A 114,986-nucleotide genomic window follows, 5' to 3' on the forward strand; every position below is an offset into this window, starting at 1 on the left:
CGGCGCTGGCGGACGAAACGCTGATCCTGTACGAGCGCGGCGGGACGATGCGGGCGGTGATCGACGGCTGGTTCATGGCCGGCGGCATCCAACCGCGTCCATCGATGGAGCTGGGCAATGTGGAGGCGATCAAGAACCTCGTCGCCGCCGGGCTCGGCCGGTCGATCCTGCCGTCGGTCACGGTGGCAGGGCCGCAGGATTGCGACCGGTTCGCAGTACAAGCTCTGACGCCGCCATTGGTCCGCACCCTTGGGTTGGTGTTGCGGCGTGACAAAGTGCTCGATGCCGGCGTGCGGGCAATGGTGAAGGCAATCACCGATATGCGGTAACGACATCGTCTGCATTTTGGATATCGCAATCGTCCGGAATATTGCTTTTGGAAGGTTTACAGCGGCTTTGGGCATTGCGCACTCTCGACGAATGAGCGTTTCGTTTTTCTTTGGGCGCCTATGACCGAACAGCCGTCCGTCCCGACCGAGCCCGCCGATAACCGAACGGGAGCCGGGCCGGATTTGCCTGCCCCGCCAAAGACAGATGTGCAGGCAAGGCTGGAGGAGCTTGAGCGCGAGAACGCCCGGCTCCGGTCGGCGCTGTCCACCGCCCTGTCCACCACCCAGGACGGCCGCGACGATCTGTTGACGGTCACGGCGCTGAACGAGGATTTGCGCACCGCCTTCACTGCGCTGGAGCGCAGCCGCGCCGCCCATGCCGACAGCGAGAGGCGGCTGCGCGCGATCCTGGACAGCGCCATCGGCCACGCCATCCTGACCCTGGATCCTGCCGGCCTGATCACCAGTTGGAACCCCGGCGCCGTCAACATCCTGGGCTGGAGCGAGGAGGAGGTGCTGGGCCGGCCGGCCGACATCCTGTTTCAGCCGGAAGAGGTTGCAGCCGGCGTGCCCGACGCCTTGCGGGTCCACGCCCTCGCCGAGGGCCGCATCCGGGAGGAACGGCCTGTCCGCCACCGGGACGGCTTCGCCGTTTGGGGCGCGCTGACCATCCTGCCGCTCCAGGGCGACGAGGAGGGATTCCTGTGGATCCTGCATGACCGGTCCGACGAGCGGCGGATGGAGGAGGCGATTGCCGACGTGCGGCGGCGCGCGACCGACATCCTCGACAGCATCGACGAGGCGCTGGTGGCGCTGGACTGCGAGTACCGCGTGATTTACCAGAACCGCCGCGCCGAACAGCTCGACCATCAGCCGCTGTCGGCGGTGCGCGGCCGCCGCCTGTGGGAGGTGTGGCCGCAACTGGCGGGATCGGACCTAGAGGCGCTGTGCCGCAGGACGATGACGGAGCGGCAGCCGACCGCCATCGAAAAGCGCTTCGACGGCGAAGACACCACCTTGTGGCTGGAGGTCCGCTTCCTGCCGACGGCGGAGGGGGTGGGCTGCTTCTTCCGCGACATCACCACGCGCAAGCGGGCGGAGGAGGAGGCCCGCGCCTCGCACGAGCGGGCGGTGAAGATCCTGGAAAGCATCAGCGACGCCTTCTATGCCGTCGATCACGACTGGCGCTTCACCTACATCAACCGCAAGGCCGAACAGGTCTGGGGCCGCTCGCGCGACACCCTGCTGGGCCGCCGCGTCTGGGAGGCCTTTCCCAAGGTGCTGGGCAGCGAAGCCTTTGAAGCGCAGAAGCAGGCGGTCTGCGAAGGCCGCGAAATGACCGTCGAGGTGCTGTCTCCCACCATGGGCAATTGGCTGGAGGCCAGCATCTATCCCAACGCCGACGGTCTCTCGGTCTATTTCCGCGACATTACCGCCCGCCGGCAGGCGCAGCAGGCGCTGTTGCAGGCGAAGGAAACGGCGGAGGCCGCCGATCTTGCCAAGGGCAAGTTCCTGGCCGCCGCCAGCCATGACCTGCGCCAGCCGTTGCAAGCGCTGCTGCTGTTCGTCGACGTGCTGAAGCCGCATGTGCAGGGCAGCCAGGGCGCCACCGCGCTGATGCATCTGGGCCGCGGGCTGGACGCGCTGAAGGAGTTGCTGGACAGCCTGCTCGACATGTCGCGGCTGGATGCCGGCGTGGTCCAGCCCAACATCGAGAATGTGCCGGTCGCCCCGCTGTTCGACCACATCGCCGCCTCCTACCGGCCGGTGGCGGCGGCCAAGGGGCTGGAACTGCACGTCCTGTCCTGCAACGCCGCCGCCCGGACCGACCGCACCCTGCTGACCCGCATGGTGCGCAATCTGGTGGAAAACGCCCTGCGCTATACCGAGAGCGGGCGGATCGACATCGAATGCCGCCGGGCCGGCGGGCGGCTGCTGATCGAGGTGCGCGACACCGGAATCGGCATCCCCTCCGACCATCTGGAAAGCATCTGGGAGGAATTCCATCAGGTCGGCAACCCGGAGCGCGACCGCAACCGCGGGCTTGGGCTTGGGCTGGCCATCGTGCGGCGGCTGTCGCTGCTGCTGAACCATCCGGTGGACGTGACCTCGAAGCCGGGGCAGGGGACCAGCTTCGTCATCGCCCTGCCGCTTGGCCGCAAGGTCGAGGCGCCGGTGACCGCAGCGGAGGCGGCGACCGCCGGCCGCGGCCGCTTCGCCGTGGTGGTCGACGACGATGCCATCGTGCTGCTGGGGCTGGAGACGATCTTCCGCGACTGGGGCTATCAGGTGCTGGTCGCCGGCTCCGCCCAGAAGGCGGTGGAAGGGTTGAGCCGCATGGGCCGCCGCCCCGACCTGATCGTCGCCGACTATCGCCTGCGCGAAGGGCGCTACGGCACCGAGGCGGTCGCCCGCATCCGCGCGCTGTACGACGATCCCGGCAGCGCACCGGTCCCCGGCCTGATCCTGACCGGCGAGACCGGTCCCGAATGCGAACGCGACGCCGCCGCCCACGGGCTGGGCATCATCCACAAGCCGGTGACCCCGCGCCAGCTCAGCCACGCGTTGGGCGAATTGCTGGGCGCGCCCTGACAGGGCGGGGCGCCGCCCCCGCCTTCCTCACCCCCGCCCATCCAGGAAGGCGCTCAGCTGCTCGCCCGCCTGGATGACGTGGCGCACGACGATGTCGCAGGCGGCGTCCGCATCGCCGGCACGGCAGGCCGCCAGCAGGGCGTGATGCTCGTCCTGGGAGCGGGGATGGTAGCCCAGCGCCGAGAACTGGAAGCGCAGATAGCGGTCGGCGGCGGCGAGGTGCTGCTCCACCAGCGCCAGCAGACGCGGCCGGCCGGCGCGGGAATAGAGCGTCATGTGGAAGCGCCGGTTCAACTCTCCCATGCGGCCGGGATCGGCCTCCGCATCCATCTCCGCGATCAGCTCCGTCGCCAGGGCAAGGTCGTCCGTCGTCAGATGCAGCAGCGACAGCCGCAGGGCCGCCGGCTCCAGCGCCGCCCGGATGGCGCCGATGTCCGCCGAATCCTCCGCCGAGATCTCCGCCACCACCGCGCCCCGGTGGGGATGGAACTCGACCAGCGCGCGGGCCTCCAGCTGGCGCAAGGCCTCGCGCACCGGCATGCGGCTGACGCCGAAGGCGGCGGCGAGATCCTCCTGGCGCAGCGGGGCGCCGGCCGGAAGAACTCCCTCAAGGATTGCCTCGCGCATCGCCGCCTCGACGAACTCGGTCGCGGTGCGGAAGCGCGGCCGGTTGCGGGCGATCAGCGCGGCCAGATCGGGAGCCTGTCTGTCTGACGGGTGGGACATAGGGGACCTGAAAAGTGGGAAAAACCGCTTGCCTGGATATTGGATCCAATTTACCTGTCGGTTCCTCTCCTGTCCATCCATGCGAAAGGACCGGCCATGACCGGCTCGTCGTCCGCCAAGCGGACCGCCTCCACCGCCCCAGCTCCCGGCCGTGGCCTGTCGCCCTCGGCGCTCGCCACCGGCGGTCTGGTGGCGCTGGTCGGCTATGCCAGTTCGGTCGCTGTGGTGATCCAGGGGCTGGCGGCGGTCGGAGCGGACACGGCGCAGATCACCTCCGGGCTGGTGGCAGTCGGCTTTTCCATGGGGCTGTCGGCGATCTGGCTGGCCTGGACGCAGCGCAAGCCGATCAGCGTCGCCTGGACGACGCCGGGCATGGCGCTGCTGGCGGCGACCGGCCCGGTGGCCGGCGGCTTTCCGGCGGCGGTAGGGGCCTTCCTCACGGTCGGCGGGCTGATCATGGTGGCGGGGCTGTGGCGGCCGCTCGGCCGCTGGATCGCGGCGATCCCGAAGCCGCTCGCCAACGGCATGCTGGCCGGGCTGCTGCTAAAGCTGTGTCTGGCGCCCTTCATGGCGATCGGGCAGGCGCCGGGGCTGGGACTGCTGGTGCTGGCGACCTGGGCAATCGTCGGGCGCTTCGCCCGGCTCTATGCGGTGCCGGCGGCGGTCGCGGTGGCGCTGGCGGCGATGGCGATGAACCCGCCGGTGTCGGGCGCGCTGCCAGCCGATCCCTGGCCGACCCTGTCGCTGGTCGCCCCGGCCTTCACCTGGGAGGCGCTGGTCGGTTTGGCCCTGCCGCTGTTCGTCGTCACCATGGCGTCGCAGAACATTCCGGGCCTGGCGGTGCTGGCAACCTTCGGCTACACGCCGCGGGTGCCGCCGGCCTTCCTGGCGACCGGCTTCGCCTCGGCCCTGACGGCGCCGCTGGGAGCGCCGACGGTCAATCTGGCGGCGATCACCGCGGCGATGTGCGCCGGCCCCGATGCCGACCCGAGGCCGGAGCGGCGCTGGCAGGCCGCAGTCACCGGCGGTGTCGGCTACATCGCGCTGACGGCGCTGGCGGCGGTCACCGCCACGCTGGTCACCCGCTCGCCGCCGATCCTGATCGAGGCGGTCGCCGGTCTGGCGCTGATCGGTGCCTTCGGCGGCTCGCTGCTGGCGGCGGTGCAGGCGGAGGAGGAGCGCATCCCCGCCTTGGTCACGCTGCTGGTGACCGCGTCCGGCCTGTCCTTCTTCGGGGTCGGATCGGCCTTCTGGGGCCTGCTGTTCGGCGGGGCGATGCATGTGCTGCACCGGTGGCGCCCCGCCAAAACATAAGCAACCTCAGCCCTGCTCGATCAGGTCGGCGCAGGCGTTCACCGCGGCGGCAGCGTAGGGGCGGATGCGCGGCGGGATCTGCGACGGGTTGATCCCCGGCCCGAGGATGCCGACGCCGACCGGCTTCATGAACTGGAGTTGCAGGTCGATCAGGCTGCCGATGACCGCATGGCCCATGACGTTGCCATGCTCGGTCTCGCCCCGCTCGATGATGCCAAGAGCGACCGCGCCGGCGACGTCCTCGCGCATCAGCAGGCGCTTGATCGCCAGAGGCTTTTCCATCGAACCGGGAACCCAGACCTCCGCCACGATGCCGAGGCCGCGGCTGGCGGCGACGGTGCGCGCCTCGTCCAGCATCTCTTCCACCTCTTTGCGGTGGAACCGTCCGAGCACGATGCCGATGTTGCTCACCCTCTGCGTCTCCTATGGTCGCGGTGTCACGTCCGCCCAAACTGTCGCGTCGCCGCGCAAAGCGCAAGGGCCGTCGCGCGGCACCCGGAAGGAGGCCCCTGTATGGAGATTTCCTTCCGGCTTTATAAAGTTGCCTGGATAAATCGCGCCGCTTTGCGGTGATGTCCAAGCGTCCGGAAAGCAGACCGGGGGAAAAACCTTATGGATAGGCCCACGCTCGTCGTGCAAGCTGTTGCCAAGTGCGACAGGCCGTCGCATGGCGCTACAATTCAGAACAAATTGGTCGCCGCCTCCTTTCTTACGACCATGTAATATTGCGGGTATGGCGCAATCGCGGGATCCGGCCGATGGACCCCGCGGTGGTGCCGGCAGAGCGATCAGGCGAATCCGGAACGGCAATCATGTTGAAAGGTGCGATCGAATACGCGCCGTCGACCTTCGAGGAGCGGGGGGCCGCGGTGGCCTTCACCACGCCGCTGCTGTCCCAGACCCGCGTGCGCCGCGGCGAGCGGTCGAAGCTCGAAGTGCTGATCCCCAGCCTGTCGCAGGGCATGGGCATCTATGTCGTCGCCTGGAAATCGGTGCCGGAGATGGTGTCGATGACCATGCACGACCGCTACCTGCACGACCTGATCGTGCGGGAGGAGTCCTGCTCCCCGTACGAGATCCGCCGGGCGACGCTGAAGGCGGCGCGGCGCGGGCTCGCCGGGCCGAAGGCGGCGCAGGCCGCCCGCCGCGCGCTCGACGAGGATGAGGAGCAGGGCACCCTCACCCATTATCTGCTGATCCTGTCGATCCTGAAGGCGGTCGGGCTGGAATCGCCGGAGATGCTGAAGGCCGGCATCGACACCGACGAGGGCCAGCGCCTGACCCGGCAGCTGATGACCCGCGCGGCGGAAAGCCTGCGCATGGACGCGACACTGCTCTATGCCCGGCTGGCCGACATCGCGGCCGTTACCGCGCCGGTGGGGCTGGCGCACTCGCCCCGGCCGGGCCGGCTGACGCGCGGGCTGAACGACCTGAAGGGCTTCCGCGACGGTATGATGGACTGGGCGCGGGACGTGCCGAGCGATGCCGCCCCGGTCGCGGAGTTCTGCGCGGAGGTGGCGCAGCACACCATCGACATCGGCGAGAAGGTGCTGGGCGATTTCCACCGCCGGATCGAGGCCATCGGGCCGCTGATGCGCGACTGGGACGACGCCTTCATCCGCGTCCGCACCCAGGCCGCCCGCATGGCCTGGCTGCTCGACGGCTGGAGCCACATCACCGGGGCGTGGGAGGTGGCGCAGGCCGAGGACCACCACCAGCAGGCCGCCACCGTCAACGATTTGTTCCGCATCCTGCCGCTGCTGCCCCGCCGGGAATCCAGCCGCGATTTCGTCGAGGATTCCAAGCAGGTCAAGATGGCCCACCGCCGCTCCGTCCGCATGCTGGAGGATTGGCGCACCGGCCAGATGGACATCGATGCCATCCGCCGGATCGAGGCGGTGAAAGCCCGCGCCCCATGACCGGACCGGCGGACGGACAGGGCGGGGGCGACCGCCTGCCGGGGCTGGAAAGCCGGCTGTTCGACATTCCCGAGGACAAGTTCATCGAGGTGGTCCGCCTGCTGGAGCGGGTGCGCGACCACCCCGACGTGCGCCAGACCTTCGCCGCCATCCGCCCGCGGCTGGTCCAGGTGCGCCCGAGCCGCCGGCCGACGCTGAAACGCGTGCTGTGCATGCCGTTCGAGGATGTGCTGGAAAGCTTCAACGGCCTCGACGTGCCGGTGGGCCGCATCGAACGGCGGGTGATCGACCCGGTGTGGCGGCTGGTGACGGAGTGCGGCGACCGCGCCCTGATCGACCAGCTCGACCGGCAGGTGCAGGAGACGGCACCCGGCAATCTCAATGCCCTGCGCAACATCGGGCGCCGGCTTTGGCCGATGGCCGCCCAGGCCGTAAGGGGCGCTGTCGGCGCTGCCGGGGAGCCGGATACCGGCCGTCAGGCGCTGTGGCGCGTTCTGCAGGGCGACGAGGAGATGCGGCGGCAGCTGCTGGACGTCGCCGCCTTCCTCGAGATCGGGCTGACGATCGAATCGCTGAAGGACACGCTGGCGCCGAAGCCGCTGGCCGTTCTGGACGACCCGCATGTTGACGCCATCGAGCAGGCGGCCCAGGCGGTGGCGCGGCAATCGGCCGGGCTGGTCTATTACCTGCTGCTGGTCGCCGCCTCGCGCATGGCGAACCCGGCCGACCTGCTGACGGTGCTGAACGATCTGGATTTCGGCAAGGCGCGGCGCGAGCAGCCGGCGATCTTCGCCCAGCTGAGCGGTCTGGTCGTCACCAATCTGGAGGAGCGCTCGGCCCGCCTCGAAAGCAAAGACGGCGGCAAAGGCGCCGGCACCGGGCCGGGTGCGGCTGCCGTCGCCATCGCCCCGGAGGAGGCCGTCGCCATTGCCGAGCGGCTGGTCGCCAGCATCGACACCACCTCCGCCGTCATGGATGTCCTGGCCGACCCGGTCTATCGCGAGCGGCTGGATGCGGTGAAGGCGACCGTGCGGAGCATGGTGGCCGGCGCCGTTCTGGACACCGCGCCCGCCGGCATCCTGACCGCCGTCCCGGCCCCCGCCGCGAATGGCCGTCCCGCCCCGGTGGACGAGGACGCCCAGGCCGCCGCCGAGGACCACGCCCGCGCGCTGCGCCGCTGCGAGGGGCTGGCCGGTGCGCTCGGCCTGCACGAGCCGCTGAAGGACGCGATGGCGTCGATGGAGAAGGGGCTGACGGCGCGGGCACAGGCCCTGCTGGCGGACTATCCCAAGGCGGCCGGCGACCCGGACGATGCCGAGACGGCGGAGATGAACCTGTTCTACGCCCTGCGCCTGCTGGAGCTGGTCGCCGGTCCCGCCAAGGCCGACCGGCTCCGCACCGCCATCATGGCCGCGACGGGAGAGTTCGCGGAGGAGTAGGGCATGCCCCGTCTCCTCACGAGGTCGCCCTCACGAGGTGGCCGGCAGGGCGTCCCGTGCCTCGCCCTCCTCGGCGTAGCGGCGGGCCAGGACGGCGCAGACCATCAGCTGTATCTGGTGGAACAGCATCACCGGCAGCAGCACCAGCCCAGCGGTGGCGGGAGCGAACAGCACGCCGGCCATCGGCACGCCGCTGACCAGCGACTTCTTCGATCCGCAGAAGACGATCACCGCCTCGTCGGCGCGGGAGAAGCCCAGGCGGCGGCTCAGCAGCGTCGTGCCGACCAGGAAGACCGCCAGGATGGCGCAGTCGATCACCACCACCATGCCCAGTGCGGCCGGCGGCACCTGATGCCACAGCCCGTTCACCACCGCCTCGCTGAAGGCGAGATAGACGACCAGCAGGATCGAGCCGCGGTCGGTGAAGCGCAGCATCGTCTTGTGCCGGGCCGCCCAGGCGCCGATCCAGCGCCGCAGAAGCTGGCCGGCGACGAAGGGCAGCAGCAACTGCGCCGCGATGGTCTGCAGCGTGTCGAGCGACAGCGCCGATCCCTGCACCTTCAGGAACAGCGCCACCAGCAGCGGCGTCATCAGGATGCCGGAGATGTTGGACAGGGTGGAACTGCACACCGCCGCCGCCACGTTACCGCGCGCCATCGAGGTGAAGGCGATGGAGGACTGGACCGTGGAGGGCAGCAGGCAGAGGAACTGCACGCCGATGGCGACGGCCGGCGGCAGCAGGCTGTGCGGCAGCGTCTCCACCACCGCCCAGCCGATCAGCGGGAAGGCGGCGAAGGTCAGGCTGAAGATCAGCAGATGCAGGCGCCAGTGCGCCATGCCCGCCACCACCTCTTCCCGCGGCAGGCGGGCGCCATGCAGGAAGAACAGCAGCGCGATGGCCGCCTCCGCCAGCCAGTGCACGCCCTGGGCGAACTGCCCCTGCACCGGAAGCACGGTCGCCAGCCCGACGGTCGCCACCAGGGCCAGGGTAAAGCCGTCCATGTTGGGCCGAGGCACGCGGATCATTCGTTGGTCCCCCAAATCGATATCACTGGCCGGATATAACGCGTCGGCTTCCGTTATAATCGTCTTCGCCGCTCTGGAATACAGTATCCAACATGCATGGCAGCCTTGAATCGATTGGGGAAAATCGGGCTGCCTCCTGTGGTTTCCACGATGCGGAAAGTCCGCCGCGCTCTCTTGGGCCAGCCAACCGCCTGACCCTGAACGGCTTTTCGCTGTCCTCAGTACCCCCTTGCCACCCGCTGTGCCATACGGTAACGTATGGTCAAAGAACGGATGATTTCCCAGGGGAGCGATACGTCCATGCTGTCCAACCAGTACCCCAGCCTGAATTTCGACCTCGGTGAGTCGGCCGACATGCTGCGCGATTCGGTGCGGAGCTTCGCCGCCAACGAGATCGCCCCCCGCGCCGCCGAGATCGACCGCAGCAACGAGTTCCCCAACGAGCTGTGGCGCAAGATGGGCGACCTCGGCATCCTCGGCGTGACGGTGGAGGAGGAGTATGGCGGCGCCGGCATGGGCTATCTGGAGCATGTCGTGGCGATGGAGGAGGTGTCCCGCGCCTCCGCCTCTGTGGGTCTCAGCTACGGCGCCCACTCCAACCTCTGCGTCAACCAGATCCGCAAGAACGGCAGCGAGGACCAGAAGCGCCGCTACCTGCCGGGGCTGATCTCCGGCGAGCATATCGGCGCCTTGGCGATGTCGGAGCCGAACGCCGGGTCCGACGTGGTGTCGATGAAGCTGCGGGCCGAGAAGAAGGGCGACCGCTATGTGCTCAACGGCACCAAGATGTGGATCACCAACGGCCCCGACGCCGACACGCTGGTGATCTATGCCAAGACCGACATCAACGCCGGTCCGCGTGGCATCACCGCCTTCCTGGTGGAGAAGGGCTTCAAGGGCTTCTCGGTGGCGCAGAAGCTGGACAAGCTCGGCATGCGCGGCTCCAACACCGGCGAGCTGGTGTTCGAGGATTGCGAGGTGCCGGAGGAGAACATCCTGGGCGGCGTCGGCCGCGGCGTGAACGTGCTGATGTCGGGCCTCGATTACGAGCGCGCGGTGCTGTCCGGCGGTCCGCTCGGCATCATGCAGGCCTGCATGGACGTGGTGATCCCCTATGTCCACGACCGCAAGCAGTTCGGCCAAGCCATCGGCGAGTTCCAGCTGATGCAGGGAAAGATCGCCGACATGTACACGATCATGAACGCCGCCAAGGCTTATGTGTACGCCGTCTGCAAGGCCTGCGACCGGGGCGAGACGACCCGCAAGGATGCCGCCGCCGCCATCCTGTTCTCCGCCGAAAAGGCGACCTGGATGGCGCTGGAGGCCATTCAAACGCTGGGGGGCAACGGCTACATCAATGAGTATCCGACCGGCCGCCTGCTGCGCGACGCCAAGCTCTACGAGATCGGCGCCGGCACCAGCGAGATCCGCCGCATGCTGATCGGACGCGAACTGTTTAAAGAGACCGCGTAAAGCGGTTCGGCAAGGCACAGAGAGCATCGAGGGAAAGGGACCGACCACCATGACCGACAGCATCGTCATCGCCGCCGCCGTCCGCACGCCGATGGGCGGCTTCCAGGGCGACCTCATGGGCCTGACCGGCCCGCAGCTGGGCGCCGTCGCCATCCAGGCGGCGCTGGAGCGCTCGGGCCTCGCCGCGGACGCGGTGGACGAGGTGTTCATGGGCAACGTGCTGTCGGCCGGTCTGGGCCAAGCCCCGGCGCGCCAGGCGGCGCTGGGCGCCGGGCTGCCCAAGGGCGTCGGCTGCACCACCATCTCCAAGGTCTGCGGCTCGGGCATGCGGGCGGTGATGTTCGCCCATGACGTGATCAAGGCCGGCTCGGCCAAGGTGGTGGTGGCCGGCGGCATGGAAAGCATGTCGAACGCCCCCTACCTGCTGGACCGCGCCCGCGCCGGCTACCGCATGGGCCACGGCAAGGTGCTGGACCACATGTTCTTCGACGGGCTGGAGGATGCCTACGAGAAGGGCCGGCTGATGGGCACCTTCGCCGAGGAATGCGCCAGCAGCTACAACTTCACCCGCCAGGCGCAGGACGATTTCGCCATCGAAAGCCTGAACCGCGCCCGCAAGGCGGTGGAGGACGGCTCCTTCAAGGCGGAGATCGCGCCGGTGCTGGTCAAGGGCCGGAAGGGTGACGTGCTGGTCGACACCGACGAGCAGCCGGGCAAGGGCGATCCGAAGAAGATCCCGACGCTGAAGCCGGCCTTTGCCAAGGACGGCACGGTGACGGCGGCCAATGCCTCGTCGATCTCCGACGGCGGTGCGGCGCTGATCGTCACCACCCGCAGCGAGGCCGACCGTCTCGGCCTGCGCGTGATCGCCGAGATCAAGGGCCATTCCAACCATGCCCAGCAGCCGGCGCTGTTCACCACCGCCCCGGTGGGTGCCATGCAGAAGCTGTTCGAGAAGGTGGGCTGGTCGGCCCGCGACGTCGATCTGTTCGAGATCAACGAGGCGTTCGCGGTGGTGACCATGGCGGCGATGCGCGACCTCGATCTGCCGCACGACAAGGTGAACGTCCATGGCGGCGCCTGCGCGCTCGGCCATCCCATCGGCGCCTCGGGTGCCCGCATCCTCGTGACGCTGCTGGCCGCGCTGGAGAAGTACGACCTGAAGCGCGGCGTGGCGTCACTCTGCATCGGCGGCGGCGAGGCGACGGCCATCGCGGTGGAGCGGGTGTAAGGCATTCCCGCCCCTATTCCCCCTCTCCCCCCTGGGGAGAGGGGGCCATAAAAAGATGGGAGGACCAGCATGCACCTGACCGAAGAACAGACCATGGTCCGCGACATGGCCCGCGCCTTCGCGCAGGACCGGCTCGCCCCGACCGCCGCCGAGCGCGACCGCAGCGGCGCTTTCCCCAAGGCCGAACTGGCCGAGATGGGTGAACTCGGCCTGATGGGCATGCTGGTGCCGGAGGAGTTCGGCGGCGCCGCCACCGACCATGTCGCCTACGCGCTCGCCATCGAGGAGATCGCCGCCGGCGACGGCGCCGTCTCCACCATCATGAGCGTGCACAACTCGGTCGGCTGCATGCCGATCCTGAAGTTCGGGACGGACGCCCAGAAGGACCGTTTCCTCAAGCCGATGGCGCGTGGCGAGATGCTGGGCGCCTTCTGCCTGACCGAACCGCAGGCCGGATCCGACGCCTCGGCGATCAAGACCCGCGCCCGGCGCGACGGCGACCACTGGGTATTGAACGGCACCAAGCAGTTCATCACCTCCGGCTCGCAGGCCGATGTCGCCATCGTCTTCGCGGTGACCGATCCGGCGGCGGGCAAGAAGGGCCTCAGCGCCTTCATCGTGCCGACCGACACGCCGGGCTATCAGGTGGCGCGGACGGAGGAGAAGCTGGGACAGCACTGCTCCGACACCTGCCAGATCGTCTTCGAGGACTGCCGGGTTCCGGCCGATCTGATGCTCGGGGCCGAAGGCGCCGGCTACAAGGTGGCGCTGGCGAACCTTGAGGGCGGGCGCATCGGCATCGCCTCGCAGTCGGTCGGCATGGCGCGCGCGGCGCTCGACCACGCCGTCCGCTATGCGCAGGAGCGGCAGAGCATGGGCGTGCCGATCATCCAGCATCAGGCCATCGCCTTCCGCCTCGCCGACATGGCGACCCGCGTGGAGGCGGCGCGCCAGATGGTGCTGCATGCCGCGAGCCTGCGCGATGCCGGGGTGCCCTGCATGAAGGAGGCGGCGATGGCCAAGCTGTTCGCCTCCGAGATCGCGGAGAAGGTCTGCTCCGACGCCATCCAGATCCATGGCGGCTACGGCTACCTCAACGATTTCCCGGTGGAGCGCATCTATCGCGACGTCCGGGTCTGCCAGATCTACGAGGGCACCAGCGACATCCAGCGGCTGGTCATCAGCCGTGCCCTTGTCCAATAACCAGCCCAGTAACCAGCCCAGCAATCAAGACCGCCAAACCGGGAGGAAGACGGCATGACCGTCCTGAAGAGCGCCCTGAACGCGCGCTCCGCCGAGTTCCAGGCCAACGCCGACGCCATGCAGGCCCTGGTCGACGATCTGCGCCGGAAGGTCGCCGCCATCCAGCAGGGCGGCGGAGCCAAGGCCCGCGACAAGCACCTCGCCCGCGGCAAACTGCTGCCGCGCGAGCGCATCCGCCAGCTTCTCGACGTAGGCTCGCCCTTCCTCGAGCTGTCGCAGCTGGCCGCCGATGGCGTCTATGCCGAGGACATCCCGTCCGCCGGCATCATCGCCGGCATCGGCAGCGTCGCCGGGCAGGAATGCATGATCGTCGCCAACGACGCGACGGTGAAGGGCGGCACCTACTACCCGCTGACGGTCAAGAAGCACCTGCGCGCGCAGGAGATCGCGCAACAGAACAACCTGCCCTGCATTTACTTGGTGGATTCGGGCGGCGCCAACCTGCCGAACCAGGACGAGGTCTTCCCCGACCGCGACCATTTCGGCCGCATCTTCTACAACCAGGCCAACATGTCGGCCGAGGGCATCCCGCAGATCGCCGTGGTGATGGGAAGCTGCACCGCCGGCGGCGCCTATGTTCCGGCGATGTCGGACGAGGCGATCATCGTCCGCAACCAGGGCACCATCTTCCTGGGCGGCCCGCCGCTGGTGAAGGCCGCGACCGGCGAGGTGGTGTCGGCCGAGGATCTGGGCGGCGCCGACGTGCATTCGCGCACCTCGGGCGTCACCGACCATTACGCGATGAACGACGCCCACGCCCTGGCGATGGCGCGCCGCGTGGTGTCGAACCTCAACCGCGCCAAGCACATCGACCTCGACCTGCGCGAGCCGGAGGACCCCGCCTTCGACCCGCGCGAACTCTACGGCGTCATCCCCAGCGACGCCCGCAAGCCCTTCGACGTGCGCGAGGTGATCGCGCGCGTGGTCGACGGCTCGCGCTTCAACGAGTTCAAGCCGCTCTACGGCACGACGCTGGTGACCGGCTTCGCCCACATCTTCGGCTATCCGGTCGGCATCATCGCCAACAACGGCATCCTGTTCAGCGAATCCGCCCTGAAGGGCGCCCATTTCGTTGAGCTGTGCTGCCAGCGCCGCATCCCGCTGGTGTTCCTGCAGAACATCACCGGCTTCATGGTCGGCCGCAAATACGAGGCCGGCGGCATCGCCAAGGACGGCGCCAAGCTGGTCACCGCGGTCGCCTGCGCCAAGGTGCCGAAATTCACCGTCATCATCGGCGGCAGCTATGGCGCCGGCAATTACGGCATGTGCGGCCGCGCCTACAGCCCGCGCTTCATGTGGATGTGGCCGAACGCCCGCATCTCCGTCATGGGCGGTGAGCAGGCGGCCGGCGTGCTGGCCCAGGTCAAGCGCGACGCCATGGAAGCCCAGGGCAAGCCGTGGTCGACCGAGGACGACGAGGCGCTGAAGGCGCCGATCCGCGCCCAGTTCGAGCGCGAGAGCCACGCCTATTACGCCAGCGCCCGGCTGTGGGACGACGGCATCATCGACCCGGCCGACACCCGCATGGTGCTGGGCCTCGGCCTGTCGGCCTCGCTGAACGCCCCGGTGCCGAAGACGCCCTTCGGCGTCTTCCGGATGTGAGGGAGGCGAGCATGAGCGACATTCTGATCGAGGTTGCCGACACCGGCGTCGCCACCGTCACCATGAACCGCGGCGACGTGCACAACGCCTTCAACGAACAGGTCATCGCCGATCTCACATCCGCCTTCCAGAAGGTGGGCGAGGATCCGGCGGTGCGCGTCGTGCTGCTGCGCGGGGTGGGCAAGAGCTTCTCGGCCGGGGCGGACCTTTCCTGGATGAAAAAGATGGCCGGCTACTCCCGCGAGGAGAATCTGGCCGACGCCATGGGCCTCGCCACCATGCTGCGCACGTTGGACGAATGCCCGAAGCCCACGGTCGCCGTGGTGCAGGGACCGGCCTTCGGCGGCGGCGTCGGGCTGGTTTCGGCCTGCGACATCGCCATCGGCGTCGAGACCGCGACCTTCGCCCTGTCGGAGGTGCGGCTGGGCATCATCCCCGCCGCCATCAGCCCCTATGTCATCGCCGCCATCGGCGAGCGCGCCTGCCGCCGCTATTTCCTGACCGGCGAGCGCTTCGGCGCGGCGGAGGCCCACCGCATCGGCCTGCTGCATGAGTTGACCAGCGCCGACGGGCTGGAGGAGGCGGTGGCGAGGACGGTCAAGAACCTGATGGACAGCGCCCCCACGGCGGTCACCGCCGCCAAGGAGCTGATCCGCGCCGTCGCCCGCCGGCCGCTGACCGACGACGTGGTGCGCGACACGGCGGAGCGCATCGCCCGCCAGCGCGCCAGCGCCGAAGGCAAGGAGGGCGTCGGCGCCTTCCTCGACAAACGCACCCCGTCCTGGCGGAGCTGATCCACATGTTCGACAAGATCCTGATCGCCAACCGCGGCGAAATCGCCTGCCGGGTCATCCGCACCGCCCGCCGCCTGGGCATCAAGACCGTCGCCGTCCATTCGGAAGCCGACGCCAAGGCGATGCATGTCCAGATGGCCGACGAGGCCGTCTGCATCGGCCCGGCCCCGGTCGGCGAAAGCTATCTGCGCGGCGACGCCATCCTCGACGTGGCGAAGCGCACCGGTGCCCAGGCCATCCATCCCGGCTACGGCTTCCTGTCGGAGAATGCCGGCTTCGCCGCGGCTTGCGCCGAGGCCGGTGTCGTCTTCATCGGCCCGCCGATCGAGGCGATCCGCGTCATGGGCTCCAAGGCGGAATCCAAGCGGCTGATGGCGAACGCCGACGTGCCGCTGGTGCCGGGCTATCACGGCACCGACCAGGACTTCGCCACCCTGTCGGCGGAGGCGGACCGCATCGGCTATCCGGTGCTGGTCAAGGCGTCGGCCGGCGGCGGCGGCAAGGGCATGCGCGTGGTGCGCGCCGCCAACGAGCTGTCCGACGCGGTGGCCGGCGCCCAGCGCGAGGCCAAGGCCGCCTTCGGAGACGACAGCCTGCTGCTGGAGAAATATCTCGGCCGGCCGCGCCATGTCGAAATCCAGGTCTTCTGCGACACCCACGGCAACGGCGTCTATCTGTTCGAGCGCGACTGCTCGGTCCAGCGCCGCCACCAGAAGGTGATCGAGGAGGCGCCGGCCCCCAACCTCCCCGACGACCTCCGCCGCCGCATGGGCGAGGCCGCGGTCGCCGCCGCCAAGGCGGTGAACTATGTCGGCGCCGGCACCGTCGAGTTCCTCTATGAGGATGGCGGCTTCTACTTCATCGAGATGAACACCCGCCTGCAGGTGGAGCATCCGGTGACGGAGAAGATCACCGGGCTCGATCTGGTCGAGTGGCAGCTGCGCGTGGCTGCCGGGGCGGAGCTGCCGCTGCGCCAGGAGCAGCTGACCCGCCGGGGGCATGCCTTCGAGGCGCGGCTCTATGCCGAGGATCCGCAGCGCGACTTCCTGCCCGCCATCGGCAAGCTGGTCCGCCTGCGCCCGCCGGCCGAGAGCGACCATGTCCGCGTCGACACCGGCGTCCGCGAGGGCGATTCGGTGACGATGTATTACGACCCGATGATCGCCAAGCTGATCGTCTGGGACGAGGACCGCGACAGCGCGTTGCGTCGCCTGCGCGTGGCGCTGGCCGAGTATGAGGTCGTCGGCGTCACCACCAATGTCGCCTTCCTCGGCGCCATCGCCGGCCATCCGGCCTTCAAGGCGGTGGAGATCGACACCGGTTTCATCGAGCGCCACCGCGCCGACCTGCTGCCGCCGCCGGCCCCGGTGGCCGACAAGGCGCTGGCCGCAGCGTCCCTGTCGGTGCTGCTGACGCGCCGGAAGGAGGCCCAGGCCGCCCTGCGCGCCCGGTCGGACCGCTATTCGCCCTGGCTGCTCGCCAATGGCTGGCGGCTGAACGAGGAGAACCATTACGACCTGCGCCTGATGGACGGCGACACCGTGCGCGAGGTGACGCTGCATTTCCGCAGCGACGGGTATGAGGTTGCGGTGGATGGCGGCAAGCCGATGCCGGTGACGGGGGTCAGCCTCGCCGATGGGCTGCTGACGGCGACGCTGGACGGCATGCGCACCCGCGCCACCGTGGTGCGGCAGGGCTTGGACATCACCGTCCTGATCGACGGTGCGGTGTCCCGCCTGACGCTGGACGACCCCAGTGCCCGCGCGGCGGAGCAGGAGGGCGGCTCCGGCCGCCTGACAGCACCCATGCCGGGCACCGTCGTCCGCGTGCTGGTCGAAGCCGGCCAAGCCGTCGAGGCCGGCACGCCGCTGATGCTGCTGGAAGCGATGAAGATGGAGCACACCATCAAGGCCCCGGCCGCCGGCACCGTCAGCGCGGTGAATTTCGCGGCGGGCGATCAGGTGTCGGAAGGCGTCGACCTGCTGGTTCTCGACATCGCGGAGGCCTGACCATGCAGCTGCCGAAATTCGTCCGCATGGTGGAGGTCGGCCCGCGCGACGGCCTCCAGAACGAAAAGTCCATGGTGCCGACCGCGGTGAAGGTGGAACTCGTGAACCGCCTGTCCGGCGCCGGCCTCGCCGTGGTGGAGGCGGCCAGCTTCGTCTCGCCCAAATGGGTGCCGCAGATGGGCGACAGCGCCGAGGTGCTGGCCGGCATCGCGCGGAAGCCCGGCGTGCGCTATGCCGCCCTCACCCCCAACCTGAAGGGGCTGGAGGGTGCCTTGGCGGCCAAGGCCGACGAGGTGGCGGTGTTCGGCGCCGCCTCGGAAAGCTTCAGCCGGAAGAACATCAACTGCTCCATCGCCGAGAGCCTGGACCGCTTCGCCCCCGTGATGGAGCAGGCCAGGGCGGCGGGCGTGCCGGTGCGCGGCTACGTGTCCTGCGTGCTCGGTTGCCCCTATGAAGGGGAGATCGCGCCCAAGGCGGTGGCCGAGGTGGCGGAGCGCCTGTTCGCCATGGGCTGCTACGAGATCTCGCTCGGCGACACCATCGGCACCGGCACGCCGACCAAGGCTCAAGCGATGATCGCCGCGGTGGCGGAGCGGGTGCCGGTCGACAAGATCGCCGTCCATTTCCACGACACCTACGGGCAGGCGTTGGCCAACATCCTGGCGGCGCTCCAGATGGGCGTGGCGGTGGTCGACAGCTCCGTCGCGGGGCTGGGCGGCTGCCCCTATGCCAAGGGCGCCAGCGGCAACGTGGCGAGCGAGGATGTGCTCTACATGCTGGACGGCCTCGGCATCGAGACCGGGGTGGACCTGGACAAGCTGATCGCGGCCGGTGCGTTCATCAGCGACGCCATCGGCCGCCCCACCGCATCGAAGGTGGCCCGCGCTCGTGGTTGTGCGTGAGGGAACCTTCGGCAACGAAGGGCCGCGTCTCCGGCAGGGGGCGCGGCCCTTTCGTATTTGGGGGGGCCGCAATCCGCCTGGAATGGTCATCGTTCGGTGCTATCCTCTCAAGCATGGCAGCGACGGATCCCATACTCGCCCGCTTTCGGGCCGATCTGACCCGGCTTTATGGACCAAGGCTGGCCCGTGTCGTGCTGTTCGGGTCGCGGGCGCGGGGCGACGCCCGGCCTGACTCCGACTATGACGTCGCGGTGTTTCTGTCCGACCTGACCGACCGCTGGGAGGAATCCGACCGCATCGCCGGGGTTGCCGCGGACTTGCTGGACGAGACCGGTGCGGTGATCCATGCCATGCCCTATCGTGTCGATGCCTATGCCGAGCGCTCCCCCCTGATGCATGAGATCCGCCGTGAAGGACGAGATCTGTGACGCCTGAGGCAGCGGGCTATCTCGAAAAGGCACGACGCTGTCTGGAGTACGCGCGGGTGAACCTGAGCGTCGAACTGGGCAACGATGCGGGACGCAATGCCTATCTCGCGGCTTTCCATGCCGCCCAGGCACTGATTTTCGAAAGTACCGGGCGGATCGCCAAGACCCATCAGGGCGTACAGGCAGAGTTCAGCCGGCTGACCAGGGGCGATCCCGCGATTCCCGCCGACCTGCGCCGCTTCCTGTCGCAAGCCTACAACCTAAAGGCCGTTGCCGATTACGAGGCCGGGCCCGATGCGGAGGTGCCGGTGGATCGGGCCGTTTTGGCTCTGGCCGGAGCAAAGCAGTTCGTGGGATGGGTGGAACAGCGCCTCTCCCCATCGTCCGGATATGCGGCATCCTAAATTGTACGTACTACAAACTTGACCCTGCGGCCTGCCCGGCGCATCATGATTTTCGTGAAGGATGGTGCCGAAAAAGCAGCGTTCCCACGACGCCGACCGGCCTGACGGCCGGCCGGAACCACGGCTGGAGTTCGAGTGGCAACGACCCACGGCCGCTTCGCGCGCGCCGCTCCATGACCTGTTGCCCGTCCGGCTGAACGGCGGCGGAGCCATACCCGGGTGGCTCCGCCGCCGATTGTTTTTGTGCCGATTGTTTTTTGGGCAATCTCCACGATCCCGACCCGTTCCGGCCATCCTCCCGCCTCATTTCTGTCACGTCCTGTCGCCCCGCCCATCTTCAACGAAGCGGTTGGCGAGCAATGGATTTGACCGGTTTTCATACCACTTTTGAGCAAAGAGCCTCGAGATCCTCCGTGGATTCACTCGAAAATCAAACGAAACTTCAAAAAATATTGATGCGCTTTCGCAAAATGGGGGTACAGGCTGTGGCTTTAACGCGCCATTAACCAGACTGGATTGAGTTTAGGGACATCAGACGCGGCCAACTCCAACCAGCACGCGAAGTTGACTTCCAGGCTAGATGGAAATGGTTCGTCCCGTGTTAATGCCGTTATGTCCGTTCCTCCTGGATTTGAAAGGCCCGCCCCCATGACCGTGCCGGCAGTCCTCCGCGATGTGGCGCAGTTCGGCGCCTACGCCGCCGGCCGGGGCCGACATGCGGGCCTGCTGGTCGCGGTCCTGCTGCTGGCCGGTTGTCCGGCCAACACGGCCGGGCCGGGATGGGGTGGGGCGGATGTGACCTCGGCCAACCCGAACGCCCGTGCGGCAACCCCGCCGGTGCCCAGGCAGAAGCCGGCCCGCAAGGTTCCCGACGCCGCCGCGCTGGCGCCGGCCCTGCCGATGCCGCAGCCCGGCCCGCCGGTCACCACCGGCGATCTGGCGACCGCCCAGTCTTCCACCCAGGCCTCCACCCATCTGGCGGCCATCGCACCCGATACCGCTCCCCAAGCGGCGACCGCCACGGCGAACGCCGCCGCGGTGCCGGCCATGGGGGGCATGTCCACCCCGCCCGCAACCACCAACGCCGACCCCGACAGCCTTGTCGGGCTGGACGAAGTCCAGACTCTCAAACTCCTGGGGTCCCCCGTTGCACGGGAAGAGGCGCCTCCCGCCAAGATCTGGCGGTATGCCAAGGGCGATTGTACCCTCAAGGTCTTCTTCTTCATGGATATGACCTCGTCCCAGGACTTCCGCGCCCTCTCCTACGACATGAAGAGCAGCCAAAATGTCCCTGACGCCGACCACCGATGCTTCGCCCAACTCCTCGCTCAAGCTGACGCAGGGCGCCCTGTCCGCCCCGGGTTTCAGTAAGCCGGAGTCGAACAAGGGAATGTCCGCGATGACCGATCCGACCATTGCCCGCATCGCTCTGGTGGACGACGACGACCTGTTCCGTGAGTCGCTCAGCCTCAACCTCGGCGACGAGGGCTACGAGGTCATCACCTTCGACCGCGGCGAACCGGCGCTCGATTTCTTCGCCGAGGGCGGGTCGGTCGACATCGTCCTGCTGGACTGGCGCATGCCCAAGCTGGACGGCATCGACGTGCTGCGCCAGATGCGCGCCCGCGGCATCGCCACCCCGGTCATCTTCCTGACCGTGCTGTCCGACCAGATTTATGAAGAGGCCGCGCTGGCCGGCGGTGCGCTGGACTTCGTGGAGAAGTCGCGCAGCCTGTCGATCCTGCTGAAGCGCATGCGCCTGATCCTGGACGGCATCAAGGGCGACGGCGCCAAGGGCTCGGAGGATGCGGAGGCCGGCGGCAACGCCACCAGCCACCGCCTGGGCGAGTTGGAGCTGCGCCTGGACAACAGCCGCGCCCTCTGGAAGGGCAAGCGCATCGACCTGACGCTGACCGAGTTCAACATCGTCAAGCTGATGTCGACCCGCCCGGAAGAGGACGTCTCCTATCGCGAGATCTACGACCTCGTCCACGGCAAGGGCTTCGTCGCCGGCTACGGCCCGTCGGGCTACCGCGCCAACGTTCGTGCCTTCATCAAGCGCATCCGCCAGAAGTTCCGCTCGGTCGACGCCAGCTTCGCCTGCATCGAGAACTATCCGGGCTTCGGCTACCGCTGGGGCAAGGGCGAGAACGCGGCCAACCAGGGCCGTGACGAAGACGGTATGGGCGAGGATATGCTGATCGATGGCGCTGCTGCCGATTGACCTTGCGATGCGGGCGCCCCGACGGGCGTCCGCCCGCCTGCTGTGGCTCTGGCGCTCGATGGCGAGCCGCCTGCTGCTGCTCACCCTCGTCTTCGTCGCCGTGCCGGTCCTGCTCTACGACCAGTTCCAGCGGGCCGACGAGGCGTCGCAGCAGCTTCTGCTGAAAAGCGCCCAGCGCCAGGGCGAACTGATCGCCCGCGCGCTGGAACCAGAACTGCTGGGCGTCGACCGCACGGCCCTTCCCAGCCTGAGCATCGCCCTTGCCCGCTACGGCGACGACCGCACGCGGCTGAAGCTGCTGGTACGCCCGCGGGTGGCGGCCACCGGCAACGCCACCACCGCGTCCGGCGCCAAGGCCGGGCCGGAACCCTTCTTCTACGTCGCCGCGGCGCCCAGCCTGTCGACCGCCGACATCGACGCCGAACGGCGCCTGCTGCTCGAACAGGGCGTGCTGGACCGGCTGGGATCGAGCTGCGCCGGCAACGCGACGCTGGCGATGCGCGTCCCCCATGCCGAAGGCGGGGAGGAGGTGCTGTCCTCGATCACCCCAATCAAGACCAGCTTCGGCTGCTGGGCGCTGGTGACCAGCCACGCGACCGAAGCCTACATCTCCTCCTCCATCGGCCGCCCCTATTGGAGCACGCCGGCGGTGCAGGCTGCCGCGGCGATCTATCTGGCGATGGCCGCCCTGGTGCTGGCCGTGCTGGCCGGCATCTGGCGCAACCTGAACCGCTTCGGCGACCTGGCCCGCCGCATCGTCGGCGGCGAGGACGTGCCCGACCAAGGTAGCGGCAACGCGTCCTTCGCCGCCCGCAACACCGTGCCGGAACTGGCCGGCGTGGCCGAGGATTTCGACCGGCTGGTCTCCACCCTGCGCGACAGCGCCCAGTCGCTGCGCCGCGCGGCGGAGGACAACGCCCACGCCTTCAAGACGCCGATCGCCGTGATCCGCCAGTCGGTGGAACCGCTGCGCCGCGCCCTGCCGGCGGAGAACGCCCGCAGCCAGCGCGCCCTGACGATGATCGAGAAGTCGCTGGACAAGCTCGACGGCCTCGTCTCCTTCGCCCGCCGCATGGACGAGGCGGCGGCCGACCTGCTGGCCCCGGCACGGCGCCGCGTCGACCTGTCATCGCTGGTGGAACGGATGGCCGGCGGCTACACCGGGCTGCTGGCCGAACGCCGCCTGCACATGCGCTCGCGCATCGATGCCGGGCTGGTGGTGCGGGCCAGCGAGGAGACGCTGGAAACCATCGTCGAGAATCTGGTGGAGAACGCCGTCAGCTTCTCGCCCGCCGACGGGACGGTCAGCGTCCGCCTGACCCGCGTCGGGTCCTGCACCGAGCTTGTGGTGGACGACGAGGGGCCGGGGGTCGATCCCGCCAATCTGGAGCGCATCTTCGAGCGCTACTTCTCCCACCGCGAACCCGGCCGCGGCATGCCGGAGGACGAGGCGGCGGCGCATCAGGCCGGGGCGGCGCATTTCGGCATCGGCCTGTGGATCGTCCGGCGCAACATCGAAGCCTTCGGCGGCCGTGTGCGGGCCGAAAACCGTCCGACCGGCGGCCTGCGTATGACGGTGACCCTGCCGCTGGCGGCGTGAACGGCCACGCTGCCGGCAAACAGGCTTCGGAAGCCGAATGGGTCCAGCCGCTGTGGCTATGGTCCGGCATGGCTTGGCGCCGATTTTTCCGCTAGGATCGGGGCCGCCAGCCGAACAGCATTCCGAGCCGCCGATGGACCGCAGCCTCGATTCCACCGATATCAAGATCCTGCGCGAGTTGCAGGATGACGGACGCCTCAGCAATGTCGAGCTGGCCCGCCGCATCAACCTCAGCCCGGCCGCCTGCCTGGAGCGGGTGAAGCGCCTGCAATCCGAGGGCATCATCCAGCGCTATGTCGCGCTGCTCGACCCGCATCGGCTGGAGGCGGGGATGCTGGTCTTCGTCGAAGTGGTGCTGGACCGTACCACGCCGGACAATTTCGACGACTTCAAGGCCACCGTCCTGCGCATGCCGCAGATCATGGAATGCCACATGGTGGCGGGCGGCTTCGATTATCTGGTCAAGGCCCGCGTGCGCGACATGAACGAATACCGCCTGTTCCTGGGCGAGCTGCTGTCCACCGCCCGCGGCGTGCGCGAAACCCACACCTACGCGGTGATGGAAGAGGTGAAGAGCGTCACCGCCATCCCGCTTGACGGGCTGTCCAACGGGCCGTTGCGCGGCTGAACGGTCAGACCATATAGCTTTTTCCAAATTGCATAATACTTTGGGACCGGTCCGCTTTTCCGGAGGCATTTTGCGACGAACAATGCCTGCCGATTTCGCGTCGCCGTTGCGCCCGAACGCCGAGTTTGTTCGCTTACCGACAAAATGATGCGGCATGCCGCTTGCAGCGCAAGCTCCGGTCCTGGAGGCCGACCGATGCTTTCATGCTGCTGCTATCGGTTCGCCACCATGCCCGACCGACTTGTTCGAGGCTATGGCTGGAGCGGAACCGCGTCATGCGCGTCAACACACCGATCACCGACCGAGAAGTTCATTTGACCGACGGGGTTCCTCTGGTGTCGCGCACCGACACCGGCGGGCGCATCACCTTTGTGAACCGGGCTTTCGTCGAGATCAGCGGCTTCGACGAGCATGAGCTGATCGGCGCCCCGCACAACATCGTCCGCCACCCCCACATGCCGAAGGAGGCCTTCGCCGATCTGTGGGCGACGGCGAAGATGGGGCGGCCCTGGGAAGGGCTGGTGAAGAACCGCACCAAAGGCGGCGATTTCTATTGGGTGCGCGCCAACGTCACGCCGGTGTTGGAGGATGGCGCCCTCACCGGCTTCATCTCCATCCGCTCCAAGCCGTCACGGGACGAGATCGCAGCGGCCGACAGGCTCTATGCGGAGATGCGCGACAACCGGGCGGCTGTGGACCTCCGCGGTGGCGGGCTGTACCGGAAGGGGCCTCGTCGCTGGCTGGACGCTGCATGGACGAGCATGACCGGGCGGCTGCTCGGTGCTTTCGTGCTGCTGATCGCGGCGATGATTTTCGTGGGTGGCTTGGGGCTGGAGGGCATGTCGGCATCGAACGACGCCCTGACGCGCGTGTACAGCCAACGTCTGGCTGCCGCCAGGATTAGCAACGATATCCTGACCCGTATGGCGGACAACCGGCAGATCATAACCAGCCTGATCATTGAGGTGCGGGATGGCGCCCAACCGGCGGTGATCAAGGATCTGCTGTCCCGGATCGAAGGCAACATCGCGGCCATCACGGCGGTCTGGGCCGAATACAGCGCCTTGCCGAAACTGCCCGAAGAACGGGTGTTGGCCGACCGTTTCTTCGAACTGCGCACGAAATACGTGAAGGACGGACTGCGGCCGACGATGGAGCATATCAAGGACGGCGATTCGCTTGCGGTCGAACGGGATGTCCGGACGGTCGTCACGCCGCTGTTCGCAGCGGCCTTCGAAGCGAACCGTGACCTGCTGAACTTCCAGATGAAAAGCGCCGGGCAAGAGGTTTCGGAGGCGCAGAGTGACTTCTCTGATCGGTTCATGGAGACGGCGGCAATCGTTTCCGCTCTGGCGGTCGCGTCCGGGCTGATCTCCTGGGGGCTGCTTCTGACCTTCCGGAGGCCGCTGAAATCTTTTGAAAGGACGTTCGCCCGCATTTCCCGTGGAGATTTCGTCAGCCCGGCTGAAGCCATCGGCGTGCCGGAATTCCGGCGCGTGGCATCGGAGCTGAACGCGATGAAGGCGAAGCTGGCCTACGGCATCCACGAGAAGCACGAGACCGAGCTGCGCCAGAAGGCGGCGACCCGCCAGGCCCTGCTGGAAACCTGCAAATCCATCGAAGGCGACCTGGATTCCACCTGGATGGGCGTGGAACTGGCGAGCCGGCGCGCCGGCGACGGCATCGAGCACCTGATGAAGGCGCTCGGCGTCGTGCGTGAGAACACCGTGGTGGTGTCGGCCGCGTCGGAGCAGGCCAGCTCCAACGCCCAGTCGGTCGCCGCCGCGACGGAGGAACTGAATTCCTCCGGGCAGGAGATCGCCCGGCAGGCCGCGCGCTCCAGCGAGGTGGCGCGGCGTGCGGTGGACAGCGCCCGTGGCTCCGCCTCCGCCATCGGCCGGATGGAGATCGCGACGGAGGAGATCGCCAAGGTCGCCACCCTCATCAACGAGATCGCCGGCCAGACCAACCTGCTGGCGCTGAACGCCACCATCGAAGCCGCGCGTGCGGGGGAGGCCGGCAAGGGCTTCGCCGTCGTCGCCAGCGAGGTCAAGCAGCTTGCCAACCAGACCTCGCGTGCGACGGAGGACATCGCCCGCCAGATCGAGCAGCTGAAGCATGCGGTCGGCGGCAGCGTCTCGGCCATCCAGACCGTCATCTCGGTGATCGAGGAGATCGACGAGGCGGCCACCGCCACCGCCGCCGCGGTGGAGGAGCAGTCCGCCGCCAATGCCGAGATCGGGCGCAGCGCCACCAACTCCGCCGGCGGCGCTTCCCAGGTGTCGGGCAGCGTGCTGCGGATCCGCGACCAGACCGACGAGATCACCGGCATCGCCACCGACGTCAACCGCCGCATGACCGACACCCAGGGCGCGGTGGCCGACCTCAAGCGCCGGCTGGTCATCGCGCTGCGCCAGTCTGTGGCGGGCGACCGTCGCATCTCCAACCGCATCCCGTGCGAGGAGCCGATCGCCATGACCGTGGCGGGCGACCGCCGCACCGTCACCATGCTGGATCTGTCGCTGGACGGGCTGCTGATCGACAGCAAGGGGCTGCCGGAGCTGCCCGAGCAGACACAAGTGACCGTGACCCTGCGCGATGTCGGCGATCTGCCGGCCATCGTCGCCGGAACCAGCGATCTCGGCCTGCATCTGGCCTTGGACGACCTGTCGGACGCCCAGAACAGCCGTCTGGAAAGCCTCTACAACGCGATGGTCGAGGCCGATTCCGCCATCATCGCTACCGCACAGGACGCCGCGGCGGCCCTGGGCAAAGCATTGGAGGGGGCGCTTGCCAACGGCGGCATCGGCGAGGAGGCCCTGTTCTCGACCGAGCTGTCCACCATTCCCGGCACGGAGCCGGAGCAGTGCCTCGCCCCCTTCACCGACCTGACCGACCGCCTGTTCCCGGCGATCCAGGAGCCGATCCTTGCCTCCAACCCGCGCATCCAGTTCTGTGCGGCGGTCAACGTCGTCGGCTACCTGCCAACCCACAACAGCCGCTATTCCGATCCGCAGCGGCCGGGCGACGCGGTCTGGAATGCCGCCCACTGCCGCAACCGCCGTGTCTTCGCCGACCGCTCCGGCCTTGCCGCGGCGCGCAACACCCGGTCGTTCCTGTTGCAGGCCTATCGCCGCGACATGGGCGGCGGCCAGATGGTCCGCCTGAAGGAGGTCGATGCGCCGATCATGGTGCGCGGCCGCCATTGGGGCAATCTGCGGCTGGCCTACATGCCGTGACCGCTCAGGATTGCGGCTGCGCCGCCGGCACCAGCACGTCGGCGCAGATCGCCCGCACCACCTCGGCCCGGTCGGCCGCGGCGCCGGGGGCGAGCAGGCCCTGGCCGAAGGCGAAGGCGTAGAACAGGTAGGCGCGGGCGAAGGCCTGGTCGGCGGGCAGGCCGAGCGCCACGAACAGGCCGGCGACGCTGTGCAGGCGTTCGCGGTCGACCTCGGCGATGACGCCTTCCGCCTCCGGCGCGCGCCGGGCCCAGTCGCGCACCGCCAGCTCGATCGCCATGCCGCGCGGCTTGTTGCCGCCATAGAGCGCCAGCAGGTCGCGCAGCTGCTGCGCCGGTTCGCGCCCGTCCAGCCGGGTCTGTTCCTTGATCGCGGCGATGCGGCCCAGCTTCCAGCTGTCCAGCAGGGCGCTCATCAGCTCGGTGCGGTCGCGGAAATGCCAGTAGAAGCTGCCCTTGGTGACCTTCAGGGCCTTCGCCAGCACCTCCACCCGAACCTTGTCGACGCCGCCTTCGGCCAGCGCCGCGAAGGCGGCCGCCAGCCAGGATTCGCGGTTCTTCGTCTTGGATTCCATACCCGTCCTTCGCGCTCTTCCCATTGCCGCAGCCGCAGTCCCGAACGCGTTCTATACCCGAAAAGAGGGGGCCGTGACTATTCGCCCTGCTGCATCTGGATCGCGTCGGATGCCCGGCCGCGGTAATGGATGTTACCGTCACCGTCCAGGAAAGCCCGGTCGCCGGTCAGGTAGTAGCGTCGGCCGTGGCGGAAGCGCTGGGCTGTGCGGTCCGGGTTGTTGGCGTAGGATTCGAACCAGAACAGCGGCGAGTGGTCGACGTCGATCGCGATCTCGCCGGCACCACCCACCGGCGCCTCCCGCCCGTCTGGGTCGAGGATGACGACGCGGAAGCCCGGCATCGGCCGGCCGAGCGAGCCGCTTGCCGGCTGGACCGCATCCGCGCCGTCCGGTCCTTCGGACTCGTGGCGTCCGATGCCGTCGGGATCGTAGCGGTTCACGATGAAGATGCCGGTCTCGCGCTGACCATACTGGTCGAGCAGGGGAACCTTCACCGTCCGGTTGGCCCAGGCGATCAGGTCGGGCGGCAGCGGCTCGCCCACCACCGACAGGATGCGCAGCGCGGTCTGATGCGACACGCCGGGGTCGGCGCCGTGCCAGGCGCGGATCTGCGACGGGGCGGCGGTCAGGTTGGTGACGCCGAACTTGGTCAGCATGCGGTAGCCCTGCCGCACATCGTACGGCCCGTCGCAGAAGATCGTCGTCCGTCCGAGCAGCAGCGGCCCGACCAGCCCGTAATAGGCGCCATAGGCCCAGCCGGGATCGGCCATGTTCCAGTAGATGTCGTCGTCGCGCAGGTCGAGGCCGATGCGCATGTACTGTTCGATCCCCGACAGCGCCTTGACCGGCAGCGAGACGCCGAGCGGCGTCGGCTCGGATTCCGAGGTGTAGATCAGGGCGAAGGCGTCGCCTTCGCGGTAACGCGCCACCTCGGCCAGCGGCGCGGCCTCGTGCAGCGACGACCAGAAGGGCACGGCGTCGGGGCCGAAGGCCTCGTCGCCCTCCACCGTCACCACCGGGCGGGTGTTGTCGCGCGGCACCTTGCGGCGCAGGAAGCCGTTGGTGACGATGGCCCGCGCGTCGCTGTCGGCCAGCCGGTAGGCGACGGCCGAGGCGGTGTAGGTGGTGAACAGCGGCATGTAGACACCGCCCAGCCGCCAGATCGCCAGCGCGGTGATCAGCAGTTCCGGCCCCTTCGGCAGCAGGACCGCCACCCGGTCGCCCGGTCCCACCCCCATGCCGGCCAGCACGGTGGCGAAGCGCGCCGAATCCCGGGCCAGCCGGGCGAAACTCAGCTCCGTCGTCTGTCCGGCGACGCTTTCATGCAGCAGCGCCGCCCGCGCGCCGTCGGCGGCACGGACATGGCGGTCGCACAGCAATGTCGCCAGCGCGATGGAGTCGCCGCGGTATTCCGGCCGCAGGAAGGCCGACGGCCTCACCATCAGCACGGGCGGTGAGGGCTGCACGGCCACCGGTGCCGCGGTCTCCGGCGGCTGGGGCGGGGCAGGGGGAGGCGGCGGTGCCGGCGGACGGTGGCGCAGCGCCGCCAGATCGCCCAGCGCCATCAGGTCGGGACCCAGGTGATAGCGCTTGCTGCGACCATCCTGCTCGACCAGCCCGTCGCGCGCCAGCGCCATCAGCAGCCGGTGCGCGGTGGCCTTCGACAGCCCGACCCCCGTCATCAAATCGGCCAGCCGCGCCCCGTCGGTTTCGGCGTCGGCGACCGCGCGCAGCAGCGCGATGGCGCGCTCCAGGCTTTGGGTACCGCCCGCCGCGCCCGGAGTGGAGGGGGGAGTGGCTGGAGCGGGGACGATGTCGGCGTGACTGCTCATGAGGTCCATCATATGGACCGTAAGGCCGCTTGCCGCAACAAAAAACATGCAGTGGCGGAATGTCAGTGTTGAAAACAGACCGCACCCCGGTATATAGTGAGGAAGTTGCTCATGAAACGGTCCACAATATGGACCCCGCCGGCCACCAAAGAGCCGGATCGTGACCCCGAGAAGCGGTACCAACAGCAACGGAGGAGGAAATGTCAGGCGCGCCCGTCGCACCACACCCCGGCCCTGGCCAGAATTCCCCTGGCCAAAAGTCGCCCACCACCCAGGCGGAGACCATCTTCGAGGCTCGGGGCGTCAATCTGCGCTTCGGGGGCGTCCATGCGCTGACCGACGTCAGTTTCGGCATCCGTAAGGGCGAGTTGTTCTCGATCATCGGTCCCAACGGGGCCGGCAAGACCTCGATGGTTAACTGCATCTCCGGCCGCTACCGGCCGACCGACGGCAAGGTCTATTTCAAGGGCCGCGACGTGACGGGGATGACCCCGAACCACCGCGCCGCCCTCGGCATCGGCCGCACCTTCCAGAATCTGGCGCTGTTCGGGCACATGACCGTGCTCGACAACATCATGGTCGGCCGCCACCATCTGCTGAAGAACAACTTCCTGACCGGGTCGCTCTACTGGCTGACCGGCGCCAGGAAAGAGGAGCTGTCCCACCGCCGCGAGGTGGAGGAGATCATCGACTTCCTCGAAATCCAGCATGTGCGCAAGGCGACCGCCGGCACGTTGTCCTACGGCCTGCGCAAGCGGGTGGAGCTGGCCCGTGCCATCGCGTTGAAGCCCGACCTGATCCTGCTGGACGAGCCGATGGCCGGCATGAACCTCGAAGAGAAGGAGGACATGGCCCGCTACATCGTCGACCTCAACGAGGAGTTCGGCATGACCGTGGTCATGATCGAACACGACATGGGCGTGGTCATGGACATCTCGCACCGGGTGATGGTGCTGGAATTCGGCAAGAAGATCGCCGAAGGCAAGCCGGAGGAGGTCCTGGCCGATCCCCGTGTCCGACGCGCCTATCTGGGCGAGGACGACGAGGAGGAGGCGCCGGTCGCCACCATTCCTCCGGCCCGCAAGGAGGTCGCGTGATGTCCAGTACCGCTCTTCCCGATCTGGCCGTCAACGACACCCTGCCGAAGCTGCTGGCCCTGCATGCCCGCGAGCATGGCAACGACATCGCCATGCGCGAGAAGGATTTCGGCATCTGGCGCACCTTCACCTGGAGCCAGGTCCATGCCCGTGTCCGCGCCTTCGCGCTGGGCATGACCAAGCTCGGCGTCGTGCCGGGCGAGGTGGTCGGGCTTCTCGGCGACAACCGTCCCGACTGGGTGATGGGCGAGATCGCCACCCATGCGGTGCGCGGCTACAGCCTGGGCATCTACCGCGACGCGCTGGACGAGGAGGTCGCCTACCTCATCACCTATGCCGACGTGAAGGTGGTGTTCGCCGAGGACGAGGAGCAGGTCGACAAGCTGCTGAACCTCGCCGAGCGGCTGCCGACCCTGCAGCACATCATCTATTCCGACCCGCGCGGCATGCGTAAATACCATGATCCGCGCCTGATGCCGGTCACCGAACTGGTGGCGATGGGCGAGGCGCTGCATGCACAGCAGCCGGACCTCTACGACCGCATGGTCGCCGCGACCAAGGGTGAGGAGGTCGCCATCCTCTGCACCACGTCCGGCACCACGTCGAACCCGAAGATGGCGATGCTGCCGGCCGGCCGGCTGATCCGCCATGTCGCCAGCTACCTGTCCGCCGATCCCAAGGGTCCGGAGGACGATTACGTCTCGGTCCTGCCGCTGTCCTGGATCATGGAGCAGGTCTATGCGGTCGGCATGGGCATGGTGTCGCGGATGCGCGTGAACTTCGTCGAGGAAGCCGAGACGATGATGCACGACTTCCGCGAGATCGGGCCGAGCTTCGTGCTGTTCGCCCCGCGCCTGTGGGAGCAGATCGCCGCCGACGTGCGCGCCCGCATGATGGACGCCTCGCCCTTCAAGCAGAAGATGTACGATCTCGGCATGAAGCTGGGGCTGGAGGCTCTGGCGAAGGGGCAGCGCTCGTCGATGGCCGACGCGATCCTGTTCAAGGCGCTGCGCGACCGGCTGGGCTTCACCAACCTGAAATCGGCGGCGACCGGCGGTGCCGCGCTCGGCCCCGACACCTTCAAGTTCTTCCAGGCGCTCGGCGTCCCGCTTCGCCAGATCTACGGCCAGACCGAGACGATGGGCGCCTACACCGTCCATCGCGGCACCGACGTCGATTTCGACACGGTCGGCGTGCCGTTCGACAGCGGCATCGAGGTCAAGGTGATCGAGCCCGACCACAACGGCGTCGGCGAGATCGTCACCCGCCACCCCAACATGTTCGCCGGCTATTACCGGAACGAGAAGGCGACCGTCGCCGACATGCGCGACGGCTGGATGCACACGGGTGACGCCGGTTTCTTCGACAAGAAGGGCCATCTGGTCATCATCGACCGCATCAAGGACATCGCCACCACCGCCCAGGGCGACCGCTTCAGTCCGCAATACATCGAGAACAAGCTGAAATTCTCGCCGTATGTCGCCGAGGCGGTGATCCTGGGCGACAAGCGCGACTATCTGTCGGCGATCATCTGCATCCGCTTCCCCATCGTGTCGAAGTGGGCGGAGAAGAACCGCATCGCGTTTACGACCTACTCCGACCTGTCCTCGAAGCAGGAGGTCTACGACCTGCTGCGGGCGGAGGTGGAGCGGGTGAACCAGACGCTGCCCGAGTACCAGCGCATCTCCAAGTTCCTGCTGCTCTACAAGGAGCTGGACGCCGACGACGGCGAGCTGACCCGCACCCGCAAGGTGCGCCGCGGCGTCATCGCCGAGAAGTACGGCACCATCATCGACAGCATCTATGCCGGCCAGCCGAAGATCGACGTGGACACCACGATTGCCTTCCAGGACGGCACCAAGCAGCGGATCCGCACCACCCTGACCGTCATCGACCTGGCCCCGGCCGCCGCCAAGGCGCCGCGGCAACCGGTTGCGGCGTAACGCCTATGCAAACAGGAAAAGCCCCTCTCCCCCCCGGGGAGAGGATGGGTGAGGGGGATCCGTCTGCCGGACGCTCCTCGCCAAGCAACCCCCTCACCCCGACCCTCTCCCCGGGGGGGAGAGGGGGATTTGGATCCCACATCGGCGAGGCCACGCCATGACCCTTCTGTTTCAGCTTCTCGTCAACGGCCTGATCGTCGGCGCGCTGTATGGCGTGGTCGCCATGTCCTTCGTGCTGATCTACAAGGCCAGCCGCATCGTCAACTTCGCGCAGGGCGAATTCCTGCTGATCGGCGCCTGGACCTGCTGGTGGCTGCTGACCCACTGGCAGCTGCCCTTCTGGATCGGCTTCCCGATCACGCTGGCCTTCATGCTGGCCTTCGGCGTCATCCTGCAGATCGTCGTGCTGCGGCCGATGATCGGCGAGCCGATCATCTCCGTCATCATGGTGACGATCGGCCTGTCCATCGTCTTCCAGGCGGCGATGAAGTGGATGTTCGGCGTCTTCGCCAAGCCCTTCCCGCCGATCTTCGCCAGCCCCACCGTCAACCTGTTCGGGCTGGAGGTGCAGACCGTCTACGTCATGTCGCTGCTGATCTCGATCCTGATCATGGCGGGCTTCGGCTGGTTCTTCAAATATTCGCGGACCGGTCTCGCCATGCGGGCCACCGCCTTCGACCAGCAGGTGGCGCAGTCGCTGGGCATCTCGGTCCGCCACATGTTCGCGATGAGCTGGGCGATCTCCGCCATGGTGTCGGCGGTGGCCGGCGTCACGGTGGGCGTGGTCAACGGCGTGTCGTCGGCCCTGTCCTTCTTCGGCATCAAGGTGTTCCCGGCGGTGATCCTCGGCGGGCTGGACAGCGTCATCGGCGCCGTGGTCGGCGGGCTGATCGTCGGCGTGCTGGAGAACATGGCGCACTACCTGGACAGCCAGTGGCTGAACTGGGGCAACATGTACGAGATCGCACCCTTCTACGTCCTGATCGCCATCCTGATGATCAAGCCCTACGGCCTGTTCGGCACCAAAGACATCGAGCGCGTGTGAGGCCCCCATGGCATCCGTCAGCATCATCCCGAGCGGCGATTACAAGACGTCCTACGGGTCCGACACCACCATCTTCCCGACCAGGACCAGCCGCAACTTTGCGATCCTGGGCGTGGTCCTGCTGCTGGCCTGCCCGGCCTTCATGGACCGGTACTGGCTCAGCCTGCTGATCCAGATCAGCTATCTCGGCATCGCGGCACTCGGCCTGAACATCCTGGTCGGCTTCACCGGCCAGATCTCCATCGGCCATTCCGCCTTCTTCGGCTTCGGCGCCTTCGCCTCGGCCTGGCTCAGCAACAGTGTCGGCGTCCCGGTGGCGCTGGCCATTCCGCTGGCGGGCGTGATCACCACGCTGGTCGGCCTCTTGTTCGGCATGCCGGCGGCGCGGCTGAAGGGCCTGTACCTCGCCATCGCCACGCTGGCGGCGCAGTACATCCTGCAAGACTTCTTCGCCCGTGCCGACTGGTTCACCGGCGGCACCGCCGGCACCATCGCCGAGCCGCTGACCATCTTCGGCTTCGCCTTCGATACCGACGAGCGCTTCTTCTACGTGGCGCTGGTGGCGCTGGTGGTGATGTACATCCTCGCCACCAACCTGATGCGGACCCGCGACGGCCGTGCCCTGGTGGCGGTGCGCGACCATTATCTCTCCGCCGAGATCATGGGCATCAACCTGACGAAGTACCGGACGATGTCCTTCGGCATCTCCGCCTTCTACGCCGGCATCGGCGGCGCCCTCTATGCCCATTACCTCCAGTTCGTGTCGGTCGAGGGCTTCACCATCCTCTTCTCGATCCAGTTCCTGGGCATGATCATCATCGGCGGGCTGGGCTCGATCATGGGCACGCTGATGGGCACCGCCTTCATGGTCTTCCTGCCCGAGGCGATGCAGGCGCTGACCAAGCTGGTGAGCGGCACCGCCCTCGATACCGCGCTGAATTTGAAGGACAACATCGCCTTCCTGCGCGAGATGTCGATCGGCCTCGTCATCATCCTGTTCCTGGTGTTCGAGCCCGACGGGCTGGCCCACCGCTGGAAGCAGATCAAGGCCTACTGGAAGCTCTATCCCTTCTCGCACTGAGTGCCGACGCTTTTGCCGATCAACAAACAGAACAGACTGGGGAGTCAACGCACCATGTCGATCAAGACCGCGCTCTTCGCAACCTCCGCCTTCCTGCTGGCGACCTCCGCCACTGCTTATGCCGACATCCCGGTCGGCCATCTGGCGGACCAGTCCGGCGCCACCTCGGACGTCGGCGTGCCCTATGCGCAGGGCGTCGCGGACGCGCTGGCCTACATCAATTCCAAGGGCGGCATCAACGGCACCAAGCTGGCGGTCGACAGCGTCGATTACGGCTATCAGGCGCCGCGCGCCATCAGCCAGTACAAGAAGTGGTCGTCGGGCAGCGACAAGATCGCGGCGCTCCAGGGCTGGGGCACCGCCGACACCGAGGCGCTGACCGGCTTCGTCGGCAAGGACGAGATCCCGGCCTATTCCGGCTCCTACTCCGGCCACCTGACCGACCCGACCGGCAAGGGTCCGCACGGCTCCAAGCCGGCGCCCTACAACTTCTTCTACGGTCCCTCCTATTCCGACGCGCTGCGCGGCATGCTGACCTGGGCGGCGGAGGACTGGAAGAAGCAGGGCGGCCAGGGCAAGCCGAAATACGTCCACATGGGCGCCAACCACCCCTATCCCAACGCGCCCAAGGATGCCGGCGAGCAGCTGGCCAAGGAGCTGGGCTTCGAGGTGCTGCCGGCCGTGCAGTTCGCGCTGACCCCCGGCGACTACACCGCCCAGTGCCTGACGCTGAAGCAGTCCGGCGTCAACTACGCCTATCTCGGCAACACCGCCGGCTCCAACATCTCTGTGCTGAAGGCCTGCCAGACGGTCGGCGCCAAGGTGCAGTTCATGGGCAACGTCTGGGGCATGGACGAGAATGCCGCCAAGGCCGCCGGCTCGGCCGCCGACGGTGTGGTGTTCCCGATGCGCACCGCCGTCACCTGGAACGGCGACGCGCCCGGCATGAAGACGCTGAAGGACATCTCCAAGATCTCCGACGCCTCGGGCAACGCCTACCGCCCGGTGCACTATATGGCCGGCGTCTGCACCGCCTTCTACATGAAGGAGGCGATGGACTGGGCCTCGGCCAACGGCGGCGTCACCGGCCCCAACATCCGCAAGGCGATGTACCAGAAGAAGGACTGGGTGCCCGCCGGGCTGGAGGGCGTGTGCGTCCCCTCGACCTGGACCGACACCGACCACCGCGGCATGACGGCGGTCAACATCTACCGTGCCAAGGTGTCGGGCGAGACCGGCGCCGGCGTGGACGAGCTGGTCAAGGCCGGCACCATCAAGCTGGAGAAGCTGACCACCGTCGACGTCCCGCGCAAGCCGGAATGGCTGGGCTGGTAAGCCGCTGAGTACCCGGCGCCCCCGTACGTCATCGGCGGGGGCGCCCCCAATCTTTACGAACAGTTCAGGTGCCGCATGCTGAACACCGCCACGGCCGCTTCGACCAACGCTTCCGTCGCACCGCCGGTCACGGCCGCGAAAAAGCTGATGCTGTCCGTCAACAACATCGAGGTCGTCTACAACGACGTGATCCTCGTGCTCCGCGGCCTCAGCCTGGAGGTGCCGGAGGGCGAGATCGTGGCCCTGCTCGGCGCCAACGGCGCCGGCAAATCGACGACGCTGAAGGCGATCTCCGGCCTTTTGAAGACCGAGGACGGCGAAGTCACCCGCGGCGACATCACCTTCAATGGCGAGCGCATCAACGGCATCGATCCCGACCAGATCGTCCGCAAGGGCATTTTCCAGGTGATGGAGGGCCGGCGCATCATCGCCGACATGACCTGCCTGGAGAATCTGCGCCTGGGCGCCTACACCCGCCGCGACAACGGGGTGAAGGACGATCTGGACATGGTCTTCAGCTATTTCCCCCGGCTGAAGGAGCGCACCGGCCTCGCCGGCTACCTGTCGGGCGGCGAGCAGCAGATGCTGGCCATCGGCCGCGCGATGATGGCCCGGCCGAAGCTGATCCTGATGGACGAGCCGAGCATGGGCCTGTCGCCGCTGATGGTGAAGGAGGTGTTCAGCATCGTCCAGCAGATCAACAAGGACCTTGGCGTCACCATCCTGCTGGTGGAGCAGAACGCCCGCATGGCGCTCCAGGCCGCGACCCGCGGCTACATCATGGAGAACGGCAAGGTCGTGCTGGACGGCACCGCCGAAGAGCTGCGCAACAACGAGGATGTGAAGGAATTCTACCTCGGCGGCGGCAATGAAGAGCGCAAGAGCTTCAAGAACCTGAAGAGCTTCAAGCGCCGCAAGCGCTGGATTTGAGGGGAGTGGCGGGGCGTCGCATCGCCGACCCTCCCGCCGCCGATGCCAAAACCTGATCGGCCGACCCCTGAACGGACGAACGACCATGACCGATTTCTACGACGACCTCGAAACCCGTTCCTCCGACCGGCGCGAGGCCGAGCAGTTCGCGGCATTGCCTGCCCATCTGCACCACGCCAAGGACGCGGCCCCCTATTTCCGCCGGCTGCTGGCCGACATCGACCCGGCGTCGATCCATGACCGCAACGCGCTGGCGACCCTGCCGGTGACGCGGAAATCCGACCTGATCGCGTTGCAGCAGGCCCACCCGCCCTTCGGCGGATTGGCCGCCATGGAGATCGGCCGGCTGGCCCGCGTCTTCGCCTCTCCCGGCCCGATCCACGATCCCGAACCGCATGGCGTCGACCCGTGGCGCAGCGCCCGCGCGCTGTTCGCCGCCGGCTTCCGCGCCGGCGACCTCGCCCACAACTGCTTCGCCTACCACCTGACCCCCGCCGGCTCGATGTTCGAGACGGGCGCGCACGCCCTCGGCTGCGCCGTCATCCCCGCCGGCACCGGCAACACCGAGATGCAGGCCCAGGTCGTCGCCAGCCTGAAGCCGCGCGGCTATATCGGCACGCCCGACTTCCTGAAGATCATCCTGGAGAAGGGCGACGCGCTGGGGCTGGACGTCTCCTCCATCCGCATCGCCGCCGTGTCGGGCGGCCCCTATCTGCCCGACGCCCGTGCCTTCTACGAGGCGCGCGGGCTGGACGTCATCCAGAGCTACGGCACCGCCGATCTCGGCATCGTCGCCTACGAGACCCCGGCGCGCTCCGGTCTGGTGGTGAACGAGGGCTGCATCGTCGAGATCGTCCGTCCCGGCACCGGCGACCCGGTTCCCGACGGTGAGGTCGGCGAGGTGGTGGTGACCATCTTCAACCCGGCCTATCCGCTGATCCGCTTCGCCACCGGCGACCTGTCGGCGGTGCTGCCGGGCACCAGCCCCTGCGGCCGGACCAACATGCGGCTGAAGGGCTGGATGGGCCGCGCCGACCAGACCACCAAGGTCAAGGGCATGTTCGTGCACCCGAGCCAGGTCGCCGAGGTGCTGCGCCGCCATCCCCAGATCGCCCGCGCCCGTCTGGTCGTCGGACGCCAGGATGCCAGCGACACCATGACGCTCCGCTGCGAGGCGGAGGAGAGCGGCGAGGGTCTCGCCGCCGCCATCCGCGAGACCCTGGCGTCGGTGACGAAGCTGAAGGGCGCGGTAGAGTTCGTGGCGCCGGCAAGCCTGCCCAACGACGGCAAGGTGATCGACGACACGCGGGGCTGAACGGTCGCGGCGGCCAACCCGCCGCGACCCCCTTATCTTATTTCAGCACTCGGCGTCGGCCTGCGGCATCAGCTCATACTGCGGCTTGTAGCCCGGCTGCGCGCGGACGCGGTCGGCCCAGGCCTTGACGTTCGGATAGTCCTTCTCATCGATCCCGGATTCGCTCAGCAGGTCGATCCAGGGGAAGGCGAAGATGTCGGCGATGGTCAGGCGTTCGCTCTGGATGTAGCTGTGGCCGGACAGATGCTGGTCGAACAGCTTCAACCCGCTGGCCGCCGAGCCGTCGAGCCAGGGCAGGGCGTTGGCATCGCCGTTGAACTTGCGCACGGCGCGGGCGCGCTGGACCGGCAGCAGCACGTCGGCCAGCCAGCTCAGCCATTCGGCGAGGCGCAGCTTCTCGGCCTCGTCGCGGCCGCCGAACTGGCCGGTCTGTTCGGCCAGATAGGTCAGGATCACGCTGGATTCGGAGATCGAATGGTCGCCATGGACCAGCGTCGGCACCCGGCCGAAGCGGTTGATCGCCTGATACTCCGGCGACTTCTGCTGACCGGCGCGCAGATCGAGGTGACGGTACTGGAACGGGATGCCGGCCAGCCGGAAGAACAGCGCGATGCGGGTCGCGGGCTGGGAATTCACGTTGCCGTAGAGGATGAAGGGCGCGGTCACGATCTCTGTCTCCCTGATTTGTGGGCCCGAACGGGTCGGGTCCGGCGTTGCCGGGAGGATGGCCTCAACCGCCCCGGCCGCGCCAGCGGAAAGCGCTGATGCGCTCAGCCGATCCGCCTGATCGCCAGTCCCGACGCGGCGATGCGGAACCCGCCGTCCGCCGTCTGCTCCACCGCGTCGCCGCCGTCCAGGCGATAGCTCTTGCCCTCCGGCACCCAGCCGGCGGGGCCGCGGAAGGTCACCATCTGGATGTAGCTGGTCGTCTCGACCACCGCATGGACGCTGCCATCCTCGGCCGTCGCCTCGAAGCGGTCCGTCTCCATCTCCTGACGCATCGGCATCGGCCTGTTTCCTCCCGCTGTCCACGCCCTGTCCGCCTCTTGCCGCGGCGCCCATAGCCTGCCATGGCGCCGCCCCGGCAAGGCATAAGTTTAATTTGGGTCTTCCGCGAGGAAAGCTCGTTTGCCGGCCTCCGCCGGGATTTCTATCGTCCGGCCATCGCAACGATGCAGAGGGAGGTCGGAATGATCGGAAGGCGGGGGTTCCTGGCGGCGACGGGCGGGGTTCTGCTGCTGTCGGCGGCCGGGGCGCGGGCTGCGGAAACCGGCAAGAACAAAGGCGGGAAAGCCGCGGGAAGCGATGCGTTCGCAGCGCGCATGAGCGAGCTGGAGGGACGCACCGGCGGCCGTCTTGGCGTCGCGGTGCTCGACAGCGCGAACGGCCGGCTGCAGGACTGGCGCGGTGACGAGCGGTTCCCGATGTGCAGCACCTTCAAATTTCTTTTGGCCGCTGCCGTCCTGAAGAGTGTGGACCAGGGCAAGGACCGGCTCGACCGGCGGATTGCGGTGACCAAGGCCGATCTGGTGCCCTACGCGCCCTTCTCGGAGACGCGGCTGAACGGCACGCCGCCGACATTGGCCGAACTGTGCGAGGCGGCGGTGACGCTCAGCGACAATGTCGCGGCGAACCTGCTGCTGCCGGGCGTCGGCAACCCGGCCGGCCTCACCGCCTTCCTGCGCGGCATCGGTGACAAGGTCACGCGGCTGGACCGCAACGAGCCAAGTCTGAACACCGCCATCCCCGGCGACCCGCGCGACACCACCACCCCGGCCGCCATGGTGCGCAGCATGGAGCGGCTGCTGGTCGGCGACGTGCTGCGCCCGGACTCGCGCAAGCAGCTGACCGACTGGATGGTCGCCAACAAGACCGGCGACAAGCGTCTGCGCGCCGGGCTGCCGGCCGGCTGGCGGGTCGGCGACAAGACGGGGACCGGCACCAACGGCACCGCCAACGACATCGCCATCCTGTGGCCGGAGGGCCGCGCGCCGCTGCTGGTCGCCAGCTACCTGACCCACACCGCGAAGGACTTCAAGCAGCAGGACGCCATCCATGCCGATGTGGCACGGGCGGTGGCCGGCATGATCGGCTGAGGCAGGGTCGGGGGGCAGGTTCAGAGAGGGGAGGTGGGCTGCGGATGCGGCGGCACCGCCCCCGCCCATCTGACGATGGAGCGGACGGCGTTCAGGGCGTTCACATTGTCCTGAATGTGGAAATGCCGCCGCAGCTCGACGACGGCCGCCCATTCGCCGCTTTCGTGAAACGCCCTCTGGATCGCGGCGGCTTCAGTCTCGCTGACGCTGAACATTCCAACCTCATGGCCGACCCGGCGGCCCTCTGCATGGATCATGCCCTGACGGCGAGTCCGGTTGCAAGTCCGGCAGCGGGGCCGTCGCCCGATCAGGCGTTCGCCATTTCGGCATCCGGCTCCATGCCGCCGGACTCGTCGAAGTAATCGCCGGCCACGTCCGGTCCCCATTCCTGGACCAGCGCCACCTTCTTCTGCTTCAGCACCTCGACCCGCTTCTCGGCGCGGCTGACCTCCATGCCGGCGACCATCGGCGGAATGCCGTAATAGATGCCCCAGCCGACGGCGGCGGCGCTGTACATCACCAGCCAAGCCAGCGGGTCGGCGAAAATCTTCGCGGCGGCGCCGATGGTGTGCTGGTGCTTCCACAAATCGATGGCGAAGGGCATGCAGCCGCAGAAATTCAGCCCACCGACGGTGATCGGCGCCGATTTGTCGGGATCGCGGTCGACGACATAGGCGACGATGGTCGGGATCATGCCGATTCCGAACAGGATGGTCGTCGGCAGCACGATCAGCGCCGCCGGCACGATCAGCAGGATCAGCGTGAGGGCGCCACCCTTTTTCTTCTTCTTGCGCGCCATGGCGATCCCCCCTCGATTCAGACTTTACGCGTTCCGGTCAGAAGGCGAAGAACAGGATGATGCCGGCAACCAGCAGGGTCGACAGCAGGCTGGACACGATGGCGGCGACCTGCCGGCCCGACGTCTCGATGATGGAATTGCGGTCGGCGATGGTGTGGCGGATCTTGTCCATCTCCGCATCTGCCTCGCGGTAGGCGATCTGCGCCGCTTCGAATTCCAGCCGGTCGCGGCGAAGCGCATCGGGATCGTCGACCACCTTCAGCAGTTCGGTCAGCCGGCCGTTGTGCGCGGCGGCGTCCGCCATCTTGCGCACCTCCTGCTGCTGCGGCCGGTTGTGGAAGCGGCGGAAGGCGGGGTCGAGCATCGCCACCACCCAGCTGGCCAGATGGGTCAGCCCATCGACGCCGGTGCGGGCCTGGATGTCCGACAGGATGGTCAGCATGGCGATGATGCGCCGCATCGGCTCCACCCCGCTGCCGAGCTGGGTGAACAGCAGCTCGTCCCCGCGCTTGTGACGGGCGCCGAGGAAGGCGGCGATCTGCCGGTCGATGGGGTCCTTGTGCCGTTCGCCCCCGGCGGCGATCCAGTCGAGCGCCCGCAGCAGCTCGGCCGGGGTGGTCGGCAGCTGCTTGACCACCAGAGCGCTCATGCAGGGCATGGTCGGGTTCATCTCGTACAGCACGCGCTCCACCCCCAACCCGTGGCTGGAGCGGTCGAGGAAGCCGCGCAGCTGGTCGAAACTCTGGACCAGCGGCACGAATTCCGGCTTGAAGTCGGCCTGGACGTTGACCCAGAACATCGGCAGCTGGTTGGCGAGCACCTCGGCCACCGCCTGGGGGGATTCGCCGCGCATGAAGGCGTCGGCCAGCATGGTGGCGATGCCGTCCGGCATCATCGCCCGGCCGCGGTAGCGGATGGGGGCGGCAGGGTCGAGCGCGATGCAGACGCGGGCCACCAGCCGGTCGCCCTGGGTGCCGCCCTTGCCGCTGGAGGCGGTCTGGATGGCGTGGCTCACCGCCTCCGCCCGCACATCGTCGCCCATCGACCGGCGCAGCCACTTGTCCAGCTCCCCGCTTTCGATGACGGAGGCGGCGGCGGGGGCATGGCGGGCGAAGGCGCGGGCCAGCGTGCGGCAATGCCAGTATTCCGACCCCTGGAATTCCAGCGGCCGGGCGGCACGGCGGGAAATCTGCGGCTGCTTCGGGCTGAGCCGGCGGCCGGCCACCCACAGATCGAGGTCGTTCAGGGTCCAGCGCTGCTTGGGGTCGTCGACCAGCAGGCCGCGCACCACCTCGTTGATCGCCAGCGGCAGCCGGTGCTGCTGGACCAGCGCCGGGTATGAGCCGCGCTCCATCTTCGCCTGCAGCACCGCCTCGTCGTCCAGGCCGGACAGCGGGTTGCGGCCGAGCGCCAGGATCAGCAGGGTGACGCCCAGCGAATAGAGGTCGTCGGCCATGGTGCCGGTGCCGCGCCCGGCCGGGTTGGCCATGCCGCGCTCGATCGTCTCCAGCAGCACCGGCTGGCCATAGCCGGGCTGGGTCGACACGCAGTCGCCCAGCATCAGCGCGCCGGACGCGAGATCGCGGTAGAACAGGTTGGTCGGGCGGATCGCGCCGTGGACGACGCCGCGGCTCGACAGCTCCTTCAGCGCCGACACCAGCGGGTGGACGATCTGCCGGGTCAGCTGGTCTTCCGGCATCGGATCCAGCGTGTCGGTCAGCGACCCCATCAGCCGCTTGCCGCCCGGCCGCTCGAACACCAAGCAGAAGCGCCGCCCGCGGTCCTGCGGCCAGTCCACCAGCCCCCAATCGAGCAGCCGCATGTGGGTGGCGTTGTCGAAGCTGCCGACGGTCGAGCAGATGTCCATCCGCGGCAGCACCGACGCATGGCAGATGATGGCGAAGGGCTCGATCCGCTTTTCACGCAGCGCCTTGGCGGTGAAGGCATTGCCGCCGACGGCGTTCAGCAGCGGGATCGGCGCGCCCGGCTGGATCTCGTAGCGCTCGGCGAGCTTGACCGGTTCGGCGTTCGCCATCGCTGCCGTGGCGGCTCCCATCATACCTGTCTGGGCGTCGGATGGCATGAACGGCGGATCCCCGGGGCGTGCGAATGTGCGCAGGCCTTAGGTGGCGTCAAAAGGGCAAACAAACCCTTAACATGCGCGTGCGTAACACTATCGGATTGGACGGAAAAGAAAAACCCCCGCCGGGTTGGGCGGGGGTTTTCCGTGCGGATAAGCGCGGGTGAAGCCTCTCGGCTCCGCCTTAGCCGTTCTTGACCGCGACGTAGGAGCCGGGTGCGTCTTCCAACGCGGGCAGGGCGCCGTCGCCGGGCTGGCGGGCGGGAACCTTGCCGTTGGCATACTGGCCGACCCACTTGTTCCATTCCGGCCACCAGGAACCGGCGGTCTGGGTCGCCTTCTCCAGCCACTCGTCGGAGGTCTTGGCCAGCTTGTCGCTGGTCCAGTAGCAGTATTTGTTGGCCGCCGGCGGGTTGACGACACCGGCGATGTGGCCGGACGCACCCAGCACGAACTTGACCGGGCCGCTGAACAGCTGGGCGCCGCTGTAGGTGCTCTTCCACGGCGCGATGTGGTCCTCGCGGGCCGACAGGAACAGCGCCGGCACCTTGACCTTGCCGAGGTCGACCGGAACACCCTTCAGCGTCACGGCCCCCGGCTGCGCCAGCATGTTCTTCTGGTACATGTTGCGCAGGTAGAAGCTGTGCATCGCCGCCGGCATGCGGGTGCTGTCGCTGTTCCAGTACAGCAGGTCGAAGGGGAAGGGATCCTTGCCCAGCAGGTAGTTGTTGACGACGAACGACCAGATCAGGTCGTTGGCGCGCAGCATGTTGAAGGTGGTCGCCATCTTGGCGCCGTCGAGATAGCCCTGCTCGGCCATCTGCCCTTCGATGAAGGTCAGCTGCTCCTCGTCGATGAAGATCGACAGCTCGCCGGCCTCGGCGAAGTCCAGCATCGTGGTGAAGAAGGTCGCCGACTTGATGCGGTCGTCCTTCTTGACCGCCATGTAGGCGAGCGTGGAAGCCAGCAGCGTTCCGCCCAGGCAATAGCCGATGGCGTTCACATCCCGTTCGCCGGTCGCCTTCTCGATGGCGTCGAGCGCCGCCAGCGGGCCTTCGACCATGTAGTCCTCGAAGCCCTTGGCCGCCAGCGTCTCGTCCGGATTGACCCAGGACAGGACGAAGACGGTGTGGCCCTGGTCGACCGCCCACTTGATGAAGCTGTTCTTCTCGCGCAGGTCGAGGATGTAGAACTTGTTGATCCAGGGAGGCACGATCATCAGCGGACGCTTGTTCACGTCCGGCGTGGTCGGGGTGTACTGGATCAGCTGCATCAGGCTGGTCTGGTAGACGACCTTGCCCGGCGTGACCGCGATGTTCTTGCCCAGCTGGAAGGCATCGTAGTCGGTCATGGAGATGCGCAGCTCGCCCTTGCCGCGCTCCAGATCCTTCAGCAGATGCTCCAGCCCCTTGACCAGATTCTCACCGCCGCTCTCGATGGTCGCGCGCAGCACCTCCGGGTTCGTCATGACGAAGTTGGAGGGCGCCATCGCGTCGACGAACTGGCGGGTGTAGAAATCGACCTTCTTGGCGGTGTGGTCGTCCAGCCCCTCGACCTGATTGACGGTCGACTGCATCCACCGGGCGCTCAGCAGATAGGACTGCTTGATGAAGTCGAACAGCGTGTTCTCGTCCCAGGCGGCGTCCTTGAAGCGGCGGTCGTCCTTGGCGGGCGCGATGACCGGCTGGGTTTCCTGCCCGAAGAAGCGCTGGGTGGTGCGCTGCCACAGGGTCAGGTAGTCCTGCCACAGCGACATCTGCGCCTGCATCAGCTTGGCCGGGTCGGCCATCATGCGGGTGGTCATCTCAAGGAAGGCATGGCCGACGCCCATCGGATCCGGGCTCTTCGGGCCGGCGCCGTCGGCGGCCTGACGGGCGAGGAACTCGGAGACCAGCCGCTGGCTCTGCTCGGCGATGCGGGTCATTGCCCGCGACATCTCGACCGGATCGGGCAGCTTGACGTCGGGCACCTGGGGGGAAGCCGGGTTGGAAGCCTGAGGGGGGGCCTTGGTCTCGGCCATGAGCACGGTCCTTCTTCTTCTGTGCGGGTGTCGCGTCGTCTCGGTCACGTCGCCTGTGTCGCCTAGGGTCCGCGGGATCGGGCTTGCGCCAGATTGGGCTTTGGGCCTTGCGGACGGACGGCTATACAGGCTGGCAGGCGATGGTCTTCAGGAAACGGTGTCTGGCGGGCAGTCTCTGGGGGCGGTCTGCACCATGTCGCTGTGGGTGGCGTCGCTGTGGGTCGCGTGCGGCGGTCGGGCTTTATGGTGCGGTGCAGGAGAAATCCGGAACCTCTCATACACCGCAGATGTGAACATTTCATTTCAAGGATCGTCGCACAAGTGTGGCGTATCGGCCAGACACGGGGAAGGATGATGGTGACGGGCAGTCAGGGTAACGGTCGGGGTATCGCTAAGGCCGGGCGGGCGTTCAGCCTGCTAATCGTAGCGATACCAATGGTTTTCGGGCTGTCGGCCTGCAGCGACCGCATGCTCGACACCGGCCCGCTGGGGGCCATCACCGGCGAGGCTTCGCCGGTCAGCGACAATTCGTCGCCCATCCGCAGCATGACCGGGGAGCGGAGCGAGTACCCCAACCTGGGCACGGTTCCGCCGCGGCCGACCGACCTGACCACCGAGGCGCAGCGCCAGCAGGCGATGGACCGTCTGGCCCAGGACCGCGCGGCATCCCGCCGCACCCGCGAGCAGACCGAGGCGATCCAGGTGCCGGAGCCGCTGCCCACCCCGATGGCGGTTCCGCCGAGGCCGGACCTGCGCGCCGGCAGGAGCTGAGCTTTCCGGCCAAAGAAAAAGCCCCCGGCCGGACGGTCGAGGGCTTTTGTCTGTATTGGGGCTGCCGGGGTGAGGGGCGGCCTCACCCCCTGCTCATCATTCCTGGATGAACGCCTTCACGTAGGACTGGCGCAGCGGCTGGATCAGGTAGTCCAGCGGGGTGCGGGCGGACAGCACGATGCGGGCCTCCACCGGCATGCCGGCCTTGATCTTCATGTGGCGGACTTCGTGGCTGTCGGCATCCTTCAGGCGGATGCGGGCCAGGTAATACTCCTGGCGGGTCGCGTTGTCGGTCAGGCGGTCGGCCGACACGTAGGACACGGTGCCGTCGATGGTGCCGACGACGCGGCTGTCATAAGCGGTCAGCTGGACCTTCACCGGCAGGTCGACGGCCATCGACTTGATGTCCTTCGGCTGGATGCGGACTTCGGCCAGCAGGGCCTTGTCGTCGGGGACGATGTCCAGCACCGGCTCGTTGGCGGTGATGCTGCCGCCGACGGCCGGGTGGCCGTACATCACGACATTGCCGGCGTCCGGCGCCTTGACGGTGCGGTTGTCCAGGCGGTTCTTGGCGTCGCGGATCTGCTCGGCCAGCTTCTGGGCGTCGCCGCGGGCCTTGTCCAGCTCGACCAGCACCTTCTCGCGGAAGTCGCTGCGGCGGCGGACCAGATCGCCCTGAGCATCGACGGCCTGCTGGCGCGACTGCGACATGCGGGCTTCCAGCTCATGGTCCTGGGCGTGGAGCTGCGCATTCTCCTTCTGCGCTGCCACCAGCTTTGTGCGGGTGGAGTTGCCGCGGTCCAGCAGGCCCTGGGTGATCTGGATGTCCTCGTCCGACAGCTTGATCTCGCGGGCCAGGAAGGCGCGCTGCTTCTCCAGGCTCTGCACCTCGTCGCCCAGCGTGGCGATGCGGTCCTTGGTCAGCTTGGCTTCGGTGTCGAGCTGGGTGCGGCGGACCTGGAACAGCTTTTCCTGGTTCAGCATGGCGTTCTCGACCGCCGGCTCCTTGGCGCGGCGGGCGGCGAGAGCGTCCGGCCATTCGATGGCCGGCTTCTCGAACAGCTCGGCCGACAGGCGCGCTTCGGAGGCCAGCGTGTCGAACAGGGCGGCGTTCAGCATCTCCAGCCGGGTCTGCGCCTCGGTGCTGTCCAGCCGCATCAGGACCTGGCCGGCCTCGACCCGGTCGCCCTCGTTGACCATGATGGCGCTGATCACGCCGCCTTCGGTGTTCTTCACCACCTTGCGGCCGGTCTCCGGCGCCAGCGAGCCCGAAGCGCTGATCGCGCTGTGCAGGGGGGCCACCGCCGCCCAGCCGGTCATGCCGCCGAAGCCGACCGCCAGGACCAGGAAGCCGCCCAGCAGCAGGCCGCGGGCATTGGTTTCCGGCATCGCCGCCCGCAGCGCATGGATCGAGGTGATGGTCGCCGTCTTGCGCGACGGCTTGCCGGCGGGGGTCTCGGGGCCGTTGTCGGAAGAAAGCGGGGCGGGGAAGGTCGTGGTCATCGTGGTCATGGGACTTCCTTGGCTCTGTCGGGTCTGGCGTCAGCCGGATGGTCGGTCTTGGGGGCGGTGCCGGCGGTCAGCCGGCGGCCCCTGCCGTGGCGGCGGCCGGACCCTGAGGGCCGAGATTACGCAGACGGGCGAGGTTGACGGCGCCGGGCTGGGCCTGCTGCTGCTCCGGACGCGGCAGCTCCATCGCCATGCCGTTCTTCAGGACGTAGGTGTGGTCGGACATGTCGACGAAGATCGGGGCGTGGGTCATGACGATGGTGGTCGCCCCGCGCTCCTTGCTGGCCGCGACGAAGGCGCGGACCGCCTTGATGCCCAGCTCGTCCAGGCCGGCGGTCGGCTCGTCCAGCACCAGCAGCGGCGGCTGGCCGAAGGCGGCGCGGGCAAGGCCGATCAGGCGGGCGCTGGCGCCGGTGATCGGGGACAGCGGGTCGTTGACCTCGGTTTCGTAGCCCATGGGCAGGCTTTCGACCCACTCATGGATGCCGACGGCCTTGGCAGCCTCCTCCACCTGTTCGCGGGTGGCGGTGGTGAAGCGGGCGATGTTGTCGGCGATGCTGCCGGGCAGAAGATCGACCTGCTGCGGCAGGTAGCCGATGCCCTGGTCGGGGCTGTCGGGGGTCAGGGTGGCGACGGACAGGCCGCCCAGCCGCACCGTGCCGGCCGACGGCAGGGCGACACCGGCCAGCAGGCGGGCCAGCACCGACTTGCCCGAGCGGTTGGGACCGGCGATGCAGACGGTCTCGCCGGGCTCGACCGACAGGGTGACGCTGCGCAGGATCGGCTTCTGGTCGCGGGGGGAGACGAACAGCAGATTCTCGACGGTCAGGCGCTCGCTCTCGACGGGCACGGAGGGACGCTCCGGCTCACGCGACAGGCGCTTCAGCAGCGGCAGCAGGCGGCGGACGGCCTGGGCGGAGCGGACCAGCCCGCCCCAGGCGCCGGCGGTCTGCTCGATCGGGGCGAGGCCGCGGCCGACCAGCATCGAGGTGGCGATCATGCCGCCGAAGGACAGGTGCTGTTCGATCACCAGCCAGGCGCCGATGGCGGTGACGGCGATCTGCAGGACCATGCGGACCCACTTGGTGGCGGCGCCGATGGCGGCGCTGCGCTCATAGCCCTGGCCCTGCATGGCGCTGGCGGTCAGGAAGTCGCGGTTGACGGCGTCCAGCGAGGCGTTGCCCATGCGCAGGCCGCGCACGGTGTCGGAGCGCGACGCCAGCGCCTCGAACAGCTTCTGGGCGCGGCCGGCCGGCAGCTTGCTCTCGTCGTTGATGTCCTTGACGGCCACATAGCCGATCCAGCCCATCACCGCCATGATCAGCATCGACACGACCAGCACCAGCGCCAGCATCGGGTGGATGACGTAGATGCCGATCACGTAGAGCGGGGCCCAGGGCAGGTCCATCAGCGCCGGCAGCGACGGACGCGAGAAGGCGCCCTTCAGCTCGATCAGGTCGGCGAGCGGGCCGTTGTCCGGGCGGCCGCGGCCGGCGGCGTCCAGCGCGTCGGCGGTCAGCCGGCGGCGCCACCGCACCTCCAGCGCGTTGCCGGCACGGGCCAGCAGGCGCGAGCGCACCATTTCCAGAAGACCGCTCAGCGTCAGCGCCATCACCACGATGACGGTCAGCATGGCCAGGGTATCGTAATTGCCGGACGGGATGGCGCGGCTGAACACCTGAAGCGAATAAAGCGGCATGGCAAGCATCAGCGCGTTGATGGTGGCGCTGAAGATAAATGTACTAACAAGTATCCTGGTGAAATAACCGCGATTGAATGAGGCTTCCGGCTTATCATTGCCGGGCTGTCGCATAGAGTTAGACTTGGTCGAAACAGGCATAAAACAGCCCTCCAATTGTCACCGGTCGGCGCAGTGCCCACTGGATGCAGGCGAGACCAGAAGACGCGATCTTGGTAAAGGGGACCTTAACATTCGGGGACGTCACAGGATTGCCACCGGATGCCACCACTTTTGCGCAGAATTACCTCGGTTTTGTTTGTTCCTTCGGGGGTGACTTGGTGCCGGTGCTTGGCGGAAGAGGCATGACCTATGGCCGGTTGGAGGGGACGGGCATTACCGCTATCGTGCCCCTGCGGCGGTTTCCTGCGGCGGTTCCGCCGGTCCACCCCAACCACAGCCGGAGATGACGATGGAAGGGCGCAAGGTCCCCTCGGTGGTTTTCAAGACCCGCGTGCGCGACGAGAGCGTCGGCGGACCCAACCCGTTCCGCTGGCAGGACGTGCAAAGCGACGAGCTGTTCAAGGGCAAGCGGGTGGTGGTGTTCTCGCTGCCCGGCGCCTTCACGCCGACCTGTTCCAACGAGCAGTGCCCGGCCTTCGAGCGTCTCCATGACGACTTCAAGGCTCTGGGCATCGACGAGGTCTATTGCCTCAGCGTCAACGACGCCTTCGTCATGTTCCAGTGGGGCAAGAGCCTGAACCTGCAGAAGGTGAAGCTGATCCCTGACGGGTCGGGCCATTTCACCCGCCGCATGGGCATGCTGATCGACAAGGACAGCCTGGGCTTCGGCTTCCGCTCCTGGCGCTATGCCATGGTGGTGAAGGACGGTGTCGTCGAGAAGTGGTTCGAGGAGCCGGGGATCAACGACAAGGGCGAGAACGGCGATCCCTACGGCGAATCCTCGCCGGAGACCGTGCTCGCTTACCTGCGGAGCTGAGCGGCCCGATTCGGTGCCCGGCCGGCCCGGCTGCCGGGATGATTTCGGAATGACGGTACAAGGCCGGCGGGGCGAGGGCTCCGCCGGCCTTTTCCATGGCTGCCCGAAGTGCCGCCGCCTCCTGCCACCGCCGCCTGCCGCCGGGGTTGGGTTGCGCATGGTCCTGCATGTGCGTGCATCAGAAATCTCTTAAGGCTTTTTGTTAGACATTCCCTGTTCTCTTGCTACCTTCCGCAGAGGTTTTGGCGGATGGGGTGCAGCAGGTGGCAGAAAATCGGCCGCTCCGGTGTTTTCTGGTTGCATGTTTCATGGCGGCGTCGGCGCTGCTGTCTCCCATCGGCACCGCTCCGGCCAGCGCCGATGCCACCGCACCGCCGCTCGCTCCGCACAATGTGGTGCTTGCCAAGAGTTCGGCATCGGGGCTGGCTGCCGGCGCCTTCATGGCGCTCCAGTTCCACGTCGCCCATTCGGGCGAGATGGCCGGCGTCGGTCTGGTGGCCGGCGGTCCCTATCTCTGCGCTGCCGAGAATCCGCTTCTGGCGGCGGCCTGCATGCAGGGCAATCCGCTCTGGCCGCGTGGCCAGCCGCTGTACGAGGCGGCGCAGCCGCTGGCGGCGGCCGGGGCCATCGACCCGCTCGACCGGCTGGCGCAGGCGCAGGTCTACCTGTTCAGCGGCCGCGCCGACATGGTGGTGAACCGCAAGGCGGTGGAGGAGGCGGAGGCCTTCTATCGGGCCGCCCATGTGCCGGCGAACCAGATCCGGATGGAAACCGGGCTGGATGCCGGCAACGGCTTCATTGCGCAGGGTGGGGTCAACGACTGCAACGCCAACCGCAGCCCTTATGTCAATGCCTGCGGCGACTATGACCAGGCCGGCCGGATCCTGTCGCACATCTATGGCGGGTTGAACCCGCCGGCTCCCGACATGCCGGCGGCCATTCCCTTCGACCAGACGCCGTTCGGCGATCCGGACCGCACGGGGCTGGCCCCTGCCGGCTATGTCTATGTGCCGCCCGCCTGCGGGCGCGGAGCGGCCTGTGCCGTGCACATCGTCTTTCACGGATGCCGCCAGTCCGCGGCCGAGGTCGGCGATGCCGTGACCACCGGCGCCGGCTTCAACCGCTGGGCGGCCAACAACAATCTGATCGTACTCTACCCGCAGCTGTCGCCCCGCAATTCCGCGGACCCGATTGCCTGCTGGGACTGGGTCGGCAGGACCGGGACGGAATACGCGACGAAGGGCGGGGCGCAGATCGCCGCTGTCCACGCAATGTTGACAACCCTTTCAGGGCAAAGGTGACCCTTTTCATGACCATTTCAAACAAAGCGATTCTCAAGACCGCGTTTGCGGCGCTCCTCGCCCTGGCGCCGCTTCCCGCGGCAGCCCAAAGCGCTGCCCAGATCAGGCTGTCTGACCTGAAACTGAAGATCGACCCGGCCCAGACCACGGTGTCGGGCATTTCGTCGGGCGCCTACATGGCCGGGCAGTTCCAGGTCGCCTATTCGGGGCTGGTCAAGGCGGCCGGGCTCGTCGCCGGCGGTCCCTACGACTGCGCCGAGGTGTCGACGGGCGGCGTCGCCACGGCAATCGTGGCGCTGAAGCGCTGCATGGACGTGGCGATGGGTGCGCCCGATGTCGATGCCCTGGTCGCCAACGCCAAGGCGCGCGAGAAGGCGAAAGAGATCGACCCGCTGTCCAATATGGCGCAGTCGAAGATCTACCTGTTCAACGGCGACGGCGACGTGACGGTCAAGCGGCCGGTCGCCGATGCCACCGACCGCTTCTACAAGGCGCTGGGGGTGGCGGAGGCCAACCTGTCCTATGTGAAGCTGCCGAAGGCGGCCCATGCCTACATCACCGACGGCTATGGTGCGGCCTGCGACTTCATCCCGAAGGAGGGTGAGAAGAGCGAATACATCAACAACTGCCAGTACGATCAGGCGGGCGCCATCGTCCGCTTCTTCTATGCCGACGCCAGGATCCCGAACGCCCCCGCCGCGGCCCGCCAGCCGCAGCTGTTCGACCAGGCGCCCTTCGTCGGAGACCCCAGCCGCAGCGGCATGGCCAAGACCGGCTACATCTATGTTCCGGAGGCCTGCGAGGGTGGCACGCAGACCTGCCGCATCCATGTCGCCTTCCACGGCTGCCAGATGGCATCGAACCTGATCGGCGACCATTTCGCCGTCAATGCCGGCTACAACCGCTGGGCCGACGTCAACAACATCGTCGTGCTGTATCCACAGATCGACGGCGGCGCCAAGCCGACCTCCAACCCGAAGGCCTGTTGGGACTGGTTCGGCTACACCGGCTACGATTTCGCCCGCAAGAGCGGCTTCCAGATGACCGCGGTGCGCAAGATTATCGGCGCGCTCGCGGGAGAGTGACTGTCCGCTCCATATAAAAAAGCCCCTCTCCGGCGGACCGGAGAGGGGCTTTCCCTTAACCCTGGGCGATCAGGCCTTCAGGATGCCGCGGCCGGCGAAGCGGGCGGCGACGCCGAGCTGCTCCTCGATGCGGATCAGCTGGTTGTACTTGGCCAGACGGTCCGAACGGCTGAGCGAGCCGGTCTTGATCTGGCCGCAGTTGGTGGCGACCGCCAGATCGGCGATGGTGCTGTCCTCGGTCTCGCCCGAGCGGTGCGACAGGACGGCGGTGTAGCCGGCCTTGTGCGCCATGTCGACCGCTTCCAGCGTCTCCGACAGCGTGCCGATCTGGTTGACCTTCACCAGGATCGAGTTGGCGACACCCTGTTTGATGCCCTGGGCCAGACGCTTCGGATTGGTGACGAACAGGTCGTCGCCGACCAGCTGCACCTTGCTGCCGATGGCGTCGGTCAGCGCCTTCCAGCCTTCCCAATCGTCCTCGGCCATGCCGTCCTCGATCGAGATGATCGGGTAGCGGCCGGCCAGATCGGCCCAGTAGGCGACCATCTGTTCCGGCGACAGCGACTTGCCTTCGCCGGCCAGCTCATACTTGCCGTTCTTGAAGAACTCGGTCGAGGCGGCGTCGAGCGCCAGCATGACGTCGTCGCCCGGCTTGTAGCCGGCGGCCTCGATGGCCTTCATGACGAAGCCGAGCGCCTCGTCGGTCGAGCCGATGTTGGGGGCGAAGCCGCCCTCGTCGCCGACATTGGTGTTGTGGCCGGCGTCCTTCAGCTTCTTCTTCAGCGACTGGAAGATCTCGGAGCCCATGCGGATGGCGTCGGCGCCGGTCTCGGCGCCCACCGGCATGATCATGAACTCCTGGATGTCGATGGGGTTGTCGGCATGGGCGCCGCCATTGATGATGTTCATCATCGGCACCGGCAGCAGCGAGGCGAAGGCGCCGCCGACATAGCGGTAGAGCGGCAGGCCGGCATCTTCGGCGGCGGCGCGGGCGACCGCCAGCGACACGCCCAGGATGGCGTTGGCGCCGAGGCGGCTCTTGTTCTCGGTGCCGTCCAGGTCGATCATCGCAAGGTCGATGCCGCGCTGGTCGTCGGCGTCCAGGCCGGCGAGCGCGTCATAGATCTCACCGTTGACGGATTCGACCGCCTTCAGCACGCCCTTGCCGCCGAAGCGGGACTTGTCGCCGTCGCGCAGCTCGACCGCCTCGTGGGCGCCGGTGGAGGCGCCCGACGGCACCGCGGCGCGGCCGAAGGCGCCGCTGTCCAGCGCAACGTCGACTTCCACGGTCGGGTTGCCGCGGCTGTCCAGGATTTCGCGGGCGTGAATCTCGGTGATGACGCTCATGATCGGTCGATCCTTCGAGGAATGGCAGCCGCGTTGTCTCGCAGGCCGCGTTTTAAGGCGCGCAGGCTTGATAGCCCCGACGTCCGGGCGATGCAATATCTGCTTCGGCTTACAACCCCGCGCGGATGCGCGGATTCGAGCCGGAAATCAGACAAATCCCTCCACCATCGCGGCGAATTCGGCCGGACGTTCGGCATGCAGCCAGTGTCCGACGCCGTCGATCATGCGGATTTCCGCCTTGGGGAAGTGGCGGCGGATGGCGTCGTGATGCTCCGGCCGGATGTAGTCCGACGCGCCGCCGCCGATGAACAGCGCAGGCCCGTCATAGCGGGCAGCGCCGAAATCGGGGAAGCCGATCAGCTTGCCCATGTTCGCGCCGATGGAGTCGAGGTTGATCCGCCAGGAGAAGGCGCCGTTCTCCAGCACCAGATTCTGCATCAGGAAGGAGCGCAGCGGCGCCTCCGGCACGGCGTCGGCCAGCTGCGCCTCCACCTCTGGCCGGCGCGTGACCCCTTCCAGCTTGGCGGCCTTCATCGCGGCGACGAAGGGGGCGTGGGTGTGGGTGTAGGCGACCGGGGCGATGTCGGCGACCACCAGCTTTTCCACCCGCTCCGGATGGGCCAGCGCCAGCGCCATGGCGGTCTTGCCGCCCATGGAGTGGCCGACGATGGTGGCGCGGGCGAAGCCGCGATCGTCGAGGAAGCGCAGCACGTCGGCCGCCATCTCCGGATAGCTCATGCCGTCGGCCCAGGGCGCGCCGCCATGGTTGCGCAGGTCCAGCGCATAGACCCGGCGGGATTCGCCGAAGCGGCGGGCCAGGGTCTGCCAGTTGCGGGCCGAGCCGAACAGGCCGTGCAGGACCAGCATCGGCGTTCCGCCATTGGCTTCGCCGGCTTCCAGATAGGTCAGGGGGAGGGCTTGCTGCTGCGGCATGTCGGTGCTTTCGGCCTGTGATGTCGGAAGATGCGTTCTGGACGAATGCGGGCCGCGATCCTATGACGAACGCGGCTGCACCGCTAGGATGCCGCCGGGCATCATCCGCATCACAGAAGCGACCCTGCCATCGTGTTCCGTCATATCCTGTCCGTCGGCGGCTTGACCCTTGCCAGCCGGGTGCTCGGTTTCCTGCGCGACGTGCTGACCGCGGCGCTGCTCGGCGCCGGGCCGGTCGCCGACGCCTTCTTCGTCGCCTTCCGGCTGCCGAACCATTTCCGCGCCCTGTTCGCCGAGGGGGCCTTCAACTCCGCCTTCGTGCCGCTGTTCTCGGGCAAGCTGGTGCAGGACGGGGCAGCATCCGCCCGCCGCTTCGCCGACGAGGTGATGACCCTGCTGGTCATCGTGCAACTGGTGCTGCTGCTGGCGGTGCTGGCCTTCATGCCGCAATTCATGACGGTCTTCGCCCCCGGATTCGCCGACGAGCCTGAGAAGTTCCGGCTGGCCGTTCTGTTCACCAGCATCACATTTCCCTACCTGCTGCTGATCTCGCTGGTGTCGCTCTATGGCGGCGTGCTGAACAGCATGAGCCGCTTCGGCTCCGCCGCCGCCGCCCCCATCCTGATGAATTTGTGCCTGATCGCGGCGCTGGTGATCGGCACGCCGCTGATGCCGACGGCCGGACATGCGCTGTCCTGGGGCGTGCTGGCGTCGGGTGTCGCGCAGTTTCTCTATCTGGCCTGGGACGCAAGGCGGGCCGACATGACTCTGCGGCCGGTGATGCCGCGCCTGTCGCCCGACGTGAAGCGCTTCCTGAAGGTTCTGGGGCCGGCGGCGCTGGGGTCCGGCCTGACGCAGATCAGCCTGTTCGCCGACACGCTGATCGCGTCCGCCTTGCCGACCGGGGCGGTGTCCTACCTTTATTATGCCGACCGGCTGAACCAGCTGCCGCTGGGCGTGATCGGCATCGCCGTCGGGACCGTTCTGCTTCCGGAAATGTCCAAGCGGATCAAGAGCGGCGACGAGGCCGGCGCGGTCGACAGCCAGAACCGCGCCATCGAGCTGTCGCTGGTTCTGACCCTGCCGGCCGCCATCGCCTTCCTGGTGGCGGGCACGCCGATCCTGTCGGTGCTGTTCCAGCGCGGCGCCTTCGGCCCGTCGGATGCCGCGGCTTCGGCGCTTACCCTGCAAGCCTATGCGCTGGGCCTGCCGGCCTTCGTGGTCATCCGCAGCCTCGTCAACGGCTTCTATGCCCGCCATGACACGGCAACGCCGGTGCGGGTGGCGCTGGCGGCGGTCGGCATCAATGTGGCGCTGAAGCTGGCGCTGATGGGGCCGCTGGCCCAAGTCGGGCTTGCGGTCGCCACCTCCGTCGGTGCCTGGGTGAATGCGGGGCTGCTGGCGCTGCTGCTGCACCGCCGCGGCCTGTTCCGGGCGGATGCGCGGCTGACCCGCAACCTGCCGCGGATGGCCATCGCCGCCGTCGCCATGGCCGGCGCCCTGTGGCTGGCGACCGAGCGGCTTGCCCCCTGGTTGGGTGCCGCCGGCATGGTGGAGCGGCTGGGCGGCTTGCTGGTGCTCGCCGTGATCGGACTGGCGGTCTATGCCGTCGCTGCGGTGCTGCTCGGGCTGGTGCGGCGCAGCGACCTCAGCCGTCTGCGCCGTCGCCGGGCGAAAGCCTGATCACCCCTCGGTCTGCAAAGGCCGCTCCGGATCGGCGCTCCATTCCGACATCGAGCCGTCATAGAGCCGTACGCCCGGCACGCCGGCGATCTCGCTGAGCGCGAACCAGGACACCGAGGCCAGATGGCCGGTGTTGCAGAAGGTGATGGGCTGGTCGCGCAAGGGCAGGCCGGCTTGGTCGGCCATCGCCTTCACCGCCTCGGGTGTGGCGAAACGGTGCTCGGCGGCGGAGAAGAGCGGGGCGATGTCCAGGTTGACGGCACCCGGGATGGTACCGGGGGCGCGGGCCTGCGGGCTCTTGGCCTTGCCGGCGAACTGTTCTGCCGACCGCGCATCGTGCAGCGGCACGGCCCCGGCCGTCACGGCGGCTTCGACATCCTCCACGGTGGCGCGCAGGCCGGCGCGCGGATGGGTGGCGAAGCTGGTCGGCTTGCGCACCGCCGGCTCGGGCGTCACCGGACCGCCGGCGGCGACCCAGGCGGCGAAACCGCCGTCCAGCACCGATACCGCGTCATGGCCCAGCATCTTGAAGGTCCAATAGACGCGGGTGGCGTTGCCCATGTCGGACGCGTTGGCGCCGGCCGCAACCAGCACCACATGGTCGCCGTTGCCGATCCCCAGGCCGCCGATCAGCCCCGCCAGAACTCCGGGTTCCGGCAGCATCCCGGCCCCGCCGCCGACCACAGTCCGCCAGCCGGACGTTGCGTAGTCGGAATGAACCGATCCCGGAACGAAGCCGCCGGCGGGCGGGGTACGCACGTCGAGGACGACAATGCCGGGGCTGTCGAGCGGGCTTTTCAGCCAGGAAGCGTCCACAAGCGGGGAAATGCTGCTGTCGGTCATCAGGGTGAACCCGGTTCCGGTTGGTCGATAGCCTTGTCCTGCCGTGATCGTTGCTCAGTCGCAACGGGTCGCCCGGCGGGCCGGCGGACACCCGCCGAGGCGGGCAGGCCGACAGTGTGGGCGAAGCGCCGGTGCGGGAAAAGCCTAATCTTGTCGCAATCCAAGTCGGTCGGTGGCGTTGCCGGCTAGCCCGTCCGGGGTGTAGGATGTTCCGTTCGTATAGGAAGGCGCCCCCTTGCGGCGCGGGAGCTTGGACAGCCATGGCCAACATCGACGACCTGCTCGGCGCGCCCGATCCCAACGACGGCGACGCCTCGTCCTTCGCCATCGGCGATGCGCCGGTGGAGATCAAGGTCGTCATCGGCACCGCCATGCTCCGCGTCCGCGACCTCCTGAAGCTGGGCCGCGGCGCCGTCGTGGAACTCGATCGCCATCTGAAGGACCCGACCGACGTCTATGTCGAGGGCGTTCTGGTCGCCCGCGGCGAGGTTGCGATCATCGACGACAAGATCGGCGTCACCCTGACCGACTTCATCAAGTCAAGCCGCGAATGGAAGCGCTGACCGCACCCTTTTCCGTTGCAGCGCTTTCCCTTTATCGATGCTTCATTCGGTAGCAGCCCCGCTTGCGCTGGCGTCTTGACGGCGGGCGATGGCTTCTGGTGTCGTTGTGTCCGGTCGTGGAAACTGCCGTCGCCGACGGCGTCGCCGGCCCGGAGAGCGAAGCCATGTCCCACACCGCTGTCTCCCCCTGCCTGCCGCGCCATTTTTCCAATCCCCATGCCGACCATGAACGGGTCTATGGCCCGTCGGAACGCGCCATCCTCAGCCGTGCCGCCTTCGAGGAGGCGATGGCGGAGATCGGTGCCTGGCCCGGCTACACGCCCACCCCGCTGCGCTCCCTGCCGGGGCTGGCTCGGGAGGCCGGGATCGACCGCCTCTGGTACAAGGACGAGAGCGCCCGCTTCGCGCTCGCCAGCTTCAAGGCGCTGGGCGGGGCTTACGCCGTGCTGCGGCTGCTGGCGCGGGAGGTGACGGCGCGGGTGCCCGGCGTGCCGGTGACAGCACTGGATCTCGTCGTCGGCCGCTATGCCAAGGTGACGCGGACGCTGACCGTCACCACCGCCACCGACGGCAACCATGGCCGGTCGGTCGCCTGGGGCGCGCAGGTGTTCGGCTGCAATTGCGTGGTGTATGTGCCCGCCGCCTGTACGCCCGGCCGTCGCGCCGCCATCGAGGCGTACGGGGCGAGGGTGGTGGTGGTGGACGGGCCGTACGACGATGCGGTGCGCCGTGCCGCCGCCGATGCGGCGGCGCAGGGCTGGTTCGTCGTCTCCGACACCTCCTACACCGGCTATATGGACGTGCCTCGCGACGTGATGCAGGGCTACACCGTGATGGTGGAGGAGGCGATCTCGCAGCTTCCCGCCAGCGAACGACCGACCCACGTCTTCGTGCAGGGCGGCGTCGGTGCGCTGCCCGCCGCGGTCTGCGGCCATCTGTGGGAAAGCTGGGGGCGCCAGCGCCCGCGCTTCGTGGTGGTGGAGCCGCACAGCGCCGACTGCCTGTACCAGAGTGCCGTCGCCGGCCGGCCGACACGGGCGCAGGGCGACCTCGACACGGTGATGGCCGGGCTTGCCTGCGGCGAGGTCTCGCTGCTGGCCTGGGCGATCCTGGAGCGCGGCGCCGACGATTTCCTGACCATCCCCGACGAGGGGGCGGTCATCGCCATGCGCAAGCTTGCGGACGGCGGGCAGGGCGGCCGTCCGGTGGTGGGCGGTGAATCGGGTGTCGCCGGGCTGGCCGGACTGCTCTGCGCCGCCGCCCACGAGGAGGTGAGGCTGGCGCTGGGCCTCGTGCCCGACGCGCGGGTGCTGGTGTTCGGGACCGAAGGGGCGACCGATCCGGAGGTCTATGAGCGGATCGTCGGCCGCTCGCCGGAGGCGGTCGCCGACGGGCTGCTCAGCGCAGCAGGTCGGTGACGATGTTGGCGCCGTCGGCGGCCAGCCGGTCGGCGGTTTCGCGATGGTCGCGCGCGCCGGAGAAGCCGCCCTCGGCCTTCACCCGCTCGATCCAGCTCTGCGAGGCGCCGAGCGACACCAGCCGCTCGACCATCATCTGGGTGGAGCGCAGGGTCATCCGCCCATTCTCCGCCATGCGCGGGGCATGCACCATGAATTCCGCCCGCGGGGCGGCGTAGCGCGGATAGCCGGCCAGATAGAGGCCGACGCACATGCTTTCGCAGGACTCGCCGTCGCGCACCCGCGTGGCAACCGGCCGCCCGCCCTTGCGTTCGGCCAGGACGGCGTCGATCATCCGGTAGCCCGCGGCGGTGAAGCCGCCGGGGCTGGACAGCTCGATCACCAGCGGGCGGCGGGCCGGCAGGGCGTGCAGGGCGTCGAGGAAGCTGCGTTCCGCTCCCGGCGTGATGATGCCGTCCAGCCGCAGGACGGTGACGTCGCCCTGGTCGTTGCGGGACATCGCCGCATCGGGAAATTCGGAGGAGGGTGCTGCGGGCACCGGATTGACGGTGACGGGGCCGATGGCGGCCGGGGCGGAGCCGGCCGGGTTGAGCGACAGTCCGTTCGGCTGGGTTGCGGCATGGCCGACTGCGGCACCCGCGATCAGCAGGGCGCCCAGACCGGCACCGAACCCGACCCTCCGCAGCAGCTTCCGCACCGACATAATACCCTCCAGCACTCGACCCACCCAGCGTGGCGGTCAAAGCTTGCCCGAGTGTTAACGGCATGTCTGTGGCGGGCCACACAATGTGGGTAGTGGCGAGGGTAGGAAGGCTGCGGCGCGATAAAGCGTGCGCGCGGGCGCAAAGGGCGTTAGAAGAGACAGGATTCCAAGGGTATGGCCGGGGCGTCCTCAACGGGGCGATGCCCGTCCCATCCCGTGCCGTGAACGTCGAAGAGCGGAACGATGTCGTACATCCAGGGTGAAACGGGCGATTGGGAAGTCGTGATCGGGCTTGAGGTCCATGCCCAGGTGATTTCGAACGCGAAGCTGTTTTCCGGCTCCGCCACCGAATTCGGGTCCGCGCCGAACAGCCAGGTCAGCTTCGTCGACGCCGCGTTCCCCGGCATGCTGCCCGTCATCAACGAATATGCCGTCGAACAGGCAGTGCGCACCGGTCTGGGCCTGAAGGCCGAGATCAACCTGCACTCGGTCTTCGACCGCAAGAACTACTTCTACGCCGACCTGCCGCAGGGCTATCAGATCAGCCAGTTCCTGCAGCCCATCGTCGGCAAGGGCGAGATCGTGCTCGACCTGCCGGACGGCACCAGCCGCACCGTCGGCGTCACGCGCCTGCATCTGGAACAGGACGCCGGCAAGTCCTTGCACGACCAGCACCCGTCAAAGACCTACATCGACCTGAACCGGTCGGGCGTGGCGCTGATGGAGATCGTGTCGGAACCCGACATGCGCTCCTCGGAGGAGGCGGGCGCCTATGTGCGCAAGCTGCGCTCCATCCTGCGCTATCTCGGCACCTGCGACGGCAACATGGAGGAAGGCTCCATGCGCTGCGACGTCAACGTGTCGGTGCGCAAGCCGGGCGACGCCTTCGGCACCCGCTGCGAGATCAAGAACGTCAACTCGATCCGCTTCGTCATGCAGGCCATCGAGTATGAGGCGCGCCGCCAGATCGAGATCATCGAGGAAGGCGGCAAGATCGACCAGGAGACCCGGCTGTGGGACACGACCAAGTTCGTGACCCGCTCCATGCGGTCGAAGGAAGAGGCGCACGACTACCGCTATTTCCCCGATCCCGATCTGCTGCCGCTCGAACTCGATGCGGCGTGGGTGGAGGACATCAAGAAGACCCTGCCCGAACTGCCTGACGACAAGAAGACCCGCTTCATCGAGGACTACAAGCTGTCGGTCTATGACGCCGGCGTGCTGGTTTCCGAGAAGTCGAAGGCCGATTATTTCGAGGCGGTCGCCAAGGGCCGCGATCCGAAGCTGGCCTCCAACTGGGTCACCGGCGAGCTGTTCGGCTATCTGAACAAGGCCGGCAAGGAGATCGAGGAAAGCCCGGTGTCCGCCGAAAATCTCGGCGGCCTGATCGACCTGATCGCCGACAACACCATTTCCGGCCGCATCGCCAAGGAAGTGTTCGAGACGATGTTCGAAACCGGCGAGAAGGCCGCCGACATCGTCGAGAAGAAGGGGCTGCGCCAGGTCACCGACACCAGCGCCATCGAAGGCTCCATCGATGCCGTGCTGGCCGCCAACCCCGACAAGGTGGCGGAGTTCCGCAGCGGCAAGGACAAGCTGTTCGGCTTTTTCGTCGGTCAGGTGATGAAGGCGACCCAGGGCAAAGCCAACCCGGCCATGGTCAACGAAATCCTGATGAAGAAACTGAAAGGCTAATCTGCCTGTCCCTGTCGGCGGACGGAAATCGCCGTCTTGCACGAAAGAAAGCCTCTCCGTTCGGCGGAGGGGCTTTTTTCTTGGGTGCCACCCGCCGTTACGGTAAAGCCGCAGTTGAATTTTCCCGGTTTCCGCCGTCACAGTGCTTGGAAACGGTGGAGGAACCATGGCGGCGGAGCCGGTGATGGTGGCGCTGGCGGCTGGTGCTGTCGGCGGTCTGCTCGGGGTGTTGCTGGGCCGGTATACCGGTCGCCGGGCGGCGCGCCATCCATCGTCGCCGCACCCCGCCACTCCTGCCGGCGCCCGGCCGGGGCATGGCTTCCACGAGCCGGATGTCGGCGAGCGGCTGGAGATGGCGCTGGAGGCCACCGGGGCCGCGGTCTGGGATGCCGATCTGATGGCCGGCACCTGCTGGTGGTCGGACACCTTTCCGCGCATGCTGGGCTTTCGCACGCGCCCGGCGATGCCGCCCGATTTCTGGGAGCGGCGACTGCATCCGGAAGACCGCGAACGGGTTCTGGCCCACATCGCCTCGCATCTGGCCGGCGAGACCTCGGCCTACGCCTACAGCTACCGCCTGCGGCACGAGGCGGGCGGCTGGGTGTGGATCGCCGCCAAGGGCCGCGCCTTCCGCGACGAGACCGGGCGGGCGGTGCGCTATGCCGGCATCATGACCGACATCACCGAGGCCCGCCGGCAGGAGGAGCGGCTACGCGCCAGCGAGGAACGGCTGCTGAAGATCATGGAGGCGGCCCCCATCGCGGTGAACGTCACCACGCGCGACGGCCGCTGGCTGTTCTGCAATGCCCAGTCCGTGCGGCTGATGGGCCGCGACCGTTCGGAACTGATGCGCACCCCGGTGGCCGATCTCTATGCCGACCCCGCCGACCGCGATGCGCTGATCGCCCGATTCGACCGGGAGGGCGCCTTCCGCAATGCCGAGATCCGGTTCCGCCGGCCGGACGGCAGCGTCGTCTGGGTCCTGTCCTCGTGGAACAGCATCGAACTGGACGGTGAGGCGGCCCTGCTGACCTGGCTCTACGACATCACCGACCGCAAGGCGGCCGAGTCGGCGATGATCCAGGCCAGGGAGGAGGCCGAACAGGCGCTGGCCGACCTGCGGGAGGCCCAGGAGAGCCTGATCCAGGCCGAGACCATGGCCTCGCTCGGCCAGCTGGTGGCGGGGGTGGCGCACGAGATCAACACGCCCATCGGCATCGGCCTGACCGCCGCCAGCCACATCGGCGAGCAGGCGCAGGTCCTGCGCGACCGGTTCACCGGCAATGCGCTGCGCCGGTCGGAATTCCTCGAGTTCCTGGATGGGCTGAGCGAGAGCAGCCGCCTGCTGATGGCCAACATCGACCGCGCCGCGTCGCTGGTGCAGAGCTTCAAGCAGGTGGCGGTCGACCAGTCCTCCGGCGACCGGCGGGTGTTCGAACTGGGCGGCTATATCCAGGAGCTGCTGTTCTCGTTGCGTCCGCGGCTGAAACGCACCAATCTGCGGGTGGCGGTGGAGTGCGACGACGAGCTGACGATGGACAGCTTTCCCGGCGCGCTGGGGCAGGTGCTGACCAATCTGGTCATCAACGCCGTCGTGCATGCCTATGGCGATGGGGATCGGGGTGGGGATCGGGGCATTGATCGGGATGGCGATCGCCTGGCCGGGACGCCGGTCGGCACGATCAGGATCACCGCGCAGGCGGATGGGGGCGAGCGGGTGCGGATCGACTTCATCGACGACGGCGCCGGCATCGCGCCGGAGCATCTGTCGAAGGTCTTCGACCCCTTCTTCACCACCAAGCGCGGGCAGGGCGGATCCGGCCTGGGGCTGCACATCGTCTTCAACACCGTCACCGGCCCGCTGGGCGGCAGCGTGTCCGTCCAGTCCTGGCCGGGGCAGGGGACCCGCTTCACCATCCAGCTGCCCCGCGAAGCCCCGGCGATGCAGCCGGCCGTCGCGGCGGAACCGGCCCTGGGCTGAACCCGTGGCGCAGCCCTGCGGCAGGGCGGCCGATCAGGCCCAGGTCCGGTTAGGCGCAGGTCCGGTTAGGCGACGTGAAGTTCGTGGAGTTGCAGATGCTTGGGCCGCCGGCCGCGGCGCTTCGGTGCCGCGAAGCTGGCGAGCGCGCCGTTCTCGCCGCGCAGCTCAGCGGTCAACTCCTGCACGCAGCGCTGGAGCAGTTCTTTCTCGCGCTGGTCTTCGCGATCGGTGATTTCTAGGCAGCTCAGCTTGATCTCGACGAGGTCGATCAGTGTTTCGGCGCAACGGCGTGACAGGGTCATGGCATCCTCCACGGCGACGGGGTGCGGCGTCACTGACCGGCGGGGCACTGTCGGGATCAGCCCCCACGCGACCGAGTCGTTCTGCACCCGGGCTTTTTATTGCTCATGGTGGCATCATAAGCGCCTTCCGTTAAAAAGTACCTAAAATTTTATACAGATTTGTCCCTTCTCTGCGATTTTCGGGAAAAGCGTTTTTTTGGATTTGTAAGCGTTGACAAGGGTACGGCCGGCCGTTAGAACCGCTCCCACGCCAGCGGTGACCCACGGGAAACCGCACTGGCTGGAGGGGTGGCCGAGTGGCTGAAGGCAACGGTTTGCTAAACCGTCATAGGGTTTAAAGCCCTATCGTGGGTTCGAATCCCATCCCCTCCGCCACCGCGTAATTAAATCAATACCTTAGTCGGTGATTTTCGCGTCCGTCGGGGGCTCAACCACTGGCGAACCGTTGTATCTGTGCCGGTTTTTGTGCCCTCCCTGTTTGGCACGTACCCCAGGTAAATCTCCGTCGTCTTCGCGTTGCTGTGCCCGAGATGCTCGGACAGCGCGCGATGACCGCCTCTACATTCATCCACTCCGGCGGATTGCCCGCATCCCCTGGTTCGACATTCTGCGGAAACGCGACGGCGAACGGATCGCCGTCGGCTTCTGAAGAAAAGAGTGGCGGGCGAGGCGGCCTGAAGCCCATCGCTTACCGCGTCAATCCCCGGCGAGGCGGCGGCGGGCATAGGCAGCGGTCAGGTAACGGCTGACCAGCGCCTCGAATTCGGCCGCTTTCATGCCGCGGATACCCATCGCCTCCAGCACCACGGTCCGCTCTCGACGGTTCACCTTGTTGTAGATGGAAAAGCCGATGCGGTTGGGCAGGGGCGCCTCCTCATGTAGCGCCAGCACCAGCGCCAGCCGTCGCGCTGCCGAAACCTGCATCCCACCCACATCGGTCCAGGCAACGGGCTCCCGCAGCCGTGCCGATATCAGGGCGTCTGGCGTCAAGGTCATCAACGGCGCTTTCGTCTTGTGGCGGACCCAGGCCGCATAGCCCAAAGCCATGCAGATTCCCACACCCGCCACCGCCCCGATGAATGCCTTCGTCCCCTGATCGGTGCCGAGGCCGAGTTCCCGCCCAAAGACGGTGGTGCCGATGGTGAAGGCGGCGAACAGCGCCGCGATGAAGGCCATGGCCCAGATCATCGGCCTGCCGTTCTCATAGAGCACCGTGTGCTCCGCAGGAACGGCGGCGACAGCGGCCTCCAGTTCCTCCCGGTTCAGCCGGTGCGCCTGCCGGGCCTCGTCGAGGTAGGCTGCGGTCAGCGCATGGCAAAGCCCGCTCCAGTCGGTGAACAGCCGGTGTGGAAGGCTGGTGTCCTCCGCCGTCGGCGTGCGGGCGGCACGGGCCAGCAGGCGTTCGTCGAGCTGGACGCCAAGGGTGCTGATCCGCAGGGCGGTCCGCGGATGGCTGTCGGTCGGATGGGGCTGGCACTCGTCCAGATGCGCGGCGGGATTTGGGAGGCCATCTTCGACGCGCCGCAGGATTTCGGCCATCATGTCCGGCCCGGCCGTGTCGGGGGCGGAGAAGGCGTCATTGAGCGTCTCGAAGATGGCCGGCGCCAGTGCCGCGTTGCGAAGCAGCGCAAGGGGAACGCTCTCCGGACCGCTGACCAGGCTGGCCCGGCGGTCGGCCTCCAGCTCGCGCTGCCGCCTGTGCTGGGCGACAGAGAGATCGAAGCTCTCCAGCGTATGGAAGCCGAGATGCAAGGCCGGAGCAAGCATGAAGCCGCCCGTCCCGGTGCGCTCGCCAAGTGCGGTCAGGGTCCGCCACAATCCGGCATGGATCGGAGCGAAGCGGCGGCTGTAGGTGGTATCCCCGCCCGAGAAATGGGCAAGCTCATGGCCGATGACCGCCGCGAGTTCGGTCTCGCCGATCAGCGGCAGGCAGGGGGCCGGCAAGTGGAGGGTGCGGCCCGACAGCACCCGCTCCCCGCCGAGCGGCCGGACCGGTGCCTCGGTGACGAAGAAGCCCTCGGTCAGGCCGATCAGGATGCTGTCCGGCATCAGCGCCTCGTGCCGGGTCGCCAGATCCTCGACGAAACGCCAGAGGCCGGGCGCCTCGTCCCGACTCACCACCAATCCGCGGATGTCGAGCGGCTCCACGGTGTAGAGATCGAAGACGCGGCGCATCGCGATCACCGCCATCACGGCACTGTAGGCGGCGAGCCCCGCGAGCATCACGGCAGCAGCGAAGAGTTTGACGCTGCTGGTCGACAGATGGTCCCAGAACCACAGGCTCGCCGCTTCGAACAGCGACGCCGAGACGCTGGCGATGCTGAGGCCGACGAGCACGGCAGCGAGCGCGAAGGGCAGGCCCCGCCTCAAACGGTCGAAACTGCGGATCAGGGCCTCGCGCGAGCGTCGCGCCCGCAGGGCCGAGACGCGTGCGGCCAGCAAGCCGGACAGCCCGGCAAGGAAAGCCAGCAGGCCGCCGGTCATCGTGCCCCAGCTCAACGGGTAGCGGATCCGCGATACTTCGGCGCCCTCTTCCATTGTGTCGATGGCTCTGCGGACTCCGGCGACGGCCATCGAGACCGGCATGCGGCGGCCGTCCGGGCCGCCCATGGTGACGAAAGCCGATGGAGTCTTCGCTTCCATTTGCTGAAGCTGTGCCAGAACCTGCGGCAATTCCTGTCCGGCCTGGCGGTACTCGTCGAGCGTCGCGGCGGCCCGCTGTTCCTGCCAGATCCCGAGCGCCACGAACGACAGGGGAAGGATCAGCAGCCAGATGACGCGAACGAGCCACAGAGGGAAGCGAATGGCACGCCGGACGGTGCCAGCCATACCGCTGGAAGCAACTGCATCGGCCACGACCGATCTCCCATTTATCTATGTATCGCGTGGGAGGATCGCGTAATGCGCGCAACAGGGCCAGCCGCCCGGAGGGGGTAGCAATTTCACGTCACGCCGGAAAGAACACCGCCTTTCCGGCATGACGACCGGATACCGGACGTTTGAGACGATCAAGGGGGCGGCGCGGTGATCCCACTGCTGCCATCAGATGGCACCGTCTTCGGCCAGTAGATGGCGCTTTTCCTCAAGGGCGTGGATGTCGTCGAGGAGCGATGCCGGAGGCGGGCGACATCCACATGCATGGGCGTGTTCCAGATGCCATTCGACACGCTGCTGTCGTGTCGCCTTCGCTGGCATGGGATGCGCTTCGTGCCAGTTTCTGTTCATGGATGCCCCTATTGACTGCAGAGCAATTATGCCCGCCGATAGGGCCGGCTTCCATTGGCTCCAGGCATGCTGAATATCATGCCGCAGGTCATCTCTGTGCCTGACATGGCGTCGAGAGGCCGGGAGCGACTTCGCCGGCCATCCGGTTCTGAAGGTCGATGGGCAGTCGATCGCCGGCATCTTCCTGCCTTACATCTCCGGGTGGCCAGCCTCGTCCGGCGGTCAACCCTTCAGACAGCTTGCCATGAAGGCTTTCCGATCGTCCCCACTCTTCCCGACCGCGTCGGCGTTGCACTTCTTCATCTTGTCCTGCTGAGCCGTCAGCGGTTTGGCAGGTTCGGCGGCTGCGGCCGGCTTGTTCGAGAGGCAACTGCTCATAAACGTCTTGCGCTCGTCGCCTTTCAGGCTTTTGGCGGTCGCATCGGCATTGCAGGCCTTCATCTTTTCCTGCTGCTTCTCCTGCTGCGGCGTGGCCGCAGTCGACGCACCGGAACCGCCAGCCAGCGTCACGGCCATGGCGGCAGCTGCAATCACGTACCTCAGCATCTCAAGATCCTCCCAGGCACGCCGCCTCGCACGAGGCATGTCGCGACCGGTGGAGGATCGCACGGGCGGAATCGACGGGCCAACGGGTGCATCCGGCCAGTGCAGGTCGGCTGGATGCGCCCGTCGCCCAATTCCCCCTATACCGAATTGCGTGGGCTTCGCCCATGTCTGCCGCGCTCTCTGCGCAGGTGGCCCTGACCGGCGGCGGAGGGCTAAGGCCGGACCGGCGGCGGGGGCCCCCTCCCCGCACTGGAGAGGGCTTCCGCCGCCGGTCCAACCGCCGGTCAGGCGACCCGCTTGTCGCGGAAGGCCTCGATGGTGCGCATCACGCCGCGCAGTTCGGCCAGACCCTTCAGACGCCCGACGAAGGAATAGCCGGGGTTCATCGTCTGGCCGATGTCGTCGCCCAGCAGATGGCCGTGGTCGGGGCGCATCGGGATTTGGGCATCGGCACGGCCGGCCTGCCGGCGGCGGGCCTCCTCGTCGATCATCGCCGCGGCGACGCCGATCAGGTCGGTGTCGCCGCCGAGATGGTCGGCCTCATAGAAGGAACCGTCCGGCTCGTGCGTGGTGTTGCGCAGATGGACGAAGTGGATGCGCGGGGCGAACTCCTTCGCCATCGCCACCAGATCGTTCTTCGGGTTGGAGCCGAAGGACCCCGTGCACAGGGTCAGCCCGCAGGCCTCCTGCGGCACGGCGGCGAACAGCGCCCGCACATCCTCCGCGGTGGACATCACGCGAGGCAGGCCGAAGATGGGGAAGGACGGGTCGTCGGGGTGGATGCACAGCCGCACTCCCTCCTCCTCGGCGACCGGCGTGATCTCGCGCAGGAACTCGATCAGGTTGGCGCGCAGATCCTCGACGCCGATCTCCTGGTACAGTTCCAGCATGCCGCGGAAGCTGTCGCGGTCATAGGCGAAGTCGCGGGCCGGCAGCCAGTCGATCAGGTTGCGCTCCAGCTCCGCCACCTGCTCCACCGACATCGCCTCGAACCGCGCCTTGGCGGCGGCGACATGGGCGGGGTCGTAGCTGGCCTCCGCATTGCGGCGCTTCAGCACGAACAAATCGTAGGCGGCGAAATCGACGCTGTCGTAGCGCAGGGCATAGCCGCCGTTCGGCAGCCGGTGCATCAGGTTGGTCCGGCTCCAATCGGTGATGACCATGAAATTGTAGCAGATCACCGGGATGCCGGCCCGCGCCACATTGCGGATCGACTGCTTGTAATTGTCGATCTTGGTCTGGAAGTCGCCGGTGCGGGTCTTGATCTCCTCGCCGACGCCGATGCTCTCCACCACGTCCCAGGTCAGGCCGGCGGCCTCGATCATGGCGCGGCGCTTCTGGATTTCCTCGGGCGTCCAGACGCTGCCCTGGTTCATGTGATGCAGCGCGGTGACGATGCCGGTGGCACCGGCCTGACGGGCCTTCTCCAGGGTGACGGGATCGTCCGGGCCGAACCAGCGCCAGGTTTCCTGCATGATGATGTCCTTTCGAATAGGGGTACGGTGGGCGGAAGCCGCCCTTCGGTCAGGGGGTCGCGAGGAAGCCGGTCAGCGTTTTGGCGACGCCGACGCGCATCAGGCTGTCGAGATGACGGACGACCGCGGTGCGGAAGGCGTCCTCGGCGACCAGTTCGGGGTCGAAGATGTCCTCCACGGCGAACAGTGCCGCCGCCAGGGCGCCGGCATCCTTGCCATGGGCGCCGGCGATGCCGGTGAGCAGTGTCGCCATCGGATCGGCGACCGCATAGGCGGCACCGGCCTCGTTCTTCTGCGCCAGGAAGCGCATCCAGGCGGCGACGGCCAGCGGGATCACCCTCGGCGCCTTGCCGGCGGCGAACAGCTCGCGTGCCGGTTCCAGCAGGCGCGGCGGCAGCTTCTGCGAGCCGTCGGAGGAGATCTGGAGGGTGCGGTGGCGGATGCCGGGGTTGCGGAAGCGTGCCTCCAGCGCCGCGGTGTAGGCGGGGATGTCGGTGCCCGGAACCGGGGGCAGGGTGGGGATCAGATCCTCCGCCCACAGGCGCCGGACGACGGCCTGCAACTGCGGGTCGGCCATGGCTCCGGCGATGGTCTCGATGCCGGCGATCACCGACAGGTAGGCCAGCAGCGAATGGGCGCCGTTCAGGCAGCGCAGCTTCATCAGCTCGAACGGGTGGACGTCCTCGACCATGATGGCGCCGGCCTTTTCCCAGGCCGGGCGGCCGAGCGGGAAGCGGTCCTCGATCACCCATTGCTTGAAGGGCTCGCTGACCACCGGCCACGCGTCTTGGCAGCCGGTCGCCTCCTCCACCGTGGCGCGGTCGGCGTCCTGGGTGGCGGGGGTGATGCGGTCGACCATGGTGCAGGGGAAGCCGACCTGCCCGGCGATGTAGGCCGCGAGGCCCGGATCGCACAGTTCGGCGTAGCGGACGACGATGCCACGCACCTTGATGCCGTTCTGGGCGAGGTTGTCGCAGACCAGCACGGTGAAGGGCGCCACCCCGCCGGCGCGGCGGCGGCGGATCGCCTCGGCCAGCAGCCCCGGCACGCTGCGCGGCTTGGCGGGGTCGGCAAGGTCGGCGCGGATCAGCGGATGCGCCTCGTCCAGCGCGCCGGTGGCGGCGTCCTGGCAATAGCCCTTCTCGGTCACCGTCAGGGTGACGATGCGGATCTCCGGCTTCGCCATCAGCGCCAGCACGTCATCCAGCTGGTCGGCGGTGGCCATGGCGTCGAGGAAGGAGCCCATGACGCGCAGCCGGTCGCGGTTCTCCTCGCGCACCAGCAGGGTGTAGAGGCAGTCCTGCGGCTTCAGCGCGTCGCGGATCGCCGGCGACAGCGGATCGACGCCGACGATGCCCCAACTCTTGTCGCCGGTCGCCAGAAGATCGTCGGTGTAGGTGGCGAGATGGGCGCGGCAGAAGGCGCCGAGGCCGATATGGACGATGCCCGGCGTGACCGCGGCGCGGTCGTAGGCGGGGCGTTCGACCTCCGGGGCCAGACGGTCGAGGGTGGCGGTGGAAAGGCGGGTTTGTGAAGGACGGGCCGCCAGCAGGGCGGTGTTCGCGTCGGGCATGATGGGCTCCGGGTCGCGGCGGTCGCTGCGGTCTCCCTGTCCGCTGCCGCCCCAGGGGGGCGGCAGTGCGGGTGGGCCGGTGCACCGTCATTCTCTAAAGGTGGTGGTGGTCGATTGGACCTCCGGGGCGGGGCGCCCCGGAGTGTGTGGGCGGAGTGGGCGCGGAGATCAGACCTCGATCCCGGCCGGGGTCATGCCCGACCCGGTCTTCGGCAGGATGAAGTGCATGATCGCCAGACCGACGAGGTAGAGGACCGAGGCGATGCCGAACAGCACCTGATAGTTGCCGCCGGTCGCATCCAGCAGACGGCCGACGCCCATCGAGACGAACATGCCGACGAAGTAGGCGCAGAAGCCGCCGATGCCGACCACCGACCCCACCGCGTTGCGCGGCATGGTGTCGGACACGATGGTGTAGACGTTGGCCGAATAGCCCTGGTGGGCGGAGGCGGCGATGCCGATCAGCAGGACGGCGACCCACATGCTGGACACGGTGGAGGCGAAGAACACCGGCAGGACGCACAGGCCGCAGACCAGGAAGGTCAGCTTGCGGGCCCGCAGGGGCTTCACGCCGCGCTTGATCAGGTGCGAGGAGAACCAGCCGCCGCCGACGCTGCCGAAATCGGCCATGGTGTAGATGATGATCAGCGGCAGCATCGCCCCGAACAGGTTCACGCCATACTGCTTGTTCAGGAAGCCCGGGACCCAGTTCAGGTAGAACCACCATACCGGAGCCGAGAAGCAGGTGCCGACGATGTTCGCCCAGGTGCCGCGGTAGCTCAGCAGCTTGATCCAGGGAATGTTCTCCTGCGGCAGCACCGGGTCGCTGCGGATATAGGCCAGCTCTTCGGCCGTCAGCTTCGGATGGTCTTCCGGCTTGCGGTAGATCAGCAGCCAGGCGATGACCCAGAAGAAGCCGATGCCGCCGGTGACCAGGAAGGCGGCCTGCCAGCCATAGGCGACCAGCAGGATCGGCACCAGGATCGGGGCGACGACGGCGCCGACGTTCGATCCGGCGTTGAAGATGCCGGTGGCGAGTGCCCGTTCCTTGGCCGGGAACCACTCCGACACCGCCTTGATCGAGGCCGGGAAGTTGCCGCCCTCGGTCAGGCCGAGGCCGGCGCGGGCCATCTTGAAGCCGAAGACGCTGCCCATGAAGGCATGGACGCAGGCGAAGAAGCTCCAGCCGGCGACCGCCGCCGGCAGGCCGATGCGGATGCCGATCTTGTCCATCAGCCGGCCGCAGCCGATGTAGCCGAAGGCGTAGGCCAGCGAGAAGGCGGCGACGATGTCGCCGAAGTCGGACTCGGTCCAGCCCATGTCGCCCATCAGCGTGGACTTCAACAGGCCCAGGACCTGACGGTCCATGTAGTTGATGGTGGTCGAGAAGAAGAGCAGGCCGCAGATGGTCCAGCGGTAGCGGCCGATGGCCTTGCTCACCGTGACCGCCGCTTTGCCTGCCGCTTGGCCGATGCCGCCGGCCCGGTGGGCCGGTTCCGCCGACTGGCCGGGTCCGGCGTCGGCAATGATCTGTTCGCTCATGATAGGCGTCTCCAGCCAGGACGCACGCCGCCGCCCGGTGTTCGCACACCGGTTCCCACCAGGCACCGAGCCTTCATTGGGCGCACCGATGGCTTCGCGCGGGAGCCGTCCTTCGGCAGTCCCACAGCGTCGCCCGGCGGCGGTCGCACGTTTCAGAACTGTTTCCTGGATCAGTCAGGCCATCGTCGGGAGCGGTGCCGCTTGGGAACCGTTCATGGCGTCGCATACTACCATTCCAGTTGCTGGTATGGTAGTTGCGCCGGCCCTCGTTGGTCAACCGCACCATCTGCGGCATATCGTCAGGCGAGGACCGCCCGAATCCAGGCCTACCTTGGTATGTTCGATTGGACTGGACGGCATTTGGGACAAACCCCAATGTACTGTCTCAGGAGCTTCGTAAGAGGATGATCGGCGGAATTTCAATGGCTGCATAGATCACAACCGCAGACTACAGGGAAGGGCCGCAGGTGGAGGAACCCAGCGCCACGGGAACGATTGTAACCGCACTTGCCGGTGGCGTCGGGCTGCTGGCGCTGATGACGCTGCTCTACGGAACAATCCTGTATCGCCTGGGGGATCGGCCTTGGCTGCGCCAGCTTTGCCTGGGCTTGATGTTCGGAGCCGGCGGCGTGGCCGCCATGCTGCAAGCGGTCCCGATCCTTCCGGGTGTTTATCTGGATGTGAAGACGGTGCCGGTGGCGCTGGCCGCCCCCTTCGGTGGGCCCTTGGCCGCCCTCCTGGCCGCCGGACTGGTGTCGGCCGGCCGAGTGGCGGTCGGCGGCGCCGGCATGATGCCGGGTGTGATCGGGATTCTCGTGGCCGGAGCCGCTGGGCTGCTGGTGCGGCGGCTGGTTCCCGTGCCGGGCTGGCGGACCGCAAGGCTGCTGTTCGTGCTGGCTCCGGTCGCGGCCCTCCACCCGCTCAGCATCTTCGTGCTGCCCTGGGAGGTGGCGCTGCCGACCTTCGTCACTGGCGGGCTTCCCATCGCGCTGTTCACGATGGGCGGCATCCTGATGCTGGGCACGATGCTGGGACGCGAACGACGCCGCGTCGAAACCGAAAAAATGCTGCGGGACGCGGCCTTGAGCGACCCGCTGACCGGTCTGGCGAACCGCCGGGCCTTTTTCGCCGCCATCGACCGCATCGTGGCCGGCGCGCTGCGCCACGAGACGCCGGTGTCGCTGCTGATGCTGGACATCGACCATTTCAAGGCGGTGAACGACACACGCGGACACGACGCCGGCGACGCGGTGCTGGTGGCGCTCAGCCGACTTCTCCAGCGCAGCGTGCGGCAGAGCGACCTCGTCGCGCGCTTCGGCGGCGAGGAATTCGCCATCCTGCTGCCCAACGCGCCGATCGATGGGGCTTCCCTGCTTGCCGAACGCCTGCGCTGCGCCGTCCGCGATCTCGCCATTGCGCAGGACGGCGCGGTCCTGCATGTGACGGCCAGCATCGGCGTGTCGACCCTCGCCGCCGGCACCGACCGCGCCGACGCCATGATCAAGGCGGCCGACATGGCGCTCTATCGGGCCAAGCAGGGCGGCCGGGACCGGGTCTGCCGCCATCAAGAGGCCATCGTCAAGGAACCGGTGCCGGCTGCGGAGTGAGGCAGTTGCGCGTTCGCTCGGATAGTTCGGGGATGTTCCGGACCGGACCGGGGTAGCGACACGGCGCGATGGATCACTGGCTGCCTGCACGTGCCGGGAAACACACCAGCGATAAGGTAGAATTATCTCTCCCTGCCGATGCCGGGCGCGTCGGCTCCCAAGGGAGGGAGCGATCATGGGATGGGATCAAGCGCAGGCGCACGGCGCGTCCGGCCGACGGATCACGGGCAGCGCGCATCGAGACCTTCTGTTCGGCGGGAGCGGCAACGACACCATCGTCGGCCATCGTGGCAACGACTATATGGAAGGCGGCGCCGGCAGCGACCGCTTTGTCCTCGATCCCGGAGATGGCTGGGATTGCATCGGCGACTTCCAGGGCGGTCTGGGCGGCGATCTGCTGGATCTGCGCGGCTGGGGCGGGATCGGCAGCCTGGAGGATGTGCTGGCGCATTCCCATCAGGACAGCGACGGGCTGGTCCTCGATTTCGGACCGCGCGACGGGGTCAAGCTGATGGGGCTGTCACGGGACGATCTGACGGCCGACAATCTGCGGCTGAATGCCAGCCGTTCGAAGGCGGACGCCGTGTTCGCGGCCTCCGACAGCGGTCATGGCGACGAGTTGTGGGGAACGGACGGGCGCCGGGCCTTCCTTCTGCGGGACATCGCCCCGGGGACGGCCTCATCGGATCCGCAGGGCTTGGTCGAGGCGGACGGGCACGCCTATTTCAGCGCCGACGACGGCGTGCATGGCCGCGAGCTGTGGATGACGGACGGTACGCCGGGCGGCACCCGCATGGTGGCCGACATCCATCCGGGTGCCGCGGGCTCCGGGCCGACTGCGTTGACCGTCGTGGACGGCAGGCTGTACTTCCAGGCCGACGACGGACAGCATGCGACGGAGCTGTGGGTCAGCGACGGCACCGCCGCCGGGACCCATATGGTGAAGGACATCGCCGACAAGCCGGCCGGTTCCTTTCCCTACGATCTGACGGCGGTCGGGGACGAGCTGTTCTTCTCCGCCACCGACAGCGAGCATGGGCGGGCCCTGTGGCGGTCCGATGGAACGGCGGCCGGAACGGTGCTGGTGAAGGACTTCTTTCCGGGAGGATTCGATCCGCCGGTGCCGCTGCCCATCTTCCCCGGTCATCTGACGGCGGGCGGGGAAGAGGGACAGCGGCACCGGCTGTTCCTGACGGGCTGGGACGGCACCGGCTCCTACAGCCAGCTGTGGGTAACCGACGGGACCCTGGCGGGGACAGTCAAGCTGCTGGAGGGGCTTGGCGAGGATCCGAAGAGCGGGCACACCCTGTCTCTCGCCATGGCGGGAGACACGCTGTTCTTCAATCGGGGCGATGACCTGTGGAAGAGCGACGGCACGCCGGCGGGCACGGTCCTGGTCAAGGATTTCCCGTCCCTGGGCTTTTCCCGCTCCAAGCAGTTCTTCGCCTTCGACGATCAGGTCGCTTTCGTTGCCGGGAGCGAGCAGAACGGCTACGAACTCTGGACGTCGGACGGGACGGAACTGGGAACGCGGATGGTCAAGGACATCGCGCCCGGCCGCGCCGACGCCAACATCGCGAACATCACCGTCGTGGACGACACGCTGTTCTTCACCGCCGATGACGGCGTGCATGGCGACAGCCTGTGGCGAAGCGACGGCACCGCGGCGGGCACGCGGATGGTCACGGACAAGGCCCACCACACGGGTTGGACGCAGCCCACCAGCCTGGATGTGGCGGGCGGCAACCTGTATTTCAGCGCGACCGATTCCACCCAGGCAGCGGCCCTGTTCCGCCTGGATGTGGACAGGGGGGTGGTGACGGAACTCGCCGGTGCGCAGCCCTTCAGCCTGCCCAACGGTAGTGTGCAGGTCGTCGGGGTCTGACTGTTCCGGCAGCCGGTTTCACAGCAGGGGCAGGTCGCTGCCGCCATTGACGATGTCGACGGTGCCGGAAATCAGGTTCTCGCCGTAAAGCGCCTCCAGGTCGATGCCGCCGGCCGGGCGCACCGGGCGGATGGCGCGGAGCCAGCCGGCGATGGCCTGCTCCTGGCGGCGGCGGATCGCCTCGGCCTCCTCCACCGTCACGGCCTGGAAGGACAGGCTGTCGCCAGGGCGCAGGCGGCCGGCGCGGGCAAGGTCGGCGGAGATCACCGTGGCGATCTTGGCATAGCCGCCGGCCGTCTGGTGGTCGTTCAGCAACAGAATCGGCTGCCCGTTGCCCGGCACCTGGATGGAGCCGGTGACCAGCCCGTCCGACGGAATGTCGGCGGAGCCGCGATGCTCCAGCGCCGGGCCCTCCAGCCGCAGCCCCATGCGGTCGGCTTGGCTGCCGACGTGGTAGGTCGCGGACAGGAAGGTCTCCAGCGCCGTTGCGGTGAAACGGTCCTCCTGCGGTCCCGGAACGACGCGCAGCGGCCCGGCGCCGTAATCGGGCGGCTGCGGCAGTTCGACGTCCGGGCCGTCCGGGGCGGCGTCCAGCGTGAGCGGCAGCCGGTCCCCCTCGGCGAGCGGCCGGCCGCCGAGAGGGCCGATGCCGGCGCGCACATAGGTGGACAGGCTGCCCATCACCGGTGCCAGCGCGAAGCCGCCAGCCACCGCCAGACAGGCGACCGACGCCCCTTCCACCGCCCCCAGCCGCAGCACGTCGCCCGAAAGCAGGGTGTGGCTGCGGTGGGACTCCAGCGGTTGCGGAGCAGCACCGTCGCGCTCCAGCGTCAGGGCCATCGGGCCGACCGCGGCGATGCGGACCGATGGCGCATCCACCCGCAGGGCAGGGCCGAGCAGGGCGATCTCCAGCCCGGCCGTCCCTTGCGGATTGCCGACCAGCGCATTGGCGAGCCGCAGCGCCACCGGGTCGAGCGCGCCTGCCACCGGCATGCCGAGTTCCTGGAAGCCGAAGCGTCCCAAATCCTGGACCGTCGCGAACAGGCCCGGCCGCACCACCGTCAGAAAACCTGTCATCACGCCGCCCTCAGGCTGGCGGAGTCGAAGCGTCCGGCGGAAGCCGCCTCGGCGATGCCGTCGAAGGCCGCGCGGTCCACCGCCTCGAAGCGCACCCGGTCGCCGGCCGCCAGCAGCACCGGATCGGGCCGGTTGCCGTCATAGAGCGGCACCGGGCAGCGGCCGATCAGGTGCCATCCGCCGGGGCTCTCCCACGGATAGACGGTGGTCAGCCGGCCGGCGACGGCGACGGAGCCGGCCGGAACCCGCACCCGCGGCTCGGTCCGGCGCGGCCGGTCCAGTTCCGCCGGCAGGTCGCCCATATAGCCGAAGCCCGGCATGAAGCCGAGCATGTAGACGAAATACTCCACCGACCCATGCAGCGCCGCCACCCGCTCCGCGCTCAAGCCGAGCTGGTCCGCCAGCTCGGCCAGATCGGGGCTGAGGTCGGGGTCGTAGCAGACCGGCAGCCGCCACAGCCGCCCCTCCGCCGGCGCCGTGCCGCTGCCGGCCAGCGCCGCCTCGACCGCCGCCTGCATCTCCCGCCGCCCGGTGGATACCGGGTCGTAGACCACCAGCAGCGAGCGGAAGGTCGGCACCGTCTCCACCAGCCCCGGCGGCGGGGCCGCCTTCAGCCGGGCGTGCAAATCCATGACGCGGGCGTTGGTCGCCCGGTCGATGGTCTCGCCGAACTCGACATTGAAGGCGGTGTCGCCGGCACTGGTGAAGCGGACTTGCACGTTTTCCTCGTTAACCGATCATCATCGACGGCAGCCACGACACCATGCCGGGGAACACCCACAGCAGCGCCACCATCACCACCATCAGCAGGAAGAAAGGCAGGCTGGCCTTGCCGATGGTGAAGATGTCCTTGCCGGTCATCGATTGCAGGACGAACAGGTTGAAGCCGACCGGCGGGGTGATCTGCGCCATCTCCACCACGATGATGATGTAGATGCCGAACCACAGCAGGTCGATGCCCGCCCGCTGCACCATCGGCAGGATGACCGAAGTGGTCAGCACGACCATCGAGATGCCGTCGAGGAAGCAGCCCATCACCACGAAGAAGGCGGTCAGCGCCACCAGCAGGGCTGCCGGCGACAGCTGCATGGTGGTGATCCATTCCGCCAGCAGGCGCGGGATGCCGGTATAGCCCATCGCCACCGTCAGGAAGGCGGCACCCGCCAGGATGAAGCCGATCATGCAGCTGGTGTGGGCGGCGCCGAACAGGCTGTCGCGGAAGGTCGTCCAGTTCAGCGTGCCGGTCACCAGCGCCAGAACCAGCGAACCCAGCACGCCGATGCCGGCGGCCTCCGTCGGGGTGGCGATGCCGACATAGATCGAACCCAGCACCGCGGCGATCAGCAGCATCACCGGGATCAGCGCGCCGGTGTCGCGGATCTTCTCGGCCAGACTCTGCGACGGTTCGGGCGGCGGCACCCGGTCGGGGTTCAGCAGCGACCAGCCGCCGACATAGAGCATGAACAGGCCGGTCAGCACGATGCCGGGAATGACGCCGGCGATGAACAGCCGGGCGATCGACACGTCGGCGGCGACGCCGTAGACGATCATGATGATCGACGGCGGGATCAGCAGGCCCAGCGTGCCGGCGCCGGCCAGCGAGCCCAGCGTCATCATCGGGTCGTAGCCGCGGCGGTTCAGTTCCGGGATGGTCATGCGGCCGATGGTGGCGGCGGTGGCGGCCGACGAGCCGGACACCGCGGCGAAGATCGAGCAGCCGATGATGTTCACATGCATCAGCCGGCCGGGCAGCCAGCCGGTCCAGGGCGCCAGCCCCTTGAACATGTCGGACGAGATGCGGGTGCGGAACAGGATCTCGCCCATCCAGATGAACAGCGGCAGGGCCGTCAGCGTCCAGGAGGTGCTGGCCCCCCAGATGTTGGTCGCCATCACCATGCCCACCGGCCTTGCGGTGAACAGCGCCATGGCGACGAAGCCGACGCCGGCCAGCGCCAGCGCCACCCAGACGCCGGCCCCCAGCATCAGGAACATCGTCACGACGACGACGATGGATGCGGTCGTCTGATCCATCGCTCAGCCCTCGCTCTGCATGCCGGCATGCTGGTAGGAGGCTTCCCGCCCCTGCAGCACGGCCAGCAGATCGTCGATCAAGGCGATGACCAGCACCACCAGACCCACCGCCATCAGCGCCTGCGGCATCCACAGCGGGACCGGCAGCACGCCCTGGCTGAGATCGCCGAAATCGTAGGACTCATAGGTCATGCGCACCCAGTACCAGGCGAAATAGCCGCTGAGCGCGGTGGCGAAGCCCAGGCAGAGCAGTTCGAAGATGCGGCGCGCGGTGCCGTGCAGCCGCTCCACCAGCACGCCGACGCGGATGTGCGCGCCGCGGCGCAGCGCCGGCCCCAGCATCAGGAAGAAGGATGCCGCCATGCAGTAGCCGGCAAGCTCGTCGGCCCCCGGCACCATGCGGTCGAACAGCCGCGATGCCACCTGCGTCACGATCAGGACGGCGATGGCGGCAAGAAGGACCGCGCCCAGGATCTCGGCGGCGCGGTAAAGGATGGACAGTGCGGTGCGCATGGCGCAACCACCTCCTGCGGTCGGGACGGAGCGAAGGGGCGTGGAGGGGGCCCGGCCGGCCGCCTGTTCTGGGGCGGAGCCGGCCGGACACATCCGGACCGGTTACTTGCCGAAGGCGGAAATGATCGCCTCGCCGTCGGCACCGGCCGCCTTCGTCCATTCGGCGGTCATGGTCTTGCCGATTGCGGACAGGCCTTCCTTCAGCTTGTCGGACGGCAGCAGGACCTTCATGCCGTTGTCGGACATGGTCTTGTTCAGATCGGCCGTCTTCTTCTCCCACTCGGCCCAGCCGGTGGCCTCGGCCTTCGCCGCGGCGTCCTGGATCGCCTTCTGGGTGCCGGCGTCCAAACCCTTCCATACCTCGGTGTTGACGAACACCATGTTGCGCGGCAGCCAGGCCTGCACGTCGTAATAGACCTTCACGAAGTCCCAGGCCTTGGTGTCGACGCCGGTGGCGGCCGACGTGATCATCGCGGTGACGATGCCGGTGCCGAAGGCCTGCGCCACTTCGGCCGCCTCGATCTTCACCGGGATGGCGCCGCTCAGTTCGGCGATGCGGGTGGTGGCCGGGTTGTAGGCGCGGAACTTCTGGCTCTTCAGCCCGTCGACCGACTGGATCTCGTCCTTCACGTACAGGCCCTGCGGCGGCCACGGAATCGAGTAGAGCAGCTTCAGGCGCTGGCGCTCCAGCTTCTTCTCCAGATAGGGCTTGGAGACCTCGTACAGCTTGTGGGCGGACTTGAAATCGGTGGCGAGGAAGGGCACCGAATCGAGGCCGTAGAGCGGATCCTCGTTCGCCCAGGAGCTGATCAGCACCTCGCCCAGCTGGGCCTGACCGGACTGGACCGCGCGCTTGATCTCCGGATGGCGGATCAGCGAGCCGTTGGAATGGACGGTGATCTGGATCTTGCCGGCGGTGGCCGCCTTCACGTCGTCGGCGAATTGCTTCACCACGATGGTGTGCAGGTTCGTGTCCGGATACGGGGTCGGCATGTCCCAGGTTTCGGCAAGCGCTGCCATCGGCCCGGCGGCGACGCCCAGCCCCAGAAGGCCGGCGACGACCGGACCGGCGATCCGGCTGACGAGATGGGAATGCAGCGTGTGAGCGGTCATGATGTTCGCAAAGCCCCCTGTTGTTGCCCGATGCGGCATCCGCCGGCCTTCTGGCCGGTCGGAGGAGAGCGGCAGCCGCTCCCCTGATCCCGCCCTTGATCGGACTCCAAAGGTTCACCGTTCCGGACCGTCCGTCAAACCCCCTGTGAGGCCCGGCGGGAAAAAAGTCAGCGCCGCCCGCCGCTTATCGGCGGCAACCGCACCCGCCGGTCAGTAGATCAGCTCGTTCTCGCCGCTGCCCTCGGCCAGGACCAGCTCGCCGCGGGCGGCCAGATCCTTCGCCAGCTGCACCATGTACATCTGCGCCTCGTCCACGTCGCGGACGCGGACCGGTCCCATCGCTGCCATGTCCTCGCGCAGGATCTTGGCGGCGCGCTCGGACATGTTGGAGAAGAACAGGTCCTTCAGCGACTCCGACGCCCCCTTCAGCGCGGTGCCGAGCTTCTGCTTGTCGACCGTCCGCAGCATCGTCTGGACGCCCGAGGGGTCGAGCTTCGACAGATCCTCGAAGGTGAACATCAGCGACTTGATGCGCTCGGCGCTGTCGCGGTTGCGCTCCTCCAGGGCAGCCATGAAGCGGTGCTCGGTGGTGCGGTCCAGCCCGTTGAAGATTTCCGCCAGCATCTCGTGGCTGTCGCGCCGGCTGGTGCGGGCGAGGTTGGTCATGAACTCGGTGCGCAGCGTGCGCTCGACGTCGTCCAGAACCTCCTTCTGCACCGCCTCCATGCGCAGCATGCGCATGATGACTTCCATCGCGAAGCTTTCCGGCAGCTGCGCCAGCACGCGGCCGGCATGGTCGGAGCGGATCTTGGACAGGACGACGGCGACGGTCTGCGGATATTCGTTCTTCAGGTAGTTGGACAGCACCGACTCGTTCACGTTGGTCAGCTTGTCCCACATGGTGCGGCCGGCCGGACCACGGATGTCCTCCATGATCTGGTCGACCTTGTCCTTCGGCAGGGTCTTCAGCAGCAGCCGCTCGGTCGAATCGAAGGAGCCGACGACGGTGCCGCTCGACGACATCTGCTCGGCGAACTCGACGAACAGGCGCTCGATCAGGTTGGCCGATACCGTGCCCAGGTTGGCCATCACCTGGGACAGCTCCTTGATCTCCTCGTCGTCCATCAGGGAGAACAGCTTGGACGAATGCTCCTCGCCCAGCGCCAGCATCATGATGGCGGCCTTTTCCGGGCCGGTGAGGGTCCGGTAGTCCTCACGAACCTTCTGAGCCATTGCTAACCTTCACGATGCTCGATTCCAACGATGCGCGATAATTGCGGCAAACATCGTTAACAAACGATAAGGAAGAGGCTGGAGACATACGAAAACAGGCATTTCGGAACCGAATCCGGACAGGGACGGTTGGAGGTTGCATCCCCGTTCTTGTGCGAAAGGTGGCTTTCATGCCCGTCCGTGCCGCCCTTCTGCTGCCCTGCCTCGTGATGCTTATGCCGGCGTCCGCCCTGGCGGAACGGGCGGTGACCGCCGAGGGCTCCGACTGCCGGGTGTGGGACCAGTATCCCGACCGGCGCAAGACCGTCCGCTGGTCCGGCGCCTGCCCGGACGGCTGGGCCAGCGGGCCCGGCGTGCTCAGCTGGTTCCATGACGGCCGCTACGACGGGCAGGTGGAGGGCACGCTGGTCGACGGGCGGATGGAAGGGCAGGGGCGCGTCACCTGGCGCGACGGCCGCCGCCTCGACGGGAATTTCCGCGACGGTCTTGTCTCGGGGCAGGCGACCCATGTCTGGGCCGATGGCCGCGTGTATGAGGGGGAGTGGCAGGACGACCGCCGGACCGGTTTCGGCACGCTCACCTTCCCCAGCGGCAACAAATATGTCGGCCGGTTCCAGCGCAACCGCCCGACCGGAGAGGGCGAGTTCGTCACCGCCGACGGCCGCCGTTACCGCCCGCGGGTCGACGCCCGCGGCACCGTCGGCGCCGGTGCCGCGCTGGACCGCCCGCCGCAATCGGCCTCCATCCCGGCAGCGGCGGACGCCGATCCCAGTCCGCCACCGCCGCCGGCCCGCGCCGCCCGGCCGCAAAAACTGGAAGACTGGCTGAACCGTTCCGATCGACTCCTTCGCGACAGTTCCCGCTGACGGCTTGGCCCCCGCACGCACCGCATACGGCCATATGTGAAAATGGATTTACAGAAATATGCCATTCCTGTAACTCTGTACTCACAAGGGCCGTGCCGACGCAGTCGAGGGGGATCGGGGGATGGAGCCGCCCATTCAGACGGGATCGCTGCTGATCCGCATGCAGAACTGCCAGCAGCAGCTTCCGGCCGCCCTCGCCAAGGTGGGGGAGTGGGCGCTGGCCTATCCCTTCCGCACCGCGACCCTGAAGATCGGCGAGCTGGCGGCGGCGGCGGAAGTGTCGGTGGCGTCGGTCAACCGCTATGCCCGCTTCCTCGGCTATGACGGCTTTCCGGAGTTCCGCGAGGATCTGCTGCGCGCCTTCGAGTCGACCTTCGCGCCGGTGGAAAAGCTGCGCGTCGCCGTCCAGCGCGACACCTCCAACGCCGAGATCATGCGGGAATCGCTGGCCAGCGACGCCGGCAACATCGCCCGCACCATGGATCTGCTCCAGCCCGAGCAGTGCGAGGCCGCCATCCGGCTGATCCGCGAGGCTGGCCGCGTCGTGGCGCTCGGCCTCGGCGACAGCGCTTATCTCGCCCTGTTCCTGGCCGACGTGCTGGAGCCCTATGTCGAAAATGTCCGCGAAGCCATCGAGTTCGCCGGCACCGAGCGCACCATCCGCCGGCTGTTGACGGTCAGGCCCGGCGATCTGGTGATCGCCATCACCTCGCCGCGCTACTCGCGCCGGACCATCGAGCATCTGCAGCTGTGCCGGGAGCGCGGGGCCAAGGCCATCGCCCTGACCGATGCGCCGGACAGTCCCATCGTGCCGCTGGCCGACGTCACCCTGCTGGCCGGGGCCGACCATGGCGTGCGCCACAGCTCGCCCACCGGGCTGATGGCGCTGATCGTGGCGCTGGGCACCGCGCTGTCGCGCTCCGGACCGGACAGCGTCGGGCAGGCCGCCGACGTCGCCGAACGCATCCTGCCCTACCTCCACGTCGTGCCGAAATCGAACCGCCCGACGGAGTGATCCGGGCCGATCAACCGGGGCTTCCCCCTCCACGCGCCGAAGAAGTTGAAAAGCGATGACGATCTCCTATTGGAACGGGCGTTACCTGCCGCTGGACGAGGTCCATGTGTCGCCGCTGGACCGCGGTTTCCTGTTCGCCGACGGCCTCTACGAGGTGACCGCGGCCTACAATGGCCGCCTGTTCGAGCCGGAGGCCCACATCGCCCGCCTGCAACGCGGCATGGCGGAACTGCGCATCGACTGCGTGCTGTCGGCCGGCGACTGGCTGGGCATCATGGAGCGGCTGGCGGCGGAGTCGGGCATCGACGGCGACCTGACGGTCTATCTCCAGGTCACCCGCGGTGCCGCGGCCAGCCGCGGCCACGCCTTCCCGGCCGGCGTCACCCCGTCGGTGTTCGGCATGGCCAGCCCGCTGAAGCGCCCGCCCGCGGCGTGGCGCGACCAGGGCGTCGCCGCCATCACCATCCCCGACATCCGCTGGGGCCGCTGCGACCTGAAGACGGTGGCGCTGCTGGGCAGCGTGCTGGCGCAGCAGGCGGCGACCGATGCCGGCGTGGTCGATGCGCTGCAACTGCGCGACGGTCTGGTGACCGAAGGGGCCGCCACCAACATCTTCGTGGTGAAGGACGGCGTCATCGCCACCCCGGTCAACGACAACCGCATCCTCCAGGGCATCACCCGCATCGTCATCCTGCGGCTGGCCGCCGAGGCCGGCCTGCGGCTGGAGGAGCGCGACATCCCGGCGGCGGAGCTTGAGGCCGCCGACGAGATCTGGATCGCCAGCACCACCAAGGAGATCACGCCCGTCACCAGCCTGAACGGCAAGCCGGTCGGCAGCGGCGCGCCGGGCATGGTCTGGCGCCGCCTGTTCTCGCTGTTCGCCGAAAGGCTGGGGCGATGAGCGTGGCCGCTGCCGCGAAAGATGTCTACACCGCGCCGGCCCTGCTGTCGGTCGAGGGGCTGAGCGTCGCCTTCGACGGCGACAACGGGCCCCTGCGCGTCGTCGACGATGTCAGCTTCACCGTGGCGCCCGGCGAAACGGTCGCCATCGTCGGCGAATCCGGCAGCGGCAAGTCGGTGACCTCGCTGACGCTGATGCGTCTGGTCGATTATGCCGGCGGGCGCATCGTCGGCGGACGCATCCGCTTCAAGGGTCGTGACGGGCACGAGCGCGACCTCGCCACGCCGCCGGCCGAAGCGCTGACCGACATGCGCGGCAACGACATCGCCATGGTCTTCCAGGAGCCGATGACGTCGTTGAACCCGGTCTTCACCATCGGCGACCAGATCGCCGAGGCGGTGATGCTGCACCAGGGGCTCGACCGCAAGGCGGCACGGGCGGAGGCCCTGCGCATGCTGGAGAAGGTGCGCATTCCCGAACCGGCACGGCTGCTCGACCGCCACCCGCACCAGCTGTCGGGCGGCATGCGCCAGCGCGTGATGATCGCCATGGCGCTGTCCTGCAAGCCGTCGCTGCTGATCGCCGACGAGCCGACCACGGCGCTCGACGTCACCATCCAGGCGCAGATCCTGCGGCTGATCCGGCTGTTGCAGGACGAGATGGGGATGGGCGTCATCTTCATCACCCACGACATGGGCGTGGTGGCCGAAGTGGCCGACCGCGTCGTCGTGATGTGGCGCGGCCGCAAGGTGGAGGAGGGGCCTGTCGAGCGCATCTTCCAGGCGCCGCAGCACCCCTACACCAAGGCGCTGCTGTCCGCCGTGCCGAAGCTGGGCGCGCTGCGCGGCCAGGACCTGCCGGTGCGCTTCCCGCTGCTGGTGGTCGATGACGCCAAGGCGGAGGCTGCGCCGCCGGCCCCGCCGCCGGTGCAGGACACCGTGCGCGCGGCCGACGCCCCGCTGCTGGAGGTGCGCGACCTCACCACCCGCTTCGACGTGCGCAAGGGTATCTTCGGCTCGCTGAAGGCCCGCGTCCATGCGGTGGAGAAGGTCAGCTTCGCCGTCCGTCCGGGCGAGACGCTGGCGCTGGTCGGCGAGTCCGGCTGCGGCAAGTCGACCACCGGCCGCACCATCATGGGTCTCCAGGCCGCCACCTCCGGAACCATCCGCTTCGACGGGCTCGACACCGCGACGCTCGATTCCAACGGTCAGGCGAAGCTGAAGGAGAAGATCCAGTACATCTTCCAGGATCCCTTCGCCTCGCTGAACCCGCGAATGACCGTCGGCTTCAGCGTCGCCGAGCCGATGCTGGTCCACGATTATGCGCCCGCATCCAGGCCCGGCCTGTCGCGCCGCCGCGCCGTCGAGGAGCGGGTGGCGGAACTGCTGACCCAGGTGGGGCTCAAGCCGGAACACGCGCGCCGCTATCCGCACGAATTCTCCGGCGGCCAGCGCCAGCGCATCTGCATCGCCCGCGCCATCGCCTGCGACCCCAAGCTGATCATCGCCGACGAGGCGGTGGCGGCGCTCGACGTGTCGATCCAGGCGCAGATCGTCAATCTGCTGATGGAACTCCAGGCCAGGCGCGGCCTGTCCTACCTGTTCATCAGCCACGACATGGCGGTGGTGGAGCGGGTCAGCCACCGCGTCGCGGTGATGTATCTCGGCCAGATCGTCGAACTCGGCCCCCGCCGGGCGGTGTTCGAGAATCCGCAGCATCCCTACACCCGCCGCCTGATGGCGGCGGTGCCCGTCGCCGATCCCAGCCGCCGCACCCGCGACCTGCGGCTGCTGACCGGCGAGATTCCGAGCCCGATCCGCAGCATCGGCGACGAGCCGCTGGTGCAGCCGCTGGTGCCGGTCGGCGAGGACCATTTCGTCGCGCGCCACGCCGTGGGCGGCGACTTCTGAGTTTGCCGATTTCCGAACCAAAAAAGCAGGGAGCCTACACGTGAACCGCTTCGCCCTTCCGCTTCTCGCCGGCCTGCTCGCCGGCACCGCTCTCGCCGGCCCGGCCTTCGCCGCCAAGGATTTGGTCGTCGGCCTGCCCGACAACATCACGACGCTGGACCCGGCCGACATCAACGACACCCTGTCGCAGTCGGCCAGCCGCACCATGCTCCAGGGCCTGTTCGGCTTCGACAAGGACATGAAGCTGGTGCCGCTGCTGGCGGAAAGCTTCACCGTCAACGACACCGCCACCGAATACACCTACCGCCTGCGCAAGAACGTCACCTTCCATGACGGCACGCCCTTCAACGCCCAGGCGGTGAAGACCAACTTCGACCGCCTCGCCAACCCGGCCAACCGGCTGAAGCGCCAGAGCCTGCTGGCGATGCTGGCCGAGACGGTGGTGGTCGACGACACCACCATCACGCTGAAGCTGTCGCAGCCCTTCGGCGCGCTGAACAACAACCTCGCCCATCCCGGCGCGATGATCCACAGCCCGAAGGCGCTGGAGACCTTCGGCAAGGAAATCGGCCGCCACCCGGTCGGCACCGGCCCCTACAAGTTCGTCAGCTGGGAAGCGGACACCCTCAAGGTCGAGAAGAACGACAAGTATTGGAAGCCGGGCCTGCCGAAGATCGACCACGTCACGCTGAAGAGCGTGCCGGAGAACGGCAGCCGCATCGCCATGCTCCAGACCAACGAGGCGCAGTTCATCTATCCGCTGCCGCCCGAGATGGTGAAGATGGTGGAAGCCAACAATCAGCTTGAGCTGATCGACGCCCCGTCGATCATCGCCCGCTATGTGGCGATGAACACCATGAAGAAGCCGTTCAACGACCCGCGCGTCCGTCAGGCGCTGAATTACGCCATCGACAAGAACGCCTACGCCAAGGTGGTCTATCGCGGCTATGCCGGCCCGCTGGATTCGGCGATCCCGTCCAAGCTGGGCTTCCACGTCGCCCAGCCCAACCAGTACACCTACGACCTCGCCAAGGCGAAGGCGCTGCTGGCCGAAGCCGGCTATCCGAACGGCTTCGAGGCCGAGATGTTCGGCCGCAACAGCACCAACTTCATCCGCGGCATGCAGTTCGTCCAGCAGCAGCTGTCGCAGATCGGCGTCAAGCTGACCGTCACCCCGCTCGAATCCGGCGTCGAGACCGCCCGTGTCTGGGGCGTCGAGAAGCCGGAGGACGCCACGGTGCAGATGCAGTATGGCGGCTGGTCGGCCTCGACCGGCGACGCCGACTGGGGCCTGCGCCCGCTGCTGTGGGGCAAGGGCTTCCCGCCGAAGTTCTTCAACGTCGCCTACTACAAGAACGACACCGTCGACGCCGCCATCGAGACCGGCATCGGCACCGCCGACACCGCCAAGCGCGCCGAGGCCTACCGTGTCGCCCAGGAGCAGATCTGGAAGGACGCGCCCTGGATCTTCCTCGGCGTCGAGAACCTGCTGGCCGGCAAGTCGAAGAAGCTGACCGGCTTCTACTACGTCGCCGACGGCGGCCTGCAGATGGAAGAGGCCGACCTGCAGTGATGTGAAAAATCGCCCTCTCTCCCCCGCTCTCGCGCAAACTTCGTTTGCGCTGACGCGACAGGCGGACCTTCGGTCCGCCGATAGCGGGGAGGGGGCATCTTTTCTCTGCCTACCCAGGACCTCTGCCCCATGCTGAAATATCTCGTCGGCCGTCTTGCCGGCATCCTGCCGGTTTTGCTGGTGATCTCCGTCTTCGTCTTCGGCTTCGTCCATCTGCTGCCGGGCGATCCGGCGCGGCTGGTCGCCGGGCCGGATGCCACCCAGCAGGACGTCGAACTGGTGCGCCAGGATCTCGGTCTCGACCAGCCGCTGTGGGTGCAGTACGGACGCTTCCTCGGCAATGCGGTGCAGGGCGAGTTCGGGCGGTCGATGAAGTCCAAGCGGCCGGTATCGCAGGAGATCGGCGAGCGGTTCCTGCCCACGCTCTACCTCACCATCGTCGCCATGGTGTGGGCGACGCTGGCGGGGCTGCTGATCGGCGTGGCGTCCGCCACCAAGCGCGGGCGCTGGCAGGACCATGTCGGCATGATTGTCGCGGTGTCGGGCATCGCCTTTCCCTCCTTCTGGCTCGGGCTGCTGATGATCGACCTGTTCTCGGTCAAGCTCGGCTGGCTGCCGACCAGCGGCTACGGGACGTGGCAGCATTACGTCATGCCGTCGCTGACGCTCGGCCTCGGCGTCGCCGCTGTCATGGCGCGCTTCACCCGCTCCGCCTTCATCGAGATCGCGCGCGAGGATTACGTCCGCACCGCGCGGGCCAAGGGCGTGCCGGCCCGGCTGGTGGTGTGGAAGCACACGCTGCGCAACGCGCTGATCCCGATCATCACCATGGTCGGCCTCCAGTTCGGCTTCCTGCTCGGCGGGTCCATCGTGGTGGAGACGGTGTTCTCCTGGCCGGGTCTGGGCCGGCTGCTGGTGGATAGCGTCAATTACCGCGACTACACCGTCATCCAGGCGGAGATCCTGCTGTTCTCGCTGGAGTTCATCATCATCAACCTGCTGGTCGATGTGCTGTACGCCTTCGCCAACCCCGAGATTCGCTACTCATGACCACGACAGACGCAACCGCCGTGGCTGTGAGCCACGAAGCCGTCCGCTCGCCGCTGCGCGAGTTCTGGCGCAAGTTCCGGCGCAACCGCACCGCCATGGCGGCCGGCTTCTGTCTGCTGGCGCTGGCGCTGGCCGCGGCGGCGGCACCGTTGATCGCCCCCTTCGACCCGGCGGCCTTCGATTACGACCGCATCCTGGAAGGCCCCTCGGCCGACCATTGGGCCGGCACCGACGCCTACGGCCGCGACATCTTCAGCCGCATCCTGTGGGGTGCCCGCATCTCGCTGTCGGTCGGGCTGCTGTCGGTGCTGCTGGGCGGGGTGGCCGGCGTGGCGCTGGGGTTGATCGCCGGCTTCCGCGGCGGCTGGATCGACAGCCTGATCATGCGCGTCTGCGACGTGCTGCTGGCCTTCCCCGGCATCCTGCTGGCCATCGGCATCGTCGCCATCCTCGGGCCGGGCATCGAGAACGTCATCTATGCGGTGGCGATCTTCAGCGTCCCCGTGTTCGCCCGTCTGGTGCGCGGCAGCACGCTGTCGCTGAAGCGCGCGGTCTATGTCGATGCCGCCCGCGCCATCGGCGTGCGCGACCGGCTGCTGATGGTCCGTCACATCCTGCCCGGCACGCTGCCCAGCGTGATCGTCTATGTTTCCATGCGCATCGGCACCTCGATCCTGACGGCGGCGAGCCTCAGCTTCATCGGCCTCGGCGCCCAGCCGCCCAGCCCGGAATGGGGCGCCATGCTGGCCGACGGGCGCAGCTACATCGGCGTCGCCAGCCATGTCACCTTCTATCCCGGCCTCGCCATCTTCCTGACGGTGCTGGCCTTCAACCTGCTCGGCGACGGACTGCGCGATGCCCTCGACCCCAAACTCCGCTGAACCGGCGAGACGCGCGCGGGCCTTCGGGCTCGCCTGCGGCCGGCTGACGCCGGGGCCGCGCAACGCCATCACCGACGTGGCCGGAGTGCGCGTTGCTCACGTCACGCTCGATGACGGCGCCGTCCAGACCGGCGTCACCGCCATCCTGCCCCATGCCGGCAACCTCTACCGCGACAAGCCCGTCGCTGCCGCCGAGGTGCTGAACGGATTCGGCAAGAGCGTCGGGCTGATGCAGGTGGAGGAACTCGGCGCGCTGGAAACCCCGATCCTGCTGACAAACACCCTGTCGGTCGGCACCGCCTCCACCGCGCTGGTCCGCCACGCCATCGCCGCCAATCCCGACATCGGCCGCAGCACCGCCACCGTCAACCCGCTGGTGATGGAGTGCAACGACGGCCCACTGAACGACATCCAGGCGCTGGCGGTGACGGAGACCCACGCCGCCGCTGCGCTCGCCGCCGCCCTGTCGGAGCCGGACGGTGCCGAGGTCGCGGTCGGATCGGTCGGGGCCGGGCGCGGCATGTCCTGCTTCGGCTTCAAGGGCGGCATCGGCACCGCGTCGCGCCGGCTGAAGCTGGACGGCAAGCGTCATCACCTCGGCGTGCTGGTGCTGGCGAATTTCGGCCGACCCGGTGAGCTGCGCCTGCCGGACGGCCGCCGCGTCGCCCCGCCGGCGAAGGACGATGCGCCGGAGAAGGGCTCCGTTATCGTCATCGCCGCCACCGACGTGCCGCTCGACCACCGCCAGCTGCGCCGGGTGATCCGCCGCGCCGGGGTCGGGCTGGCGCGGGTGGGATCCTTTTGGGGCCATGGCAGCGGCGACATCGCGCTCGGCTTCACCACCGCCAACCGCATCGACCATGACGAGCGGGCCGACATCCTGGCCCTGCGCATGGTGAACGAACACCGCATCGACAGGCTGTTCGAGGCGATGGCCGACGCGACGCAGGAGGCCGTCCTCGACGCTCTCGCCGCCGCCACGCCGGTGGTCGGCCGCGACGGCGCCACCCGGCCCTGCCTGTCCGATACGCTCACCTCCGGGAGCACTCCGTGAAGATCTACATCTCCGCCGACATCGAAGGGGTGGCCGGCGTGGTCTCCCAGCAGCAGGTGACGCCGGGCAATGCCGAATACGAGCGCGCCCGCCGCCTGATGACCGCCGAGGTCAACGCCGCCATCGACGGCGCGCTGGAGGCCGGGGCCAGCGAAATCCTGGTCAACGACAGCCACGGCCCGATGGTCAACCTGCTGCCCGACGAACTGCACCCCGCCGCCGAGCTGATCCTTGGCCGGCCGAAGCCCATCGGGATGTTCGCCGGGCTGGAGCCGGACGCCGCCGGGGTGATGTGCGTCGGCTTCCACACCTCCGCCCGCCAGTACGGCATCCTCGCCCACACCACCAACAGCTTCGCCTTCGGCCGCGTCCGGGTGAACGGGCTGGAGTTGGGGGAGGCCGGCAATTACGGCGCCTATGCCGGCGAGATCGGCGTGCCGGTGATCCTGCTGAGCGGCGACGACCGCTTCGCCGCCGAGATGGCCCCGCTGTTCCCGGACGCCGAGCAGGTGGTGGTCAAGCAGGCGCTGGGCCAGCGCGCCGCCCGCTCCGTCGCCCCGTCGGTCGCCCGCGACCGCATCCGCGAGGCCGCAAGCCGCGCCGTCCGCCGCGCCGGAACCATCCCGCCCTTCCGCGTCCCGCCGCAGGCCGACGGTGCGCCCTACCGGCTGGAGATCGAGATGAACAGCCCGGCGCTGGCCGATCTGGCGTCGCTGATCCCGGTGTCGGAGCGGCTCGATCCCGTTACCATCCGCCTGCCGGCCGCCAGCATGGCCGCAGCACTCGGCTGGATCAACACCCTGTCCGCCATGTCGGCCACCCTGCGCTGAGACCCGCCCCCATGACCCTTTCGCACCCGCAGCCCTTCGCCCTTGCCATCCATGGCGGCGCCGGCACCATCAAGCGCAGCGCCCTGACCCCGGCGCTGACCGAGGGCTACCACGCCGGCCTGCGCCGGGCGCTGGCCGCCGGGCATGAAGTGCTGGCTGACGGGGGCAGCGCGCTGGATGCCGTCACCGCCGCCGTGATGGCGCTGGAGGACGAGCCGCTGTTCAACGCCGGCCGCGGCGCCGTCTTCACCGCCGAGGGCGTGCAGGAGATGGACGCCGCCATCATGGACGGCCGCGACCGCGGCGCCGGTGCGGTGGCCGGCCTGTTCGGCCCGCGCAATCCCATCCTGGCCGCCCGCGCGGTGATGGAGCACAGCGAGCATGTCCTGCTGATCGGTGAGGGCGCACTGGATCTCTGCCGCCGCCAGGGTCTGGCGATGGAGGAAGCCCCCTATTTCTTCACCCAGCCGCGCTGGGACGCCCTCCAGGCCGAGCTTGAGCGCCGCCGCTCCAACGCCCCCGACGATGGGGACGAGCAGCGTCGCCACGGCACCGTGGGCGCCGTCGCCCGTGACCGCGACGGCAACCTCGCCGCCGCCACCTCGACCGGCGGCATGACCGCCAAGGCCAAGGGCCGCGTCGGCGACAGCCCGGTGATCGGCGCCGGCACCTTCGCCGACAACATCACCTGTGCTGTCTCCGCCACCGGCCATGGCGAGCATTTCATCCGCCGCTGCGCCGCCCACGAGATCGACGCCCGCATGCGCTGGGCCGGCCAGACCCTGGAGCGCGCCGCCGGCGACGTGGTGGACGAGCTGGGCGTGATCGGCGGTTCCGGCGGCCTGATCGCCATCGACCGCGACGGCCGGGTGGCTCTGCCCTTCAACTGCTCCGGCATGTATCGCGGCGCCATCGGGCCGGAGGGGCTGCCGATGACCGCGATCCACCGCGAGGAGTTCCGCATCGGCTGACCCCTCCGACGGGGAAGTCCCCTCTCCCCCCCGGGGAGAGGGTTAGGGTGAGGGGGACGCGCTGCGAGGATTCCCAAGTATCGCGCACTCCCGGCTCCCGCCAAAGCCAAGCTGTGCATCCCCCTCACCCCAACCCTCTCCCCGGGGGGGAGAGGGGGATCACTTTTCCCCCGCTGGACAGGCGGGGCCGGCGATCCACGTTGCTGCTTTTCCAGTGCAACAGCCGGAACGGAGGATGGCGGCATGCGTGCGATGGTGATTTCACGGTTCGGCGGTCCCGACGTGTTCGAGCTTCAGGACCGGCCGCGCCCGGTGGCGGGTCCGGGCGAACTGCTGGTCCGCGTGGTGGCGTCGGGCACCAACCCGGTGGACGCCAAGATCCGTCAGGCCGGAAGCTGGGCCGGCATCCCCTTCCCGGCGGTGCTCGGCTATGACGTGTCGGGCGTGGTCGAGGAGGCCGGCCCCGGCGTGACCGGCTTCAAGGCCGGCGACGAGGTGTTCTACACCCCGGAGATCTTCGGCAATCCCAACGGCAGCTATGCCGAATACACCGTCGCCGCCGCGTCCATCGTCGCGCACAAGCCGCCCAGCCTGTCCCATGTCGAGGCGGCGGGCATCCCGCTGGCCGGCGGCACGGCGTGGGAGGCCATCGTGCGGCGTCTGGCAGTTCGGCCGGGCGAGACGGTGCTGATCCATGGCGGGGCCGGCGGCGTCGGCAGCTTCGCCATCCAGTTCGCCAAGGCGGCCGGCGCCCGCGTGCTCGCCACCGCCAGCAAGGCCAACCACGAGGCAATGCGCGATCTCGGCGCCGACGTGACGCTCGACTACCGCGATGCCGACGTGGTGGACCAAATCCTGCGCGAGGCGGGCGGGGCAGGGGTGGACGCGTCCTTCGACACCGCCGGCGGCAATGTGCCGCTGAGCACGCAGGTCACGCGTCCCTTCGGCCGCATCGCCACCATCCTGCCGCCGACCGGCGACCTCGATGCGCTCTATGTGAAGAACCAGACCCTCTACGGCACCTTCCTGACCCGCGAGGGCACCCGCCTGCGCGAGATGGCGCCGCTGTTCGTGCGCGGGCAGGCCAGGGTGATCGTCGATGCCGTCCTGCCGCTGGAAGAGGTCGGCAAGGCGCACGAGCGGCTCGATTCCGGCCACGGCCGCGGTAAGATCATCCTGCAAGTGGGCGCCTGACGCGAGGTCGGGCCGGGCTTTCGAAGGACGGTCGCGGTGTATATCTGGCTTATCGGGCTGCACGTCACGGCGGTGACGCTCTGGATCCTGGGGATGTCCGCCGCCGCCATCCTGATCAGCGCCCTGGACCCCACGACCGCCGTCGAGGAAGGACCGGCCCGCCTGCTGCGCGCCTTGGGCCGCTGGGAGCGCCGCGTGACCTCCCCGGCGATGGGGCTGGCGTGGCTGCTGGGCATCACGCTGGTCGTGGTCGGCGGCTGGGGCTTCGAGCCGTGGCTGGTGGCGAAAGTGGTCATCGTCATCGTCCTGTCCGCCCTGCACGGCAAGCTCGCCGCCGGGTTGCGCCGGCTGGGCGAACCGGGGGCGCGGCCAGTGTCGCCGCTGCTGCGCTTCTCCCCGCTGGCGGTGATCGCCGGGGCCATCGCCATCGTGACGCTGGTGGTGGTGAAGCCCTACTGAACACGGTATGGTGTTGGGACCGGGAGGGGCCGGCCCGTTCGACCCCGCGCCCGGCCGGTTCGGTTCCAGCGCGAAAGGACCCGCCATGGCCGTCGCCAAGACCACGATCTGCCTCTGGTTCGACAAGGACGCCGAGGCCGCCGCCCGCTTCTATGCCGAGACCTTCCCCGACAGCGCGGTGACCGCCGTCCACCGCGCCCCCGCCGACTACCCGTCCGGCAAGGCGGGCGACGTGCTGACGGTCGAGTTCACCGTCGCCGGCCTCCCCTGCCTCGGCCTGAACGGCGGTCCGGCGTTCAGGCATAGCGAGGCTTTCTCGTTCCAGATCGCCACCGACGACCAGGAGGAGACCGACCGCTATTGGACCGCCATCACCGGCAACGGCGGCCAGGAGAGCGCCTGCGGCTGGTGCAAGGACCGCTGGGGGATCTCCTGGCAGATCACGCCACGCGTGCTGACCGACGCCCTGGCGGCCGGCGGGGAGGAGGCCAAGCGCGCGTTCGAGGCGATGATGGGGATGACGAAGATCGACGTGGCGGCGATTGAGGCGGCGCGGAGGGGGTGAGCGGGCTTCAAGGGTGCGTGCGACTTCTGACCCAAAGTGCAAGCTTCGCCAAGACCGTTTTGTGCAAAAACAGATTTTTGCGGCATATGATTTTGGCGTAATATGAGCGCGCTATTTTTATTGTAAAATGTGAAGGGGCTCTTGTGCTTCTAAAAACATAATTCCCTCGCAATTATAATTATTTTTTATTCTATAGGAGTATAAATCTTGAAAAGAGCTAATGATATTAAGCAAAAACTTGCATTTTCTCTCATTAAGTACAAGAGTCTTTGTGATGAAATGAGTCGTTCGCAGAGGCATAATAAGGATCTTGCTTTTGTTGGGCAGAAGGTCGGTGACATATTGAGTGGATGCAGAGAGTGCTTTGACTACTGTGCAAAGGACTTGGCGGATAGTTTCTTGGTGCAGGGTAGCGATAAAAAATTGGTGATCCAATATGCCTCCGGAAAAGCAAAGGCGTATTTTCCGTTCTTTGAGACTCAGCTTTTGAAGGGCGCTCTATTTTATGAGCTAATTTTCGTCGCTCCAGAGTTGTATGCTCATCTTTTGGGTTTGGCAAAAAAGATCGCAGCAAAAGAAGTTATAGCTGGCACCGTAATTGGCTATGATTTATGTGAGATGTTAAATGATATTGTGAATTGTAAAAAGCACGACCAAATTACAGTTGCAAAAGTTCGAATCAATTCAGCAACGCACGTGACTTTTCCAGATGGCGGAGAGATTATAGTTTCTCCGATGTTTCCGTTTACAGATAGACCTGACTTCAGCGCGGATGTTGACGCGCAGCCAATGGTCGGTTCAGAAGGGGTAAAAATAAAGTATGCTTATGAGTACAGAATCTCCCATAACAACTGGGAGGTGGGGAGATTTTGCCTATATTCAATTCAAGCGGTTAGCTTGATAATATCTGAAATTTACCAGAAGTTTTTCGAAATTTCTTATGATTATATTGATCCGTGGGAGACAATTAAGCCAGAGAACGTGAAAAAAGGCGAGCATATTTTGCGATTGCTCTCGCCAATTGTTAGTCGTCCTCTTCGGATCGTTCTTCTTTTGGATGATATGGAGTCCGCAAATATTGAGATGACATTTGAGGGGTTGATAGATGCGGATGATTTAATTTCTGTTTCTCTGGCGAAAATTTTCATGATTATATTCGAAAATCACTTTAACTATTATGTCTTTTCTGAGTTAACTAAATACGTTATGGAGAACTGGGAAAAATTTGACCCAAACGATCGAGTGCCAAAATATTTCGAGATGGAGAAATCATTTTATCAAGAGAAAAATATTACAATAGATGATCTAGAGCAAATAAAATTTAACAAGATATTGTTTGGTATTGGAATCAAATTTTGCTGCAATGAGAGCATACCGCAGCAACAAAAAATGGACGATCAGTCGCTCTATGCTGCTATTTCTATTATAGATAGTGAATTAATAAACTTCAATTTATATACTGACTCATTTGGGCGGCTAGTCCGTTGCAATATTCAATAATTTTCCGGTGATCTGCCTTTATTCAGAATTTATTGCAGCATATATTCGACGAAATGTCGAGTTTTCGTCACGACTCCAAGGTCGGTCTGACTGTTTATACTCTATTCAGAGCTTAAGATTAAGGGAGATCAAGTTACGCTTTTGGCGTCTGAAAGCTCCCTACCCCACCCCCACATCGTCCCGGATGCACGCCACCGAATGCCCCGGCGCCACCTCGCGCAGCGCCCGGGCTTCCGGTTCCGCACAAGCGGGCAGCGCGAACGGGCACCGCGTCCGGAAGACGCAGCCGGACGGCGGGTTCATCGGACTCGGCACGTCGCCGTCCAACAGCATGCGGGTCTTCGGCGCGTCGGGGTCCGGGTCGGGGGCGGCCGACAGCAGGGCCATGGTGTAGGGGTGGCGCGGGCGCTCGTAGAGGCTGTCGCTCGGCGCGATCTCCATCAGGCGGCCGAGATACATCACCGCCACCCGGTCGCTGATGTAGCGCACCACCGCCAGATCATGGGCGATGAACAGCACCGCCAGCCCCAGCTCGCGCTGCAGATCGCCCAGCAGGTTGACCACCTGCGCCTGCACCGAGACGTCGAGCGCCGACACCGGCTCGTCCGCGACGATGAAGTCGGGCTCCACCGCCAGCGCGCGGGCGATGCCGATGCGCTGGCGCTGGCCGCCGGAGAATTCGTGCGGGAAGCGGTCCATGGCGTCGGCGCTCAGGCCCACCTTCTCCAGCAGCGCCGCCACGCGGTCGCGGCGGTCGGCGCGGGTGCCGATGCCGTGGATCGTCAGGGCCTCGCCGATCACCTCGCGCACGCGCTGGCGCGGGTCGAGGCTGGCATAGGGGTCCTGGAAGACGATCTGCATGCGGCGGCGCTGCGCCCGCATCTCTGCCGTGCCCAGGCCGGTGATCTCCTGCCCGTTGAAGCGGATGGAGCCGCCGGTCGGCTCGATCAGCCGCAGGATGCTGCGCCCGGCGGTGGTCTTGCCCGATCCGGATTCGCCGACCAGCCCCAGCACCTCGCCGCGGTTCAGGTCGAAGGACAGATCGTCCACCGCCTTCACCCAGCCGACCGGCCGTTGCAGCAGCCCGCCGCGCACCGCAAAGCGCTTCTCCAGATTGCGGACGCTCAGCAGGGGCTGTTCGGTAACGGTATCGGTGCTCATTGCACGTCTCTCCAGCGGCGGCAGCGGGCGGAATGGTCGGGGCCGACCGGCTCCAGAACGGGTTCGGCGGCGAGGCAGGCGGGTTCGGCCAGCGCACAGCGCGGGGCGAAGGTACAGCCGGCCGGGCGGTTCACCGGGCTCGGCACGCTGCCGGGGATGGCGTAGAGCCGGCCGCCGTCGCCTCGGCGCTGGCCCAGATGCGGCATGCAGGCCAGCAGCCCGCGGGTGTAGGGGTGCCTGGGCGATTTCAGCAGGGAGCGGACATCGCCCTCCTCGACGATGCGGCCGGAATACATCACCACCACCCGGTGCGCCACTTCGGCCACCACGCCCAGATTGTGGGTGATGAACAGGATCGAGGTGCCGGTCTCCTCCTGAAGCCGCCGCATCAGGTCGAGGATCTGCGCCTGGATGGTCACGTCGAGCGCGGTGGTCGGCTCGTCGGCGATCAGCAGGGTGGGGCGGCAGGCCAGCGCCATGGCGATCATCACGCGCTGGCGCATGCCGCCCGACATCTGGTGCGGATACTCGTCCAGCCGCCGCTCCGCCGCCGGGATGCCGACCTTCTTCAGCATGGCCAGCGCCTCGGCCCGCGCCGCCCGGCGGTCGAGGCCCTGGTGGTAGCGCAGCGCCTCGCCGATCTGGTCGCCGACGGTGTAGACCGGGTTCAGCGAGGTCATCGGCTCCTGAAAGATCATGCCGATCTCGTTGCCGCGGACGCGGCGCATGGCGCGCTCGCTGAGGCGGGCGAGGTCGCGCACCTGCCCGTCGCGGCCGCGGAACAGGATCTCGCCGCCGGCGATGATGCCCGGCGGCGTCGGGATCAGCCGCATCGCCGACAGGCTGGTCACCGACTTGCCGCTGCCGGATTCGCCGACGACGGCCAGCGTCTCGTTGCGGCGCACGGCGAAGGACACGCCGTCCACCGCCTTCGACACGCCGGGATCGGCGGTGAAGTGGGTTTGCAGGTTGCGGATGTCGAGCGTGAGGTCAGCGTCCATGACGGGATCCCGGAACTTGGGCTAACTGAGACGGATCAGCGGGTGCAGCCGCGCGCCGGCACCGGCCAGTCGCCGACGACTTCGCCGTTGCGGGTGATCGCCATGCGGTCGTGCAGGTTGGTCACCACGCAGACATGGTTGGGCAGGATGCGCACGCGGTCGCCGATCTGCGGCTTCGCCGCGCTCCGGCTGAGGTCGACCACCGCATGCTCCTCGTTGACGCGGACGATCACCGCGTCGGAGTAGTCAAGGATCAGGCCGTAACCTTCCCCCACCGACGGGGCGACGCGGTCGCTCGACAGCGTCTTGCTGCCGCAATCGAGAACGGCGCGGTCGGGGGTGGGGCGGCTGACCACGGTGGCGTGGACATGCACGGCGCACTCGTCCAGCGTCGCCACCCCGGCGCCCACCGTGGCGCGGTCGTGGTAGATGTAGGTGCCGACGCGCAGCTCGGTCACGCCGGGAAGCTCGTGGGTGTCCCAGCAGCCGGGGGTGCCGCCGACCGACACCGTCTCCACCGCGATGCCGGATCCCTCCAGCAGGGCGCGCGTCTCGGTGACGAAAGGCACGGTGCGGGGGCCGCGCGGGTAGGTCATCAGGCCACGGAAGCGGGTCAGGCCGTTGCCGGCGGCGCGGCGGGCCAGCGTCAGCACCTCGTCCGGGGTCTGCACGCCGCAACGGCCGTCGCCGCTGTCGAACTCCACGAGGATGCCGATCTCGACGCCGGCCTCCGCCGCGGCGGCGGCCACGGTGTCGAGGGCGACGGCGTTGTCGAGCGCCACCGTCAGCCTGGTCTTGCCGGCCAGATCCGCCAGCGGCGACACCTTGGCGGCGCCGACGATGGGGTAGGTCAGCAGGATGTCGGCGCAGCCGGCCTCGGCCATCACCATCGCTTCGCTGATCTTCTGGCAGGTGATGCCGACGGCGCCCAGCTCGATCTGGCGCAGGGCGAATTGGGGAAGCTTGTGGGTCTTGATGTGCGGGCGCAGCGCCAACCCGTGCCGGTCGCAATAGGCCTGCATCTTGGTCAGGTTATGCTCGACCCGGTCGAGGTCGATGACGGGGACGGGGGTGTCGAGATCGTCGACGCGCATGGGACCGCTCCGGAACACGAATTCGGGGAATGGGCCGATCCCGGCGGCGGCGCCATGGGATCGGCCATGTACTCTGAACCTTACGCCGCCTTGTTTTACGCTTGGGGCAGGACGGCGATGCAGTCGATTTCGACCTGGATGTTGTTCAGCTGGCAGCCGATGGTGGTGCGGGCCGGCGGCTCGGTCGGGAAGAATTCCGAATAGAGCGCGTTGTATTCCTGGAAGCGGCCGAGGTCGCTGAGGTAGCTGTTGACCTTCACCACATGGGCGAGGTCGGTGCCGGCGGCCTTCAGGATGATCTCCAGATTTCGCAGGGTCTGGCGCACCTCGCCGGCGAAATCCTCGGGCAGCGCGCCGGTCTCCGGATGGTGCGGCCCCTGGCCCGACACATAGACGAAGCCGTTCGCGACGATGGCGTGGCTGTACTGGCCGGCGGGCTTCGCACCCTTTTCGGCGAAGATCGGCTTGCGGTTGGTCATTCGGTCCTCACAGGTTGAAAGATCAGGCGCGGGCCAGGGCCTTGCCCGGACGCGCGCCGGTGTGCCCGCCGTCGCGCAGGACGAATTGTCCGGCGACGAGCACGTCGGTGATGCCGTGGGGCGGGCGCGTCGGGTCCTGGAAGGTCGCGCAATCCGCCACGTCGGCGGTGAACAGGGTCAAATCGGCCACCATGCCCGGCCGGACCAGCCCGCGGTCGGACAGGCCGAAACGCTGGGCCGGGACGGCGGTCATGTGGCGCACCGCATCCTCCAGCCCCAGCCCGCCCTCGCCCCGGATCGCGCGGGCGAGATAGCGCGGGAAGCTGCCGAAGGCGCGGGGATGCGGCTTGCCGGTCTCGCGCGGCAGCCCGTCGGAGCCCAGCATGTGCAGCGGGTGCGACAGCGCGGTCTCCAGATCGGCCTCGGCCAGCTGGAACATGACGATGTTGGTGCGGCCGCGGTCGGCGCGGATCAGGCGGACCAGCGTGTCGAAGGGCTGTTCCTTCGCCACATCGGCTATTTCGGTCAGCGACAGCCCTTCCAGGGTGCGCAGGTCATCTGCCGAAACGCCGCCGATGCGGACATTCTCCCAGCCGATCAGGCGGATCTTGGATTCCCAGCCGGCGTCATTCGGCGCCTCGCCGTTCTCCACCGCCCGGCGCAGAGCCGCCAGCCCTTCCGTATCGGCCATCCGCGCCAGCAGCGCCTCGACCCCGCCGGCCAGCGCCGAGGGCGGCAGCAGTTGCAGGATGGTGCTGGAGCCGGCCGGGTAGGGGTACATGTCGAAGCTGACGTCGGTGCCGCCCTTGCGGGCGATCTCCAGCCGCTCCACCGCCCGCGGCAGGCTGCCCCAATAGGGCCTCCCGGCGGCTTGCAGGTGGGAGAGCAGGCCGCTCGCTCCTCCCGCCTTCAGCAGGTCGAGGAACTCGTCCACCGAGGCGATCAGCCCGCCCTCGTAGGAGCGGACATGGGCGGTCAGCAGCGCTCCATGCTCCGCCACCACCTCCGCCAGCCGCACCAGCTCGGCGCGGTCGGCCCAGGCGCTGGGCGGATAGACGAGGCCGAGCGACAGGCCATGTGCGCCCTGGCGCAGTTGGTCGGCCAGCAGGGCCGCCATCGCCTCGCGCTCGTCCGTCGTGGCGGCGCGGTTCTGCCAGCCCATGACGGCGAGGCGCAGGGCCGCGTGGCCGACCAGCGAGACGAGGTTGATGGCGGTGCCGCGTCCGTCGAGTGCTGCGCGGTAGCCAGCGAAATCGGCGAAGGTCTCCTGGGTCGTCACCGTGCCCAGCAGGTTGCCGAAATGCTCGCGCAAGGGGGCGCCGCTGTCGGGGCTCTGCGGGTAGAGGCCGAAGGAGCAGTTGCCGACCACCACGGTGGTGACGCCCTGCGCCACCTTCTCCGGCCGGCCGGGCTGGCGCAGCTGGATCAGGTCGTCGTGGCAATGGGCGTCGATGAAGCCGGGGGCGAGGAAGCGCCCCTGCGCCTCCAGCGGTTCGGCGTCAGCTGAGTCCAGCATCGGGCCGACGGCGGCGATGCGTCCGCGCTCCACCAGCACGTCGGCCGGGAACCAGGGGGCGCCGGTCCCGTCGATGACGCGGGCGCCCTTGATGAGGAATGTGGCACTCATCTCACTTCGCCTTCTGGAGCCGGGGGTCGAGCGCGTCGCGCAGCCCGTCGCCGACGATCTGGAGCGACAGAACGGTCAGGACGATGGCGCAGCCGGGGAACAGGATCAGCCAGTCGGCCTGCTGGAAATACTGCTGGGCGCTGGCGATCATGTTGCCCCAGGTCGGCGTGGTCGGCGGCACGCCGACGCCGAGGAAGGACAGCGCCGCCTCCGTCAGGATGGCGTAGGCGAAGATGAAGGTGGCCTGCACCAGGATCGGCGACATCAGGTTGGGCAGGATGTGCAGGAAGACGATGCGCGGGGTGGAGGCCCCCAGCGCCGTCGCCGCCTCGATGAAGGGCATCTCGCGCACCACGAGACAGGCGGCGCGCACCACGCGGGCGACGCGCGGGGTGTAGACGATGCCGAGCGCCAGCACGACGTTGTAGAGCGACGGCCCCAGCGCCGCCATGAAGGCGATGGCGAGCAGGATGTCCGGGAAGGCCATCAGCGCGTCGGTCAGCCGCATCAGCAGCCCGTCGAGCGGCCGGATATAGCCGGCGGCCAGCCCCAGCAGCGTGCCGAGCAGCGTCGCCACCACCACCACCAGCAGGCCGACCAGCAGCGACAGCCGGGCGCCCAGCATCACGCGGGACAGCACGTCGCGGCCATACTCGTCGGTGCCGAACCAGTGGGCGGCGGACGGCGGCTTCAGCCGGCCGAGGATGTCCATCTTCATCGGGTTGAACGGGGTGATCCACGGCGCCAGCAGCGCCACCGCCAGGATCGCCAGCATGATCAGGAAGGACAGCACCACCAGCCGGCGGCGGAACAGCTGGCGCAGCAGCAGGGCGGCCGGCGACCGGCTGTTCTGCGGCTTGGCCGAGGAGGGAAGGGGGACGTTGCCGTGACCGGCGGGGACGCTTGCCATCGAAACCCTCCCTCTCAATAACGGACCCGCGGATCGACCACGGCATAGAGCAGGTCGACCGTCAGGTTGATCAGCACATAGATGGCGGACACCACCAGCAGGGCGCCCTGGATCACCGGATAATCGCGGCGCAGCACGGCCGACACGATCAGGTTGCCGACGCCGGGCAGGCCGAACACGGTTTCCGTCACGATGGCGCCGGCGATCATCACCGCGGTGGTCAGGCCGATCACCGTCAGGATCGGGATCATCGCGTTGCGCAGCGCATGCTTCAGCACGACGACCAGCGGCGGCAGGCCCTTTGCCCGCGCGGTGCGGACGTAATCGTGGCTCATCACGTCCAGCATGCTGGTGCGGGTGAAGCGCAGGATCAGCGCCGAGTTGGGAATCCCGAGTGCGATGGCCGGCAGAACCAGATGGCGCATGCGCTCCAGCAGGTCGGCATCGGGCGGGCCGTAGCCGGCGACCGGGAACCAGGCATGGTCGACCGCCAGATACTTGATCAGCGTCAGCCCGATCCAGAAGCTGGGGATGCTGGCCGCCAGCATGGCGAGCCCGACCGCGGTCTGGTCGACCAGACCGCCGCGCTTGGCCGCCGACAGGATGCCGACCGGCACGCCGATCAGCATGGCGATGCCCACCGACATCATGGTCAAGAGCCCGGTCAGCTCCGACCGTTCGGCCAGCGCCTGCGCCACCGGACGGTTGAGGAAGATGGACTCGCCCAAGTCGAAGCGGACGATCTGCCCCAGATAGAGCAGGAACTGCGTCAGCAGCGGCTCGTCGAGCCCGAGCCGGCCGCGCAGCGCCGCGATGTCCTCCGGCGTGGCGGAGGAGCCCAGCATGACGGCGGCGGGATCGCCCGGCACGACGCGGGCGATCAGGAAGACCACCATGGCGACGAGCAGCATGACGACCATCATGCCGGCGAACCGGCGGACGATGTAAACGAGCATGGTTGCGGTCCCGGACCGTAGCAGGAAGTATCGCCTGAGCGGAGTCCCCTCTCCCCCCCGGGGAGAGGGTTAGGGTGAGGGGGACGCGCGTCGTGAATTTGCAAGAATTGCGACGCTCTGATCGTTCCCCGATCCACGCTGTGCATCCCCCTCCCCCCGACCCTCTCCCCGGGGGGGGAGAGGGGGGTGGCTGGGAAAGTGGTTTATCCCGACCCTCAGCCCTTCAGGTCGGTGTTCCAGAAGAACGGCCAGGGCGTCGGGGTGTAGCCGGTCAGCTTGTCGCTGCTGGCGGCGAGGTTGTAGAACTCGCCGACCTTGATGCTCGGCACCTCGCTGTAGAACAGCGATTGCAGGGTCACCCACTTCGCCTTGCGCGCCGCCGGGTCCATCTCGCGGTTGAAGGCGGCCAGCGCCTCCTTCTTGGCCGGGCTGTCCCACCAGCCGGGATAGCTGGGGTTCAGCACGGTGATCAGCGACGGTTCCGGCACGAAGGTGTGGTAGGTGAAGAAGGAGTCCCACCCCTTGTCGTCGCCGCGGCGTTGCAGCAGCGTCGCCCAGTCCAGCACCTGCAAATCGACCTTGAAGCCGGCGAGTTCGAGCTGGGCCTGGGCCACCATGCTCATCTTGTACAGGAACTCGTACTGCACCGAGGTCATGATGCGGATCGGCTCGCCCTTGTAGCCGGCGGCCTTCAGCAGCTCCGCCGCCTTGCCGGCCGCATGGTCGCTGTAGGGCTTGGCGCTGGCCGCATCGTAATAGGGCGTGCCCTGGGCGTAGATCGACCCTTCCGCCTGGACGAATTCGGGATCGCCGAAGCCGGCCAGCAGCATGTCGTTCGGCTCCAGCGCCGCCAGGACCGCCTGACGGACCTTCGGGTTCGCCATCACGCCGGTCTTGGTGTTCATGATCATCAGCGGGAAGCCGAACGGCTTGACGATCACCGGCTTGACGCCGGCCGCACCCTTGATGCGCGGCAGGGTTTCCGCCGGCAGGCTGTCGGCGAACTGGTACTGGCCGGCCAGGACGCCCGACACGCGGGTGGCGGCGTTCGGCACCGGGACGAAGCGGACCTCGCCGATGTTGGCCTTGCGGCTGCCGGCATAGCCGCTGGGCGTGCCGGCGGGCGAGGCGTAGGCGTCGTGGCGCACCAGCCGGATATACTGGTCGGGCTTGTGCTCCAGCAGCTTGTAGGGGCCGGTGCCGATCAGCGACTTCAGGGCGCCCGGCCCGTCGATCACCGACTTCGGCACGATGGCGGCGGCGCCGTTGTTCATCGCCAGCAGCGCGGTCAGGGGCGCGAAGGGCTCCTTCAGCGCGATGACGACGGCGTCCGCACCCTTGGCGGCGATGCTCTCCACCAGCGGGGCGACGGTCTTGCCGCGCGGCGAGGCCTTGGTCCAATGGTCGAGCGAGGCGACCACGTCGTCCGCCGTGACGGTGCTGCCGTCATGGAAGGTGACGCCGCTGCGCAGCGGGATGGTGTAGGTCTTGCCGTCCGCCGACACCTGCGGCAGGGCCGAGGCCACCAGCGGGGCCAGCTTCCAGTCGCCGTCGAAGGTGAACAGCGTCTCGAACATGTGCTGGGTGATGATGCTGACGAGGTCGGACGTGGTGCCGACCGGGTCCAGCGTCGGCGGCTCGCCGATGGTGGCGACCGTGACGACCGATGCGCCGCCCTGCTGGGCCAGCGCAGGGGTGGTCCAGCTTCCGAGAATTCCAGTGGAAAGCCCGCCTGCGGCCAGCGTCGTGCCGAGGGCGGTGTTGAACAGACGTCGCGTGATCCCTGTCATTTCCGTCTCCCGAACCGTTTGTCCGAAATATCGGACGTCGGTCTTGTATTCCAGACAAGCGAACGGTATATCGGACAAAGACCGCTGGCAAGCCGAAAATCCGCGTGCTAATCGGTTGTGCGACGACCAGGGAGCGTGGATCGATGAAAAGCGGCGAAGCAGCGGTGAAGCAGGCCGAGGAGAAGCAGTCTGCGGAAAAGCCGACGGGCCGCGCCCGCGGCATCGACCGTGTCATCGCGCTGATGGAGCATCTGCACGACCGGCGCGCTCCGACGCGCATCGCCGACATCGCCCGCGACACCGGCACCCCGCGCTCGACCATGTACGAGTTGGTCAACACGCTGGTGGAGGCGCGCTGGCTGGAGCTGCGCGACGGCGACGGCACGGTCTATTTCGGGCCGGCGATGCATTACTACGGCAGCGATTACCTCGACAGCGTCGACCTGATCCGCAAGGCGCGGGTGGAGGTCGCCCACATCGCCGAGACGGTGGGGGAGACCGCGCAGTTCTGCACGCTGGACGGCGACAAGTATCTGGTCGTGCTGAATGAGCCGGGGCGGCGCATGTTCCGCATCAGCTCCGAGATCGGCATCAAGGTGCCGATCCCCTGGACGGCGTCCGGCCGTCTGCTGGTCGATCACCTGGATGCCGAGGAGATCCGGCGCTTCATCCCGTCGGAGGATTTCACCCTGCCCGACGGCCGCCGCATCGCCGAGGACGAGTTCCTGGAGGACATGCGCCGCGCCCGCACCCAGGGCTATGTCCGCACCACGGCGCTGGTCGACCGCTTCACCACCTGCCTTGCCGCCCCGGTCCGCGATCCGTCCGGCCGCTGCATCGCCACCATCTGCTTCGTCGTCCCCGCCGACACGACGGAGGAGGCGCAGCAGGTGATGATCGACACGCTGAAGGCCAGCGCGGAGCGCCTGTCGCCCGGCCGCTGATACCGGTGCGGAATGGGCGCCGGGCCGTTGTCATTTGACGACCGCGCACCACATGTTTTAAATGGGGGCAGACAGCGAGCAGTAATAGCGCTGCGAAAGCCCCATAATCCCCGATAGAGCGCTGCGAAACGTAAATCTGCTTTAAGAATTGGCTTCATCGCCGTCTTTCGCAGCGCTATGCTGCAATGCGAAAGAGCCAGTACAGCAATGTGATGTCTCCTCTTTTGCGCATGCGGGATCGTGTCAATATCTTCCTCAACAGGCCGCGACACCGGCCGCCGGAATTCAAAACCCGATACTGAAGGAAGACCGCCATGACCCCGTATGATGTCGAATCCGCCAAGTTCGCTGCCAAGTTCGCCATTGCCCGCATCGTTGTCGGCGCCATCCTGTTCGCCGCCGTCGCCGCGGTCGCCCAGATGAACCCGAACGCCATCCTGGCCGCCGACGAGGCCCGTGCCGCCGTCGCCCTGGAGATGGTCAAGACCATGCCGGTGACCGTCGCCGACGCCGCCCACTGAGCGCATCACGGTCCGCAGGCCGGGCCGGTGGTGCAACATTGACGGCTTGCCCCTGTTTGCTGGGACTGATACCCGGCTGACAAGGAGGCGCCGATGCCCCGCACCACCGACCCCGCAGACGGTCAAATAGCAGACGGCCAAGTTACAGGCGGCCAAAGTACGGACGGCCGAGCGACCGGCGACCGCCAGTCCGGTCAGGCCCAGGTGCCGAAGCCGCCTTCCCGCGCGGAAGTCGAAGAGATCAGCCGCTCGCAGGAGTATCTGACCGACGACTGGACCGGCGACGGCGGCGGCAAACCCCCGGGCGACCGGCAGGGCGACCGCAAGGACGGCTGAGGCCGCCGTCCTCGTCACAGCAGTCCCATTCCACCGAACGGGCTGGAAGCCGGAGGGATCCGACGGCTTCCAGCCCGTTCGTCTGTCCGCATGACGCCATCGGGATCCGAACGGCGTACATCCTCCGCCCTCAGGCTTAAGCTCTCTGAGAGATGGACGAATCCGGGAACTTGCAGTCCGCGCTCCTGTCGAAGGAAGTCCCCCTTCCTGAACCGGAGAGACTGGGATGCGCAACCTCCTCACCACTCTGCTGCTTGCAGCCGCCCTGTCGCCCACGGCAGCCGCTGCGCAGGCCGTCGGTGCAGATGACGGCGCTGCCGTTTGCCGGCCGGGTGACAAGGGCTGCGCGCGGTTCGTCGGCGACGAGAAGGGCGGCGTGCCGAAGCGGGGCGGCGCCAAGCAGGCGGTGATGATCGGCGCCTCAGTCTTCATGCTGACCCCGTGGCAGGCCGAACGGGAGCGCCGCTGTCTTGCGCTGGCCGGCTGGGCCGAAGCGCGGGGCGAGGGCGCCGACGCCATGGCGGCCGTCATGTGGGTGGTCGCCAACCGCGCCGCCTCTGCCGATCAGCCGTCGCTGCCCTGCCGCGTCGTCGTCGCGACCGGCCAGTTCGAGCCTTTCGCGGCGCCGCCCGTCGAGCCCGCCAACCGGAAGACGGCCAAGGCGGTCAAGGCAAAGGGCAGGCAGGCGGACAAGGCGGCCCGGCAGGCGAAGGCCGAGCAGGCGAAGCTGGCGGCCGATCCGCGTGTCGAAACCCGGCGCATCCTGGCGGAGATTCGCCGGCAGGCCGCGGTGATCCGGGCGGGCGGCATGCCGTCCTGGCCGAAGACGCGCCTCGCCCCCGACCAAGAGGCGTTGCGCACCGCGCGCGGGCTGGCCTGGAACCTGAACGACGACGACCTGCCCGATCCGACCGCCCGCGCCTCGATGTTCTACAGCCCGCCGGCACAGGCCGCGCTGCGCCGCCAGAAGCCGGAATGGGCGGAGGCGCGGCTGAAGACCGCCTCCATCGGCGGCCATTCCTTCTACCGCGCGCCGACCCCGCCCGAAGAGCGCACCATCGCCACCCTGGTGGCAGAGTTTGCGGAGTAAAGTGCCGGGGCAGGCGGCCTCCAGCGGAAATGGCCGGGCGGATATCCGGTCCGGTTAAGTCGATATTCTCTGTCAAGTACTTGACCCAGCGGACCAGACCGGATTTGCAGGGGTGATGTTTGTATTTTTCATCATGCGGAAAGGCCGGTGCCGAATTGCTGTAGATCAATCGCTCTCGTCTGTCGACCTCCTAGGCTGTCTCCGTTCCACGACATCAAAGGGAGAGAAACGATGAAAGCAATCGATCTGATGACGCCGCGGGTCATCACCATCGGCCCGGACGCGACCGTCGCCGATGCCGCCCGGACGATGCTGGAGAATCACATCAGCGGCCTGCCGGTGGTCGATGCCGCCGGCAAGGTGGTGGGGATCATCAGCGAAGGCGACCTGCTGCGCCGGGTGGAGCTGGGGACGGAGCGTCACCGCTCCTGGTGGCTCGGGCTGGTGTCCGGCGGCACCCTGCCGGCGGAGGATTTCATCAAGTCCCATGCCCGCAAGGTCGCCGACGTGATGACCGCCCACGTCACCACGGTGGACGAGAGCGCCTCGCCCGAAGAGGTCGTGCGGGTGATGGAGACGCGGCGGATCAAGCGCGTGCCGGTGGTGCGCCACGGCGCCCTGGTCGGCATCATCAGCCGCGCCAACCTGTTGCGCGCGCTGGCCAGCGTCTCGCCGGAAACGCCGGCCGCCGCGGCTGACGACCGCGACCTGAAGGAGCGGGTGGCCGCCGCCGTCAAGGAACTGTCGTGGGACTCGCGTTCGCACGACGCCATCGTCGTCCGCAACGGCGTCGTCCAGCTCTGGGGCTTCGTCAGCAGCGTGTCGCAGCGGGACGCGCTGCGCATCGCGGCGGAGCGCGTCCCCGGCGTGAAGTCGGTGGAGAACAACATCCAGGTCGTCGACCCCGCCGAAAGCGGCGCCTGGGGTCTTTGACGTAAAGGATGTGCCGGGGAAGGCGCGCGGTCAGATCTTCCCCGGCAGCCGCGCTCCGACCAGATGGGTCGCCTGCGCGCCATACTCATAGACGGCCTCCTGCACCGTCCGGGCCGACAGGGTGTCGGGGGCGGTGCTGGGAAGCGGCATCTCCGCCTCCGGCAGTTTGCCGGTGATGTGCTCGGCCAGGCAGCGGCCGAGCACGGTGCCGGGGGCGATGCCGCGGCCGTTGTAGCCGCTGAAGCCGATGACGTTGCGGTCCAGCCGGTGGAAGCGGGGCAGATTGTCCTTGGTCATGCCGATCTGGCCGTACCATTCGGATTCGAACCGCACCGGCCCCAGCTGCGGGAACAGCGCGGCCAGCGAGCGCAGCGCCCAGGCGCGGTGGACCGCCGTTCCGGTCCCGCGCAGCGCGCCGACGCTGCCGAACACCAGCCGGCCCCGGCGGTCGAAGCGGTAGGAACTCAGCACAGACTTGGTGTCCCACACCCCCTGGCGTTCCGGCAGGATGGCCTTCTGCATCGCATCGGACAGCGGCTCCGTCGCCAGATTGAAATAGGGCAGGTGGACCTGCTCGGTGCGCAGCTGCACCCAGGGGCCGATGCTGTAGGCGTCGGTGGCGACCACCACCCAGTCGGCGGTGACCGATCCGTCCGGCGTCTTCACCTCCCACCCGGCTCTGGTCTGGCTCGCCGACTGCACGGGGCTGCCGGTGAAGATGCGGGCCCCCGCCGCGATGGCCGCCGTCGCCAACCCGCGGGCATAGGCCAGCGGCTGGATGGTGCCGGCGCGCAGATCCAGAAGCGAGCCGGTGTAGGCCGTGGTGCCGACCTTCTCCGCCGTCTCCTTCGCGTCCAGCAGGCGGACCGGTGCGCCGCGCTTCTGCCAGATGGCCGCCCGCTGCTCCAGTTCGCGCAGGCCCGCCGGGCCGACGCCGCAATGGAGCGTGCCGCTGCGCTCGTCCTCGCAGGCGATGCCGTGCCTGGTGATCAGGTCGAAGACGGCGCGCGGCGCGTTGCCCAGCAGCTCGATTAGCCGCTCGCCATAGACCGGTCCCAGGGTGCTGACCAGCTGGTCGGGCATCACCCACATGCCGGCATTGACCAGCCCGACATTGCGCCCGGCGCCGCCGAAGCCTATCTCCACCGCTTCGACAACCACGGCGCTGACGCCGCTTTCGGCCAGATGCAGCGCCGCCGACAGGCCGGTGTAGCCGGCGCCGACGATCACCACGTCGGCCTGGACGCTGCCGGACAGCGGTGCTGTCGGCGGTGCCGCCGGTGCAGTGCGTTCCCAAAGCCCATGCGACCGCGGATCGTTCAGCATCCCCTGAGGTCCTTTTCGCGTCTGTTCTGTGCGCCAGTCATTCCCGGTGCGAAAGATTGACTTGCCTACCCCCTTCGGCAAAATGATCTTTGCTCAACCAGTCATTCCATTCCGGAATGAAATCCGCCGAGCCCCTGATGCAGAGACCCCGATGCAGAGCCCGCGCCGCTTCCTTCCCTCCCTGGCCCTGCTCTCCGCCTTCGAGGCGGCGGCGCGCACCGGCAGCATCACCGCGGCGGCCAAGGAGCTGTCGCTGACCCAGAGCGCCGTCAGCCGCCAGATCAAGGCGCTGGAGGACCTGCTGGAGGTCGAGCTGTTCCACCGCGAACGGCAGACCATCCGCCTGACCGCCGGCGGCGAGTATTACGTGCGCGAGGTGCGCGACGCCCTGCGCCGGATCAGCACCGCGTCGCTGAACCTGCGCGCCAACCCCTATGGCGGCACGCTCAGCATCGCCATCCTGCCGACCTTCGGCACGCGCTGGCTGGCGCCGCGCCTGCCAAGCTTCCTGGCCGGCAATCCCGGCATCACCATCAATCTGGTGACGCGGATGGCGCCCTTCGATTTCCGTCTGGACCCGGTGGATGCCGCGATCCATTTCGGCCGGCCGGACTGGCCGGGCGGGGAGATGGCGCTGCTGCGCCGCGAGACGGTGATTCCCGCCTGCAGCCGGAGCCTGCGCGACCGCTTCGATTTCCGCCAGCCCGCCGACCTGCGCCTCGCCCCGCTGCTGCACCTGACCAGCCGTCCCGACGCGTGGGAGCGCTGGCTGACCCTGCACGGCACGCCGGCCGATGGCGTGCACGGCATGCTGTTCGACCAGTTCGCCACCGCCTCGCAAGCGGCCATCGCCGGGCTGGGCGTGGCGCTGCTTCCGCTGTTCCTGATCGAGGAGGAGTTGCGGTCGGGCCAGCTGGTGCCGGCGCTCGATCTGCCGATGGAAAGCGAGAACGCCTATTACGTCGTCTGGCCGTCGGAACGGGCAGGCTATCCGCCGCTGGCCGCCTTCCGCGACTGGATCCTGGCGGAGACGGCGGAGTGCCGTACCTCCGGCAGGTCATGAGCTTTCCTCATGATGTCGGGAAAAACAATCGCAATCCATCCCGCCGCTTCGTTGCTATATCAGCAGCCTGTGAAGGGCCGCGCAGGTCCGGCCAGTCAATGCGAGCGAGATTTGGAATGAGCGTCCAGACGATTACCAGCGCCGATCTCACCAGCCCCGATGCGATCCGCACCCTGTTCTCGACATCCATGTCGGAGATGTATCGGACGGAGGTGCCGGCCTACCAGACGCTCGTCGAGCTGGTGGAGGAGGTGAACGCGGCGCTGCTGGCCGCCGATCCGGCGGAGCGCCATCGCCTGGACGCGGCCGGCGGCCTCAATCGCATCACCGAGGAACGCCACGGCGCCATCCGCCTCGGCACCGCGGATGAGCTGTCAACCATGCGCCGGCTGTTCGCGGTGATGGGCATGCAGCCGGTCGGCTATTACGATTTGTCGGAGGCCGGCGTCCCGGTCCATTCGACCGCTTTCCGCCCGGTGGACGGGGAAGCGCTGAGCCGCAACCCGTTCCGCGTCTTCACCTCGCTGCTGCGGCTCGACCTGATCGCCGACGAAGCCTTGCGGCAGGAGGCGGAAAAGGTGCTGGCCGCGCGCAGCATTTTCACCCCCGGCTGCCTTGCCCTGATCGAAAAGGCCGAGGCCGACGGCGGGCTGGATGAGGAGGATGCCGGGCGCTTCGTTGCGGAGGCGCTGGAAACCTTCCGCTGGCACAGCCGGGCCAATGTGCCGCTGGATCTCTACAACCGCCTGCACGACGCCCACCGGCTGATCGCCGACGTGGTGTCCTTCAAGGGGCCGCACATCAACCACCTGACGCCGCGCACGCTCGACATCGATGCGGTCCAGCGGCTGATGCCGGAAAAGGGCATCGCGCCGAAGGCGGTGGTCGAAGGCCCGCCGACCCGCCGCTGCCCGATCCTGCTGCGCCAGACCTCCTTCAAGGCGCTGAGCGAGCCGGTCGATTTCCAGGCCAGTGACAGTGAGGGGGGCGGCTGGCGCTCCGGCGTCCACACCGCCCGCTTCGGCGAGATCGAGCAGCGTGGCATCGCCCTGACCCCGAAGGGCCGGACGCTCTACGACACGTTGCTGCAGGATTCCCGCCGCCTCGTCGCCCCGGCGGCCGACGGCTCCAACGCCGCGCAGTACATGGCGGCCCTCCAGGAAGTGTTCGCTCCCTTCCCCGACAGCTGGGACGGGATTCGCCGCGAGGGGCTCGGCTATTTCAGCTATTCCCTGACCGAGGCCGGGCGCCGCACCCCGCCGACGCCGGGAGCCGATCTGGAAACGCTGATCGAGAGCGGCGCCGTCCGCTTCGATCCCGTCGTCTACGAGGATTTCCTGCCGGTCAGCGCCGCCGGGATCTTCCAGTCCAACCTGGGCGACGAGGCCCGGCAGGATTTCGCCGCCAGCCCGAACCAGCAGCGTTTTGAAGCCGATCTGGGTGCCGCGGTGCTGAACCCGTTCGACCTCTATGCCGAGATCGAACGCGCCTCCATCGCCGCCTGCCTCGCCGCGAAGTGAGTCAGACCTGTATGGCGGCGGGACGGAAGGCGCCCGCCGCCAGCCAGTCTTCGAAGGCTGCCGGCGCCAGCGGCCGGGAAATCAGGTAGCCCTGGCCGAAGTCGCAGCCGTGCAGGCGCAGCCAGTCATAGGCCTCCGCCGTTTCCACCCCTTCGGCGATGACCAGATAGCCCAGGTCATGGGCAAGGTCGATGGTCGAGCGGACCATGATCTGGTCGCTGCGCTCGTCGGCGATGGAGCGGATGAAGCGCTGGTCGATCTTCACCGCCGTCGCCGGGATGTCCTTCAGATAGGACAGGGCGCTCTGGCCGGTGCCGAAATCGTCGATCTCCACCTCGATGCCCAGGCGGCGCAGGCGGAGGAGCTGGCGGTCGACCTCCGCCCGGTCGGTCATCAGGGCGCTTTCCGTCACCTCGAAATCGATCCAGTCCGCCTGCACGTCATGGCGCGCCAGCAGGGCTTCGACCCGGTCGGTGAAGTCGCCGCTGCCAAGATCCAGCATCGAGATGTTGATCGACACCGGCAGGTCGATGCCGCGCTGGCGCCAGTGCGCCACCTGCGTCAGGACGGCACCGATCACCCATTCGGTCAGAGGGCGCACCAGCGCCGTGCGTTCGGCCAGCGGCACGAACTCGGCGGGCGAGATCGGTCCCAGTTCCGGGTGGGTCCAGCGCAGCAGTGCCTCCGCCCCGATGCAGCGGTCGGTGCGCAGATCCACCTTGGGCTGATAGGCCATGTGCAGCTGGCCGTGTCCGTCCATCGCCTCGGTCAGGCTGCGCAGCAGCAGGAAGGCGCGGTGGGCGGCGCGGTCCTGCTCCTCGTCATAGGCGCACCAGGGCTTCTGCGTCTCCAGCGACTGGTGGGCGGCGCTGGTGGCGGCCCGCAGCAGCTCCACGCTTTCCACGGGGCTTTCCGCCGCAATGTCCGACCGGTGCACGAAGCCGATGCCGGAGGACGTGGCGATCGGCACGCCCTGATACTGGAAGGGGCTGCGCACCGCAGCGCTGATGCGGTCCAGCGTGGCGGCCAGATCGCCGTCGCCATCGGACAGCAGGATGAAGGCGAATCGGGCCGGCGACAGGTGATAGAGCCGCGTGCGGTCCGGCAGGCATGCGGCGATGCGGCGGGCGCAATCGACCTCGAACGCGTCGGCGCAGACCTGCCCCAGCACCCGGGTCAGTTCGGCATATTGCTGGGACGCCGCGGCATCGATCACCACCGCCGTCCCCGGCAGCGTGGCGGGGTCGTCCGCCAGGGCGTCGGCCAGGGCATCGGCGTCTGCCAGGAAACGGAAGCGGTTCGACAGCGAGGTGACCGGATGCAGGTAGCCGACGGCGCGCCGCGCCTCGATATGCGCCATCGTCATCGCCGACAGGTCGCGCAGCGCCTCCTCCTCCTCCGGCGTCAGCGGCGGGCGCGGCTGGTCGTCGATCACGCAGATGGTGCCGAGCGCCAGCCCGTCCGCCGTGCGCAGCGGGGCGCCGGCATAGAAGCGGATGTTGGGATCGCCGGTCACCAGCGGGTTGTCGGCGAAGCGTTCGTCCT

The 114,986-nt window shown here is 67.8% G+C and carries 98 protein-coding genes and 1 tRNA gene (2 of these 99 running past the window's edge); 60 read left to right on the forward strand and 39 right to left on the reverse strand.

Annotated elements, in window-relative coordinates; translation table 11 throughout:
• Together TSH64_RS19655 and TSH64_RS19660 are read left to right on the forward strand one after the other, a co-directional pair.
• Positions 1-329: the end of a LysR family transcriptional regulator gene (locus TSH64_RS19655; protein WP_109447515.1), read on the forward strand. 583 nt of this gene lie to the left of the window's left edge; the window shows 329 of its 912 coding nt (coding positions 584-912); its start codon lies off the left edge, out of view; the stop codon is at positions 327-329.
• A gap of 183 nt (positions 330-512) precedes the next feature.
• Positions 513-2,921 (forward strand): PAS domain S-box protein, encoded by a 2,409-nt coding sequence (locus TSH64_RS19660; RefSeq protein WP_247873048.1) that lies wholly within the window; start codon positions 513-515, stop codon positions 2,919-2,921.
• A 27-nt stretch (positions 2,922-2,948) separates the two neighbouring features.
• On the opposite strand, the gene TSH64_RS19665 is transcribed toward TSH64_RS19660, so the two are convergent.
• Positions 2,949-3,647, reverse strand: coding sequence for a GntR family transcriptional regulator (locus TSH64_RS19665; RefSeq protein ID WP_109447519.1), 699 nt, complete (start codon positions 3,645-3,647; stop codon positions 2,949-2,951).
• 96 nt (positions 3,648-3,743) lie between these two features.
• Here TSH64_RS19665 and TSH64_RS19670 point away from each other — a divergent pair, with 96 nt between their 5' ends.
• The gene (locus tag TSH64_RS19670; protein WP_109447521.1) at positions 3,744-4,961 is read left to right on the forward strand and encodes a benzoate/H(+) symporter BenE family transporter; all 1,218 of its coding nucleotides are present in this window, start codon (positions 3,744-3,746) and stop codon (positions 4,959-4,961) included.
• A gap of 6 nt (positions 4,962-4,967) precedes the next feature.
• Here the strand turns inward: TSH64_RS19670 and TSH64_RS19675 are convergent, their stop codons facing one another.
• Positions 4,968-5,372 carry a 6,7-dimethyl-8-ribityllumazine synthase gene (locus TSH64_RS19675; RefSeq protein WP_109447523.1) on the reverse strand — a complete coding sequence of 135 codons (405 nt, stop codon included), beginning with the start codon at positions 5,370-5,372 and terminating at the stop codon, positions 4,968-4,970.
• A 401-nt stretch (positions 5,373-5,773) separates the two neighbouring features.
• Between TSH64_RS19675 and TSH64_RS19680 the strand changes: the two genes are divergently transcribed.
• Both TSH64_RS19680 and TSH64_RS19685 read left to right on the forward strand, forming a co-directional pair.
• Positions 5,774-6,880 (forward strand): hypothetical protein, encoded by a 1,107-nt coding sequence (locus TSH64_RS19680; RefSeq protein ID WP_109447525.1) that lies wholly within the window; start codon positions 5,774-5,776, stop codon positions 6,878-6,880.
• Positions 6,877-8,319, forward strand: coding sequence for a hypothetical protein (locus TSH64_RS19685; RefSeq protein ID WP_109447527.1), 1,443 nt, complete (start codon positions 6,877-6,879; stop codon positions 8,317-8,319). Before TSH64_RS19680 ends, TSH64_RS19685 begins: the two co-directional genes overlap by 4 nt.
• A 30-nt stretch (positions 8,320-8,349) precedes the next feature.
• On the opposite strand, the gene TSH64_RS19690 is transcribed toward TSH64_RS19685, so the two are convergent.
• Positions 8,350-9,345: a bile acid:sodium symporter family protein gene (locus TSH64_RS19690; RefSeq protein WP_109447529.1), complete on the reverse strand. Its 996-nt coding sequence runs from the start codon at positions 9,343-9,345 to the stop codon at positions 8,350-8,352.
• 300 nt (positions 9,346-9,645) lie between these two features.
• Here TSH64_RS19690 and TSH64_RS19695 point away from each other — a divergent pair, with 300 nt between their 5' ends.
• From TSH64_RS19695 to TSH64_RS19760, 14 genes are all read left to right on the forward strand, one after another.
• Positions 9,646-10,818: an isovaleryl-CoA dehydrogenase gene (locus tag TSH64_RS19695; RefSeq protein WP_109447530.1), complete on the forward strand. Its 1,173-nt coding sequence runs from the start codon at positions 9,646-9,648 to the stop codon at positions 10,816-10,818.
• Between the two features lie 49 nt (positions 10,819-10,867).
• The gene (locus TSH64_RS19700; protein ID WP_109447531.1) at positions 10,868-12,049 is read left to right on the forward strand and encodes an acetyl-CoA C-acyltransferase; all 1,182 of its coding nucleotides are present in this window, start codon (positions 10,868-10,870) and stop codon (positions 12,047-12,049) included.
• A gap of 69 nt (positions 12,050-12,118) precedes the next feature.
• Positions 12,119-13,252 carry an acyl-CoA dehydrogenase gene (locus TSH64_RS19705; RefSeq protein ID WP_109447532.1) on the forward strand — a complete coding sequence of 378 codons (1,134 nt, stop codon included), beginning with the start codon at positions 12,119-12,121 and terminating at the stop codon, positions 13,250-13,252.
• A 54-nt stretch (positions 13,253-13,306) separates the two neighbouring features.
• Positions 13,307-14,914, forward strand: a complete 1,608-nt coding sequence (locus TSH64_RS19710; RefSeq protein WP_109447533.1) for a carboxyl transferase domain-containing protein — start codon at positions 13,307-13,309, stop codon at positions 14,912-14,914.
• Positions 14,915-14,925: 11 nt separating this feature from the next.
• The gene (locus tag TSH64_RS19715; protein ID WP_109447534.1) at positions 14,926-15,708 is read left to right on the forward strand and encodes an enoyl-CoA hydratase/isomerase family protein; all 783 of its coding nucleotides are present in this window, start codon (positions 14,926-14,928) and stop codon (positions 15,706-15,708) included.
• A 5-nt stretch (positions 15,709-15,713) separates the two neighbouring features.
• Complete coding sequence (locus tag TSH64_RS19720) at positions 15,714-17,717, forward strand: acetyl/propionyl/methylcrotonyl-CoA carboxylase subunit alpha (protein WP_109447535.1); 2,004 nt, start codon at positions 15,714-15,716, stop codon at positions 17,715-17,717.
• Between the two features lie 2 nt (positions 17,718-17,719).
• Complete coding sequence (locus TSH64_RS19725; RefSeq protein ID WP_109447536.1) at positions 17,720-18,619, forward strand: hydroxymethylglutaryl-CoA lyase; 900 nt, start codon at positions 17,720-17,722, stop codon at positions 18,617-18,619.
• Between the two features lie 113 nt (positions 18,620-18,732).
• On the forward strand, positions 18,733-19,047 hold the full coding sequence (locus TSH64_RS19730) for a nucleotidyltransferase domain-containing protein (protein ID WP_109447538.1): 315 nt from the start codon (positions 18,733-18,735) through the stop codon (positions 19,045-19,047).
• Positions 19,044-19,451 (forward strand): HEPN domain-containing protein, encoded by a 408-nt coding sequence (locus tag TSH64_RS19735; protein ID WP_109447540.1) that lies wholly within the window; start codon positions 19,044-19,046, stop codon positions 19,449-19,451. Before TSH64_RS19730 ends, TSH64_RS19735 begins: the two co-directional genes overlap by 4 nt.
• 648 nt (positions 19,452-20,099) lie before the next feature.
• The gene (locus TSH64_RS19740; RefSeq protein WP_109447542.1) at positions 20,100-20,822 is read left to right on the forward strand and encodes a hypothetical protein; all 723 of its coding nucleotides are present in this window, start codon (positions 20,100-20,102) and stop codon (positions 20,820-20,822) included.
• 28 nt (positions 20,823-20,850) lie between these two features.
• On the forward strand, positions 20,851-21,675 hold the full coding sequence (locus tag TSH64_RS19745; protein ID WP_109452840.1) for a response regulator transcription factor: 825 nt from the start codon (positions 20,851-20,853) through the stop codon (positions 21,673-21,675).
• Positions 21,656-23,275, forward strand: a complete 1,620-nt coding sequence (locus tag TSH64_RS19750; protein ID WP_109447544.1) for a HAMP domain-containing sensor histidine kinase — start codon at positions 21,656-21,658, stop codon at positions 23,273-23,275. Before TSH64_RS19745 ends, TSH64_RS19750 begins: the two co-directional genes overlap by 20 nt.
• Positions 23,276-23,408: 133 nt before the next feature.
• Complete coding sequence (locus TSH64_RS19755) at positions 23,409-23,903, forward strand: Lrp/AsnC ligand binding domain-containing protein (RefSeq protein WP_098737064.1); 495 nt, start codon at positions 23,409-23,411, stop codon at positions 23,901-23,903.
• Between the two features lie 275 nt (positions 23,904-24,178).
• Positions 24,179-27,142, forward strand: a complete 2,964-nt coding sequence (locus TSH64_RS19760; protein WP_109447546.1) for a Tar ligand binding domain-containing protein — start codon at positions 24,179-24,181, stop codon at positions 27,140-27,142.
• A gap of 4 nt (positions 27,143-27,146) precedes the next feature.
• On the opposite strand, the gene TSH64_RS19765 is transcribed toward TSH64_RS19760, so the two are convergent.
• A complete protein-coding gene (locus tag TSH64_RS19765; RefSeq protein ID WP_109447548.1) occupies positions 27,147-27,716 on the reverse strand; it encodes a TetR/AcrR family transcriptional regulator in 570 nt (189 codons plus the stop codon).
• A 77-nt stretch (positions 27,717-27,793) separates the two neighbouring features.
• On the reverse strand, positions 27,794-29,548 hold the full coding sequence (locus TSH64_RS19770; protein WP_109452842.1) for an AMP-binding protein: 1,755 nt from the start codon (positions 29,546-29,548) through the stop codon (positions 27,794-27,796).
• Between the two features lie 200 nt (positions 29,549-29,748).
• On the opposite strand from TSH64_RS19770, the gene TSH64_RS19775 reads away from it, so the two are divergent.
• The 7 genes from TSH64_RS19775 to TSH64_RS19805 all read left to right on the forward strand — a co-directional run bounded on the left by TSH64_RS19775 (position 29,749) and on the right by TSH64_RS19805 (position 38,294).
• The gene (locus tag TSH64_RS19775) at positions 29,749-30,645 is read left to right on the forward strand and encodes an ABC transporter ATP-binding protein (RefSeq protein WP_199237610.1); all 897 of its coding nucleotides are present in this window, start codon (positions 29,749-29,751) and stop codon (positions 30,643-30,645) included.
• The gene (locus tag TSH64_RS19780) at positions 30,645-32,588 is read left to right on the forward strand and encodes a long-chain fatty acid--CoA ligase (RefSeq protein WP_109447550.1); all 1,944 of its coding nucleotides are present in this window, start codon (positions 30,645-30,647) and stop codon (positions 32,586-32,588) included. Before TSH64_RS19775 ends, TSH64_RS19780 begins: the two co-directional genes overlap by 1 nt.
• Positions 32,589-32,745: 157 nt before the next feature.
• A complete protein-coding gene (locus tag TSH64_RS19785) occupies positions 32,746-33,633 on the forward strand; it encodes a branched-chain amino acid ABC transporter permease (protein ID WP_109447552.1) in 888 nt (295 codons plus the stop codon).
• A gap of 7 nt (positions 33,634-33,640) precedes the next feature.
• Entirely contained in the window at positions 33,641-34,714 is a 1,074-nt protein-coding gene (locus TSH64_RS19790; protein WP_109447554.1) for a branched-chain amino acid ABC transporter permease, read from the forward strand.
• Between the two features lie 54 nt (positions 34,715-34,768).
• On the forward strand, positions 34,769-36,049 hold the full coding sequence (locus TSH64_RS19795) for an ABC transporter substrate-binding protein (protein WP_109447556.1): 1,281 nt from the start codon (positions 34,769-34,771) through the stop codon (positions 36,047-36,049).
• A 75-nt stretch (positions 36,050-36,124) separates the two neighbouring features.
• Positions 36,125-36,979, forward strand: a complete 855-nt coding sequence (locus TSH64_RS19800; protein ID WP_247873049.1) for an ABC transporter ATP-binding protein — start codon at positions 36,125-36,127, stop codon at positions 36,977-36,979.
• Between the two features lie 85 nt (positions 36,980-37,064).
• Positions 37,065-38,294, forward strand: a complete 1,230-nt coding sequence (locus TSH64_RS19805) for an AMP-binding protein (RefSeq protein WP_109447558.1) — start codon at positions 37,065-37,067, stop codon at positions 38,292-38,294.
• A gap of 42 nt (positions 38,295-38,336) precedes the next feature.
• On the opposite strand, the gene TSH64_RS19810 is transcribed toward TSH64_RS19805, so the two are convergent.
• Both TSH64_RS19810 and TSH64_RS19815 read right to left on the reverse strand, forming a co-directional pair.
• A complete protein-coding gene (locus tag TSH64_RS19810; RefSeq protein WP_109447560.1) occupies positions 38,337-38,960 on the reverse strand; it encodes a glutathione S-transferase family protein in 624 nt (207 codons plus the stop codon).
• 104 nt (positions 38,961-39,064) lie between these two features.
• Complete coding sequence (locus tag TSH64_RS19815; protein ID WP_109447562.1) at positions 39,065-39,301, reverse strand: hypothetical protein; 237 nt, start codon at positions 39,299-39,301, stop codon at positions 39,065-39,067.
• A 183-nt stretch (positions 39,302-39,484) separates the two neighbouring features.
• Between TSH64_RS19815 and bla the strand changes: the two genes are divergently transcribed.
• Positions 39,485-40,390 carry a class A beta-lactamase gene (gene bla, locus TSH64_RS19820; protein ID WP_109447564.1) on the forward strand — a complete coding sequence of 302 codons (906 nt, stop codon included), beginning with the start codon at positions 39,485-39,487 and terminating at the stop codon, positions 40,388-40,390.
• A gap of 20 nt (positions 40,391-40,410) precedes the next feature.
• Here bla and TSH64_RS19825 read toward each other — a convergent pair whose 3' ends face one another.
• From TSH64_RS19825 to phaC, 4 genes are all read right to left on the reverse strand, one after another.
• Entirely contained in the window at positions 40,411-40,605 is a 195-nt protein-coding gene (locus TSH64_RS19825; protein ID WP_244592498.1) for a hypothetical protein, read from the reverse strand.
• A gap of 92 nt (positions 40,606-40,697) precedes the next feature.
• Positions 40,698-41,189: a hypothetical protein gene (locus TSH64_RS19830; RefSeq protein ID WP_109447566.1), complete on the reverse strand. Its 492-nt coding sequence runs from the start codon at positions 41,187-41,189 to the stop codon at positions 40,698-40,700.
• Between the two features lie 37 nt (positions 41,190-41,226).
• Positions 41,227-43,272: a serine/threonine protein kinase gene (locus TSH64_RS19835; protein ID WP_247873050.1), complete on the reverse strand. Its 2,046-nt coding sequence runs from the start codon at positions 43,270-43,272 to the stop codon at positions 41,227-41,229.
• 181 nt (positions 43,273-43,453) lie between these two features.
• Positions 43,454-45,289 carry a class I poly(R)-hydroxyalkanoic acid synthase gene (phaC, locus tag TSH64_RS19840; RefSeq protein WP_109447568.1) on the reverse strand — a complete coding sequence of 612 codons (1,836 nt, stop codon included), beginning with the start codon at positions 45,287-45,289 and terminating at the stop codon, positions 43,454-43,456.
• A gap of 468 nt (positions 45,290-45,757) precedes the next feature.
• Here phaC and TSH64_RS19845 point away from each other — a divergent pair, with 468 nt between their 5' ends.
• Positions 45,758-46,060, forward strand: a complete 303-nt coding sequence (locus TSH64_RS19845) for a hypothetical protein (RefSeq protein WP_247873051.1) — start codon at positions 45,758-45,760, stop codon at positions 46,058-46,060.
• A gap of 96 nt (positions 46,061-46,156) precedes the next feature.
• Here the strand turns inward: TSH64_RS19845 and TSH64_RS19850 are convergent, their stop codons facing one another.
• Both TSH64_RS19850 and TSH64_RS19855 read right to left on the reverse strand, forming a co-directional pair.
• A complete protein-coding gene (locus TSH64_RS19850; RefSeq protein ID WP_109447570.1) occupies positions 46,157-47,572 on the reverse strand; it encodes an HlyD family type I secretion periplasmic adaptor subunit in 1,416 nt (471 codons plus the stop codon).
• A gap of 67 nt (positions 47,573-47,639) precedes the next feature.
• Positions 47,640-49,268: an ATP-binding cassette domain-containing protein gene (locus TSH64_RS19855; RefSeq protein WP_247873052.1), complete on the reverse strand. Its 1,629-nt coding sequence runs from the start codon at positions 49,266-49,268 to the stop codon at positions 47,640-47,642.
• 451 nt (positions 49,269-49,719) lie between these two features.
• Between TSH64_RS19855 and TSH64_RS19860 the strand changes: the two genes are divergently transcribed.
• The 3 genes from TSH64_RS19860 (at position 49,720) to TSH64_RS19870 (ending at position 52,633) form a co-directional block, all read left to right on the forward strand.
• Entirely contained in the window at positions 49,720-50,247 is a 528-nt protein-coding gene (locus TSH64_RS19860) for a peroxiredoxin (RefSeq protein WP_109447574.1), read from the forward strand.
• Positions 50,248-50,555: 308 nt separating this feature from the next.
• Positions 50,556-51,548: a PHB depolymerase family esterase gene (locus tag TSH64_RS19865; RefSeq protein ID WP_109447575.1), complete on the forward strand. Its 993-nt coding sequence runs from the start codon at positions 50,556-50,558 to the stop codon at positions 51,546-51,548.
• A gap of 8 nt (positions 51,549-51,556) precedes the next feature.
• Positions 51,557-52,633 carry a plasmid partitioning protein gene (locus TSH64_RS19870; protein WP_109447576.1) on the forward strand — a complete coding sequence of 359 codons (1,077 nt, stop codon included), beginning with the start codon at positions 51,557-51,559 and terminating at the stop codon, positions 52,631-52,633.
• Between the two features lie 69 nt (positions 52,634-52,702).
• On the opposite strand, the gene eno is transcribed toward TSH64_RS19870, so the two are convergent.
• On the reverse strand, positions 52,703-53,980 hold the full coding sequence (eno, locus tag TSH64_RS19875; RefSeq protein WP_109447577.1) for a phosphopyruvate hydratase: 1,278 nt from the start codon (positions 53,978-53,980) through the stop codon (positions 52,703-52,705).
• Between the two features lie 147 nt (positions 53,981-54,127).
• Entirely contained in the window at positions 54,128-54,913 is a 786-nt protein-coding gene (locus TSH64_RS19880; RefSeq protein WP_109447578.1) for an alpha/beta fold hydrolase, read from the reverse strand.
• A 132-nt stretch (positions 54,914-55,045) separates the two neighbouring features.
• Here TSH64_RS19880 and murJ point away from each other — a divergent pair, with 132 nt between their 5' ends.
• On the forward strand, positions 55,046-56,596 hold the full coding sequence (gene murJ / locus TSH64_RS19885) for a murein biosynthesis integral membrane protein MurJ (RefSeq protein ID WP_109447579.1): 1,551 nt from the start codon (positions 55,046-55,048) through the stop codon (positions 56,594-56,596).
• Here murJ and TSH64_RS19890 read toward each other — a convergent pair whose 3' ends face one another.
• On the reverse strand, positions 56,597-57,439 hold the full coding sequence (locus tag TSH64_RS19890; protein WP_109447581.1) for a sulfurtransferase: 843 nt from the start codon (positions 57,437-57,439) through the stop codon (positions 56,597-56,599).
• Between the two features lie 260 nt (positions 57,440-57,699).
• On the opposite strand from TSH64_RS19890, the gene fliN reads away from it, so the two are divergent.
• Both fliN and TSH64_RS19900 read left to right on the forward strand, forming a co-directional pair.
• Positions 57,700-58,002 carry a flagellar motor switch protein FliN gene (gene fliN / locus TSH64_RS19895; protein WP_014188019.1) on the forward strand — a complete coding sequence of 101 codons (303 nt, stop codon included), beginning with the start codon at positions 57,700-57,702 and terminating at the stop codon, positions 58,000-58,002.
• A 164-nt stretch (positions 58,003-58,166) separates the two neighbouring features.
• Positions 58,167-59,420: a diaminopropionate ammonia-lyase gene (locus tag TSH64_RS19900; protein ID WP_109452850.1), complete on the forward strand. Its 1,254-nt coding sequence runs from the start codon at positions 58,167-58,169 to the stop codon at positions 59,418-59,420.
• Here the strand turns inward: TSH64_RS19900 and TSH64_RS19905 are convergent.
• Positions 59,401-60,123, reverse strand: a complete 723-nt coding sequence (locus TSH64_RS19905) for a hypothetical protein (protein WP_109447582.1) — start codon at positions 60,121-60,123, stop codon at positions 59,401-59,403. The two genes, TSH64_RS19900 and TSH64_RS19905, sit on opposite strands and share 20 nt — an antisense overlap.
• A gap of 243 nt (positions 60,124-60,366) precedes the next feature.
• Here TSH64_RS19905 and gatB point away from each other — a divergent pair, with 243 nt between their 5' ends.
• Both gatB and TSH64_RS19915 read left to right on the forward strand, forming a co-directional pair.
• Positions 60,367-61,818 (forward strand): Asp-tRNA(Asn)/Glu-tRNA(Gln) amidotransferase subunit GatB, encoded by a 1,452-nt coding sequence (gene gatB / locus TSH64_RS19910; RefSeq protein WP_109447583.1) that lies wholly within the window; start codon positions 60,367-60,369, stop codon positions 61,816-61,818.
• A 166-nt stretch (positions 61,819-61,984) separates the two neighbouring features.
• Positions 61,985-63,799 carry a PAS domain-containing sensor histidine kinase gene (locus TSH64_RS19915; RefSeq protein ID WP_109447585.1) on the forward strand — a complete coding sequence of 605 codons (1,815 nt, stop codon included), beginning with the start codon at positions 61,985-61,987 and terminating at the stop codon, positions 63,797-63,799.
• Positions 63,800-63,864: 65 nt separating this feature from the next.
• On the opposite strand, the gene TSH64_RS19920 is transcribed toward TSH64_RS19915, so the two are convergent.
• The gene (locus tag TSH64_RS19920; protein ID WP_109447587.1) at positions 63,865-64,101 is read right to left on the reverse strand and encodes a hypothetical protein; all 237 of its coding nucleotides are present in this window, start codon (positions 64,099-64,101) and stop codon (positions 63,865-63,867) included.
• Positions 64,102-64,383: 282 nt separating this feature from the next.
• Between TSH64_RS19920 and TSH64_RS19925 the strand changes: the two genes are divergently transcribed.
• Positions 64,384-64,476, forward strand: a tRNA-Ser gene (locus tag TSH64_RS19925).
• Positions 64,477-64,797: 321 nt separating this feature from the next.
• Here TSH64_RS19925 and TSH64_RS19935 read toward each other — a convergent pair.
• From TSH64_RS19935 to TSH64_RS19955, 5 genes are all read right to left on the reverse strand, one after another.
• A complete protein-coding gene (locus TSH64_RS19935; protein WP_146208051.1) occupies positions 64,798-66,957 on the reverse strand; it encodes a M48 family metallopeptidase in 2,160 nt (719 codons plus the stop codon).
• A gap of 591 nt (positions 66,958-67,548) precedes the next feature.
• Positions 67,549-67,872 (reverse strand): PsiF family protein, encoded by a 324-nt coding sequence (locus TSH64_RS19940; RefSeq protein ID WP_348770327.1) that lies wholly within the window; start codon positions 67,870-67,872, stop codon positions 67,549-67,551.
• 284 nt (positions 67,873-68,156) lie between these two features.
• On the reverse strand, positions 68,157-69,347 hold the full coding sequence (gene uxuA / locus TSH64_RS19945) for a mannonate dehydratase (protein ID WP_109447593.1): 1,191 nt from the start codon (positions 69,345-69,347) through the stop codon (positions 68,157-68,159).
• Positions 69,348-69,396: 49 nt separating this feature from the next.
• Positions 69,397-70,920, reverse strand: a complete 1,524-nt coding sequence (locus TSH64_RS19950; RefSeq protein WP_109447595.1) for a mannitol dehydrogenase family protein — start codon at positions 70,918-70,920, stop codon at positions 69,397-69,399.
• 168 nt (positions 70,921-71,088) lie between these two features.
• Positions 71,089-72,462: an MFS transporter gene (locus tag TSH64_RS19955; protein WP_109447597.1), complete on the reverse strand. Its 1,374-nt coding sequence runs from the start codon at positions 72,460-72,462 to the stop codon at positions 71,089-71,091.
• Between the two features lie 467 nt (positions 72,463-72,929).
• On the opposite strand from TSH64_RS19955, the gene TSH64_RS19960 reads away from it, so the two are divergent.
• A complete protein-coding gene (locus TSH64_RS19960) occupies positions 72,930-74,069 on the forward strand; it encodes a diguanylate cyclase (RefSeq protein ID WP_109447598.1) in 1,140 nt (379 codons plus the stop codon).
• Between the two features lie 175 nt (positions 74,070-74,244).
• Complete coding sequence (locus TSH64_RS19965) at positions 74,245-75,954, forward strand: ELWxxDGT repeat protein (protein WP_158285396.1); 1,710 nt, start codon at positions 74,245-74,247, stop codon at positions 75,952-75,954.
• Between the two features lie 18 nt (positions 75,955-75,972).
• Here the strand turns inward: TSH64_RS19965 and TSH64_RS19970 are convergent, their stop codons facing one another.
• From TSH64_RS19970 to fliG, 6 genes are all read right to left on the reverse strand, one after another.
• A complete protein-coding gene (locus tag TSH64_RS19970) occupies positions 75,973-77,031 on the reverse strand; it encodes a biotin-dependent carboxyltransferase family protein (protein WP_109447599.1) in 1,059 nt (352 codons plus the stop codon).
• Positions 77,031-77,750, reverse strand: a complete 720-nt coding sequence (gene pxpB, locus TSH64_RS19975) for a 5-oxoprolinase subunit PxpB (protein ID WP_109447600.1) — start codon at positions 77,748-77,750, stop codon at positions 77,031-77,033. Before pxpB ends, TSH64_RS19970 begins: the two co-directional genes overlap by 1 nt.
• Before the next feature lie 10 nt (positions 77,751-77,760).
• Positions 77,761-79,062 carry a TRAP transporter large permease subunit gene (locus TSH64_RS19980; RefSeq protein WP_109447601.1) on the reverse strand — a complete coding sequence of 434 codons (1,302 nt, stop codon included), beginning with the start codon at positions 79,060-79,062 and terminating at the stop codon, positions 77,761-77,763.
• Between the two features lie 3 nt (positions 79,063-79,065).
• Positions 79,066-79,575 carry a TRAP transporter small permease gene (locus tag TSH64_RS19985; RefSeq protein WP_109447602.1) on the reverse strand — a complete coding sequence of 170 codons (510 nt, stop codon included), beginning with the start codon at positions 79,573-79,575 and terminating at the stop codon, positions 79,066-79,068.
• Between the two features lie 102 nt (positions 79,576-79,677).
• Positions 79,678-80,688 (reverse strand): TRAP transporter substrate-binding protein, encoded by a 1,011-nt coding sequence (locus TSH64_RS19990; protein WP_109447603.1) that lies wholly within the window; start codon positions 80,686-80,688, stop codon positions 79,678-79,680.
• Positions 80,689-80,898: 210 nt separating this feature from the next.
• Complete coding sequence (gene fliG / locus TSH64_RS19995) at positions 80,899-81,921, reverse strand: flagellar motor switch protein FliG (RefSeq protein WP_098737244.1); 1,023 nt, start codon at positions 81,919-81,921, stop codon at positions 80,899-80,901.
• Between the two features lie 170 nt (positions 81,922-82,091).
• Between fliG and TSH64_RS20000 the strand changes: the two genes are divergently transcribed.
• The 14 genes from TSH64_RS20000 (at position 82,092) to TSH64_RS35390 (ending at position 96,690) form a co-directional block, all read left to right on the forward strand.
• Complete coding sequence (locus TSH64_RS20000) at positions 82,092-82,787, forward strand: hypothetical protein (RefSeq protein WP_109447604.1); 696 nt, start codon at positions 82,092-82,094, stop codon at positions 82,785-82,787.
• A 121-nt stretch (positions 82,788-82,908) separates the two neighbouring features.
• Entirely contained in the window at positions 82,909-83,802 is an 894-nt protein-coding gene (locus TSH64_RS20005) for a MurR/RpiR family transcriptional regulator (protein ID WP_109447606.1), read from the forward strand.
• A gap of 55 nt (positions 83,803-83,857) precedes the next feature.
• The gene (locus TSH64_RS20010) at positions 83,858-84,703 is read left to right on the forward strand and encodes a D-amino acid aminotransferase (RefSeq protein WP_109447608.1); all 846 of its coding nucleotides are present in this window, start codon (positions 83,858-83,860) and stop codon (positions 84,701-84,703) included.
• Positions 84,700-86,613: a dipeptide ABC transporter ATP-binding protein gene (locus tag TSH64_RS20015; protein ID WP_109447610.1), complete on the forward strand. Its 1,914-nt coding sequence runs from the start codon at positions 84,700-84,702 to the stop codon at positions 86,611-86,613. Before TSH64_RS20010 ends, TSH64_RS20015 begins: the two co-directional genes overlap by 4 nt.
• A gap of 40 nt (positions 86,614-86,653) precedes the next feature.
• Positions 86,654-88,186, forward strand: a complete 1,533-nt coding sequence (locus tag TSH64_RS20020) for a glutathione ABC transporter substrate-binding protein (protein ID WP_109447612.1) — start codon at positions 86,654-86,656, stop codon at positions 88,184-88,186.
• Between the two features lie 129 nt (positions 88,187-88,315).
• Positions 88,316-89,236: a glutathione ABC transporter permease GsiC gene (gene gsiC / locus TSH64_RS20030; protein ID WP_109447614.1), complete on the forward strand. Its 921-nt coding sequence runs from the start codon at positions 88,316-88,318 to the stop codon at positions 89,234-89,236.
• On the forward strand, positions 89,233-90,117 hold the full coding sequence (locus TSH64_RS20035; RefSeq protein WP_109447616.1) for an ABC transporter permease subunit: 885 nt from the start codon (positions 89,233-89,235) through the stop codon (positions 90,115-90,117). The genes gsiC and TSH64_RS20035 overlap by 4 nt, the downstream gene beginning before the upstream one ends.
• On the forward strand, positions 90,092-91,171 hold the full coding sequence (locus TSH64_RS20040) for a P1 family peptidase (protein ID WP_109447618.1): 1,080 nt from the start codon (positions 90,092-90,094) through the stop codon (positions 91,169-91,171). The genes TSH64_RS20035 and TSH64_RS20040 overlap by 26 nt, the downstream gene beginning before the upstream one ends.
• The gene (locus tag TSH64_RS20045; protein WP_109447620.1) at positions 91,168-92,001 is read left to right on the forward strand and encodes a M55 family metallopeptidase; all 834 of its coding nucleotides are present in this window, start codon (positions 91,168-91,170) and stop codon (positions 91,999-92,001) included. Before TSH64_RS20040 ends, TSH64_RS20045 begins: the two co-directional genes overlap by 4 nt.
• An 11-nt stretch (positions 92,002-92,012) precedes the next feature.
• On the forward strand, positions 92,013-92,972 hold the full coding sequence (locus TSH64_RS20050) for an isoaspartyl peptidase/L-asparaginase (protein WP_109447622.1): 960 nt from the start codon (positions 92,013-92,015) through the stop codon (positions 92,970-92,972).
• A gap of 243 nt (positions 92,973-93,215) precedes the next feature.
• The gene (locus tag TSH64_RS20055) at positions 93,216-94,166 is read left to right on the forward strand and encodes a zinc-dependent alcohol dehydrogenase family protein (RefSeq protein ID WP_109447624.1); all 951 of its coding nucleotides are present in this window, start codon (positions 93,216-93,218) and stop codon (positions 94,164-94,166) included.
• A 36-nt stretch (positions 94,167-94,202) separates the two neighbouring features.
• Entirely contained in the window at positions 94,203-94,625 is a 423-nt protein-coding gene (locus TSH64_RS20060) for a CopD family protein (RefSeq protein ID WP_109447626.1), read from the forward strand.
• 85 nt (positions 94,626-94,710) lie between these two features.
• Entirely contained in the window at positions 94,711-95,190 is a 480-nt protein-coding gene (locus TSH64_RS20065) for a VOC family protein (protein WP_109447628.1), read from the forward strand.
• Positions 95,191-95,397: 207 nt separating this feature from the next.
• Positions 95,398-96,690 (forward strand): hypothetical protein, encoded by a 1,293-nt coding sequence (locus tag TSH64_RS35390; RefSeq protein ID WP_146208053.1) that lies wholly within the window; start codon positions 95,398-95,400, stop codon positions 96,688-96,690.
• Positions 96,691-96,849: 159 nt separating this feature from the next.
• Here TSH64_RS35390 and TSH64_RS20070 read toward each other — a convergent pair whose 3' ends face one another.
• From TSH64_RS20070 to TSH64_RS20105, 8 genes are all read right to left on the reverse strand, one after another.
• Positions 96,850-97,851, reverse strand: a complete 1,002-nt coding sequence (locus tag TSH64_RS20070; RefSeq protein ID WP_109447630.1) for an oligopeptide/dipeptide ABC transporter ATP-binding protein — start codon at positions 97,849-97,851, stop codon at positions 96,850-96,852.
• Complete coding sequence (locus TSH64_RS20075; RefSeq protein WP_109447632.1) at positions 97,848-98,852, reverse strand: ABC transporter ATP-binding protein; 1,005 nt, start codon at positions 98,850-98,852, stop codon at positions 97,848-97,850. The genes TSH64_RS20070 and TSH64_RS20075 overlap by 4 nt, the downstream gene beginning before the upstream one ends.
• 35 nt (positions 98,853-98,887) lie before the next feature.
• Positions 98,888-99,946 (reverse strand): alanine racemase, encoded by a 1,059-nt coding sequence (locus TSH64_RS20080; protein ID WP_109447634.1) that lies wholly within the window; start codon positions 99,944-99,946, stop codon positions 98,888-98,890.
• A gap of 95 nt (positions 99,947-100,041) precedes the next feature.
• Entirely contained in the window at positions 100,042-100,425 is a 384-nt protein-coding gene (locus TSH64_RS20085; protein WP_094304977.1) for a RidA family protein, read from the reverse strand.
• Positions 100,426-100,447: 22 nt separating this feature from the next.
• A complete protein-coding gene (locus tag TSH64_RS20090; RefSeq protein ID WP_109447636.1) occupies positions 100,448-102,052 on the reverse strand; it encodes a D-aminoacylase in 1,605 nt (534 codons plus the stop codon).
• Between the two features lies 1 nt (position 102,053).
• Positions 102,054-102,962 (reverse strand): ABC transporter permease, encoded by a 909-nt coding sequence (locus TSH64_RS20095; RefSeq protein ID WP_109447638.1) that lies wholly within the window; start codon positions 102,960-102,962, stop codon positions 102,054-102,056.
• Between the two features lie 14 nt (positions 102,963-102,976).
• On the reverse strand, positions 102,977-103,918 hold the full coding sequence (locus TSH64_RS20100; RefSeq protein WP_109086964.1) for an ABC transporter permease: 942 nt from the start codon (positions 103,916-103,918) through the stop codon (positions 102,977-102,979).
• A 215-nt stretch (positions 103,919-104,133) separates the two neighbouring features.
• Positions 104,134-105,708, reverse strand: a complete 1,575-nt coding sequence (locus tag TSH64_RS20105; protein WP_109447640.1) for an ABC transporter substrate-binding protein — start codon at positions 105,706-105,708, stop codon at positions 104,134-104,136.
• A gap of 143 nt (positions 105,709-105,851) precedes the next feature.
• Between TSH64_RS20105 and TSH64_RS20110 the strand changes: the two genes are divergently transcribed.
• The 5 genes from TSH64_RS20110 (at position 105,852) to TSH64_RS20125 (ending at position 109,532) form a co-directional block, all read left to right on the forward strand.
• A complete protein-coding gene (locus TSH64_RS20110) occupies positions 105,852-106,652 on the forward strand; it encodes an IclR family transcriptional regulator (protein ID WP_109447642.1) in 801 nt (266 codons plus the stop codon).
• 314 nt (positions 106,653-106,966) lie between these two features.
• Complete coding sequence (locus TSH64_RS20115; RefSeq protein ID WP_109447644.1) at positions 106,967-107,173, forward strand: hypothetical protein; 207 nt, start codon at positions 106,967-106,969, stop codon at positions 107,171-107,173.
• A 93-nt stretch (positions 107,174-107,266) separates the two neighbouring features.
• Positions 107,267-107,509, forward strand: coding sequence for a hypothetical protein (locus TSH64_RS35945; protein ID WP_199237611.1), 243 nt, complete (start codon positions 107,267-107,269; stop codon positions 107,507-107,509).
• 226 nt (positions 107,510-107,735) lie between these two features.
• The gene (locus TSH64_RS20120; protein WP_109447646.1) at positions 107,736-108,599 is read left to right on the forward strand and encodes a cell wall hydrolase; all 864 of its coding nucleotides are present in this window, start codon (positions 107,736-107,738) and stop codon (positions 108,597-108,599) included.
• A 231-nt stretch (positions 108,600-108,830) separates the two neighbouring features.
• On the forward strand, positions 108,831-109,532 hold the full coding sequence (locus TSH64_RS20125; protein WP_109447648.1) for a CBS domain-containing protein: 702 nt from the start codon (positions 108,831-108,833) through the stop codon (positions 109,530-109,532).
• Positions 109,533-109,562: 30 nt separating this feature from the next.
• On the opposite strand, the gene TSH64_RS20130 is transcribed toward TSH64_RS20125, so the two are convergent.
• Positions 109,563-110,858, reverse strand: a complete 1,296-nt coding sequence (locus TSH64_RS20130; RefSeq protein WP_109447650.1) for an FAD-binding oxidoreductase — start codon at positions 110,856-110,858, stop codon at positions 109,563-109,565.
• Positions 110,859-111,009: 151 nt separating this feature from the next.
• Here TSH64_RS20130 and TSH64_RS20135 point away from each other — a divergent pair, with 151 nt between their 5' ends.
• Together TSH64_RS20135 and TSH64_RS20140 are read left to right on the forward strand one after the other, a co-directional pair.
• The gene (locus TSH64_RS20135) at positions 111,010-111,921 is read left to right on the forward strand and encodes a LysR family transcriptional regulator (protein ID WP_109447652.1); all 912 of its coding nucleotides are present in this window, start codon (positions 111,010-111,012) and stop codon (positions 111,919-111,921) included.
• Between the two features lie 116 nt (positions 111,922-112,037).
• The gene (locus tag TSH64_RS20140; protein WP_109447654.1) at positions 112,038-113,441 is read left to right on the forward strand and encodes a VOC family protein; all 1,404 of its coding nucleotides are present in this window, start codon (positions 112,038-112,040) and stop codon (positions 113,439-113,441) included.
• A 1-nt stretch (position 113,442) separates the two neighbouring features.
• Here TSH64_RS20140 and TSH64_RS20145 read toward each other — a convergent pair whose 3' ends face one another.
• Positions 113,443-114,986 carry the 3' portion of a sensor domain-containing phosphodiesterase gene (locus tag TSH64_RS20145; RefSeq protein WP_247873053.1) on the reverse strand. It continues 298 nt past the right edge of the window, so 1,544 of the gene's 1,842 nt are visible here — the last part of the coding sequence; the start codon falls outside the window, past its right edge; the stop codon is at positions 113,443-113,445.

Origin of the sequence: Azospirillum sp. TSH64 (assembly GCF_003116035.1) — a bacterium.
Lineage (GTDB): Bacteria > Pseudomonadota > Alphaproteobacteria > Azospirillales > Azospirillaceae > Azospirillum.

What these genes read in the sequence shown, in the direction of transcription:
- TSH64_RS19665 (WP_109447519.1), bottom strand. Translation starts at nt 3,647, where the DNA reads ATGTCCCACCCGTCAGACAGACAGGCTCCCGATCTGGCCGCGCTGATC.
- TSH64_RS19670 (WP_109447521.1), top strand. Translation starts at nt 3,744, where the DNA reads ATGACCGGCTCGTCGTCCGCCAAGCGGACCGCCTCCACCGCCCCAGCT.
- TSH64_RS19680 (WP_109447525.1), top strand. Translation starts at nt 5,774, where the DNA reads ATGTTGAAAGGTGCGATCGAATACGCGCCGTCGACCTTCGAGGAGCGG.
- TSH64_RS19685 (WP_109447527.1), top strand. Translation starts at nt 6,877, where the DNA reads ATGACCGGACCGGCGGACGGACAGGGCGGGGGCGACCGCCTGCCGGGG.
- TSH64_RS19690 (WP_109447529.1), bottom strand. Translation starts at nt 9,345, where the DNA reads ATGATCCGCGTGCCTCGGCCCAACATGGACGGCTTTACCCTGGCCCTG.
- TSH64_RS19695 (WP_109447530.1), top strand. Translation starts at nt 9,646, where the DNA reads ATGCTGTCCAACCAGTACCCCAGCCTGAATTTCGACCTCGGTGAGTCG.
- TSH64_RS19700 (WP_109447531.1), top strand. Translation starts at nt 10,868, where the DNA reads ATGACCGACAGCATCGTCATCGCCGCCGCCGTCCGCACGCCGATGGGC.
- TSH64_RS19705 (WP_109447532.1), top strand. Translation starts at nt 12,119, where the DNA reads ATGCACCTGACCGAAGAACAGACCATGGTCCGCGACATGGCCCGCGCC.
- TSH64_RS19710 (WP_109447533.1), top strand. Translation starts at nt 13,307, where the DNA reads ATGACCGTCCTGAAGAGCGCCCTGAACGCGCGCTCCGCCGAGTTCCAG.
- TSH64_RS19715 (WP_109447534.1), top strand. Translation starts at nt 14,926, where the DNA reads ATGAGCGACATTCTGATCGAGGTTGCCGACACCGGCGTCGCCACCGTC.
- TSH64_RS19720 (WP_109447535.1), top strand. Translation starts at nt 15,714, where the DNA reads ATGTTCGACAAGATCCTGATCGCCAACCGCGGCGAAATCGCCTGCCGG.
- TSH64_RS19725 (WP_109447536.1), top strand. Translation starts at nt 17,720, where the DNA reads ATGCAGCTGCCGAAATTCGTCCGCATGGTGGAGGTCGGCCCGCGCGAC.
- TSH64_RS19730 (WP_109447538.1), top strand. Translation starts at nt 18,733, where the DNA reads ATGGCAGCGACGGATCCCATACTCGCCCGCTTTCGGGCCGATCTGACC.
- TSH64_RS19740 (WP_109447542.1), top strand. Translation starts at nt 20,100, where the DNA reads ATGACCGTGCCGGCAGTCCTCCGCGATGTGGCGCAGTTCGGCGCCTAC.
- TSH64_RS19745 (WP_109452840.1), top strand. Translation starts at nt 20,851, where the DNA reads ATGACCGATCCGACCATTGCCCGCATCGCTCTGGTGGACGACGACGAC.
- TSH64_RS19750 (WP_109447544.1), top strand. Translation starts at nt 21,656, where the DNA reads ATGGCGCTGCTGCCGATTGACCTTGCGATGCGGGCGCCCCGACGGGCG.
- TSH64_RS19755 (WP_098737064.1), top strand. Translation starts at nt 23,409, where the DNA reads ATGGACCGCAGCCTCGATTCCACCGATATCAAGATCCTGCGCGAGTTG.
- TSH64_RS19760 (WP_109447546.1), top strand. Translation starts at nt 24,179, where the DNA reads ATGCGCGTCAACACACCGATCACCGACCGAGAAGTTCATTTGACCGAC.
- TSH64_RS19765 (WP_109447548.1), bottom strand. Translation starts at nt 27,716, where the DNA reads ATGGAATCCAAGACGAAGAACCGCGAATCCTGGCTGGCGGCCGCCTTC.
- TSH64_RS19770 (WP_109452842.1), bottom strand. Translation starts at nt 29,548, where the DNA reads ATGAGCAGTCACGCCGACATCGTCCCCGCTCCAGCCACTCCCCCCTCC.
- TSH64_RS19775 (WP_199237610.1), top strand. Translation starts at nt 29,749, where the DNA reads ATGTCAGGCGCGCCCGTCGCACCACACCCCGGCCCTGGCCAGAATTCC.
- TSH64_RS19780 (WP_109447550.1), top strand. Translation starts at nt 30,645, where the DNA reads ATGTCCAGTACCGCTCTTCCCGATCTGGCCGTCAACGACACCCTGCCG.
- TSH64_RS19785 (WP_109447552.1), top strand. Translation starts at nt 32,746, where the DNA reads ATGACCCTTCTGTTTCAGCTTCTCGTCAACGGCCTGATCGTCGGCGCG.
- TSH64_RS19790 (WP_109447554.1), top strand. Translation starts at nt 33,641, where the DNA reads ATGGCATCCGTCAGCATCATCCCGAGCGGCGATTACAAGACGTCCTAC.
- TSH64_RS19795 (WP_109447556.1), top strand. Translation starts at nt 34,769, where the DNA reads ATGTCGATCAAGACCGCGCTCTTCGCAACCTCCGCCTTCCTGCTGGCG.
- TSH64_RS19800 (WP_247873049.1), top strand. Translation starts at nt 36,125, where the DNA reads ATGCTGAACACCGCCACGGCCGCTTCGACCAACGCTTCCGTCGCACCG.
- TSH64_RS19805 (WP_109447558.1), top strand. Translation starts at nt 37,065, where the DNA reads ATGACCGATTTCTACGACGACCTCGAAACCCGTTCCTCCGACCGGCGC.
- TSH64_RS19815 (WP_109447562.1), bottom strand. Translation starts at nt 39,301, where the DNA reads ATGCCGATGCGTCAGGAGATGGAGACGGACCGCTTCGAGGCGACGGCC.
- bla (WP_109447564.1), top strand. Translation starts at nt 39,485, where the DNA reads ATGATCGGAAGGCGGGGGTTCCTGGCGGCGACGGGCGGGGTTCTGCTG.
- TSH64_RS19825 (WP_244592498.1), bottom strand. Translation starts at nt 40,605, where the DNA reads ATGTTCAGCGTCAGCGAGACTGAAGCCGCCGCGATCCAGAGGGCGTTT.
- TSH64_RS19830 (WP_109447566.1), bottom strand. Translation starts at nt 41,189, where the DNA reads ATGGCGCGCAAGAAGAAGAAAAAGGGTGGCGCCCTCACGCTGATCCTG.
- TSH64_RS19835 (WP_247873050.1), bottom strand. Translation starts at nt 43,272, where the DNA reads ATGCCATCCGACGCCCAGACAGGTATGATGGGAGCCGCCACGGCAGCG.
- phaC (WP_109447568.1), bottom strand. Translation starts at nt 45,289, where the DNA reads ATGGCCGAGACCAAGGCCCCCCCTCAGGCTTCCAACCCGGCTTCCCCC.
- TSH64_RS19845 (WP_247873051.1), top strand. Translation starts at nt 45,758, where the DNA reads ATGCTCGACACCGGCCCGCTGGGGGCCATCACCGGCGAGGCTTCGCCG.
- TSH64_RS19850 (WP_109447570.1), bottom strand. Translation starts at nt 47,572, where the DNA reads ATGACCACGATGACCACGACCTTCCCCGCCCCGCTTTCTTCCGACAAC.
- TSH64_RS19855 (WP_247873052.1), bottom strand. Translation starts at nt 49,268, where the DNA reads ATGCCGCTTTATTCGCTTCAGGTGTTCAGCCGCGCCATCCCGTCCGGC.
- TSH64_RS19860 (WP_109447574.1), top strand. Translation starts at nt 49,720, where the DNA reads ATGGAAGGGCGCAAGGTCCCCTCGGTGGTTTTCAAGACCCGCGTGCGC.
- TSH64_RS19865 (WP_109447575.1), top strand. Translation starts at nt 50,556, where the DNA reads ATGGCGGCGTCGGCGCTGCTGTCTCCCATCGGCACCGCTCCGGCCAGC.
- TSH64_RS19870 (WP_109447576.1), top strand. Translation starts at nt 51,557, where the DNA reads ATGACCATTTCAAACAAAGCGATTCTCAAGACCGCGTTTGCGGCGCTC.
- eno (WP_109447577.1), bottom strand. Translation starts at nt 53,980, where the DNA reads ATGAGCGTCATCACCGAGATTCACGCCCGCGAAATCCTGGACAGCCGC.
- TSH64_RS19880 (WP_109447578.1), bottom strand. Translation starts at nt 54,913, where the DNA reads ATGCCGCAGCAGCAAGCCCTCCCCCTGACCTATCTGGAAGCCGGCGAA.
- TSH64_RS19890 (WP_109447581.1), bottom strand. Translation starts at nt 57,439, where the DNA reads ATGACCGACAGCAGCATTTCCCCGCTTGTGGACGCTTCCTGGCTGAAA.
- fliN (WP_014188019.1), top strand. Translation starts at nt 57,700, where the DNA reads ATGGCCAACATCGACGACCTGCTCGGCGCGCCCGATCCCAACGACGGC.
- TSH64_RS19900 (WP_109452850.1), top strand. Translation starts at nt 58,167, where the DNA reads ATGTCCCACACCGCTGTCTCCCCCTGCCTGCCGCGCCATTTTTCCAAT.
- TSH64_RS19905 (WP_109447582.1), bottom strand. Translation starts at nt 60,123, where the DNA reads ATGTCGGTGCGGAAGCTGCTGCGGAGGGTCGGGTTCGGTGCCGGTCTG.
- gatB (WP_109447583.1), top strand. Translation starts at nt 60,367, where the DNA reads ATGTCGTACATCCAGGGTGAAACGGGCGATTGGGAAGTCGTGATCGGG.
- TSH64_RS19915 (WP_109447585.1), top strand. Translation starts at nt 61,985, where the DNA reads ATGGCGGCGGAGCCGGTGATGGTGGCGCTGGCGGCTGGTGCTGTCGGC.
- TSH64_RS19920 (WP_109447587.1), bottom strand. Translation starts at nt 64,101, where the DNA reads ATGACCCTGTCACGCCGTTGCGCCGAAACACTGATCGACCTCGTCGAG.
- TSH64_RS19940 (WP_348770327.1), bottom strand. Translation starts at nt 67,872, where the DNA reads ATGCTGAGGTACGTGATTGCAGCTGCCGCCATGGCCGTGACGCTGGCT.
- uxuA (WP_109447593.1), bottom strand. Translation starts at nt 69,347, where the DNA reads ATGCAGGAAACCTGGCGCTGGTTCGGCCCGGACGATCCCGTCACCCTG.
- TSH64_RS19950 (WP_109447595.1), bottom strand. Translation starts at nt 70,920, where the DNA reads ATGCCCGACGCGAACACCGCCCTGCTGGCGGCCCGTCCTTCACAAACC.
- TSH64_RS19955 (WP_109447597.1), bottom strand. Translation starts at nt 72,462, where the DNA reads ATGAGCGAACAGATCATTGCCGACGCCGGACCCGGCCAGTCGGCGGAA.
- TSH64_RS19965 (WP_158285396.1), top strand. Translation starts at nt 74,245, where the DNA reads ATGGGATGGGATCAAGCGCAGGCGCACGGCGCGTCCGGCCGACGGATC.
- TSH64_RS19970 (WP_109447599.1), bottom strand. Translation starts at nt 77,031, where the DNA reads ATGACAGGTTTTCTGACGGTGGTGCGGCCGGGCCTGTTCGCGACGGTC.
- TSH64_RS19980 (WP_109447601.1), bottom strand. Translation starts at nt 79,062, where the DNA reads ATGGATCAGACGACCGCATCCATCGTCGTCGTCGTGACGATGTTCCTG.
- TSH64_RS19985 (WP_109447602.1), bottom strand. Translation starts at nt 79,575, where the DNA reads ATGCGCACCGCACTGTCCATCCTTTACCGCGCCGCCGAGATCCTGGGC.
- TSH64_RS19990 (WP_109447603.1), bottom strand. Translation starts at nt 80,688, where the DNA reads ATGACCGCTCACACGCTGCATTCCCATCTCGTCAGCCGGATCGCCGGT.
- fliG (WP_098737244.1), bottom strand. Translation starts at nt 81,921, where the DNA reads ATGGCTCAGAAGGTTCGTGAGGACTACCGGACCCTCACCGGCCCGGAA.
- TSH64_RS20000 (WP_109447604.1), top strand. Translation starts at nt 82,092, where the DNA reads ATGCCCGTCCGTGCCGCCCTTCTGCTGCCCTGCCTCGTGATGCTTATG.
- TSH64_RS20005 (WP_109447606.1), top strand. Translation starts at nt 82,909, where the DNA reads ATGGAGCCGCCCATTCAGACGGGATCGCTGCTGATCCGCATGCAGAAC.
- TSH64_RS20010 (WP_109447608.1), top strand. Translation starts at nt 83,858, where the DNA reads ATGACGATCTCCTATTGGAACGGGCGTTACCTGCCGCTGGACGAGGTC.
- TSH64_RS20015 (WP_109447610.1), top strand. Translation starts at nt 84,700, where the DNA reads ATGAGCGTGGCCGCTGCCGCGAAAGATGTCTACACCGCGCCGGCCCTG.
- gsiC (WP_109447614.1), top strand. Translation starts at nt 88,316, where the DNA reads ATGCTGAAATATCTCGTCGGCCGTCTTGCCGGCATCCTGCCGGTTTTG.
- TSH64_RS20035 (WP_109447616.1), top strand. Translation starts at nt 89,233, where the DNA reads ATGACCACGACAGACGCAACCGCCGTGGCTGTGAGCCACGAAGCCGTC.
- TSH64_RS20040 (WP_109447618.1), top strand. Translation starts at nt 90,092, where the DNA reads ATGCCCTCGACCCCAAACTCCGCTGAACCGGCGAGACGCGCGCGGGCC.
- TSH64_RS20050 (WP_109447622.1), top strand. Translation starts at nt 92,013, where the DNA reads ATGACCCTTTCGCACCCGCAGCCCTTCGCCCTTGCCATCCATGGCGGC.
- TSH64_RS20055 (WP_109447624.1), top strand. Translation starts at nt 93,216, where the DNA reads ATGCGTGCGATGGTGATTTCACGGTTCGGCGGTCCCGACGTGTTCGAG.
- TSH64_RS20065 (WP_109447628.1), top strand. Translation starts at nt 94,711, where the DNA reads ATGGCCGTCGCCAAGACCACGATCTGCCTCTGGTTCGACAAGGACGCC.
- TSH64_RS20070 (WP_109447630.1), bottom strand. Translation starts at nt 97,851, where the DNA reads ATGAGCACCGATACCGTTACCGAACAGCCCCTGCTGAGCGTCCGCAAT.
- TSH64_RS20075 (WP_109447632.1), bottom strand. Translation starts at nt 98,852, where the DNA reads ATGGACGCTGACCTCACGCTCGACATCCGCAACCTGCAAACCCACTTC.
- TSH64_RS20080 (WP_109447634.1), bottom strand. Translation starts at nt 99,946, where the DNA reads ATGCGCGTCGACGATCTCGACACCCCCGTCCCCGTCATCGACCTCGAC.
- TSH64_RS20085 (WP_094304977.1), bottom strand. Translation starts at nt 100,425, where the DNA reads ATGACCAACCGCAAGCCGATCTTCGCCGAAAAGGGTGCGAAGCCCGCC.
- TSH64_RS20090 (WP_109447636.1), bottom strand. Translation starts at nt 102,052, where the DNA reads ATGAGTGCCACATTCCTCATCAAGGGCGCCCGCGTCATCGACGGGACC.
- TSH64_RS20095 (WP_109447638.1), bottom strand. Translation starts at nt 102,962, where the DNA reads ATGGCAAGCGTCCCCGCCGGTCACGGCAACGTCCCCCTTCCCTCCTCG.
- TSH64_RS20100 (WP_109086964.1), bottom strand. Translation starts at nt 103,918, where the DNA reads ATGCTCGTTTACATCGTCCGCCGGTTCGCCGGCATGATGGTCGTCATG.
- TSH64_RS20105 (WP_109447640.1), bottom strand. Translation starts at nt 105,708, where the DNA reads ATGACAGGGATCACGCGACGTCTGTTCAACACCGCCCTCGGCACGACG.
- TSH64_RS20110 (WP_109447642.1), top strand. Translation starts at nt 105,852, where the DNA reads ATGAAAAGCGGCGAAGCAGCGGTGAAGCAGGCCGAGGAGAAGCAGTCT.
- TSH64_RS20115 (WP_109447644.1), top strand. Translation starts at nt 106,967, where the DNA reads ATGACCCCGTATGATGTCGAATCCGCCAAGTTCGCTGCCAAGTTCGCC.
- TSH64_RS35945 (WP_199237611.1), top strand. Translation starts at nt 107,267, where the DNA reads ATGCCCCGCACCACCGACCCCGCAGACGGTCAAATAGCAGACGGCCAA.
- TSH64_RS20120 (WP_109447646.1), top strand. Translation starts at nt 107,736, where the DNA reads ATGCGCAACCTCCTCACCACTCTGCTGCTTGCAGCCGCCCTGTCGCCC.
- TSH64_RS20125 (WP_109447648.1), top strand. Translation starts at nt 108,831, where the DNA reads ATGAAAGCAATCGATCTGATGACGCCGCGGGTCATCACCATCGGCCCG.
- TSH64_RS20130 (WP_109447650.1), bottom strand. Translation starts at nt 110,858, where the DNA reads ATGCTGAACGATCCGCGGTCGCATGGGCTTTGGGAACGCACTGCACCG.
- TSH64_RS20135 (WP_109447652.1), top strand. Translation starts at nt 111,010, where the DNA reads ATGCAGAGCCCGCGCCGCTTCCTTCCCTCCCTGGCCCTGCTCTCCGCC.
- TSH64_RS20140 (WP_109447654.1), top strand. Translation starts at nt 112,038, where the DNA reads ATGAGCGTCCAGACGATTACCAGCGCCGATCTCACCAGCCCCGATGCG.